Source organism: Cellulosimicrobium sp. JZ28, from assembly GCF_015327065.1.
GTDB lineage: Bacteria > Actinomycetota > Actinomycetes > Actinomycetales > Cellulomonadaceae > Cellulosimicrobium > Cellulosimicrobium funkei.
Window position 1 is genome coordinate 1,368,399 of sequence record NZ_CP017660.1, and the last position, 113,804, is coordinate 1,482,202.

Genomic DNA, 113,804 nt, shown 5'->3' on the forward strand with positions numbered 1-113,804 from the left:
CTCGTGCGCGGGGCGCCCGTCGTGTGCGTCGACCTCGTGGACTACGACGAGATCGCGCACCACGCCGGGCCGCTGCGGCCCGAGTCGCTGCGCGCGCTCGAGGGCCTGGACCGCGTCGTCGGGCTCTGGGAGCAGGTCGCGGCCGTCGCGCCCCGGCGCTACGACGTCGTCGTGCTCTCGGACCACGGGCAGTCGCTCGGCCCGACGTTCGAGCAGGTCACCGGGCGGTCCTTCCTCGACGAGGTGCGACGCCTCATGGCGCTCGACCCGCCTGGCGACGGCGCTCGTGCGGACGACGACGGCCGCGCGCGGGACGGCGCCGGGTCCGCCCGGGGCGAGGGCCGGCGTCGGGCGACGGCCCCGGACAGCGAGGCGTGGGGCCCTGCCAACACGGCCCTCAACGCGCTGCGTCCCGGGCAGCCGGACGCGCAGGCGGGCCGCATGCTCGTGGGCCCGGACCGCTCCGAGCGCCGCGCCGACGCCGCACCCGCGCTGCCCGAGCTGCCCGAGGTCGCGGTCGTCGGGTCGGGCAACCTCGGGATGGTGTGGTTCCCGCGCGAACCGCGGCGCCTCACGGGCGACGAGGTCCGCGCCCGGTGGCCCGCGCTGCTCCCGGGGCTCGTCGCGAACCCCGCGGTCGGCGTCGTCGTCGAACGAGGCCCGCGCGGGGAGGTCCGGGCGCACGGCCGGGGTGGCTCGCGCGACCTGCTGACGGGCGAGGTCGTGGGCGCCGACCCGCTCGCGTCGTTCGGGTCGCGTGCGGCGGCGGACCTCGTGCGCGTCGCCGGGCTGGAGGACGCCGGGGACCTCGTGCTCGTCTCGAGCGTCGACGAGGTCGGGATGGTGCACGCGTTCGAGGGCCTGGTCGGGTCGCACGGCGGCCTCGGCGGGGCGCAGAACCAGGCGGTGCTGCTGCACCCCGCGCACCTCGCGGTGCCCGACGACGAGCTCGAGGACGTCGACGGCACGCCGATGCTCGTCGGGGCGGAGGCGGTGCACCGCCGGCTCGTCGCGTGGCTCACCGACCTGGGGGTACGGCCGCCGGTGGCCGAGGACGCGCCGGGCCGGGGGAGCGGCGCGTGAGCGTCACCGTGACGTGGCTCGGCCACTCGAGCGCGGTCCTCGACCTCGCCGCGACCCCCGGCGGGCCGACGGTGCGGCTCGTGACCGACCCGCTCCTGCACCGGCACGCGGGGATGCTCCGCCGGCGCGGCGAGCAGCCGGCCCCGGTGTGGCGGGACGGGGACGCCGTCCTGCTGTCCCACCTCCACCACGACCACGCCGAGCTGCGGTCGCTGCGGCTCCTCGGCGACGTGCCGGTCCTCACGGCACCCGCCAACGCGCGGTGGCTGCGTGGCAAGGGGCTGCGCGGCGTCGGGCTGGGCGACGAGTGGCACGCCGTGGGGCCGGCGGGGGCCGGGGTCGAGACGCGGCTCGTCACCGCGGTGCACGGGCACCGGCCGATGCCGCACCGGCCCAACGCCGCGAACGGTCACCTCGTGCGGACCTCCGGTCCCGACGGCCTGCGCGTGTGGGTGGCGGGCGACACCGAGCACCACCCCGGGATGGCGCACCTCCCGGCGCTCGCGGGCGGCCCGGTGGACGTGGCCCTCGTGCCGGTCGGCGGGTGGGGGCCGCGGCTCTCGGGCGGGCACCTGGGCCCGGTGCAGGCCGCGCGGGTGTGCGCCGAGGTCGGGGTGCGGGTCGCGGTGCCGGTGCACTGGGGGACGCTGCACGCGCCGGGCGGCCAGCACCTGCCGCGCGGCTGGATGGACCACGCGGGCGCGGCGTTCGAGGCGGCCGCGCAGCGCGAGGCGCCCGGGACGCGGGTGGTCGTGCTGCGGCCCGGCGAGTCGTGGTCCGCGGACGACGACGGGTGAGCCCGCGAGTCGCGGACACGCCGGGGCGGGTTCCGTGATCGAACACGTGTTCGGCTAGAGTTGTGCACAGGGCGCGCTCCGGCGGGCCCGGGACGCCGGTCCGGCACGACGGTCCCCAGGTCCGGGGCTCGTCGGAACCGCGTGTCGGTGGCTGCCCGTAACGTCGGGCCACAACGAACAGATGGACGTCGAACCGAAGGTGGACTGACATGCCCGCACCCGCAGACCGCGAGAAGGCGCTCGAGGCAGCCCTCGCCCAGATCGACCGGAGCTTCGGCAAGGGCTCCGTCATGCGCCTCGGCGAGGAGGGCCGCGCCCCCGTCGAGGTCATCCCCACGGGCTCCATCGCGCTGGACATCGCGCTCGGCATCGGCGGCCTGCCGCGCGGGCGCGTCATCGAGGTGTACGGCCCGGAGTCCTCCGGAAAGACGACCGTGGCGCTGCACGCCGTGGCCAGCGCCCAGCGCGCCGGCGGCATCGCGGCGTTCATCGACGCCGAGCACGCCCTCGACCCGGAGTACGCCAAGAAGCTCGGCGTCGACACCGACGCCCTGCTCGTCTCCCAGCCGGACACGGGGGAGCAGGCGCTCGAGATCACGGACATGCTGATCCGCTCGGGCGCGCTCGACATCATCGTCATCGACTCCGTCGCGGCCCTCGTGCCCAAGGCGGAGATCGAGGGCGAGATGGGCGACAGCCACGTCGGCCTCCAGGCCCGCCTCATGTCGCAGGCGCTGCGCAAGATCACCGGTGCGCTCAGCGCGTCCGGCACGACCGCGATCTTCATCAACCAGCTCCGCGAGAAGATCGGCGTGTTCTTCGGCTCTCCCGAGACGACGACCGGTGGCAAGGCGCTGAAGTTCTACGCCTCGGTCCGTCTCGACATCCGCCGCATCGAGACCCTCAAGGAGGGCACCGACGCGGTCGGCAACCGGACCCGCGTGAAGGTCGTCAAGAACAAGATGGCGCCGCCGTTCAAGCAGGCCGAGTTCGACATCCTCTACGGGGTCGGCATCTCTCGCGAGGGTGGTCTCATCGACATGGGCGTGGAGCACGGGTTCGTGCGCAAGTCCGGGTCGTGGTTCACCTACGGCGGCGACCAGCTCGGGCAGGGCAAGGAGAACGCGCGCTCGTTCCTGCGCGACAACCCCGACCTCGCGAACGAGCTCGAGAAGAAGATCAAGGAGAAGCTCGGCGTCGGGGCCAAGGTCGACGCACCGGCCGACCCGGCCGCCGGCGTGACCGTCGCGGCCGACGCCGCCGTGGCCGCTCCGGCCAAGGCGACCGCCGCGGCCGGCAAGGGGAAGAAGTCGCCGTTCTGATCGGCGAGCAGGACGGGGTCGAGGGCGCCGAGCCCGTCGACCCGTCCGCGGAGGACGACGGGCGCCGCTCCGGCCGCAAGGCCGGGCGGCGCCCGCGCCCGTCGCTGCACGAGCTCGTGGAGCGCGGCGAGATCAGCGACGCCGACCTCGCCGAGCGCGCCCGCGAGACCGTCCTGCGCATCCTCACCGCGGCACCGAAGAGCCGCGCGGAGCTCACGCAGTCGCTCGCGCGCAAGGGCTACCCCGAGCACGTCGTGCTGCCCATCCTCGACCGCTTCGAGGAGGTCGGGCTCGTCGACGACGCGCAGTACGCGGAGATGATCGTCCGCACGCGGCACGCCGAGCGCGGGCTGTCCCGCCGCGCGATCTCGACCGAGCTGCGCCGGCGGGGGATCGACGGCGAGGTCGGCGCGGCCGCGCTCGAGCAGGTCGACGACGACTCCGAGGCGGACGCCGCCCTGGCCCTCGCGCGGGCACGTCTCGCCAGGACCCGCGGTCTCGACCGCGACGTGCGCGTGCGTCGGACGGTCGGCGCGCTCGCCCGCAAGGGCTACAGCCCCGGGCTGGCGTTCGAGATCGTGCAGCGCGAGCTCGACGCGGAGGAGTGACGCTCGACCGGCCCGGACGAGCGCGGGCGGCCCCCGCGGCAGAGCGGCCCGTCGCCCGCCCGAGCACGGGCGGGCGACGGGTGCGTCAGCGCACAGTAGAGGTGGCCGGGGCGTCCTCCGTGGGGCCGCCCGCGACCGCCGTCGGGTTGCCGATGCCCGGTCCCGCAGCCGTGGCGCCCGCGGTGCGCCCGCTGAGGAAGCGTGAGAGCCACTGGGCCAGGGCGGTCAGGGCGTAGTTGATGACGATGAAGATGACCGCGGCGACCGTGAGGGTCTGCAGGGTGTTGCCGAAGGCCGTGCCGAGGATCTGCGCGGCCCGCAGCAGCTCGGGGTACGTGATGATCTGCCCGAGCGCGGTGTCCTTGAGCACGACGACGAGCTGCGACACGAGCGCGGGCAGCATCGCGATGAGCGCCTGCGGGAGCTGGATCGACCGCAGGGTCTGCCCGCGCGTCAGGCCGATCGCCACGCCGGCCTCTCCCTGGCCCTTCGGCAGGTTGCCGACGCCGGACCGGACGAGCTCGGCGATCACCGAGCCGTTGTAGAGCACGAGGGAGATCACGACCGCGAGGAACGGGGCGTCCGGGACCTTCTGCAGCCCCAGCAGGAGCCAGAAGAAGATCATCATGAGGAGCACCGGCACGGCGCGGAAGAACTCGACGACGACACCGCACGCCCAGCGCAGCGCGCGCACGTGCGACAGCCGGCCGGAGCCGAAGACCAGCCCGAAGATCACGGCACCGACGATCGCGAACCCGGCGGCGCGCAGCGTGTTCTGGAGGCCCGGCAGGAAGAAGTTCTCCCACGCGTTGGCGGTGAAGACGGGACCCCACTGCTCCCACGAGAGCTGGCCCTTGCGTCCGAGCTCCAGCACCACGAGCACGGCGATCCCGATCACGATCACGGCGCCGATCACGTTGCCGACGGCGATCGCGCGCCGGGCCCGGGGCCCGGGGGCGTCGAAGAGGACGGACTGACGCGGGGCGCTCATCGGCGGACCGCCAATCGGGTCGAGAGCGAGGTGGTGAGCAGGCCGATCGGGATGACGAGGATCACGTAGCCGATCGCGAAGGTGAGGAAGATCGCGTAGATGTAGTTCGAGTTGAACTCGATCATCGTGCGCATGAGGCTCGACGTCTCCGTCGTGACGCTCGCGGCGGCCGCGACGGTGGAGTTCTTCAGCAGCGCGATGAGGGTGTTGCCGAGGGGGGCGATCGCGCCGCGGAACGCCTGCGGGAGGATGACGAGGCGCGCGGCGGGAGCGAAGGAGAGGCCGATCGCCCGCGCCGCCTCGGCCTGGCCGATCGGCACCGTGTTGACGCCCGAGCGGATCGCCTCGCACACGAAGGCGGCGTGGTAGACGGTCAGGCCGATGACCGCGAACCGGAAGAAGTTCGTCGGGAAGTCGGGGGACAGGCTGATCTGCAGCTGGGTCCACACCGCGAGGACCATGAACGTCATGATGATCGTCAGCGGCGTGTTGCGCAGGAGGTTCACGTAGGTCGAGCCGGCCCACCGCAGGCTCGAGACGGGGGAGATCCGCATGAGCGCGAGCGCCGTGCCGAGGATCAGGGAGAAGATCGCAGCCCAGAACGTCAGCTGGATGTTCACCCAGAACGCGCCGAGCACGTCGTAGGTGCTGAGGAGCTCGGTGAACTGGGAGAGGTAGTCACCCACGGTTGGTCATCCTCCGGGAGGGTGTGGTCGTGGACCGACCGGACGAGGCCGGGGAGCGGAGCGCGGCGCGCCGCGCTCCGCTCCCCGGCAGAGAGGTCAGGCGCAGGGGTCGACCGTCGGCGGGTTCTCGCTCGCGTTCGGCGTGTACCCGGTGCCCTCGGTGTTCTTGCTGACGAACTCCTCCCAGGAGCCGTCCTCGATCATCTTCTCGATCGCGGCGTTGACGTCCTCGCAGACGTCGTTGTCCTGGGGCAGGCCGACGCCGTAGCGCTCGGTCGAGAACGGCGCCCCGACCACCTTCACCTTGCCCTGGTTCTGCGGCTGCGCCGCGAGGCCCGCGAGGATGATGTCGTCGGTCGTGACGGCGTCGACCTGGCCGGCCGTGAGCGCGGTCACGCACTCGGCGTACCCGGGGCGCTCGAGGAGCTGCACGCCCGCGGCGTACTCGTCCTTGATGCGCTGCGCCGACGTCGAGCCCGTGACGGAGCAGAGGTTCTTGCCCTCGAGCGACTCCGGGCCGGTGATGTCGGTGTTGTCCTCGGCGACGAGCAGGTCCTGCCCGGCGACGAAGTACGGCCCGGCGAACGCGACGGTCTCCTTGCGCGTGTCCGTGATGGAGTACGTCGCGAAGATCATGTCGACCTGCCCGGTCTGCAGCATCGTCTCGCGCTGCGCGGACGGCGCCTCGACCCACTCGATCTGGTCCTCGGAGAAGCCGAGCTCGCCCGCCACGTAGGTGGCGACGTCGACGTCGAACCCCGTGTAGGTCGACCCGTCCTGGAACCCCAGGCCGGGCTGGTCGAACTTGATGCCGATCTTGACCGTCTCGCCGCCGCCGTCGCCGCTGCCTCCGGCGGACTGCTCGGGGTCCGTGGTCGTGCTGTCGTCGCCGACGTCGCCGCTGCTGCACGCTGCGAGCGTGAGCGCGGTGAGAGCGGCCAGCACGGCAGCACCTGCGTGTCGTGTGCGCATCGTTCCTACCCTTCGTGAGTGGTGGTCGTCCGACGACGGTGTGCCTCGTCGGTCGGCCGGGTGTGGGGGCCTGGCGGCCCGGTCCGTGGTGGTCGGTGCGTGGTGAGGGCGGGGGACCTCAGTGCGTGAGGATCTTGGAGAGGAAGTCCTTGGCCCGCTCGCTCTTCGGCGCGGTGAAGAACTCTTCGGGGTGCGCCTCCTCGACGATCTGGCCGTCCGCCATGAAGACCACGCGGTTCGCGGCCTTCCGGGCGAAGCCCATCTCGTGGGTGACGACGATCATGGTCATGCCCTCCTTGGCGAGCGAGACCATGACGTCCAGGACCTCGTTGATCATCTCGGGGTCGAGCGCCGACGTGGGCTCGTCGAACAGCATGACCTTGGGCTTCATCGCGAGGGCCCGGGCGATGGCGACGCGCTGCTGCTGGCCGCCCGAGAGCTGGGCCGGCATCTTCTGCGCCTGGTTCTTCACGCCGACCCGGTCGAGGAGGGCGAGGGCGCGCTCCTTCGCGTCCTTGCTCCGCTCGCGCCGCACCTTGACGGGCCCGAGCGTCACGTTGTCGAGGATCGTCTTGTGCGCGAAGAGGTTGAAGGACTGGAAGACCATGCCGACGTCGGAGCGCAGCCGCGCGAGCGCCTTGCCCTCCTGCGGAAGCGGTTCGCCGTCGACGAGGATCTCGCCCGAGTCGATCGTCTCGAGCCGGTTGATCGCCCGGCACAGGGTCGACTTGCCCGAGCCGGAGGGCCCGATGACGACGAGCACCTCGCCGCGCCGGACCGTGAGGTTGATGTCGCGCAGCACGTGGAGCTCGCCGAAGTGCTTGTTCACGTCGCGCAGCTCGACGAGCGGCTCACCGAGGACCTGCTCGGCGGGGAGGGGCTGAGCGTCCTGAGCGCTGCGCTGCGCGTCGGACGGCGAAGGGGTTTCGTCGGCCATTCCTGGACACTATGTCCCTTCTGTTGCACGGTGCCACCTCACCCGGCAACAACCGGGCAACAGTTCAGTAACACGGCACCCGGAGCCGTACCCTGGACGGTGATGTCCACGATCGCCCCCGCCCCCGTCCCGGCCGCCCCCGCACCGCACGCCACCGCCGCTGCGCCGGCCGACGACGCGCACCCCCGCACCTACGTCGTGCGCACCCTCGGGTGCCAGATGAACGTCCACGACTCCGAGCACATGGCGGGGATGCTCGAGCAGGCGGGCTACACGCGTGCGAGCGCGCAGGACGAGGCCGCGAACCGCGCGGACGTCGTCGTCATCAACACGTGCGCCGTGCGCGAGAACGCCGCGACGCGCCTGTACGGCAACCTCGGCCAGCTCGCCTCGGTGAAGGCCGCGCGACCCGGCATGCAGATCGCCGTCGGCGGCTGCCTCGCGCAGAAGGACCGCGGCACCATCGTCGAGAAGGCCCCCTGGGTCGACGTCGTGTTCGGCACCCACAACCTCGACGCCCTGCCCGTCCTGCTCGAGCGTGCGCGCCACAACGAGGCGGCGCAGGTCGAGATCGCCGAGTCGCTGCAGGTGTTCCCCTCGACGCTGCCGACGAAGCGCGAGTCGGTCTACGCGGGGTGGGTGTCCATCAGCGTCGGCTGCAACAACACGTGCACGTTCTGCATCGTGCCGCACCTGCGCGGCAAGGAGCGCGACCGCCGTCCGGGCGAGGTCCTCGCCGAGGTGGGCGCGCTCGTCGAGGCCGGTGCCATCGAGGTGACGCTGCTCGGTCAGAACGTCAACAGCTACGGCGTCGAGTTCGGCGACCGGGGTGCGTTCGCCAAGCTCCTGCGCGCGTGCGGGACGATCGACGGGCTCGAGCGCGTGCGGTTCACGTCGCCGCACCCGGCCGCGTTCACCGACGACGTCATCGCGGCCATGGCCGAGACGCCGAACGTCATGCCCCAGCTCCACATGCCGCTCCAGTCGGGCTCCGACCGCGTGCTGCGCGCGATGCGCCGCTCCTACCGCTCCGAGCGGTTCCTCGGGATCCTCGACCGTGTCCGGGCCGTCATGCCCGACGCCGCGATCACCACCGACATCATCGTGGGCTTCCCCGGCGAGACCGAGGAGGACTTCGCGGAGACGATGCGGGTCGTCGAGGCGTCGCGCTTCTCCTCCGCGTTCATCTTCCAGTACTCGCCGCGCCCCGGGACGCCGGCCGCGACGATGGACGGCCAGCTCGCCAAGGAGGTAGTGCAGGAGCGCTTCGAGCGGCTCCAGGCGCTCCAGGAGTTGATCGCCGGCGAGGAGTCCGCACGCCAGGTGGGCCGGACGATCGACGTCCTCGTCGGCGAGGGCGCAGGGCGCAAGGACGGCGCGACGCACCGCGTGACGGGCCGCGCCCCCGACAACCGCCTCGTGCACCTCGCGCTCCCCGCGGCCGTCGTGGCCGGGGCGCCCGACGACGCCCCCTCCGACGGGACCGGCACGCCCGGGTCCGTCGACCCGCGCCTCGCGGACGACCTCGACGTCCGCCTGCCGCGTCCCGGCGACGTCGTCACCGTCGAGGTCACCCGCTCCGCGCCGCACCACCTCATCGCGGACTCGGCGCTCGCGGGCGGCGCGTTCGCCGTCCGCCGGACCCGCTCAGGTGACGCGTGGGCGCGGCGTGAGCGCGCCCGTCTGGGCGGGGGCGAGGACGACCACGGCCACGGGCACGGCGGCGGCGCGCCGTCCGGCCCGGTCGTCCTGGGGCTCCCGACGCTCCGCGCCTGAGCGGCGGGGTCCAGGACCCCGACGGCGGGCGCGCACGACGGCGCCAGGACGTCAGTCGTCCAGGGTCCCCGGCGGGAGCTGGGCGCCGATGGCGTGGAAGAGCTGCACGGCCGTGCCGAGCCCGCACGAGACGGTCTGGGCGAGCTGGTCGTCGGTCGCGCCGTGCTCGAGGTCGACGGAGACCTCGGCGTAGAGCGCGAGCCGGCCGCCCTCCTCCCGCACGTAGACCTTGGGCCAGATGCGCTCGCGGTTCCAGTCGTTGACGGTCTGGAGCGTGACGAGGCGCGACTCGACGGGGAGCGTCGTCGACCAGCGGCCGCGGACCTGGAGGATCTCCGACCGGTCGCCGAGCAGCAGGAACCAGAAGCGGTGCCCGTCCCACGTACCCGTGATGTCGCCGTCGTCGTCGACGCGGAAGTGGTACCCGCGGCGCGTCAGGTGGTCGCCGATGCGCGCCATCGACAGCGCGCGCGGCAGTTCCTCCTCGCGGGGCAGCGAGTCCGGCGCCTTGGGCCGGCGGTTGCCGAACAGGCGCGTGAACCAGTTGGTGCGGGCCTGCGTCATGGCGCCTGCCTCGCGGGGTCCGGGTAGAACTCGTCGAGCGCGTCGAAGAACATCGACCCCGTGCTCAGACCGCACTGGAGGAGCTGGTCGAGCTGGTCGTCCGTCACGCCGTGCTCGAGGTCGACCGTGACCTCGGTGAAGACCTGGATCATCCCGTTGTCGCGGACGCGCGTGTAGGTCTTGGGCCAGATCCGGTCGGCGTTCCACTCGTTGCAGAACTCGAGGATCTCCTCGAGGCGCTCGAGCGCGAGGTCGCGGTTCCACTGGCCGCGCACCTGGAGGATCTCGTCGTCGTTGCCGAAGAGCAGGAAGTAGAACAGGCGGCCGTGCCACAGCCCGCCGACGTCGCCGTCGGAGTCGACGAAGTAGCTGTACCCGCTGTCGGTGATCCACTCGACGACCCGCGAGAGCGTGAGCGGTGTGGGAGGCCGCAGGACGTCGGTCGCGACCTGACCCAGCTCGCGTGCCAGCAGGTCCTCGACCTGCGACTGCAGGTCGTCCGCCGGCCGGGCCGCGCCGGACCGGCCCCCGTCCTGCGCTCCGCCGGGATTCCCGTCCCGCCGGTCGTCGTCGTCCCGCGCCCCGAAGAACCTCACCTCCCTACCGTACTCGCGCGCGCCCGCGGACGCCGCATCGCGGGCCGTCCGGGGAGGCGCGGCGAGGGTGGTGGAGCGGGCACCACTACGGTGGGACGGTGACCGTCCGCGCCGTCGTGCTCCCCGGAACCGCCCTGCTCGTCCCGGGGGCGGCCGGTGCCGCCTCGGTCCTCGGGCCGGTGCGCGACGCCGCGCTCGCGGCGCTCGCCGACCTCGTGGCGGGCCCACCCGATGAGGCGGGTGCGACGGCCGTCGTCGTGGTCGCCCCGGGCGTGGAAGGAACGCGTGGCCCTGCGCGGGCCTCGCTCGCCGCGGCGGGCGTCGCCGACCGGTGGATCGACCCCGCATGGGCCGCCGCCACGCGACCGTTCGACCGGCCGGTCGCCGGGACGGCCGCCTCCGTGGCGCTCCTCGCGCTCGCCGGTGCGGGCTGGACCGGTCCCGTCGACGTCGTCGAGCTCGGTGGCGCGGCGACGCGGACGGCAGCAGGAATGAGCGCGGAAACAAGCTTGGAGACGAGCTCGGGGACGAGTTCGGAGGCGGACACGGAGACGAGCACGGAGGCGGGTGCGGCGACGGAGACCGTCCTGGACGCCGCTCGAGAACTCGGTGCGGAGCTCGCCCGGGAGGGGGCGCGGCTCGTCGTCGTGCACGACCCGCGTGCGCCCCTGCCGGAGGCCGTGCTCGACGGGTTCGTCGCCGCGGCGGGCGCCGAGGCCGCGCCGGTCGCGCCGGCCGACGAGCCGGACCCCGCCGCGGCGGTCCGGCGGTACGAGGTCCGCGCCCCCGCAGCCGCCGACCGCCCGGCGGGGCCCGCCGCCCGCCCGGCCGGGCCCGTCGTCAGCCGCTGAGGCCCGTCCCGACGGCGGCCGCCTCGTCGTCGCGCCCGAGCCGGCGCAGCGCCGCGACCATCTCGTTGCCCACCATCGCGCGCGACTCCGCGTCGTGGACGATCGCGAAGCCCTCCATGGCCGACTCGAGCAGCTCCACCGCGTCCGTGTCCTTCCCCGCCGCGCAGCGCGAGCGCCCGGCGAGCCAGAAGGCGTGCGCCGCGTCGCGGACGTCCCCGGCGCGGGCGAACTCCTCGGCGACGGACTCCGCGAGCGTCGCCGCCGCGTCGAGCTCGCCCGCGGTGGCGAGCAGACGGGCGCGCGTGTCGTCGAGGTCGCGGCGCTCGCGCGCGTCGGCCGCGGCGTCGCGCTCGACGAGCTCGGCGGCCCGCGGCGCCGGCGCGACGTCGGTGCCCTCGCCCGCTGCGGCCAGGTCGTCGAGCGTGCGCTCGACCTGGGCCAGGGCGGCGGTCACGTCGCCCCGCCCGGCCTCGAGCCGCGCGTAGGCACGCACGACCTGCCCGACGAACCGGGGCGCGACACCACCGGCGCGCAGGAGCGCGAGCGCGTGCAGGAAGGCGGGCGCGGCGCCCTCGTCGTCGCCCTCGAGCGCGGCGAGCTGCGCCGCCTCGGCGAGCGCGAAGCCGGCGCGGTCGAGGTGGCCGGAGCTCTCCAGGTGCGACGACGCGCGACGCAGGAGGCGTGCCGCCCGGACCGGGTCGTCACCCGCGACGTCGTCGGCGAGCGCGAGCAGGCCGTCGGCGTCGGTGGGCTCGTCGGTGCCCTCCGCCGGGGCTCCGCCGGTGACCGCGGACTCCTCCGGCGCGAGCCCGGCGGGGAGGTCCGACGGACCGCTCGTCGCGCCCTCGGCCACGGCGACGGGCCGCGGCGACGCCGACGGGGTGTCCAGGGAGAGCACCGCCAGGTCGACGGGGAGCGTGCGCGCGCCGCGCTCCCACGCGGCGCGCAGCCGCTCGGACGCCGCCGTCGTGCCGTTGCGCGCGTCGAAGGACTGCGCGAGTGCGGCCGCCTCGCCGCGCACCCACGCGTCGAGCTCGGCGAGCGTCGTGGCGGGCACGTCTCGCAGCGCGAGCGCGGTGTCGCCGTGGTCGGCCCGCAGGACGCCTGTCGCGACGCTCACGCTCGTGAGGAAGCCGAGCCGGTCGCCCGGCGAGTCCGCCTCCGTGAGGAACGCCTGGTGCTCCACGAGCAGGCGCAGCGCGCGCGACGCGTTGCCCGTCCGGGCGAGGAACTCCACGTGACGACCCTTCGGGCCCGTCATCGTCACCCCGATGTCGAGGTGGCGCAGCCCGCGGCGGTGCGTGCGGGCCGCCGCCTCGGCGTCGCCGACCTCCACGTACGCGAGCTGGAGGTGGGACAGCATGTCGCCCGGCTCGGTGGCGCACGACGGCGATCCCTGGAGCACGCCCTCGAGCAGCCGGATGCCCTCGTCGTGCCGGCCCGTCTCGAAGAGGTACGCCGCGCGGTCGCCCGGCTCGCACGCCTCGCACTGCGAGTAGTCGTCGCGCGGGGTCGCGACCCACGCGCGGTACGCGTCCTCGACGTCCGCGCCGCCACGCTCGCGCGCCCACTCGAAGCGCTCCAGGGCGACCGCGTTGGTGCCGTTGCCCGCGAGCGCGTACCGGCGCGCCATGTCGTCGAGCGTGCGCTCGATCTGCGCGGCGGGGACGTCGGGGAACTCCATGAGGTGCCCGACCATCCACTTGAACGACCAGAACAGCGAGTGCGTGTCCTCGGCGTCGAACTGCTCGGGGTGCTCGTCCCACCAGCGCAGCATCTTGGTGAACGGCAGGTACGCCTTGGTCACCTCGCCGCCCCACACGTACGACTCGACGAGGACGAACTGCGCGTAGGCGCGCGCGGCGTCGGGGCCCTCGGCCTCGACGCGCTCGAGCTCGGCCGCGGCGGCCGTGGAGCGCGCGAGGCCGTAGGGCATGCGGCGGACGTCGTACAGGGCGGCGTTCACCTGGTCCACGGACCGGGTCATCGGTTCTCCTCGTCGGCAGGGGGGTCGGGTTCCGTGGCGGGGTCCTGCCCGGCCGCGAGGGCGCGGGCGAGCAGGAGCGACAGGGAGTCGTTCATGAGGGTCGCCTCGACGGGCTGGAGCGCCTTGCCGGACGCGAGCACCGCCGTGACGTAGAGGGAGCGGGCACCCGCGGCGCGCACCTGCGCGTCGGGGCTCGCGAGCAGGTCGCGCACCGTGGCGTTGGCGTCGTTGAGGACCAGGCGGCGGGGGCGGGCCGGGGCGCTGAGGCCCGCGAGGATCTCGCCCCAGAGGTCGTCCGTCTCCGCGACGCGTGCGGCCTCGCGCGCGTGGTCGCCCTCGCGGTCGTGCAGGAGCATGGCCGGGAGGGCGTCCGGCTCGTACCGGCGCAGCACGACGTCGCAGTCCTGCTCGGCGAGCGCGGCGTCGAGCGACGCGAGCGCGTCGGCGACCTCGAGCTCGCGCAGCGGCTCGACCTCCGTGAGGACGTGCGCGACGTCCGCGGCCGAGACGGGCGACAGCCGCCACTGCGGGAACCGCGCCGCGACGCGCTCGAGCAGGTCGGCGTCGTAGACGTAGCCGCCGTTGACGACCGCGAGCCCCTGCGCCGCCGCGACGGGCGCGATGCGCCGGAACTCCTCGACGCTCGCCGTGTACAGCAGGCGCCCGTCGGGGTGGTCCGTCGCGAGGTCCGCCAGGGTCGTGGACCCGGCCGTCGTCTCGAAGGGCAGCACGCGCGCGGCGACGTCGAGCATCTCGTCGTCGGTGAGCGCGAGCGCGCGCACGGCGAGGTGGTGGGTCTCGAGGAAGCGCCGCGCGAGGACCGAGTCCGTCGCGAGCGTCTCGAGCAGCCACCGGCGCACCTGCGCCCCGAGCGCGTCGCGGGTCGCGAGCAGGACCTCGTCCTCGTACAGCCCCTCGCGCGACGCCGTCGGGCGCAGCACGGACGCGTCGAGGACGCACCGCACGAAGAACGCCCACGGGGGCAGCAGGTCGTCGACCGCGCTGCCCAGGAGCATCCGCTTGAGGTAGACCCGGTGCCGCGACGTCGTGGTCGGCGCGACCGCGGCCGGGAGCACGTACGCGACGCCCGTCAGGCCGGCGAGCGGCAGGTCGAGGTCGATCCGTGCGAGCGGGGTGAAGCCGAGCGTGCGCTCGGCGTAGCCGGCGAGCGCGGCGTCGCGGGCCGCGGGCGTCGGGTGCGCAGCGCGCCACGGCAGGTCCTCCCCGCTGAGCCGGCGCACCGCGACCGGGGCGTCGCCGCCGGCGCCGCCGTCACGGTCCTCGCCGGGGCCGCCGTCGAGACGCGTCTCGACGAGCAGCTCGACCGGCAGGAGCGAGCCGAAGTCCTGGGCGAGCGCGACCACCGACTCCGGGGCGAGCCAGTGCTCGGTGTCCCGCCGCGGGTGCAGCCGGACGACGCTCCCGGGCTCGGCGGGTGCCGCCGGGTCGTCCGGCGCGAGCTCGACGAGCTCGTACCGGCCGTCGGCACGGCCGCGCCAGCGCACGGGGACGGGCGCTCCGCCCGCCGCCGTGCGGCGAGCGGAGCGCGAGACGAGCTCGATCTCGTCGGCGACCATGAACGCGGACAGGAGCCCGATGCCGAACTGGCCGAGGAACTCCTCGCGACCGGTCCCGAGCTCGACGTCGCGCTTGGAGCTGCGCCCGATGGTCGCGAGCAGCTCCTGCGCCTCGTCCCGCGTGAGGCCGACACCCGAGTCGTGCACCTCCAGGCCACCGTCGGGCAGCGGGCGGAGCAGGATCCGCGCCGGGGCCTGCGGTCCCTCGAGCCCGGCGCGCGCGGTGATCGCGTCGACGCCGTTCTGCAGCAGCTCGCGCAGGTAGACGCGCGGGCTCGAGTACAGGTGCCGGGCCAGGAGGTCGACGACGCCCCGCAGGTCGACCTGGAAGGCCGTCGTCGCCTCCTCGCCCGGGGCGCCGTCCGGAGCGGTGCGGCCCGCGGTGGTCTCGTGCGTGCCGGTCACCGCGCGTCGACGTCGGCGCCGCCCTCGGCCACGGTCTGCGCGGCCGTGTCGGGGAAGCGGGCGTCGAGCGCGTCGAAGAACTGCAGGCCCGTGAACAGGCCGCACTCGATGAGCTGGCCGAGCTGGTCGTCCGCGACGCCGAACTCCAGGTCCGTCGCGACCTCGGTGTAGACCGCGAGCTGGTCGTCCTCGACGCGCGCGTAGACCTTCGGCCAGATCTTGTCGCGGTTGAACTCGTTGGCGACGAGCGCGACCTGCGCCTCGGCCGACGCCGGGAGCGTCCGGTTCCACCGGCCGCGGACCTGCAGGATCTCCTGCTTCTCGCCCATGAGGAAGAAGAAGAACACCTTGCCGTCCCAGTTGCCGCCCAGGTCCCCGTCCGAGTCGACGAAGTACCGCCACTCGCGGCTCGTGAGGAACGCCTCGACGCGCTCGCGCGTCAGCGGCGCGTTCTGGCTCGTCGGTGCGGCGTCCGGCTTGGTGAAGAAACCCATGTTCTCGAGTCCTTGTCGTCTGAGAGGTCGTGCGAGGTCGTCGTGCTGAGGTCGTACGCGTCGGTGCGCGCGGGCGGACCGACCACGGACACCCTACGCATCCTCGCCCACACGCCTCGGGCCGCCGACCGCCCGGGCGGTACCGTTGCGCGGGTGAAGACCGAGCACGACCCCGCAGGCCCGGGCGTCGTCGCCGTCGTCGGCCCGACGGCCACGGGGAAGTCCGACCTCGCCCTCGACCTCGCCGAGCGCCTGTCCGTCCCCGGGGCGCCCGCGGAGATCGTCAACGCCGACGCCTACCAGCTCTACCGCGGCATGGACGTCGGGACCGCGAAGGTCCCCGTCGCCGAGCGCCGCGGCGTGCGCCACCACCTCCTGGACGTGCTCGACCCCGCCGAGGACGCGTCCGTGGCCCGCTACCAGAGCGAGGCCCGCCGCGTGCTCGACGAGATCGCCGCCCGGGGGGCGCGCGCCGTCGTCGTGGGCGGCAGCGGGCTGTACGTCCGCGCCCTCCTCGACGACATGCGGTTCCCGGGCACGGACCCCGCCGTGCGGGCGGCGCTCGAGGCGCGCGCCGACGAGCAGGGCCCGCGCGCGCTGCACGACGAGCTCCTCCGGCGCGACCCCGCGGCCGCCGCGAGCATCGGCCCGGCCAACACCCGCCGGCTCGTCCGGGCGCTCGAGGTCATGGAGCTCACCGGCGAGCCGTTCACGGCGAACCTCCCGCGCCAGGTCTACGTCCGCCCGACCGTGCAGATCGGCCTCGACTGCGACCGGGCCGTGCTCGACGCGCGGGTCGCCGGCCGCGTCGAGCGGATGTGGGAGCAGGGCCTCGTGGCCGAGGTGCGCCGCGTCGAGGCGCACGGCATGGGCCGCACGGCCCGGCGCGCCGTCGGCTATGCGGAGGTGCTCGCCGCGCTCCACGGCGAGACCACGCAGGACGCCGCGCGCGAGGCCGTCACCGCGAACACGCGGCGCCTCGCACGCAAGCAGATGGGCTGGTTCGGCCGGGACCCGCGCGTCGGGTGGCTCGACGCGCAGTCGCCGGCGCGCGTCGAGGACGCTCTCGCGCTCGTCGCCGCGGCGGACGAGCGCGCTGCCGCGCAGGGCACGGACGGGCCCGACCCCGCGACCGTGCCGGGCACCGCCGTCGGGCCGGACGAGGCGGACAGCAGCGCGCCCGTGCGCCGTAGTCTGGGCTCATGACGCGCACCCGCTTCACCAAGGGCCACGGGACCCGCAACGACTTCGTGCTCCTCGCCGACACGAAGGGCGAGCTCGACCTCACGCCCGAGCTCGTGCGTGCGCTCGCCGACCGCCGCGGCGGCGTCGGGGGGGACGGCGTCATCCGCCTCGTGCCGACCGCGCTCGTCCCGGAGTCGCGCGACGTGCTCGCGGAGGACCCGCACGCCATCTGGTTCATGGACTACCGCAACGCCGACGGCTCGGTCGCCGAGATGTGCGGCAACGGGGTCCGCGTCTTCGCGGCCTTCGCCGAGCGCCTCGGGCTCGTGAGCTTCGCGGGCGGCACCGAGGTCCCGGTCGGCACGCGCGCGGGCGTCAAGCGCGTGCGCAAGGAGGACGACGGCTGGTTCGCCGTCGACATGGGCCCGTGGTTCCTCCCCGGCGGGCGCCCCGCGCTCCAGGACGGCTACGACGCGACAGTCGTCGTGCGGGGCTGGGAGGTCCCGCGCCCGGCGCTCAGCGTCGACCTCGGCAACCCTCACACCGTCCTCGCCGTCGCGCGCGAGGACGTGCTCGAGCGCGCCGACCTCACCGAGGCGCCCGTCGTCGAGCCGCACCCGTCCCACGGGACGAACGTCGAGCTCGTGGTGCCCCTCGGCGAGACGACCGCGGACGACGGCACCGTCGTCGGGCACGTGCGCATGCGCGTGCACGAGCGCGGCGTCGGGGAGACGCCGTCGTGCGGCACGGGCGCGTGCGCGGCGGCGCTCGCGGTCCGCGTGTGGGGCGGCCCCGACGCGCCGGACACCTACCTCGTCGACGTCCCGGGCGGCACGGTGCGCGTGCGGGCGCTCCCGGGCGGCCGCGTCGAGCTCGCCGGTCCCGCGGTGCTCGTCCACGCGGGGGAGATCGACCTCGCCGCGCTCGTCCCGGGGACGCCGGTCCCGCCGGAGGACGACGCGCACCAGGGCGCGGACGGCCTCGTGACCGCCCAGCCCGCCGAGCCGGTCGCGGCGGCGTCCGAGGGCGACCGCGCGCCGGTCTGACCGCCGGCTCAGCGGGGCGCGACGACCTCGAGGACGCGGAACCCCTTCGCGCTCGCGGCGCGCTCGACGACCGCGCCCGGCAGGAGCGGGGGCAGCGCCTCGGCGAGCCAGCGCTGGAGCGAGTCCGAGCCCAGGTTGCGCTGCACCACGAGGTGCGCGCTCGCGCCCGGCGCGAGCCGGGGCAGCCAGTGCAGGAGCATCCCGTGCAGGACGTCCTTGCCGACCCGGATCGGCGGGTTCGACCACAGCGCGGCGAGCGCGACGTGGTCGGGCACGTCGTCCGGGAGGACGGCCCGGACGTTGTCCAGCCCGAGACGCTGCGCGTTGCGGCGCACGAGGTCGAGCGCGCGCTCGTTGACGTCGACGGCCCACACGGTCGCCTCCGGCGCCTCCAGGGCCATCGTCAGGGCGACCGGGCCCCAGCCGCAGCCGAGGTCGAGGACGTGGGCGGGGCCGTCGTCGGGCCGGGCCGCGAGGACGTCGTCGAGCGGCGGGGTGGTGCGCAGGAGCACCTGCGTGCCGAGGTCCAGCCGGCCGGGGGAGAAGACGCCCGAGGCGACCTCGACCTCGACGTCGCGGCCCGCGAGCCGCACGGAGATCGTGCGGCGCTCGGCGGCGGACGCGGGCCGGGCGGTGAAGTAGTGGTCCGCGGCGCCGTCGGGCGCGGCGTCGACGGCGGGGTCCTGGTCCTCGGTCACGTCGGCCGATCCTACGCGGGCGCGCCCACGTCAGGAGGCGGTACGGCGCACCGGGCCGCTCGTCGTGGGCTTAACCACTGGCCTCGGGACGATTTCGCGTGCCACGCTTGTTGTCACACCCGGACGCACGAGCGCCCACCACCGACGGAAGGCGGCACATGAGCCCAACCCCTGCGAACACTCCGAACCCCACCTCGGCTCAGGACGAGCCGACCGGCGCGACGCGGGACATCGCGAGCGACGTCGTGGCGCGGGTGCTCGCTCGGGCCGGGACGGCACGCGCCGAGGGCGGCACGGTCCACACGGAGCACGACGGCGAGCAGCTCGAGCTCGAGGAGCGCAGCGCGCTGCGCCGCGTCGTCGGCCTGTCGACCGAGCTCGAGGACGTCACCGAGGTCGAGTACCGGCAGCTGCGCCTCGAGAAGGTCGTGCTCGTCGGGCTCTGGAGCCCCGGCTCCGACCCGCGCGAGGACGGCGCGCCCACGTCCGCCGAGGAGGCCGAGATCTCGCTGCGCGAGCTCGCCGCCCTCGCGGAGACCGCGGGCTCGCAGGTGCTCGACGGCGTGATCCAGCGCCGCGCGAAGCCTGACCCCGGCACGTACCTGGGCTCCGGCAAGGCCGCGCAGCTCGCCGACGTCGTCGCCGCCAGCGGCGCGGACACGGTCGTGATCGACGGCGAGCTCGCGCCCTCCCAGCGGCGCGCGCTCGAGGACATCGTCAAGGTCAAGGTCATCGACCGGACCGCGCTGATCCTCGACATCTTCGCCCAGCACGCCAAGTCGCGGGAGGGCAAGGCCCAGGTCGAGCTCGCCCAGCTCGAGTACCTCCTCCCGCGCCTGCGCGGCTGGGGCGAGTCGATGTCCCGCCAGGCCGGTGGCCAGGTCGGCGGCGCCGGCGCGGGCATGGGGTCGCGCGGTCCCGGTGAGACGAAGATCGAGCTGGACCGCCGGCGCATCCGCAACCGCATGGCCAAGCTGCGCCGCGAGATCCAGGCGATGGCCCCGGGGCGCGAGACGAAGCGCGCGTCGCGCAAGCGGCACGCCGTGCCGTCCGTCGCGATCGCGGGCTACACGAACGCGGGCAAGTCGAGCCTGCTCAACGCCATCACCGGCGCGGGCGTGCTCGTCGAGAACGCGCTGTTCGCGACGCTCGACCCCACGGTGCGCCGCACGCGCACCGAGGACGGCCGGGTCTACACGCTCGCCGACACCGTCGGGTTCGTGCGCGCGCTGCCGCACCAGCTCGTCGAGGCGTTCCGCTCGACGCTCGAGGAGGTCGGCGACGCCGACCTGCTGCTGCACGTGGTGGACGCCTCGCACCCGGACCCGGAGGGCCAGATCGCGGCGGTGCGCCACGTCCTGGCCGACATCCCGGGCGTGGAGGACGTGCCCGAGGTGATCGTGCTCAACAAGGCGGACCTCGCCGACCCGGAGACGATCGCGCGCATCCGGCTGCGCGAGCGCCGCACGGTCGTCGTGTCGGCGCACACGGGCGAGGGGATCGAGCACCTGCGCGAGCTCATCGCGCACGAGCTCCCGCGCCCGGACGTCGAGATCGACGTCGTCGTGCCGTACCACCGGGGCGACCTCGTGCACCGCGTGCACACCGAGGGCGAGATCGACCACGAGGAGCACACGCCCGAGGGCACGCTCCTGCGCGGCCGTGTCGCCCAGGCCCTCGCGACGGAGCTCGTGGGCGCCTCCGCCGTGAGCTGATCCGCCCCCGAGCCTCCCGCCGGCGCGGCGCGGCGGGCCCGCCCCGCGCCGGACCCGGCGTGGGCCCCACGCACGACCCCGCGCAGCCACGGCTGCGCGGGGTCGCGTGCGTCCCGGGCCGGTCCACAGGGCCCCCGCCGCGTGGGTGCCCGACCGTAGAATCGGCAGGTGCCCCCCTCCACCCGTACCGCTCCCGTGCCCGACCGTCCGGACACGGAGGCGCCCGGGCATGCGGCCGGTGACGTGCCCGCCGTCGAGGAGCTCCTCGACCTCGCGGTCACGCGCCTGGGCGGCGCGCGGCGCGACGGCCAGCGGACCATGGCGCGTGCCGTCACGGACGCCATCGAGGGTTCCGAGCACCTCGTGGTCCAGGCCGGGACCGGGACGGGGAAGTCGCTCGGGTACCTCGTGCCGGCCGTGCGCCACGCGGTCGCGACCGACGAGCGCGTCGTCGTCTCGACGGCGACCCTCGCCCTCCAGCGCCAGGTCATCACGCGGGACCTCCCGCTCGTGGCCGACGCCGTCGCGGACCGCCTCCCGCGGCCCGCGTCGATCGCGCTCCTCAAGGGCTGGCACAACTACGTGTGCGTGCACAAGATCGCGGGCGGCTACCCCGCGGACGAGCCCACGCTCTTCGACCTCCCCGGCGAGGCGGCGGGCGCCGCCGACCACCCCGCCGCGCGCGGAGGGACGAGCATGGCGGCCCTCGGCGAGCAGGTCGTGCGCCTGCGGGAGTGGGCCGACGAGACGCCCACGGGCGACCGGGACGACCTCGTCCCCGGCGTGAGCGACAAGGCGTGGCGGCAGGTCTCCGTCACGGCGCTCGAGTGCCTGGGCCAGCGCTGCCCGCTGCTCGCCGAGTGCTTCCCCGAGCGGGCGCGCGCCGCGGCACGCGAGGCCGACGTCGTCGTGACGAACCACGCGATGCTCGGCATCGCGGCCATGGGGTCGCCCGGGGTGCTGCCCGAGCACGACGTCCTCGTCGTCGACGAGGCGCACGAGCTCGCGGACCGCGTCACGGCCGCCGCGACGGTGGACCTGTCGGTCCCGGCGATCGAGAGCGCGGCGCGCCTCGCGCGCCGCCACGGCGGGGTCACGACGGACGCGCTCGACGCCGCGTCCGCGGCGTTCGGCACGGTCGTCGGGTCGCTGCCCGCCGAGCGCTTCCCCGACGGCCTGCCCGACGCCGCGCGCTCGGCCGTCGCGGCGGTGCGGGACGCCGCGCGCGAGGTGCTCTCCACGCTCAAGCCCGAGACCGGCGTGACCAAGCCGGCCCAGCCGGACACGGGCCTGAAGATGGCGCAGTCGACGATGCTGCAGCTCTTCGAGGTCGCCGAGCGCATGGCGGCCGACCCCACGGGCCACGACGTGCTGTGGTGCTCGCGGCCCGGGGAGGGCGGCTGGTCCGGAGACCGCTTCGGCGACGGCGCGAGCCGCCTGCACGCCGCCCCGCTCGGCGTGGCGGGCCTCATCCGCACCCACCTGCTCGCGGAGCGCACGGGCGTCTTCACGTCCGCGACGCTCGCGCTCGGCGGGAGCTTCGACGCCGTCGCGCGCACCTTCGGGCTCGGCCCCGCGGCGACGGGCGGAGCCGCGGACGCGGGCGACGGCGACGCGCCGCGCTGGCGCGGGCTCGACGTCGGGAGCCCGTTCGACTACCCGCGCCAGGGCATCCTCTACGTCGCGAAGCGCCTGCCGACGCCCGGCCGCGAGGCGTCGACCGAGCACCAGCTCGACGAGATCGCGGCGCTCGTCGAGGCCGCCGGTGGTCGGACCCTCGGCCTGTTCTCCTCGCGGCGCGCCGCGGTGGCCGCGGCGGAGGCGATGCGCGAGCGGCTGGACGTGCCGGTCCTGTGCCAGGGCGACGACCAGCTGCCGACGCTCGTGCGGGAGTTCGCCGAGGACCCGGCGACGTGCCTGTTCGGCACGCTGTCGCTGTGGCAGGGCGTGGACGTGCCCGGGCCGTCGTGCCAGCTCGTGCTCATCGACCGCATCCCGTTCCCGCGCCCGGACGACCCGGTGAGGTCGGCGCGGGCTCGCGCCGTCGAGGCCGCGGGCGGCAACGGGTTCATGCAGGTCTCCGCGACGCACGCGGCCCTCCTGCTCGCCCAGGGTGCCGGGCGGCTCGTGCGGTCCACGGCCGACCGCGGGGTCGTCGCGGTCCTGGACCCGCGGCTCGTGACGGCGCGCTACGGGTCGTTCCTCACGCGGTCCATGCCGGGGTTCTGGCAGACGACCGACCGCGACGTGGCCACCGCTGCGCTCCGCCGCCTCGCCGCCCTAGGCTGAGCCCTTTCCAGCGACTTCACGGAGGCGACATGACGAGCACGTCACCGCAGGGCACCGGCGACGCGACCACGGGCGGTCCGGGAGGGGGAGCGCGGACGACGAAGCTCGCGATCGTCGGCGCCGGTGCCGTCGGCTCGACGCTGGCCTACGCCGCGCTCATGCGGGGCGCGGCGCGCACGGTGGCGCTCCTCGACGTCAACCGCGCGAAGGTCGAGGCCGAGGTCCTCGACCTCCAGCACGGCATCCAGTTCATGCCCATGGCGCGCGTCGAGGGGTCCGACGACGTCGCGGTGTGCGCGGGGGCCGACGTCGTCGTGGTCACGGCCGGCGCCAAGCAGAAGCCGGGCCAGACGCGCCTCGACCTCGCCGAGGGCACGATCGGGCTCATGCGGACGATCCTGCCGGGCCTCGTGGAGGTGGCCCCGGACGCCGTCTACGTCATGGTGACCAACCCCGTCGACATCGTCACGTACGCGGCGCTCAAGTTCTCGGGGCTGCCCCCGACGCAGCTCTTCGGCAGCGGCACCGTGCTCGACTCCTCGCGGCTGCGGTTCCTCGTGGCGCAGCACTGCGGCGTCGCGGTGCAGAACGTGCACGCGTACATCGCGGGGGAGCACGGCGACAGCGAGATCCCGCTCTGGAGCTCCGCGACGATCGGCGGCGCGCCGCTGCTCGAGTGGCAGGGCATCGGCGGTCGGGGACCGCTCACGGGCGACGTGCGCGACGAGATCGCGCGCGAGGTCGTGCAGTCGGCCTACCGGATCATCGAGGGCAAGGGCGCGACCAACTACGCGGTCGGGCTCGCGGGCACCCGGATCATCGAGGCGGTGCTCGCCGACGAGCACCGGGTGCTGCCCGTGTCGACGCTCCTCGACGGCATCTACGGGCTCGAGGACGTGTGCCTGTCGCTCCCGACGCTCGTCGACCGCCGGGGCGCGACGGAGCGTGTCGAGGTCCCGCTGGCGGACGACGAGCTCGCGGGCCTGCGCTCGTCCGCGGAGTCGCTGCGCGCGGTCGCGCGACGCTTCGGGCTCTGAGCCCACGGGCCCGTCGGGCCCGGCACGACGAGAGCCGGGCGGTCGAGGGACCGCCCGGCTCTCGTGCTGTCCCGAGCCTGCCCGCAGGGGCGCCCGGAGACGCTCGGGGACCGTTCAGAGGCTGCGCAGGACGGAGACGACGCGCCCCAGCACCTGGGCATCGTCGCCGGGGATCGGGTCGTACGCGGCGTTGTGCGGCATGAGCCACACGTGGCCGTCGGCGCGCCGCAGGCTCTTCACGGTGGCCTCGCCGTCGATCATGGCGGCCACGATCTCGCCGTTCTCCGCGACCGGCTGGCGCCGCACGACGACCCAGTCGCCGTCGCAGATCGCGGCGTCGATCATCGAGTCGCCCTGCACGCGCAGGAGGAAGAGCTCTCCCTCGCCGACGAGCTGGCGCGGCAGCGGGAAGACGTCCTCCACGACCTGCTCCGCGAGGATGGGGCCACCGGCGGCGATGCGGCCGACGACGGGGACGTACGACGGCGCGGGGTGGGCCTCGTCGTACGCGGGCTCGGGGGCCGTTCCTGCCGGCGCGAGCGGGGTGGCACGGCGGGCGTCGTCGGGCTGGACCACCTCGATGGCGCGCGGACGGTTCGGGTCGCGCCGCAGGAACCCCTTGCGCTCCAGCGTGGTGAGCTGGTGCTTGACGGAGGACGGGCTCGTGAGCCCGACGGCCTCGCCGATCTCGCGCATGCTCGGCGGGTAGCCGCGCTGCTCGACGCACGCGCGGATGGTCTCGAGCACGAGCCGCTGGCGCGGGGTGAGCCCGTCACCCCCTGCCGACCCGTCCGGCAGCTCGCGCACCTCGGCGAGCCCCCGTGCCCTGTCCGTGCCTCGTCCCGCCATGGTCGCTCCGCCCTCGTCCGTCGCGTGCCGCCGGCGCCAGCCGGGCCTGCGGCCTCCCCTCCCCGGGGGCGTGCGCCCCGGGACCTCGGTCGCTCCTCCGGGTCCGAGCGGACATGTCCGGCGAACCGACCTGACCCCAGGCTAGGGGAGGATGCGACACGAATCAAACACCTGTTCGAGCATGTCTCGACTCTGTCGGTCGTTCGTGATAGACCTTCGTACAGATGTTCTACGTACAGGTGTTCGACCGCAACGGTCGGCGCGGAGATGAGACGGGCGCGCGGGTCCGATCGACCGGGGAAGGCGATCGGGCTCGCGGGCCGGGACGGAGGGGACATGGACACGGTGGCGATGGCGACGGCAGCGCCGTCCGCGCTCGGGCGGGACGGCGCAGCGGGGCGAGATGCGCGCCCGGAGGCGCCGCTGCGGCTCACGCGACGCGGCCGTGCGGTCCTCGTGCTCCTCGTGGCCGTCGTGCTCGTCCTCGCGGCGAGGGTCGGGCTGGCCGTCGCGAGCGGGCCAGGGGAGCCGGTCGAGGTCCGCGTCCACGTCGTAAGCGCGGGGGAGACGCTGTGGGAGCTCGCCCAGGGCGTCGCGAACCCGGGGGAGGACCTTCGTGAGGTGGTCAGCGGGCTCGTGGAGCTGAACGGCCTGTCGTCGTCCGGCGTGCAGGCCGGCCAGACCATCCTGCTCCCGGTCGCCGAGCGGTGACGCAGCGCGATCGCACTCCTGGTCCTGTGACACAGCACACGGTGCTGACGTGCGACAGGCTGCGGCCGAGGGTTGCGCCGAGGCCTTAGGTCCGCCTAAGTTAGTGTCACCTCACACGCCGGCTGGGGGCTGGGCGGACGAGGCGAGGAGTGTGCGGACCACCGCGACTCCTGTGCACGTCGCCGCGCGCGAGGCGAGTCGCGCGCGAGATGGGGACGGGGGCGTCCCGACGGGGGCGGTCGACTTCGACCGCCCCCGTTCTGCTGTCCGCGGCCGGGCGCGTCGTCGGCGTGTTGCACCGCGCGCCCGCGACGACATACGTTCGTCGCGCCGACCTGTCGGCGCGACCCGCGGAGGAGCCCGCCATGCACTGCCCGTTCTGCCGTCACGCGGACTCCCGCGTCGTCGACTCCCGCACGTCCGACGACGGTGCCTCCATCCGCCGGCGACGCCAGTGCCCGGAGTGCAACCGTCGCTTCACCACGATCGAGACCGCCAGCCTGTCCGTGGTCAAGCGGTCCGGCGTGACCGAGCCCTTCTCGCGCGAGAAGATCGTCAACGGCGTCCGCAAGGCCTGCCAGGGGCGCCCGGTGAACGAGGACGACCTCGCCGTCCTCGCGCAGCGCGTCGAGGAGACCATCCGCGCGAGCGGGAGCGCCGAGCTCGACGCCTACGAGATCGGTCTCGCGATCCTCGGGCCGCTGCGTGAGCTCGACGAGGTCGCCTACCTGCGCTTCGCGAGCGTCTACCAGGCGTTCGACTCGCTCGAGGACTTCGAGAGCGCCATCACGTCGCTGCGTGTCGACCGGGAGGAGCGCGAGGCGGCGGCGGGCCGTGCGGCGGCCGAGGCCACCGACGACGCCGCGACCGACCGCGAGGCGGCACCCCAGCCCTGACGGTCACGCGACGGTCCCGCGCCTCGCGCCTCCGGTCCGAGGTTCGGTCCGCACAGCCGGACACGGCTGCGCGCGGCCGCAGCGCTACAGGTCGCTGGACCGGGACGCCCAGATGTTGATTCCCGTGTCCACGGGGAGGGCGTCGACGGCCTCGAGCTCCTCGGGGAGAGGTCGGGGGCGTCGAGGGCCGCGAGGTTGTCGTCGAGCTGGCGCGTCGAGCTCGCGCCGAGCAGGACCGACGTGACGCGCTCGTCGCGCAGCGCCCAGCGGATCGCCGTGGACGCGAGCGTCCGCCCGTGGGCGCGCGCGAGCTCGTCGAGGTGGCGCACGCGGTCGAGGTTCTCCTCAGAGAGGAACGCCGGGCGCAGCGGCCCGCCGCGCGCCGCGCGCGACCCGTCCGGGACCCCGTGGAGGTAGCGGTCCGTGAGCATGCCCTGGGCGAGCGGGGAGAACGCGACGACGCCGAGACCTTCGTCGCCCGCGACGTCGAGCACGGTGGCCCCCGCCTCGTCGTGCGGGTCGGGCGCCTCGATCCACCGGTTGAGCATGGAGTAGGAGACCTGCGTGACGACGAGCTCGACCCCGACGTCGGCCGCGACCCGCAGGGCCTCGCGCGTGCGCCGGGCGGAGTACGACGAGATGCCGGCGTAGCGGGCGCGCCCAGACCGGACCGCCGTCGCCAGCCCACCGATGGTCTCCTCGAGCGGGGTGGACGGGTCGTAGCGGTGCGAGTAGAAGATGTCGACGTGGTCGAGCCCGAGCCGGCGCAGCGACGCGTCGAGGGACGAGAGCAGGTACTTCCGGGACCCGCCCTCGCCGTAGGGGCCGGGTCCCATGCGGTAGCCCGCCTTGGTGGTCACGACGAGCTCGTCGCGCACGGGTCGGAGCTCGCGCGCGAGCAGCCGGCCCAGCGACTCCTCCGCGGCACCGCCGGGCGGCCCGTAGTTGTTCGCGAGGTCGAGGTGCGTCACGCCACGGTCGACGGCGTGCAGCACGATCTCGCGCTGCGTCGAGAAGGGGTCGGCGACGCCGAAGTTCTGCCAGAGCCCGAGCGCGACCTCCGGCAGGCGCAGGCCGCTCCGGCCGAGCGCGCGGTGCGGGAGCGCGGCACGCGCCGGCGCGGGACCGCCTGTGGCGTGGGGAGCAGCGGGGGAGGCCTGCGGCGTGGGATCGGGCGACACGTCCCGACGCTACCCGACGGCCTTCGCCGCGCGGTCGTCGGCGCTCCCGGCGCGGTCGCCAGCGTCACCCGCCCGCAAGGCCGGGACGGCCGGGCCGAGCGGACAAATCAGGTGGCGTCGGGCCGCCCGGTGGGGGAGGCTGGCGGGGTGCCCGCAGCGTCGGGCCGACCGCAGTGCCCCCACCGAGTTCCCCGTCGACGAGGAGACCGCCATGGCGTCCGACCAGCAGCGACCCGCTGCAGAGACCGCACCGACCGAGGAGGCCAAGGCGAAGTTCCGGGAGGCGCTCGACCGGAAGAACGCCGCGCGCCACCGCACGGCGGACGGCGAGTCGAACACGGGCTCCGTGCACGGCTCGGAGACCGTCGGCCCGGTCCAGCGCACCTTCCGCCGCAAGTCCGGCTGAGCAGCACCCCCGACGTCCGGTCGTCCCCTGCGGGGCGGCCGGACGTCGCGCGTCCGGGGGTCTACGGCTCCGCGCGCGCGAAGCGTCGTCCGGTGAGCTCGTGGGCCGCGACCACGACCCACTCCTCGGTCGGGACGTCGACGGTCGGGACGAGCGGGTCCGCACCCTCCCGGACGGGATCCACCTCGTGCTCGGTGCGCAGACGGTGGGCGGTGCCGCGCGCGACGACGCTCCACGCCCCGTCGTCGTCGACGTGGTCCCACTCCAGGGCGACCCGCTCGTTGATCGCGAGCGTCGCGAGCTTCGTGCCGGGGACCGTGCGGAACGCGAGCGTGCGCTCGTGCGCCCGCACGGTGACGGGGTAGATGTCCGGCTCGCCCCGCACGCTCACGGCGAGGCGTGCGACGTGGGTCCCCTCCACGAGGTCCCACGACGCGTCGGCGTCGAGGATCTGCGGCGCGTCGTGCGTGTATCCGGTCATGCCTCATCGTGGCACCGGCGCGCGAGAGGCGCTCAGCGGCGAAGGTCACGGCCGCCGAGGACCTTCGCCGCGTGCGGACGGGCCGCGCGCGGCGAAGGGTCCCGGGGTGCGGGGCTGCGTCAGTCGAGGATGCGCAGGGCGATCGTCTGCTCCATCGCGGCCAGCGCCTCGATGACGGCGGGCTCCACGCGCGAGCCGACGTCGGTGACGACGTAGCCGATCTCGCCGCGGGTGGCGAGGAGCTGGCCCTCGATGTTCGTCCCGTGCTCGGCGAGGGTCGCGTTGACGGCGGCGAGGACACCGGGGGTGTTGCGGTGCAGGTGCGTGATGCGCGTGATGCCCGTCGTCTGCTCGAGCGCGAGGTTCGGCACGTTGACGCTGAGCGTCGTGGAGCCGGTGGTGAGGTAGTCGCGCAGCTTCGCGGACACGAACTGCCCGATCGCCTCCTGCGCCTCCTCCGTCGAGCCGCCGATGTGCGGCGTGAGGATGACGTTCGGCAGGCCGCGCAGCTCGGAGTCGAACGCGTCGCCCTTGCGCTTGGGCTCGTGCGGGAAGACGTCGACCGCGGCGCCGGCCACGCGGCCCTCGACGATCGCCTCGCGCAGCGCGCCGTAGTCCACCACGAAGCCGCGCGACAGGTTGAGGAAGATCGAGCCCGGGCGCATGCGGGCGAACTGCTTGGCGCCGAAGAGCCCGGCGTTGCCCTGGCGCCCGTCGACGTGGAGCGTGACGACGTCGGCCTGCTCGAGCAGCTCGTCGAGCGTGTCCATGCGGCGCGCGTTGCCGAGCGCGAGCTTCTCCGCCGTGTCGTAGAAGACGACCGACATGCCGAGGTTTTCGGCGACCACGGAGAGCTGCGTGCCGATGTTGCCGTAGCCGACGATGCCGAGCGTGCGGCCACGGACCTCGTGCGCACCCTCCGCCGACTTGTCCCAGCGGCCCTCGTGCAGCGCGCGGTCGCGCTCGGTGAGGCGGCGCGTGAGCGCGATGATCTCGGCGAGCGCGAGCTCGACGACGGAGCGCGTGTTCTGGAACGGCGCGTTGAACACGGCGACGCCCTGCGTCGCGGCCGAGCGCAGGTCGATCTGGTTCGTGCCGATGCAGAACGCGCCGAGCGCCACCAGGTCGGGGGCGTTCTCGAGCACGTTCGCCGTGACGTTCGTCTTGGACCGGATGCCGAGCAGGTGGACGCCGTCGAGCGCCTCGATCAGCTCGGACTCGTCGAGGGCCCCGGTGCGGACGGTGACGTCGATGCCCGCGGCCTCGAGGTTCGAGGCGGCGAGGGGGTGCAGGTTTTCGAGGAGGAGGGCGCGTAGCACGCCCCCATGGTGCGCCCGTCCCGCGGTCCGGACCAAACGGGTCTTGACCCTCGGGACGAGGTGACCCCGCGCCCGGACCCGACCGCTCTCAGGCGCCGGCGCCCCGTGCGTCGTCCGACGGCCCGGGGGCGACCCCGGCGGGCAGCGGGCGCGCGTGCACGACGACGAGGCGCTGGGTCGGCCGCGTCATGGCGACGTACAGGTCGGACGGGCCCGAGGGCCCGGTCGCGACGTCGGCGGGCTCGACCAGCACGACGGCGTCGAACTCCAGCCCCTTGACCTGCACCGGGTCGAGCACGACGACCGGGTCCTCGCCGCCCGCGTCGGCGAGCCCGAGCGCGGCCCGCAGCGCGGGGACCGCGGGCGCGGCCGCGACGACGGCGACGCGGCCGGACTCCGCGGCGACGAACTCGGCGCGCGCGGCCTCGGCCTCGGCCCGGACGCGTGCCTCCAGCGCGCCCGGTGCCACCTCGACCACGCGCAGGGCGTCCTCGACGTCGCGCGCGGACGTGAGCGGCGAGACCGGGAGGCCGGCCGCGACGGCCGCGCGTCGGGCCGCGTCCGCGACGGAGGCCGGGGTGCGGTAGTTGACCGTGAGCTCGGCGAGCCGCCACGCGTCGCGGAAGACCGGGTCGAGCATGCCCTTCCACGACCGGGCGCCCGCGAGCGAGGACGTCTGGGCGACGTCGCCGACCACCGTGAACGACCGTGTCGGGCACCGGCGCACGAGCATGCGCCACGCCATGGCGGACAGCTCCTGCGCCTCGTCGACCACGACGTGGCCGTAGGTCCACGTGCGGTCCTGCGCGGCGCGCTCGGCGGTGGTCAGGCGCGGGCCGCTCGCGGCGAACCGCTCGGCGAGCACGTCGGCGCCGACGATCCCGCCGCCCGCACCGGACGACTCGAGCACCTGCCGCGCGTACTCGAGGTCCTGCGCGCGCTGCGCCGCGCGCGCAGCGGCCTCGGCCCGCTCCGCCTGGTCGTCCTCGCCGAGGAGCTCTGCCGCCTCGTCGAGGAGCGGCACGTCCGCGGGGGTCCACGGCGCACCCTTCGCCCGCTTGAGGAGCCGTCGGTCCTCGGGGAGAGCTCGGGCGCGGCCTCGGCGAGCCGGTGCGGCTTGGTCCACAGGTCCTCGACGAGGCGCTCGGGCGTGAGCGGCAGCCAGGCCAGGTTGAGCGCGACGCGCACGTCGCGGTGGGAGCGCAGGTCCTCCAGCGCGAGCGCGCGGTCCTCGCCGACGAGCGGCTCGCCGAGCTGGCGCCCGTACTGCTCGACGAGGCGCGAGAGCATCTCGCGGACGAACGTGACGCGCGCGAGGTTGTGCGGCTTGTGGGTGCGCCGCGCCTTCGTGATGGCGTCGCGCACGTCGCGGCGGCGGATGACGAGGTCGTGGCCGTCGAGCCGGACCGGCACGTCGGCCGCGGGCACGCGCTCGCGTGCGCGCACGGCCCGGCGTACCGCACGGGCCATGACCGCCCGACCCTTGACGCGCGCGACGCGCGGGTCCTCCTCGCCGTCGGCGACGACGCCGGGCAGGAGGTCGGCGATGGTCGTGCTCACGACGCCGGTCTCGCCGAGCGACGGCAGCACCTGGTCGATGTAGCGCAGGAACGAGAGGCTGGGACCGACGAGCAGCACGCCCGAGCGCTCCAGCAGCCGCCGGTGCGCGTACAGCAGGTAGGCCGCGCGGTGCAGCGCGACCGCCGTCTTGCCCGTGCCGGGCCCGCCCTGGACGACGAGCGCCCCCGCGAGCTCGGAGCGGATGATCGTGTCCTGCTCCGACTGGATCGTGGCGACGATGTCGCCCATGCGTCCTGTGCGGCCCGCGGCCATCGCGGCGAGCAGCGCGCCCTCGCCCGAGAGCGTCGTGCCGGTCACGGCCTCCGGGGCGTCGAGGTCGAGGAGCTCGTCCTCGAGCCCCGTCACGGCACGACCGCGCGTCACGAGGTGCCGGCGGCGCACGACGCCGTCCGGGTGGGCCGCCGTCGCGCGGTAGAACGCCTGGGCGGCGGGCGCGCGCCAGTCCGTGAGGAGGCTCGAGTGCTCTTCGTCGGTGAGGCCGATGCGCCCGACGTAGCGCAGGGTGCCGTCGTCGAGGTCGAGGCGGCCGAACGCGAGGCGGTCCTCGACCGCGTCGAGCTGCGCGACACGGTCCTCGTACAGCGTCGCGAACGCGTCGCGCTCGCTGCGGTTCTGCGGCGAGCCCGACGGGCCGGACCGTCGGACCTCGTCGAGGCGTGCCCGGGCGGCCGCCCGCAGCTCGTCGAGGCGCGCGTAGAGGGTGTCCACGACCTCCTGCTCGAGCCGGAGCTCGTCGTTGCGTCCCACGCTGTCCCTTCCTCGACCGGCGCCGCGCCGCCCGCGCGGCCGTCCATTATGGCGTACGACGGCCGTCCCGGGGACCGGCGACCGGCGCGTCCCGGCGCCGTGACCGGGCCGGACGCGCGCCTGAGGCTAGGATCGTGGCCCATGGCGACCAGAGGGGAGCGGGCGTCGTGACCGGGAGCGAGCGTCGGGCCCCGGGCCGACCCTCCGCGCGCGGCGACGACGCCGCCGGACCGGACCAGGCGCACCCGGGGCGCGCCGTGCTGGCCCCGACGGACGAGCTCCGGATCCTGCTCGTGGAGGACGACGACGGGGACGCGATCCTCGTCGAGGAGCTGCTGGCCGACGGCAACCTCAAGGTCGAGCTGCACCGCGCGACGACCCTGGACGCTGCCCTCGAGATGGTCGTCTCCCACGACGTCGACTGCGTGCTGCTGGACCTGGGCCTGCCCGACTCGGTGGGCCTGTCCGCCGTCGAGCGCGTGCGCGCGGGGTCGCGGCCGCCGGCGCTCGTCGTCCTGACCGGCCACTCGGGCATCGACCTCGGCGTGCAGGCGGTCGCCGCGGGTGCCGACGACTACCTCGTCAAGGGGGAGGTCGACGGCGACCTGCTCGGGCGGTCCGTGCGCTACGCGGTCCAGCGCCGCATGTCCGTCGAGCAGCAGCGCGCGCTGTACCGCAGCGAGGTCCGCGCGGCCGAGACCGCTCGCCTCGAGCGCGCGCTCCTGCCGACCCCGCTCGTGCAGGACGACCGCCTCGACGTCATGGTCGGCTACGTGCCGGGCGGCAACGGCCTGCTGGGCGGCGACTTCTTCGACGCGGTCGAGCGCCCGGACGGGACGGTCCTGTGCGTCATCGGGGACGTCGCGGGGCACGGCCCGGACGAGGCGGCGCTCGGCGCGACGCTGCGCACGGCCTGGCGCACCATCGTCCTCAGCGAGACCCAGCCGGAGGCCATCCTGCCGCTGCTCGAGCGCGTGCTCGTCCCCGAGCGCGCGCGCCCGGAGGTGTTCGTCACGCTCTGCCAGGTCGTCGTCTCCGCGGACCGCCGCAGCGCCGAGGTCTACCTCGCGGGCCACCTCGCGCCGCTGCTGCTGCGCGACACGGCGTCGGAGATCACGCCGACGTCGCGCGGCCGCGCCCTGGGCATCCCGGTCGCGGGCGGCTGGACGTCGCAGCCGGTCGAGCTCGGCGAGCGCTGGGCCCTCATGCTCTACACCGACGGCCTCGTCGAGGCGACCGTCGCGGGAGCCGGGGCGGGCGACGCGCGGACCCGCCCCGAGCGCGTCGGGGTCGACGGCCTGCGCCGCGCCGTCGACAGCGCGCTGGAGCAGGGCGTCGAGGGCGTCGTCGAGCGGGTCTTCCGTCGTGTGCGCGACCTCCACGGCGGCCCCCTCGCGGACGACGCTGCTCTCCTCGTGCTCGGGTGGGACGGCGAGGGCACCTCCCCGGGCGAGCGGTCGGCGACCCTCGCGGACTCGGACGAGTGGGCCCGGTGAGCGCCGCCGGCGACCGCAGGCGCGCGGGCGAGCGTCGTGCCCCGACGCTGCGTCGGCGGCTCGGCTGGGCGCTCGTCGTCGCCGGGGTGATCCTCCTCGGCGTGCTGGCGACGTCCGCGATCGCGCTGTCGCGCGTCCTCACCCTCCAGACCGACGTGACCGGGCCGTTCTTCGACGCGGTGAGCGAGGCGGACGGCGCGTACGTCGGCCTGCTCGACGCCGAGGTCGCGGTGCGCGCGTACGTCGCCACGGGCGACGCGACGGCGCTCGAGGCCTACACGCGCGCGGTGGGCGTCGACGCCGAGGGCGTCGTCCCCGACGCCGCGCTCGTCGACCGTCTCGGCCTCGACGACGAGCTCGCCGGGACGCTCACCCAGGCCGAGTCCTCGGTGCGCGCCTGGGTCTCCGACGCGGCCGAGCCCGCCATCGCCACCACCGAGGCGCAGGGTCCCGGGCGCGTGCGCGCCGTCGACCAGGCGCGCGGCGCCGAGCTCTTCGCGGCGGCGCGCGCCGACACCGCGCAGTACGTCGACCAGCTGCGCGACGAGCGCGTCGAACGCCTCGACGCGCTCGACCGGTGGAGCCGCGCCCTGTTCGGGAGCGTCCTCGTCCTCGTCGGCTCGGCGCTCGCGGTCGGCATCATCCTGTGGGTCTGCCTCAAGCGCTGGGTCACCGAACCCATGGCCGAGCTCGCGCACCGCGTGCGGCGCGTGAGCTCCGGGAGCCTCGACGAGCCGGTCGTCACGTCCGGGCCCGCCGAGATCGCGGACCTCGCGCAGGACGTCGAGCACATGCGCGTCGAGCTCGTCAGCCAGGTCGCGGAGATCAAGGCGTCGCACGAGGACGCGGCGCGCTCGCACGAGCTGCTCGCCGAGCAGGCGCGCGAGCTGGAGCGCTCGAACCGCGACCTGGAGCAGTTCGCGTACGTCGCCTCGCACGACCTCCAGGAGCCGCTGCGCAAGGTCGCGAGCTTCACGCAGCTCCTCAAGAAGCGCTACGGGGGCGAGCTCGACGACCGCGCCGACCAGTACATCGACTTCGCGGTCGACGGCGCGAAGCGCATGCAGCGCCTCATCCAGGACCTGCTCGGGTTCTCCCGCGTCGGCCGGACGGGCACCGAGCGCGTCGACGTCGACCTCGAGGACGAGCTCCGGGGCGTGCTCGAGGACTTCTCCGACAAGATCGCGGAGTCCGGGGCGCGCGTCACGCACGACCCGCTCCCCGTCGTCGTGGGGAGCAGGCGCTCCTGCACCAGCTCCTCGCGAACCTGGTCGGCAACGCGCTGAAGTTCCGCCACCCGGACCGGGCGCCCGTCGTGCACGTCGGCGTGCTCGCCCGCGACACCCACTGGGAGCTGTCGGTCGAGGACAACGGGATCGGCATCGACCCGCAGTACGCCGACCGCGTGTTCGTGATCTTCCAGCGCCTGCACGCCAAGGACGTGTACGAGGGCACGGGCATCGGCCTCGCGCTGTGCAAGCGCATCGTCGAGTACCACGGCGGGCGCATCTGGATCGAGCCGCGCGAGGGCGGGACGACCATCCGCTTCACGCTCGCCCACGCCTACGTGCAGGCCCAGGTCGGCTACGCTCGCTCCGACCCCGGCGGCGCCGGTCCGGACGCTCCGGCCCCCGCACGCCCCGACGACGAGGAGAGCCCCGCATGAGCCACGGCAGCAAGCCGATCGACGTCCTCCTGGTGGAGGACGACCCGGGCGACGTGCTCATGACCCGCGAGGCGTTCGAGGACCACAAGGTCACCAACCGCCTCTCGGTGGTGTCCGACGGCGTGAGCGCGCTGCAGTTCCTGCGCAAGGAGGGCGAGCACGCGGGCGCCCCGACGCCGGACCTCATCCTCCTCGACCTCAACCTGCCACGGATGGACGGGCGCGAGGTCCTGGCCGAGCTCAAGGCCGACGACGCGCTGCGCAAGATCCCCGTCGTCGTGCTCACGACGTCGGAGGCCGAGGAGGACGTGGTGCGCAGCTACTCGCTGCACGCCAACGCCTACGTCACCAAGCCGGTCGACTTCGACCGCTTCATCGACGTCGTGCGGCAGATCGACGACTTCTTCGTCTCCGTGGTGCGCCTCCCCGGTCGCTGACCGCCGCCACCGCCCGGCCGGGAATGATCCCCGGCCCGGGGCGCGTTACCTCGTCAGGCCCGTAGCGCGCCACCGGCGGCGCACGGGCGAAGGACGTGACGAGGAGGATGCATGCTGGACCCTCGCGGGATCTACGAGCTCGACGAGCAGGCCGTGGCGCGCCTGTGGCCCACGCCGCCCGAGGCGGGCTCCGGGCCGGTGCTGCTGCACGCGGTCGCGGGGTTCGTCGACGCGGGCAGCGCGGGAGAGGTGGCCGTCGACCACCTGCTGGAGATCGGCGAGGTCACCCGCCTGGTGACGTTCGACGCCGACCAGCTCATCGACTACCGCTCGAAGCGGGCCACGATGACCTTCAGCACGGACCGCTGGTCCGACTACGACGAGCCCTACCTCGTCGTCGACCACGTGCGCGACGCCGAGGGCACCGGCTTCCTGCTGCTGCACGGCGCCGAGCCGGACGTCCAGTGGGAGCGCGTGGTCGCCGCGGTGCGCGACGTCGTCGAGCGCCTGGGCGTCTCGCTCGTCGTGGGCTTCCACGGCATCCCGATGGGCATCCCGCACACGCGGCCGCTCTCGGTGACGGCGCACGCCACGCGCCCCGAGCTGCTCGGCGAGCACACGTCGTGGTTCGGGACGGTCAAGGTCCCGGCCAGCCTCGCCGCGCTGCTCGAGCTGCGGCTCGGGCGCGCCGGCCACGACGCCGTCGGCTACACGGTGCACGTGCCGCACTACCTCGCCCAGTCGTCGTACCCGCCCGCGGCGGTCGTCGCGCTCGAGCACGTCCAGCGCGTGACGGGCCTCGACCTCGCCACCGGCGGCCTCGCGGACGCGGTCCAGGACGCGAAGACCGAGGTCGAGCGCCAGGTGCGCGACTCCGAGGAGGTCGCGGCGGTGGTCCGGGCGCTCGAGGAGCAGTACGACGCCTTCGCCCGCTCGGTCGGACGCACGAGCCTGCTCGCCGAGTCGGCGCCGATCCCCACGGCCGACGAGCTCGGCGCGGAGTTCGAGCGCTTCCTCGCGCAGCAGTCGGGGGAGTGACGGCCCCCTCCGCTCCCGGGGAGTATGTGCCGAAAAATCAGCACGAGAGGGCCCGTTCTCCGTGGCGGACCTGACGTGGTCCATGCCACACTGTGGCCTGTTGCAGTGACGTACTTGCGCACGACCCGGTGCACGGCCGGTACGTGGGTCCGCCCGGCGGGGCGGTCCGGCGTCGGGCCTGCCGGCCGCACACGGCCGGGGCGCCGGCGAAGGACGTGGGACATGGCATTGCGGCGCACGGGGGTGGACGAAGGGTCCGCCTGCTGATGTCCCCGGATGGACAGAAGGTCAGAGGAACAGCATGGCGCAGGGTTCTGTGAAGTGGTTCAACGCCGAGAAGGGCTTCGGCTTCATCGCGCAGGACGGCGGCGGTGCCGACGTCTTCGTGCACTACTCGGCGATCGAGACGAACGGGTACCGCACGCTCGACGAGGCGCAGCGGGTCGAGTTCGAGATCACCCAGGGGCCGAAGGGCCCGCAGGCGGAGAAGGTCCGCCCGCTCTGACGTCCACGACGTCCTGCGGTCGGGTCACCCGGTCGTAGCAGCAGCGCAGGAGCCGCGTCCCCTCCGGGGCGCGGCTCCTGGCGTGTCAGCCCTCGCCCGTCGCCCCAGCGTGCTCGTCGGGCGCCGGCCGCGCGGGCGTGGTGACCCCGGGAGCGGGCCCCTCGGAGGCGGGGTCCGCGGACCCGGGGTCCGTGGGCGCGGGGTCCGTGGGCGCGGGGTCCGGGAGGGGCGCCGCCGGGCCGACGAAGGTCCGCAGCTCGCTCCCCACGAGGACGCGCGCCGGCACGGCCAGCGAGCGCACGGCGCGGGCGAGGCCCGGGCCGGTCAGGGCGGTCCCGGCACCGCCCGGCGCGACCGCGGCGAGCACCACGTTCCCGTACCGGCGGCCCTTGAGCTGTGCGGGCTCGGCGATCGCCGCGACGCGCCCCTCGTCCACGGCGCCGTCGCCCGCGCCGCCCGCGAACGCGGCGGCGAGCGTCGCGAGCTCGCGCCGCACCGACGCGAGGGGCGGTCGGTCCGCGCAGTTGACCAGGTAGACGCCGCCCGGTCGCAGGACGCGCCGCACCTCCTCGGCCATGCCGAGGGTCACGAGGTGGTCGGGCGTGCGGTCGCCGTGAAAGACGTCCCGGACCACGACGTCGAACGACGCGTCGGCGAGCCCCTCCACGGCGTGCCGGGCGTCGTCGGGCCGCAGCCGCAGCCGCGGGGAGCGCGGCAGGTCGAACCAGGCGCGCACGAGCTCCAGGAGGCGTGCGTCGAGGTCGACGCCGAGCTGCGTCGAGCCGGGCCGGGTGTGCGCGACCCAGCGCGGCAGGCTGCACCCGGCGGCGCCGAGGTGCAGCGCACGCACGGGTCCGGGGTGCAGCTCGTCGACCACCGCGGCCATCTGCTGCATGTACTCGAACGCGAGCATCCCGGGGTCGTCCAGGTCGAGGTACGAGCTCGGCACCCCGTTGACGTAGAGGGTGACCGCGGACGGGCGGTCGGGGTCGCGCTCGACGCGCGCGGTGCCCGTCGTGGTCGCGACGGGCTCGTCCGGGAGGTCGGACGCCGTGGGCGCACCGCGCGCAGGGCCCCGACGCCGGGGCGGTGTGGGTGGTGCGGAGGACCCTGGAGGGCGTCGGGAGGTGCGGCGAGCCATGTGTCCACCGTACGGTCTGCCGGGACCCGGCACGTTGACAGGATCGAACAGGTGTTCGATAGTGGAGCAGGAGGTGCGCGATGTCGAACGAAGCAGGCGCGAGGGCGCAGGTCGCGGTTCCCGCCGAGGTCCGGCGGCTGCTCGCCCGCGCGGACGCGGAGCTCGTCGCGGCGGCGCTCGCGCAGGACGCGGGGGAGCGGTTCGTCCACGCCCACCTCGGCGCGCTGCGGGCAGCCGCCGCGGTCGTCGCGCTCCGTGCGCGCCCCGTGCGCCGTGGGCGCGCCCGCTCGGTGTGGGAGCAGCTCGCGGACGCCGAGCCCGCGCTCGCCGCGTGGTCGGTGTACTTCGCGAGCGGCGCGCGCGTCCGTGCCGCCGTGGACGCCGGGCGGTTCGACGAGGTCGACCCGCGTCGCGCCGACGAGCTCGTCGCGTGCGCCGAGGACTTCCGCGACGAGGTCGCGATGCTCGTCGACCCGGACGCTGGCTTCGTCAGGCTGCCCGGGCTGCGCACGGTGGCGTCGTGACGACCCGGCCGGTCGGCCCGCGGGCACGGTGAGCACCCGATGAGCCGGGGTCCTCGTGCCGTCGTCCGCCGGGACTGGGGGGACGACGAGAGCGGCTGCTCGATCCTGCACGTCGACATGGACGCGTTCTTCGCCTCGGTCGAGCTCGCGCGGCGCCCCCAGCTCGTCGGGCGACCGGTCATCGTCGGCGGTGCCGAGCGGGGCGTCGTCCTGGCCGCCACCTACGAGGCGCGCGCGTTCGGCGTCCACTCGGCGATGCCCATGACGACCGCGCGCCGGCTGTGCCCGCAGGCGGTCGTCGTGCCGCCGGACCACGCGCGGTACCACGAGGTCTCGCGGTCGGTCATGGCCGCGCTCGGCGAGATCACCGCGCTCGTGGAGCAGGTGAGCGTCGACGAGGCTTTCCTGGACGTCAGCGGCGCGCGGCGCCGTCTCGGGCCGCCCACGCGGATCGCGGCCGCGCTGCGGCGTCGGGTCCAGGCGGACCACGGGATCACGTGCTCGGTCGGGATCGCGACCACGAAGTTCGTCGCGAAGCTCGCGTCCACGCACGCCAAGCCCGACGGCATGCTGCTCGTGCCCGCCGCGGCGACGGTGCCGTTCCTGCGCACTCTGCCGGTCGGGGCGCTGTGGGGCGTGGGCGAGCGCACGGAGGCGGTCCTCGCGCAGTGGGGCATCCGGACGGTCGCCGAGCTCGCCGACACCGACGTGGCGTCCCTGCAGACGGCGGTCGGCAAGGTGTCCGGGGCGCACCTGCACGACCTCGCGTGGGGTCGCGACCCGCGTCCCGTCCAGCCGGAGCGCTCGGAGCGGAGCATCGGCGCGGAGACGACGTTCGAGCACGACCTGCGCGACCTCGCCGCCGTGCAGGCGCGCGTGCTCGAGCTCGCCGACCGGTGCGCCGGGCGGCTCCGGCACCAGGGCCTCGTCGCCCGCACGGTGAGCGTGAAGGTCCGCACGAGCGACTTCCGGACCGTCACGCGCGCCCGCACGCTCGGCGCCCCGACGGACGTCGCGCGCGAGATCTACCTCGTCGCGCGCGAACTCGTCGCGGGGGTGGACCTGCGAGGGCTCGCGGTCCGGCTCGTGGGGGTGCGTGCGGAAGGTCTCGAGCCGCGCGCGGAGGCCGTCGTCCAGCCCACGCTCGAGGAGGCCGTGGTGGAGACGAACGCCGTCCGACGGCGCGCGGAGGAGGCCGTCGACGCCGTCCGCGGCCGTTTCGGGGTGAGATCCATCGCGATGGGGCCCGCCCGGGCCCGCTCGACTACCACCCCGCGGATGTCGATCTATCCTGAGGGTGTCACACGACCACCGTGGAGAATCGGGGTGCTCATGCCTCTGTCTGAGTACGAGCAGCGGGTCTTGGAGCAGATGGAGCGCGCGCTCACCTCGGACGATCCGCGGTTGGCGAACACGCTCCAGGCCCCTCGACGTCGCTCTGCGCTGCGCTACGTCCTGGCCGGTGTCGGCGTCGTGGGAGGGCTGCTCCTGCTGGTGCTGGGCGCCGCGCTCTCGCAGACCTGGCTCGGCGTCATCGGCTTCGTCCTCATGTTCGCCGGCGTCGTGCTGGTCTTCCAGGCACCGCGCGCCTCCCGCAAGGGACCGGTCGGCACCGTCGAGGCCGACGGCACCGTCCGGCCGGCCGCAGCGAGCAGGACCTCGCGGAAGCCGTTCCTCAGCCGACTCGAAGAGCGCTGGGACCGTCGGCGCGAGCAGGACGGTCGCTGAGCGACCTCTCGATCCCCTCGACGGCAGCGTCGACGAGCGCCTGGAGGCGCTCCGGGCTGACCGTCTCGCGCGGACGCGGGGCGTAGCGCTCCGCCTCGAGCGCCGACGCGAGGGCCGTGAGCGTCTCGGCCAGGTCCTCGTCCCCGGCATCCGCCCCGCGCCGTGTCTGCAGGGCCGCGACGACGACGGCGGGCACGCGGCGCGGCGTCGTGGACGACGGCCAGCGCACGTCCAGCGCACCCAGCCGTGCGACGAGCTCGGCCCACGCGTCCTCGGCGTCCCGCAGGCTCTCCGCCTCGGTGCGTCGGCGCAGCACGAACCACAGCCCTGCGGCGAGCACCGCCGCGACGAGCAGCGCCGCGCCCACGACGAGCGGCCACGAGGTGGAGTCCTCCTGCGTGCCGTCCGTCGTGCCGCCGCCCCCGGGGCGGTGGGGGTCGGGGTCGCCGGCGCTGACGGCGCGGCCGTGGTGGCGCCCGGCGTCGGGACGTTCCCCGGGTCGGCCGGGCCGCCGGGCGTGACGGCGACCGGGGTGGCCCACGTCGGCGTCGGACCGGTCTGCTGGGCGGGCGTCGGCTCGAAGCGCACCCAGCCCTGGCCCGGGAAGTACAGCTCGGGCCACGCGTGGGAGTCGCGACCCGTGACCTGGTAGCTCGACTCGTCGACCCGCTCGCCCGGCAGGAACCCGACGCCCAGCCGCGCGGGGATGCCGAGCGTGCGGGCCATCATCGTCATCGACGTCGCGAACTGGACGCAGTAGCCCGTCCGGTCCTGGAGGAAGTCCCAGACGGCGTCGCCCGAGGTGCCCGGGGGCACCTCGGTGGAGTACGTGAACTGCGAGATGTCGCGGAAGTAGGTCTGCAGCGCGAGCGCCTGGTCGTAGCGCGTCGTCGCGCCGTCGACGACGGACGTCGCGAGGTCGCGGATGTCCTGCTCGTGCTCCGTCGCGGGCACGTCGAGGTAGTTGGGGTCGTCCGGGTCCGCGCCGCTGGCGCCGCGCAACGCGTCGGCGTCGAGCGGCCGCGGGAAGACCGTGACCTCGTAGGACGTGCCCGCGCCCGTCGGCTGCTCGCCGAGCACCTCGTCGCGCACGTCGTCGTACGCCCAGTCGCCGTCGATGCCGACGGCGCGCGGCTCGGTCGGGAGCGGCAGCTTGGTGTCGCGCAGCGACTCGAGCGTGACGCGCAGCGACGTCGGGTCCCCGGTGGCGCCCGGGTCGTCGGGCCACAGGACCTGCTCGCCGCCGTCGATGGGGGTGCCGTCGCGGTCCGCGCCACGGCGCCAGTTGGTGCCGTCGAAGCCGGTGAGCGTGAAGACCCGCAGGGGGCCGACCCCCTCGCCGTCGGTCCGGTAGCGCAGGACCACCTCGCCCGAGCGCTCGGCGAGGTCGCGCCGCATGTCCAGGTCGTCGGAGAGCCGGACCGTCTGGCCGGTCGAGGAGAACAGGCGCGACCACGACGCCGACGCCACCTCGGGGAGCGAGGCGCTCGCCGACCCGAGGCCGAGCGCGGTGACCGCCACGGCGACCGCCACGACGAGCGCGCCCGCGGCACGCAGGCCTCCGGCGGCGCGGTCCTCCGGGCGTCGCGCGGACGCCCCGCGGCGGACCGCGCGGTGCGGGTTGTCCACGGCGAGGAGGAGCACGAGGGCGGCGACCGTCACGACGAACGCGAGCGGCGGGATCTCGCCGACGATGACGAGCCCGGGCACCCACAGGGCGAGGAGCGGCAGCGCGACTCCCGCGCCGAGCCGCAGCCCGCCGGCCATGAGGTCGGCGACGACGAACACCACGACCGCGCCGCCGACCGCCAGGAGCGCGATGGGCAGGCTGGGGTCGATCGGGGCGACCTCCGCGAGCGTGAGGTCGCGCGCGGTGCCCAGGCGGGACAGCACGCGGTCCACGTTGGACAGGCCGATGAGGAGCGAGAACCGGTCCGTCGGCCCGCCGTACAGCCCGAGCAGGGCCCACAGCCCGACGACGAGCCCCGCGAGCGACGGCAGGAGCGCCGCCGGCGGTGCGAGCACCTCGCCGCGCGCCGCGTGGCTCCGCTCGAGCGCCCAGCGGCTGAGGCCGGTGACGAGCGCGAGGACGACGACGACGCGCACGACCGTGCCCGTCCAGCCACCCGGCCCGACGACGCTCCCCAGCGCGTACGCCGACGCGACGACCGCGGTGGCGACGAGCGCGCTCGTCGCGAGCACGCGCAGGCCCGCGGAGTCCGAGGTTCCCGGTCGGGGTGCGGTCATCGTGAGCCCTCCGCGAGCAGGGTCCAGGCGTGCTCGAGCGACGCGGACGGGTCGACGAGCGCGGCGTGCCACCCCGTCGAGCGGAGCGCGGCGACCGTCTCGACGGCGTCCGCGTGCTCGGGAGCCCACGGGCGGGTGCTCACCACGAGCGCGCGGTGGACGCCGTCCCCGGCCATCGCGGCGACGGTGTGCCGCGCGACGGAACCGAGCGGGCCGAGCACGGCGACGGTGATCTCGCCCGGGCGGCGGTCGCGTCGCAGCGTCTCGCAGGTCGTGACGACGGAGCGGTCGGCGTCCGCCGCGACCTGGTGCCCGTGCAGGTCGACCGTGGCGTCGAGCAGGTCGGCCGGGCCCTCGCCGGACCGGTTGACCCGGAAGCCGGTGCCGGGGACCACCGCGGCGAGCGACGTGGGGACGAGGCGGACGGGGTGCCCCGCCTGGAGCAGGGACACCCCGATCGACGCCGCGCACTCGACGGCCCACTCGCCGTCGGCCAGCGCCCGCGGGCTCGACGCGGCGAGCTCCGGGTGGGGCAGGAGGCCGCGGTCGAGGAGCACCGTCACGGGCGGCAGGCCCGCGCTCTCGTCGGAGCGCACCATGAGCTGGCCGCGGCGCGCGGCGCTGACCCAGTGCACGCGGCGGGGGTCGTCACCGGCGACGTAGTCGCGCAGGACCGAGTCGTCGCTCGACGCGAGCCGGGCGCCGGAGGCCGAGCGCTCGTGCTCGCCGAACGCGCGGCTCCCGCGCACGGGCAGCTCGACGGTGCGCGGCCAGACGGCCACGGCCGTCGGGTCGCCGAGCTCCTGCGTCGCGCTGACGAGGCCGAACAGGTCGGTCCGCGTCGTGAGGAGCGGGCCGAGCGGCCACCGGCCGCGTCGCAGCGGCCGCAGGCGGTACCGCACGGCGATGTGGTCGCCGACCGTCGCGACCTGCGCGCGCAGCGAGCCCTGGTCGGACAGCTCGTGCGCGGCCTGCTCGCTGATGCGCAGGCGCGCGAGCGTGGAGGCCGTCGACGACGTCGTGCGCGCCGCCGCGACGGTCAGGCGCGCGGTCGTGAGCTGGCCGCGCACGGCGGGGTTGGGCTGCACCCGGCGCGTCACGTGCAGCGCGCCGCGCCCCCGGTCGATGCGCCGGGCCGCCATCCAGCACCACGCGGCCCCCACGGCGAGGAGCCCCGCCGTGCCGAGCCCGACGAGGTCCGGCAGGCCGAGCGTCACGCCGAGCACCACGAGCGCGGCGCCCGCACCGAGGACCACGGTGCCGCGGCGGGTCGGGCGCGCGCTGGCGAGGCTCCTGGTCCTGCGCCGGAGCCGCGCGAGGAACGACGGGCCGCGCACGTCAGCGTCGCTCGGTCGCGTCCAGCGCGGGGATCGGCGTCTGCGCCACGAGGGACGCGACGACGGCCTCGGCGTCCTGGCCCGAGAGCCGTGCCTCGGTGGTGACGACGAGCCGGTGCGCGAGCACGGGCACCGCGAGGTACTGCACGTCGTCGGGGAGGACGTGGTCGCGCCCCGCCATCGCGGCCAGGGCCTTCGCCGCGCGCAGGAGCTGGAGCGTCGTGCGGGGGGAGGCGCCGAGGCGCAGGCCCGGGTGCTCGCGCGTCCCGGTGACGAGCGCCAGGACGTAGCGCTTGACGGCCGTGGACGCGTGGACCGAGCGCGCGACCTCGGCGAACCGCAGCACGTCCGCCCCGGTGGTCACGGGCCGCAGGTGCGCGAGCGGGTTGTCCGCCTCCTGGCGGTCGAGCATCCGCAGCTCGGCGTCGACGTCGGGGTACCCCACGGTCAGCCGTGCCATGAAGCGGTCGCGCTGGGCCTCGGGGAGCGGGTAGGTGCCCTCCATCTCGACCGGGTTCTGGGTGGCGACGACGAGGAACGGGCTCGGGAGCATGTGGGTCGTGCCGTCGACCGTCGTCTGGCCCTCCTCCATGCACTCCAGGAGCGCCGACTGCGTCTTGGGGGAGGCGCGGTTGATCTCGTCGCCGATGACGATGTTGGAGAAGACCGGGCCGGGCCGGAACTCGAACTCGTGGTTCGCGGCGCGGTAGATGTTGACGCCGGTGAGGTCGCTCGGCAGGAGGTCGGGCGTGAACTGGATGCGGCCGACCTTGCAGTCGATCGTGCGCGCCAGCGCCTTGGCGAGCGTCGTCTTGCCGACGCCGGGGACGTCCTCGACGAGAAGGTGCCCCTGTGCCAGGAGGACGGCGACGGTGACGGTCACGAGGTCCGGTCGCCCGGTGACTACCGACTCGATGCCGGAGCGGATCCGTCCGGTGGTCTCGACCAGCTCGTCGAGACCGGCGAGGCGTCCTGACCCGGGCTCGTCGGAGGGCGCGACAGGGGCGATGTCGGGGAGCACGGGGACCTCCGTCGTCGGTGGCGCAGGGCCGCGGACCGGCGAGACCGCGGGTGGGAAGAGCCTAGTAGACGGTGGGAGGTCCGCCGACCCCGGCCAGGGGGCGCGCGGTCCGGGGTCGGCGGACCCGTGCCCCTCCCTCTCCCTCCACGGGCGCCGGGCGCCGCCGCCCAGGACCCGTCGGACGGCTCCTGGAAGCGGTCGCCCCCGACGACGGTCCCGCCGGACGCGGCCGCGACGCGCCCTGGGGAGTCCTCCCCTCCACCGCGCTCCAGCCCGTCTGACCTGCGGAGATCCTGCGAAGACGGGTGAAACCTGGGACTTTCGCCGAGAGCGGTGGAGGGAAGTGGAGTACCGTGGAGCAGAAGGGAGCAGGAGGGGAGGTGCCAGGTGCATGTCCGGCTTCGTGGACGACGTGCTCGGCGGTTCCTCCGGCCTGCTCCTGGGCACCTTCACGCCGCGTCTGGACGACAAGGGGAGGCTCATCCTCCCCGCGAAGTTCCGGTCGCGGCTCGCACCGGGTCTCGTCATGACGCGGGGGCAGGAGCGCTGTCTGTTCCTGCTGCCAATGGACGAGTTCCGGCGCATGTACGACCAGATCCGGCAGGCGCCGGTGACGAGCAAGCAGGCCCGGGACTACCTGCGCGTCTTCCTCTCGGGGGCGAGCGACGAGATCCCGGACAAGCAGGGACGTGTCTCGATCCCCGCGCCCCTGCGGGCGTACGCGGGGCTCGACCGCGACGTCGCCGTGATCGGCGCCGGCACGCGCGTCGAGATCTGGGACGCGCAGGCGTGGGAGACGTACCTCGCGGAGCAGGAGTCGGCGTACTCCGACACCGCGGAGGAGGTGTTCCCGGACCTGCGCTTCTAGGGCCGAGCACCACCGGCTCCGCACGGTGAGGCCTCCTCCCGCCCGGTCTGGCGCACTTCCCCGGCGCCAGAAAGGACGCGGAGGGAGACCTGACCGTACGGGGCCCGCAGCACAGCACGACCAGCAGCAGCACCGGAGCACGACGACCAGCACGGAGAGGAGGAGGACGTGACGAGCACCCCCGACGACGCCGCCGAGCGGCACGTCCCGGTCCTCCTCCAGCGCTGCGTCGACCTGCTCGCGCCCGCGCTCGGCGAGCCGGGCTCCGTGCTCGTCGACTGCACGCTCGGCATGGGCGGCCACACGGAGGCCGTCCTGGAGCAGGTGCCGACGGCGCGCGTGGTCGGCATCGACCGCGACCCCGAGGCGATCGACCGCGCGTCGCGCCGGCTCGCCCGGTTCGGCGACCGCTTCCGCGCCGTGCACGCCGTGTACGACGAGATCGAGGACGTCGTCGCGGACGTGGTCGGCGCACCGGTCCAGGGCGTGCTCATGGACCTCGGCGTCTCCTCGCTCCAGATCGACGAGACGGAGCGCGGGTTCTCCTACGCGCACGACGCACCGCTCGACATGCGCATGGACCCGACCGTGGGCCTCACGGCCGCGGACGTGCTCAACACGTACGACGAGCGCGCGCTCACCCGGATCCTGCGCGACTACGGCGAGGAGCGGTTCGCGCAGCGGATCGCGCGGGCCGTGGTGCGCCGGCGCGAGCAGCAGCCGTGGGAGCGCAGCGCGGACCTCGTCGACCTCGTCCGCGCGTCGATCCCGGCGGCCACCCGCACGACGGGCGGCAACCCCGCCAAGCGCACGTTCCAGGCGCTGCGCATCGAGGTGAACGGCGAGCTCGAGGTCCTCGAGCGCGCGGTCCCCGCCGCGGTGGACGTGCTCGCCGTGGGCGGGCGCATCGTCGTCGAGTCGTACCACTCGCTCGAGGACCGCATCGTCAAGCGCGTGCTCGCCGCCGGCGCGACGATCAGCGCGCCCGCCGGCCTGCCGGTCGTGCCCGAGCAGGACGAGCCGTACCTGCGCCTGCTGACCCGGGGGGCCGAGGAGGCGCCGGCCGGGGAGCGCGAGACGAACCCGCGGTCCGCGTCCGTGCGCCTGCGAGCCGCCGAGCGCACCCGCCCGACACCGCCGCACCGCCGCCCGTCCGCCGTTCGCCGCTCGCCGGCGCCCGGCCACCGACCGACCGACCGACCGCACGACCCGGGGGAGACGACACGATGAGCGCACAGAGGTCGACCGCCGCCCGCCCGCTCCCGCGCCCGGCCCGGCCGGCGCCCGCACCGCGCCCGTCGCTGACCGCCCTGCCGGGCGGCGCGTCCGAGCGGGCGCTGCGCTCGCGTCTCGAGCTCGTCCGGGCGCCGCTGCAGGCGCGGTCCAAGGTCCCGTTCCTCGTCGTCTGCATGTCGATCCTCGGCGCCGCGCTCCTGTGTGCTCTCCTGGTGAACACGACGATGGCGCGCAACTCCTACGAGATGTCGGAGCTGCGCCGGGAGGTGAGTCGCGTGGCCCAGGACACGCAGAGCCTGCAGCTGCAGGTCGCCGAGCAGAGGACGGCGCTGCCGGAGACCGCGCGCGGGCTCGGCATGGTCGAGGCGCAGGACCCGGCGATGGTCCGCCTGTCCGACGGCACGGTGCTCGGCGTGGCGCAGGAGGGGGCGGGGGAGTGACGCAGGGCACGGGTGCCGGGCGCACCGGCCGGTCACGACCGGCGGCGGGCGCCCCGCGCCCCCGTCCCGCCACCGCGGCCTCCCGGGCCTCCTCGGGAGGCCGTCCTGCGTCCACCGGTCGGGCCGCGGGTGCTCGCTCCGGAGGTCCCGTGCCCGCGCGCACCGCCTCGACGGGCACCGCCTCGGCGCGCGCCGCGTCCGGTCGCGCCTCGACGGCGCGCACCACGTCCGGTCGCGTGCCGACCACGCGCAGCACGTCGGGGCGTGCCCCGGTGTCGCGGGCGCCGCGCGGGGCCGGCCGCCCGCCGGCCCGTCCGGCCCGAGGGACCCGCGAGCCCGGCCGGCCCGAGCGTCGGCAGCGCTGGCTCATCGTCGTCGCGGGCGTGATCACCGCGGTGTTCATCGCGCAGCTCGTCAACGTCCAGGTGCTCCGCGGGCCCGCGCTCGCGGCCGAGGCCCAGAACGACCGCACGCGCAGCTCGACGACGATCGCGCACCGCGGCGACATCACGGACGCCGACGGCGTGGTGCTCGCGACCTCCGTGGACCGGTACACCGTCGCGGCCGACCTCCAGGCGATCGCGCGCTTCGAGCCCCGTGCCGGCGACCTGGTCAACGGCGAGCCGCTCGAGGAGGGCGGGGCGGTGGGCGTCGCGAAGCTGCTCGCCCCGATCCTCGACCGGTCCGCGGTCGAACTGGCGGCCGACCTCGTCGGCACGTCGCGGTACCTCGTCCTGGAGAAGGACGTCACGCCCGAGGTGCAGCGCCAGATCGCCGACCTGCGGCTGTCCGCGTTCGTCAGCACGACGATGACGAGCGAGCGCACGTACCCGGCGGGCACGGTCGCCGGCAACCTCGTGGGCTTCGTCAACGACGAGCAGACGGGCGGCGGCGGCATCGAGGCGTCGTACGACGACGTCCTGGCCGGGACGCCGGGCTCGCGCCGGTGCGAGGCAGGGCTCGGCGGACAGCTCATCCCGACGGGTCGGTGCGACGTCGTCGAGGCGGTGCCCGGCCTGAACGTGCGCCTCACGACCGTGCGCGACGTGCAGTGGAAGGCGCAGGACGCGATCGACCGGGCGGTGAGCGAGACGGGGGCGGAGTACGCGATCGCCGTCGTGCAGGACGTCCGCACGGGCGAGGTGCTCGCGCTCGCGGACTCGGGCACGGTGAACCCGAACGACCGCTCGACGGACGCCGTCGCCCGCCCGAGCCGCGCCGTCGCGAACGTGTTCGACCCCGGGTCGACGGGCAAGGTCATCACGATGGCGGCGGCCATCGAGGGCGGCCACGCGGACGCCGGGTCGCGGTTCGAGGTGCCCGACCGCTACACGACCCCGAACGGTCAGACGTTCAAGGACTCGCACGACCACCCCGTCGAGCGCCTGACGCTCGCGGGCATCCTCGCGGAGTCGTCGAACACGGGCACGGTCCAGGTCGGCGAGAAGATCCCCAAGCAGGTCCGCTACGACTACCTGCGCAAGTTCGGCTTCGGTCAGAAGTCCGGCCTCGGGCTGCCCGGCGAGTCGGCGGGCATCCTGCACCCGGCGGACTCGTGGGACGGCCGCACGGAGTACGCCGTGCTCTTCGGCCAGAGCGTGTCGGTCAACGCGATCCAGGCGACGAGCGTCTTCTCGACGATCGCGAACGGCGGGGTCCGCGCGACGCCGAGCATCGTCGCCGGGACGACGGACGAGCGCGGCGAGCTCGTGCCCGCGGAGCGTCCGGCGCCGGAGCGCGTCGTGTCCCAGGAGACGGCCGACACGGTGCTGCACATGATGGAGTCCGTCGTGGAGGAGGGCACCGGCTCGAGCGCCTCGGTGCCCGGCTACCGCGTCGCGGGCAAGACCGGCACCGCGGAGGCGGCGGGCGACGACGGGCGGCTGTCCGGGATCATGGCGTCGTTCATCGGCGTCGCGCCCGCGGACGACCCCCGGTTCACCGTGTCGGTCTTCCTCAAGAACCCGCACTCGTCGATCTTCGGCGGCGTCGTCGCGGCCCCGGTGTTCAGCGAGATCATGGGCTTCACCCTCGAGCACGAGGGCGTCCAGCCGAGCACCGAGCCCTACGTGGCGCTCCCGACGACGTGGTGAACCTCACCGCCCCTCTCCCGGTCCCCGGTGAAGGTCCCGTGAAGCGCGCTCCCGCCCGGGTGCAGCGCCCCGCGGACTTGCGGGGCGGCCCGTCCCGGCACGGTAGGTTCTACACGTGACATCCCCGATCGACCGTCTTCGCCCTGCCACGACCACCCGTCGGTCGGTGGCGGACCTGGCAGCACGGTTCGGGCTCGACGTCCGTGCGGGTGGCGCGGCCGCCGCACCGGGCTCCGCCGAGGTGTGGTCGGTGGCGTCGGACGACCGCGCCGCCGACGCGGGCGACCTCTTCGTGGCGCTGCCCGGCGCCCGCGCGCACGGGGCGCGGTTCGCGCCCGCCGCCGTGGGCCGCGGCGCCCGGGCCGTCCTCACGGACGCCGAGGGCGCCGACCTGCTCGCGGACGCCGGCCTCGACGTGCCGGTGCTCGTCGCCCCCGACCCCCGCGCGCTCCTCGGCCCCGTCGCGGCCTGGGTGTACGGCGCCCCCGCGCAGGACCTCACGACGTTCGGCGTGACGGGCACGAACGGCAAGACGACGACGACGTACCTCGTCGACCACGCGCTGCGCGCGCTCGGCTGGACGGGCGGCCTCATCGGCACCGTGGAGATGCGCTCCGGCGACCGGGTGCTGCCGAGCCGCCTCACGACCCCGGAGGCGGCCGACCTCCAGGCTCTGCTCGCGGCGATGCGCGAGGACGGCGTGCGCACGCTCGCGATGGAGGTCTCGTCGCACGCGCTCGCGCTCCACCGCGTCGACGGGCTCGTCTACGACGTCGTGGGCTTCACGAACCTCAGCCAGGACCACCTCGACTTCCACGGCGACCTCCAGGAGTACTTCGAGGCCAAGGCGCTGCTGTTCACGCCCGAGCACGCACGCCGCGGCGTCGTCGTGGTCGACGACGCGTGGGGCGAGCGCATGGTCTCGGCCGCGCGCGTCCCGGTCGCGACGCTGCGCGTGAGCCCGACCGCGGCGGGCGACGAGCAGCCCGCGGCGGACTGGACCGTGCACGACGTCGAGCCGTCGGAGGCTGGTGGCTCGGCGTTCACGCTGCGGCACCGCGACGGCCGCAGCGTGCGCACGACGACGTCGTTGCCCGGGCACTTCAACGTCGCCAACGCCGCCCTCGCCCTGGCCCTCGTGCTCGAGGCGGGCACGGACGCGCGCGACCTCGAGACGGCCCTCGCGGCGGCCGGCGGGCTCGACCCGGCGGTCCCGGGCCGCATGGAGGTCGTCTCGGAGCCACCCCACCGGCCGCGCGTCGTCGTCGACTTCGCCCACAACCCGGACGCTCTCGCCCTCGCGCTCGACGCGCTGCGGCCCACCACGACGGGTCGGCTCGTGGTCGTGTTCGGCGCGACCGGCGACCGGGACCGCGGCAAGCGGCCCACGATGGGCGGCGTCGCGGTCGAGGGCGCCGACGTCGTGGTCGTGACCGACGACGACCCGCACGGCGAGGACCCGGCCGCGATCCGCGCGGAGGTGCTGCCCGGCGCCCACGCGGCGCGCGAGGCCGCGGCCGCCGCACCCGAGCCGCGCGACGTCGTCGTGCTCGAGGTCGCGCCCCGCGCCCGGGCGATCCGCGAGGCGATCCTCGCCGCGGGCCCGGACGACACGGTGCTCGTCGCGGGCCGCGGCCACGAGGTGTGGCAGGAGATCGCCGGCGTCGACCACCCCCTGGACGACCGCGTCGAGGCGCGCGCCGCGCTCGAGGAGCGCCCCGCGACGACGCCGCCCCACGACACCCCCGACCTGAAGGAGCACCACGCATGATCGAGCTCACTGCGGCGCAGGTGGCCGCAGCGACCGGCGGACGCCTGTCCGCCGACCCGGAGGTCCGGGTCGGGGGGCCCGTCGTCGTCGACTCGCGCCGGGTCGCGCCGGGGTCGCTCTTCGTGGCGCTGCCGGGCGAGCACGTCGACGGTCACGACTACGCCGCCGGCGCCGTCGAGGCGGGCGCGACGCTCGTCCTCGCCGCGCGCGAGCTCGACGTGCCGTGCGTCGTCGTGGACGACGTCCAGGCCGCGCTCGGCGAGCTGGCCCGCCACGTGCTCGCGACGCTGCGCGAGCGCGGCGACCTGCGCGTGGTCGGCGTCACGGGCTCCGTGGGCAAGACCACGACGAAGGACCTGCTCGGCCAGCTCCTGCGTCCCGAGGGCCCCACCGTGGTGCCGCGCGGGTCGTTCAACAACGAGATCGGCCTGCCGCTCACGGTGCTGGAGGCCGACGAGTCCACGCGCTTCCTCGTGCTCGAGATGGGCGCGAGCGGCGTGGGTCATCTCACCTACCTCACGCGCATCGCGCCCCCGGACGTCTCGGTCGTGCTCGTGGTGGGCAGCGCCCACCTGGGCGAGTTCGGCGGGATCGAGGCCGTGGCGCGCGCCAAGTCCGAGATCGTCACGGGCCTCGCGCCCGGCGGCGTCGCCGTGCTCAACGCCGACGACCTGCGGGTCGCGGCGATGGCCGACGTCGCGCCGGGGGAGGTCGTCACGTTCGGGACGATCCCCGCGGCGGACGTGCGCGCGGAGGACCTGGGCATCGACCGCACGGGCCGGGCGTCCTTCACGCTGCGCGTGCGCCCCGGCGCGTCGGGCGACGCGACGCGCGGCGAGGGCACGAGCGCGCGCGTGACCCTCGGCCTCGTCGGCGAGCACCACGTGACGAACGCGCTTGCGGCCGCGACGGCCGCGCTGCGCCTCGGCGTCGCGCTGCCCGACGTCGTGGCCCGGCTGTCGGACGCGCGTGCCCTGAGCCCGCACCGGATGCAGGTCACCGAGCGTCCCGACGGCATCACGGTGATCGACGACTCCTACAACGCCAACCCGGACTCGATGCGCGCCGCGCTCAAGGCGCTCGCCGTCATGGCGGGGCGCGACCGGCGGTCCGTCGCCGTGCTCGGCGAGATGCTGGAGCTCGGCGAGGACTCGCGCGTCGCGCACGACGACATCGGCCGGCTCGTGGTCCGATTGAACGTCAAGCTGCTCGTCGTGGTCGGCGAGGGTGCCGGCGGGATCCACGACGGTGCGACCCAGGAGGGGTCGTGGGGCGACGAGACGCGCTTCGTCCCCGACGTCGAGGCGGCGTCCGCGCTGCTGCGCGACGAGCTGCAGGAGGGGGACGTCGTGCTCGTGAAGGCCTCGAACGGGTCCGGGCTGTGGCGGCTCGGCGACGAGCTGGCGGCCGCGGGCGCCGGTGCGGCAGGAGGTGAACGCGCGTGATCGCGATCATCGTCGCGGCGGGCGTCTCCCTGCTCGTCGCGCTCTTCGGGACGCCGCTGTTCATCCGGTTCCTCGTGCACCGCAACTACGGGCAGTTCGTCCGCCAGGACGGCCCGACGGCGCACTTCACCAAGCGCGGGACGCCCACGATGGGCGGGGTCGTCATCATCGGCGCCACGCTGCTCGGCTGGGCGATGTCGTACGTCGTCTCGGGGCGGTTCCCGAGCGTGTCCGCCCTGCTCGTCCTGTTCCTCATGACGGGGCTCGGGATCGTCGGCTTCCTCGACGACTTCACGAAGATCCGCAAGCAGCGCAGCCTCGGGCTCACGGCCCGCGCGAAGATCATCGGCCAGGGCGCGGTCGGGATCGCGTTCGCGGTGCTCGCGCTGCAGTTCCCCAACGAGCACGGCCGCACGCCGGCGTCGACGCGCATCTCCTTCCTGCGCGACACGAACCTCGACCTCGCGTTCGCGGGCGTCACGGTCGGGCTGATCCTGTTCGTGCTCTGGGCCAACTTCCTCATCACCGCGTGGTCGAACGCGGTCAACCTCACCGACGGTCTCGACGGGCTCGCGACGGGCGTCTCGCTCATCGTGTTCGGCTCGTACGTGCTCGTGGGCATCTGGCAGCTCAACCAGACCTGCCAGCGCCTCGCGTCGGCCGGGCCGAGCTGCTACGAGACGCGCGACCCGCAGGACCTCGCGATCGTGGCCGCCGCGATCGTGGGCGCGTGCTTCGGGTTCCTGTGGTGGAACGCGAGCCCCGCGAAGATCTTCATGGGCGACACGGGCTCGCTCGCGCTCGGCGGTGCGCTCGCCGGCCTGTCGATCCTCACGCGCACCGAGTTCCTCGCGCTCATCATCGGCGGCCTCTTCGTCATCATCGTGCTCTCCGACGTCATCCAGATCGGGTTCTTCAAGATGACCGGGCGGCGCGTGTTCAAGATGGCGCCGCTGCACCACCACTTCGAGCTGTCCGGGTGGGGCGAGGTCACGATCGTCATCCGCTTCTGGCTCATCGCCGGGCTGTTCGCGGCGCTGGGCATCGGGATCTTCTACGCCGAGTGGGTGGTCGGCTAGTGGCACGCGACCCCCACGACCTCGCCGTCCCGCTCGAGCGTGCGCGCGTCGTCGTCGCCGGTCTCGGGGTGTCCGGGCGTGCCGCCGCGGCGGCGCTCCGCCCGCGCGCGGCGTCGGTCGTCACGCTCGACGACGGCGCTGCCGACGCCGACCTGCACGACGCGGCGGACGTGGACCTCGCGGCGACGGACCTCGTCGTCGTCTCGCCGGGCTGGCGCCCGAGCCACCCGCTGCTCGTGGCCGCCGCGGAGCGCGGCGTGCCGGTGTGGAGCGAGGTCGAGCTCGCGTGGCGCCTGCGCGTCGCCGGCCCGTCGGGGCGGCCCGCGCCCTGGCTCGCCGTCACCGGGACGAACGGCAAGACGACGACCGTCGAGATGCTCGAGACGATCCTGCGGACCGCGGGCCTGCGGACGGCGGCGGTCGGCAACGTCGGGACGCCCGTCGTCGAGGCCGCGCTCGACCCGACGCTCGAGGTGCTCGCGGTCGAGCTGTCGAGCTTCCAGCTCCACTTCACGCACACCACGTCCCCCGAGGCGGGCGCCGTCCTCAACGTCGCCCCCGACCACCTCGACTGGCACGGCGGGATCGACGCCTACGCGGCCGACAAGGGCCGCGTCTTCGAGGACGCCCGGGTCGCGTGCGTCTACAACGTCGCGGACCCTCGCACCGAGGCGCTCGTGCGCGAGGCGGACGTCGTCGAGGGGGCCCGGGCCGTCGGCTTCACGCTCGGCGCCCCGGCGCGCGGCCAGCTCGGCGTCATCGAGGACGTGCTCGTCGACCGCGCGTTCCACGCGCCCGCGGACGCGCCGGACCGGCACACGCACGCCGCCGAGCTCGCGACGCTCGGCGACCTGGCGCACCTCGCGGGCGCCGACGGCGTCGTGCCCGCCCACGTCGTGGCGAACGCGCTCGCCGCGGCCGCCCTCGCACGGGCGCACGGCGTCCCGGCCGTCGCCGTCCGCGACGGGCTGCGCGCGTTCCGCACGGGGTCGCACCGCATCGAGCAGGTCGCCTCGGTCGACGGCGTCGCCTACGTCGACGACTCCAAGGCGACCAACGCGCACGCCGCGTCCGCGTCCCTCGCCGCGTTCGCGCCCGGGACCGTCGTGTGGGTCGCGGGCGGCCTCGCGAAGGGGGCGTCGTTCGACGAGCTCGTCGCCGCGCGCGCCGACCGGCTGCGTGCCGTCGTGCTCATCGGCGTCGACGCGGAGCCGTTCTCCGGTGCGCTCGCCCGACACGCGCCCGATATCCCCGTCGTGCGCGTGGATCCTGGCGACACTGGGACCGTGATGCCCCGCGCCGTCGACTCCGCCCGCCGCCTCGCGCAGGCCGGCGACACGGTGCTGCTCGCGCCCGCCGGCGCGTCGATGGACCAGTTCCGCTCGTACGCCGCCCGCGGCGACGCGTTCGCCGAGGCGGCGCGCGCCCTGCGCCCCGACCACGGGTAGGCCGGGAAGCCCATGACCCAGACCGCGAACGGGCGAGGCGCGCCCTCGACGCGCACCGTCCCCCGGGCCGGCACGAGCCGGACGGTGCCGCGGGGCCGGGCGACGACCCGCGAGCCGCGACGCCCGCGGCCCGAGCCCGCCGAGCGCCCGTGGCTCGGCCAGTGGAACAGCACGGTGACGAGCTACTACCTGCTCGTCGGCGCGACGGCGCTGCTCGCGATCATCGGTCTCGTCATGGTGTTCTCCAGCTCGGCGGTCACGCAGATCGCCGCGGGCAAGTCGCCGTTCGGGGCGTTCCTCGACCAGGCGAAGTTCGCCCTCATGGGCCTGCCCGTCCTGCTCGTCGCCACGCGCGTGCCGGTCGACTGGTACAAGCGGCTCGCGTGGCCCGCGCTCTTCGTGGCTCTCGGGCTGCAGATGCTCGTGTTCACGCCGCTCGCGAAGAACGTCAACGGCAACACGGGCTGGATCGACCTCGGGCTCTTCACGTTCCAGCCGGCCGAGGTCGCGAAGCTCGCGCTCGCGCTGTGGCTCGGTGTCGTGCTCGGGCGCAAGCAGCGGATGCTCGGGCAGTGGCGGCACGTGCTGATCCCCGCGGTCCCCGTCGCGGTCGCGGTCGTTGGCCTCGTGCTCGCGGGTCACGACCTCGGCACGGCGCTCGTCGTCATGGCGATCATCGCGGGGGCGTTCTTCGTCTCGGGGGCCGACGGGCGCCTGCTCGCACTCGGGGCGGGCGGTGCCGCGTTCGTCGTCGGGTACGTCTTCATCCTCAACCAGTCGGGCGGCGACCGGCTCTCGCGCATCATGGCGACGTACCGCGAGTGCACCGACACCCTCGGCGAGTGCTACCAGTCGATGCACGGCCTCTACGCGCTCGGCACGGGCGGGCTCACGGGCGTCGGACTCGGGGCGAGCCGCGAGAAGTGGTCGTACCTGCCGGAGGCGCACAACGACTTCATCTTCGCCGTGATCGGCGAGGAGCTCGGGCTGCTCGGCACGCTCCTGGTGCTGGGGCTGTTCGTCATCGTCGGAGTCGCCACGAGCCGGATCGTGCGCCGCCACCCCGACCCCTTCGTGAAGATCACGACGGCCGGGATCGCGTGCTGGATCGTCGGCCAGGCGTTCATCAACATCGGGGTCGTCATCGGGCTCCTGCCCGTGATCGGCGTCCCGCTGCCGCTCGTCTCGGCGGGCGGCTCCGCGCTCATCATGACGATGGCCGCGCTCGGCGTGCTCATCTCGTTCGCGCGCTCGGAACCGGGCGCGGCCGAGGCGCTCGCCGCGCGGGGGAGCGTCGTGCGGCGCTCGCTCGCCGTCGTCGGCCGGGCGGCACGCCCCCGGCGCCGGACCGGGCGATGACCTCCCCGGCCGTCGCGGCCGCTCCGGGCGCGACGCCGGACCCGTGGGGCGCCCCGCGCCCCGCACGACAGACCTCCGCACGACGGACAGGACGCGGCACCTGCCGCAGGGAAGGACGACGAGGTACGTGACGACGATCGGTTCGGTGGTGCTCGCAGGCGGCGGGACGGCGGGGCACGTGAACCCGCTCCTCGCGGTGGCGGACGAGCTCCGGGCGCGTGAGCCCGGCGTGGTGGTGACCGCGCTCGGGGTCGCGGGCGGCCTCGAGGACGACCTGGTCCCCGCCCGGGGCTACCCGCTGCGGCACGTGCCGCGCGTCCCGCTCCCGCGCCGCCCCAGCGCGGAGTGGGTCAACCTCCCGGGACGCCTCAAGTCCGCCGTGGACGCGGCGGGCGCCGTCATCGACGAGACCGGCGCGCGCGTCGTCGTCGGCTTCGGGGGCTACGTCGCCACGCCCGCGTACCTCGCCGCGCGCCGTCGCGACGTCCCGGTCGTGATCCACGAGCAGAACGCGCGCCCCGGCCTGGCGAACCGCCTCGGTGCCCGGTGGGCCGCGCGCGTCGGCGTGACGTTCGAGGGCACGCCGCTCAAGGGCGGCGTCGTCACCGGGCTGCCGCTGCGCCGCGAGATCCAGGACCTCGTGGCCGCGCGGGCGGCGGACGCCGCCGAGGTGCGCGCGGACGCCGCAGCGCGCCTCGGCCTCGACCCCCGCGCGCGCACGCTCGTCGTCACCGGCGGCTCGCTGGGGGCGCAGAGCCTCAACGAGGCGGTCTCCGGTGCCGCCGGCGCGCTCCTGGGGGCGGGCACGCAGATCCTCCACCTGACCGGCAAGGGCAAGGACGGTGCGGTGCGCGAGGCGGCGGCCGGCGCCGTCGCGGGCCACCCCGGCGCGCGCTACGACGTGCGCGAGTACCTCGCCGAGATGCAGCTCGCGCTCGCGGTCGCGGACCTCGTCGTGTGCCGCGCGGGCGCGGGCACGGTGAGCGAGCTCGCGGCGCTGGGCATCCCGGCCGTCTACGTGCCGCTGCCCATCGGCAACGGGGAGCAGCGGCTCAACGCCGGCCCCGTCGTCGCCGCGGGTGGCGGCCTGCTCGTCGACGACGCGCAGCTCGACGCGGCGTGGGTCGCGCGCGAGGTCCCGGCGCTGCTCGGTGACCGGGGCCGGCTCGACGCGATGGCGGCGGCCGCCGCGGGCGCGGGCGTGCGCGACGGCGCCGCGCGGGTCGCGGACCTCGTCGCGGAGGCCGTCGCCGGTGCGTCGGGGGCACGGGCGTGACGGCGGCGTCGGGCGAGGGCCCGCTCGCGCTCGAGGCGCTCGGCACGGTCCACCTCGTCGGTGTCGGCGGCGCGGGGATGTCCGTCGTCGCCCGTCTCCTCGCCGCGCACGGCGTCCCCGTCCAGGGCTCGGACGCGCGCGAGGGCGACGCGCTCGCCGCCCTGCGCTCCGACGGCGTCCGGGTGTGGGTGGGCCACGACGCCGCGCACGTCGCCGGCGCGGACACCGTCGTGGTGTCGAGCGCGGTGCGCGAGACGAACCCCGAGCTCGCGGCGGCGCGCGCGGCCGGGCTGCGCGTGCTGCACCGCTCGCAGGCGCTGGCCTCGCTCATGGCGCGCGGCCGGTCGGTCGCCGTGGCGGGCGCGCACGGCAAGACCACGACGTCCGCGATGATCGCGACCGTCCTGCGCGGCGCGGGCCTCGACCCGTCGTTCGCGATCGGCGGCACGGTGCTCACCGAGGACGGCCCCGTCGCGGGCGGCCACCTCGGGTCGGACGTCCTCGTCGCCGAGGCCGACGAGTCGGACGGGTCGTTCCTCAACTACGCCCCCGACGTCGCCGTCGTCACCAACGTGGAGCCGGACCACCTCGACCACTACGGGTCCCGTGCCGCGTTCGAGCAGGCGTTCGTCGACTTCGCCGCGCGGATCGTCCCGGGCGGGACGCTCGTCGCGTGCGCCGACGACGCGGGGGCGCGCGCGCTCGCGTCGTCGCACGCCCGGGCCGGGGGAGCGGTGGTCACGTACGGCACGTCCGCGGACGCCGACGTGCGCGTCGCGGACGTGGCCCCCACCGGCGAGGCGGGCCGACCCGGGGTGCGGGCGGCGCTCACGGGCACGGTCGGTGCGGCGCGCCTCGACGGGCTCGAGCTGCTGCTGCGCGTGCCGGGGCACCACAACGCGCTCAACGCGACCGCGGCCGTCGTGACGGCGGTCGTGCTCGGCGTCGACCCGGCGGCGGCGGTCGCGGCCGCGCACGGCTTCCTCGGCACCGGCCGCCGTTTCGAGGCTCGCGGCGAGGCGGGCGGCGTGCGCGTCGTCGACGACTACGCGCACCACCCGACCGAGGTGGCCGCGCTGCTCGCCGCCGCCCGGCCCGTCGCGGCCGGCGGCCGGGTGCTCGTGCTGTTCCAGCCGCACCTGTACTCGCGCACCGCGACCTTCGCGCGCGAGTTCGCGGACGCGCTCGCCGGCGCGGACGAGGTCGTGGTCACGGGCGTCTACGCGGCGCGCGAGGAGCCGGACCCGGCCGTGAGCGCGCGCACGATCACCGACCTGGTCGACGCTCCCGGCGTGGTCGTCGCCGCGGTCGAGGACCGCGTCGAGGCGGCCCACCGCGTCGCGGACGCTGCCCGCCCGGGCGACCTCGTGCTCACCGTCGGGGCGGGGGACGTCACGGAGCTGGGCGCCGTCGTCCTCGAGCGCCTCGGCGCGCGTCGCGACGGTGCCCCGGCGCCCGGAGGAGGCGAGGCCTGATGCGTCCGCCGCCCCAGCCTCGTCCCGCCGCGCCGCGGCCGGGCCGGTCGGGCGCGGGCGAACGGGCCGGACGGCCCGCGGCCCCGGGCCCCGCGAAGCCGGCCCCGAGCTCCGCGAAGCCGGCGCCGCCCGCGGGCGCCCGGCGTACGCCGGTCGAGGACACGCCGACGCGACCGGTGCGCCGCGTCGCGGCGCCGGGCTCTGAGCTCGTGCGCTCGTCGGGCGACCGACCCGGCACCGGTCGTCCTCCGGCCGCGCGCGGTGGCGGCAGCCGGGCCACGGGCACGACGGCGTCGGTCCCGCGCGGCGCGTCGGCCGCCCCGATCGGGGTCGTCTCGCACGGCATGGCCGAGCGGCTCGCGGAGCGCGACGCGATGCGCCGCCACCGGGTCCGCACGCGCGTCCTCGGCTGGGTCGCGGCGCTCCTCGTCGTCGCCGGTCTCGCGTGGGTGGCGTTCTTCTCGCCCGTGCTCGGCCTCGACCTCGACAAGGTCACGGTCTCCGGCGAGGGCACGGTGATCGACCCGCAGCAGGTCCGCGACGTGGTCGCCGCCGCGGACGGCGTGCCGCTGCCGCGGCTCGACACGGTCGCGCTGCGCGAGCAGGTGCTCGATCTCAACGGCGTGCGCGACGTCGAGATCCGGCGTGCATGGCCCTCGGGGCTCGCCGTGCTCCTCGAGTCGCGCGAGCCCGTCGTGGCGGTGCCCGTGGACGACGGCTTCGCGCTGCTCGACGCCGACGGCGTCCACGTGCGCACGGACCCGGTCGTGCCCGAGGGGCTGCCGGAGATCGACGCGCCGCTCGACGACCAGGGGGCGCGGGCGCTCGACGCCGCGCTCGTGCTGCTCAACGCGCTCCCGGCGGACCTCCACGCGCAGGTCGCGGAGGTCTCGGCGCCGACGCGCGACGCGGTCCGCATGACGCTGCGGGACGGCGTCGTCGTCGAGTGGGGGAGCTCCGAGGAGGCGGCGCTGAAGGTGCGCGTCCTGCAGACGCTCCGGGCCGTCCCGGAGAACGCGGGGGTCACCGTGTACGACGTCTCGGCCCCCCGGCTCCCGGTGACGCGGTGAATGCGCGCGTGGCGATCCCCGACACGCGCGAGACGGTCGTTGATGATGGGCACGTCGACACCTACGGTCGACCCATGAACGACCTGACATAACTATAACCCTCTACTTGAGGGTGAAGGTTCAGGGCTGACCGATCGAGAGGCATTGACGTGGCAACTCCGCAGAACTACCTAGCAGTGATCAAGGTGGTCGGCATCGGCGGTGGGGGCGTGAACGCCGTCAACCGGATGATCGAGGTCGGCCTCAAGGGTGTCGAGTTCATCGCCATCAACACGGACGCCCAGGCGCTCCTCATGTCCGACGCGGACGTCAAGCTCGACGTCGGCCGCGAGCTCACGCGCGGTCTCGGCGCCGGCGCCGACCCGGAGGTCGGCAAGAAGGCGGCCGAGGACCACGCCGAGGAGATCGAGGACGTGCTGCGCGGCGCGGACATGGTCTTCGTCACGGCAGGCGAGGGCGGCGGCACCGGCACGGGCGGCGCACCGGTCGTCGCCCGCATCGCGCGCTCGCTCGGCGCGCTGACCGTCGGCGTGGTGACGCGGCCCTTCACGTTCGAGGGCCGCCGCCGCTCGGTCCAGGCGGACCAGGGCATCGAGAACCTGCGCAACGAGGTCGACACCCTCATCGTCATCCCGAACGACCGCCTCCTGTCGATGTCGGACCGCAACGTCAGCGCGCTGCAGGCGTTCCACCAGGCCGACCAGGTGCTGCTGTCCGGTGTCCAGGGCATCACCGACCTCATCACGACCCCCGGTCTCATCAACCTCGACTTCGCGGACGTCAAGTCCGTCATGCAGGGCGCGGGCAGCGCCCTCATGGGCATCGGCAACGCGCGGGGCGACGACCGCGCGGTCCAGGCCGCCGAGATGGCGATCTCGTCGCCGCTCCTCGAGGCGAGCATCGACGGCGCCCACGGCGTGCTGCTCTCCATCCAGGGTGGTTCCGACCTCGGCCTGTTCGAGATCAACGAGGCGGCGCGCCTGGTCCACGAGGCAGCGCACACCGAGGCGAACATCATCTTCGGCGCCGTGATCGACGACGCGCTGGGCGACGAGGTCCGTGTCACCGTCATCGCGGCCGGCTTCGACGGCGGCGCCCCGCAGGTGCGGGGCGACGCGCGGGCGCTCGGCCAGGTGGCCGGCGCGCAGCGTCCCGCTACGAGCGCGATCCCGGTCGTGCCCGCCGCGCGGGCCGTGCCGCCGGCGCCGACGACGGGCGCGCACACGCTGCCGCGGCCGGTCGTGCCGATCCAGCCGGAGGCCGACGACGTCCCCGTCACGCTCGACGGCGGTCACGGCCCGGTGCCGGTGCAGCCGGTCGCCCCCGCGCCGTTCACCGTGGTCGGTTCCGGCGACGCCGGGAACCACAACGCGGAGGCCGTGCCGGGCGGTCAGAACGAGGGCGTCGACGTGCCCCCGCGGATCTTCGACGAGGAGCCCCCGCGCCGCAAGGTCGAGGAGCTCGACGTGCCCGACTTCCTCAAGTGACGGTGCGCGACCGCGTGGCGCGGTGCGGGGCCGTGTGAGCGCCGGGACCGTGCAGGACGGGAGGGGTGGTGCCGACGGCGCCGCCCCTCCCGTCGTGCTCGAGGTGGACCTCGGGCCGGGGGCGCGCGCCGGCTTCACGACGCGTGACGGCGGGCTCTCGCCGGCGCCGTGGGACACGCTCAACCTCGGCCTGAACGTGACCGACGACGCCGACCGGGTGCGCGCCAACCGTGCACGCGCGGCCGCGTGGCTCGGCGTCCCGGCGTCCTTCGCGACGCAGGTGCACGGCACCCGCGTCGCGACGGTGGAGCCGGTCGCGCGCGGTGCGGACCCCGTCGACACGGTGGGGGAGGCGGACGCCCTCGTCGCCCCGTCCCGCGGCACGGGCCTGGGCGTCCTCGTGGCCGACTGCGTGCCCGTCCTCCTCGCGGACGCCGAGGCGGGCGTCGTCGGCGTCGCGCACGCCGGGCGCCGCGGCCTCGCGCACGGGGTGGTCGACGCGGCGCTGGCCGCCCTCGTCGCCGCCGGCGCGCGGGTCGACCGGGTGCGGGCCGCCGTCGGGCCGAGCGCGTGCGGGCGGTGCTACGAGGTGCCCGCGTGGATGCGCGACGACGTCGCGCTCGCGCGTCCGGCCACGTGGTCGACGACGTCCTGGGGGACGCCGGCGCTCGACCTGCCCGCCGGGGTCGTCGCCGACCTCGTCGCGGCGGGCGTGGCGGACGTCGTGCGCGTCCCGGCGTGCACGATCGAGGACGAGCGGTTCTTCTCGCACCGTCGGGCGGCGCGCCGCGGCACGACGACCGGTCGGTTCGCCGGGCTCGTGGCGCTCACCGGCACCTGAGCGGGCTCGGTCCGACCTCCGCACGAGGTTGCGCACGCCGGGCGTGTCGTCCGGGGCTCGCCGCGCACCCTCGGTTAGCGTGAACGCACCGGTCCCACGGCCGGTGGACCGAGGATCGATCGAGGACGGAGCAAGGCCCATGGCGGGAGCGCTGCGCAAGACCATGCTGTATCTGGGCCTCGCTGATGATCGCGGCGAGGACGAGCAGGACGAGTACGTCGACGAGCTCGACGAGACGGGGGCGGACGTGGCGCACGACTACCAGGCACCGGTGACGCCGCTGCACCGCGCGCTCGGGCCGCGCGAGGTGCCGCAGACGAGCATGTCGGCGGCCGAGCTGCGGCGGATCACGACGGTGCACCCGCGGTCGTACAACGACGCGCGCGTGATCGGCGAGGCGTTCCGCGGCGGCACCCCCGTGATCATGAACCTCTCGGACATGGACGACGCGGACGCGAAGCGCCTCGTCGACTTCTCCGCTGGGCTCATCTTCGGGCTGCACGGGGCCATCGAGCGCGTCACCAACAAGGTGTTCCTGCTCTCGCCCGAGCACGTCGAGATCACCGGCGAGGAGCAGGCCGCCGCGCCGGCCCCCGGTCGCGCGGGCTTCTACAACCAGAGCTGAGCGTGCGCGCGGCGCGGTGCGCCCGCCGAGCACGCGCCGCACGCACGCGGAGGGACGGACGCGGTGACGCGCCCGTCCCTCCTGCGCGTCCGCCCTGGGCGTAGCGCGTGTCCCCGGCGGGGCCGGGGGCGGTGCGTCTGGCACAGTTGACCCGTGATCTGGGACCTCATCACAGGCATCGTCGGATTCCTGCTCTGGCTCTACCTGCTGCTGCTCATCGGTCGGCTCGTGTTCGACTGGGTGCAGTTCTTCGCGCGCGACTGGAGGCCCCGGGGGGTCCTGCTGGTGCTCGCCGAGGTGATCTACTCGGCGACGGACCCGCCCCTGCGCGCGCTGCGCCGACTCATCCCGCCGCTCTCGCTGGGTCAGGTGCGCCTCGACCTCGCGTTCATCATCCTGTTCTTTGCGGTGACGATCGCGGCGCAGATCGTGTCCTCGCTCTGAGACGCACGTCACCCGATCGGGGTGTCCGGACGGCCCGGACCGGGCCGCTACGTCCGGTTCGCCCCGACCCCCACCGCACGCCCGCGCACGCTGCACGCCGTCGGCACGGTTCCGACGGCGCGCGACGGCGCGGCTGCACCCGCCCCTGAGGGCAATGTCCGCTACTTTGGAGTCTGGTGATCGCGAGGTCGCCCGGACCGACACGCAAACGCTATGAGGTGAACCGATGGCACTGCTCACTGCAGAGGACATCCTGAACAAGAAGTTCTCGGCGACGAAGTTCCGCGAGGGCTACGACGTCGAAGAGGTCGACGACTTCTTGGACGAGGTGGTGAGGACCCTCAACTCCGTGCAGGAGGAGAACGAGGACCTCAAGGCGAAGCTCGCTGCGGCAGAGCGTCGTCTCGCCGAGCTCAGCCGGGCCGACGCGTCCAGCGCTGCGGTGCAGCCCCCCGTCGTCGAGACGCCGAAGGCGCCCGAGCCGGAGCCGGAGCCCGTGCGCCCCGCCCCGATCTCGCAGGCCGTCGTCACGAAGAACGCGGCGGAGCCCGAGTCGGCGACGGGCATGCTCCAGCTGGCCCAGAAGCTGCACGACGACTACGTGCGCTCCGGCCAGGAGGAGGGCGACCGCCTCATCGCGGAGGCCAAGGAGGAGGGCTCGCGCATCGTGCGCGAGGCCGAGGAGACCTCGCACCGTACGCTCTCGCAGCTCGAGCAGGAGCGTTCGCTCCTCGAGCGCAAGATCGACGAGCTGCGGATCTTCGAGCGCGACTACCGCACGCGTCTCAAGAGCTACCTGCAGAACCTGCTGGGCGACCTGGACAACCGGGGCAGCGCCCTCCCGCCGCGCAGCAACGTCGGCGGGGCGAGCCGCACGAGCGACCTGGCTCCCGGCATCTAGCACCTGCGTCGACCGTCCGGCAGCGGCCGGTACGCCTCGCACCTGCGCCTTCACTCCCGCCTCGGCGGACCGGCGTGGTGTGTTGTGCGTACCGGCCGCTGCGTCTACTCTCGCGTGACTCGAACTTGGAGGGGCGACATGACCAAGCTCACCACGGCGGCCCGTTCGGCCGTGCGCGACCGTTTCCCGAACCTCGCGAAGGACGTCAAGTCCTTCCCCGTGCGCGACGGGGAGGAGCCCTGGACCCTGCGGGAGGCCGAGGAGCTCGCCGCGGAGCTGCTCGCCGAGAAGGAGCGGCTGGAGGGGGAGCTCGCCGTCGCGGACGAGGAGCTGTCGAACCTCCTGCGACACTCCGGTGACGGCGCCGGCGACGACCAGGCCGACTCCGGGTCCAGCGCCCTCGAGCGCGAGCAGGAGCTGACGCTCGTCAACAACGTGCGCGACCTCCTCGCGCAGACGTCGCACGCGCTCGACCGCATCGCGGCCGGCACGTACGCGACGTGCGAGGAGACCGGGCTGCCGATCGGCAAGGCGCGCCTGCAGGCGTTCCCGCGCGCGAACCTCTCCGTCGAGGCCAAGCAGCGCGCCGAGCGGCGCTGAGCACCGGGCCGTCGTGGGGCCGCGTCGAGCGGGGCGACGACGTGGCAGACTTGCCGCCGATGTCCACCTCTGCGCGCCCCGAGCCCACCGACCCCGCCGACGCCTCCCCGCAGGCGACCGCCGACCCCTCCGCAGGAGCCGTCCGGCGCGGTCCGCGGCGCGTCCTGGTCGTGTGGACCGTCGTCCTCGCCGTCCTCGTCCTCGTGCTCGACCAGCTCACCAAGTGGTGGGCGGAGTCGAGCCTCACGCTGGGCGACGACACGATCCCGCTCGTGGGGTCGCTGCTCGGCCTGCGGCTCATCTACAACCCGGGCGCGGCGCTCTCCATCGCGACGGGCATGACGTGGCTCCTGACCATCGTCGTGGTCGCGGTGGTGGTCGTCATCGTGCGCATGGTGAGCCGCATCGGCTCGCGCGCGTGGGCCGTCGCGCTGGGCCTCCTGCTGGGCGGCGCGCTCGGCAACCTCGTCGACCGCTTCTTCCGCGAGCCCGGCTTCGCGCGCGGGCACGTCGTCGACTTCATCGCCTACGCGAACTGGTTCGTGGGCAACGTCGCGGACATCGCGATCGTGGCCGCGGCCGTGATGATCGCCGTCCTGTCGGTGCTCGGCATCGGGCTGGACGGGACGCGCCACGGCGGCGACGACGCGGACCCCGGGACGAGCGCCGACGACGCCGTCGAGCCGACGTCCGGGCCCGCACCCGAGCCGACCGCCACGCGGACCGACGACGAGGGGGCGCGGTGAGCCTCCGGTCGCTCCCGGTGCCCGACGGCCTCGCCGGCGAGCGGGTCGACGCCGGGCTGTCCCGGCTCCTCGGCCTCTCGCGGACGCGGGCTGCAGAGCTGGCCGCGGGCGGCGCCGTCCGCCTCGACGGGCGCGAGGTCGGCAAGTCCGACCGGCTCGTCCCGGGCGGGTGGCTCGAGGTCGACGTGCCCGACGCGGCGCCCGCCGTCGAGGTCGTCGCGGAACCCGTGCCGGGCATGGGCATCGTGCACGACGACGACGACCTGGTGGTCGTCGACAAGCCCGTCGGGGTCGCGGCCCACCCGTCGCCGGGCTGGACGGGCCCGACCGTCGTCGGCGCCCTCGCGGCCGCGGGGTACCGGATCTCGACGTCGGGCGCCGCGGAGCGCCAGGGCATCGTGCACCGCCTCGACGCCGGGACGTCGGGACTCATGGTCGTCGCGAAGAGCGAGGTCGCGTACACCGCGCTCAAGCGCGCCTTCAAGGAGCGCACGGTCGAGAAGGTCTACCACGCGCTCGTCCAGGGCCATCCCGAGCCCACCACCGGGACCATCGACGCGCCGATCGGGCGGCACCCCAGCGCGGACTGGAAGTTCGCGGTCACGGCGGAGGGCAAGCCCTCGGTCACGCACTACGAGGTGCTCGAGATGCTGCCCGCCGCGTCCCTCGTCGAGGTGCACCTCGAGACGGGTCGCACGCACCAGATCCGGGTGCACTTCTCCGCGCTGCGGCACCCGTGCGTCGGCGACCTCACGTACGGTGCCGACCCGGTGCTGGCCTCGCGCGTGTCCCTGACGCGCCAGTGGCTGCACGCGATGCGCCTCGGGTTCGAGCACCCCACGACCGGGCAGTGGCTCGAGCTGACGAGCGAGTACCCGGACGACCTCGCGCACGCGCTCGAGGTGCTGCGCGGGGCGTACGCGTGACCGTCGCCGCCTCGGGGCCGGGCGACGCCCGGCTCGCCGTGGAGCGCGTGGCCGACGACGCCGGGCTGGCCGCCGCGCACGCGCTGCGGCTCGCGGTGTTCGTCGACGAGCAGGGGGTGCCGGTCGAGGAGGAGATCGACGACCTAGACACCGCGGAGACGACCACGCACGTGCTCGTCCGGGACCGCGACCGGGGCGGGGACGTCGTCGGCACGGGCCGGCTCCTCACGGACCCCGCGCACCCGGGAGAGGTGCACGTCGGCCGGGTCGCGGTCGCCGCGGTCGCGCGCGGCACCGGCGCGGGAGTCGCGGTGATGCGCGCGCTGGAGGAGGTCGCGCTCGCCGAGCACGCGGTCCCAGGGCCGGACGGACGCCGCACCGTGCGCGTCCTCCTCTCCGCCCAGGTCCAGGCGATCGGCTTCTACGAGCGGCTCGGGTACGCCGTGTCCGGACCGGTCTACCTCGACGCGGGCATCGACCACCGCGACGCCGCCAAGACCCTGACGACGGACGTCTGACCCCTCTCGGCGGGGCACCGCGCGCCGTTCGCGTGACGTGCCGCACGACCCGCCGCGACCTCGCCCGGGTGTGGGTGGGGCACGCCTAAGATCGGTGCATGCCCACCGCGACCGAGGACTTCGTCCACCTCCACGTCCACACCGAGTACTCGATGCTGGACGGTGCGGCCCGGATCGGGGACCTGTTCGACGAGGTCGAGCGCCTGGGCCAGAAGGCCATCGCGACGACGGACCACGGCTACGTGTTCGGGGCGTTCGAGTTCTGGTCGCGGGCGCAGGCGAAGGGCATCAAGCCGATCATCGGCGTCGAGGCGTACGTCACGCCGGGCACGAGCCGGTTCGACCAGACCCGCGTGCGGTTCGGGCAGCAGGGGCAGGAGTCCGACGACGTGTCGGCGCGCGGTGCGTACACGCACATGACGCTGCTCGCGAAGGACAACGAGGGTCTGCACAACCTGTTCCGGGCGTCGTCGCTCGCGTCGCTCGAGGGGCAGATGGGCAAGTGGCCGCGCATGGACCGCGACCTCCTCCAGCGCTACGGCAAGGGCCTCGTCGCGACGAGCGGGTGCCCGTCGGGCGAGATCCAGACGCGCCTGCGCCTCGGCCAGTGGGACGAGGCGGTGCGGACGGCGGGCGAGCTCCAGGACATCTTCGGCCGCGAGAACTTCTTCGTCGAGCTCATGGACCACGGGATCGACATCGAGACACGGGTCACGAAGGACCTCCTGCGCCTCGCGGAGACCATCGGGGCGCGCCTCGTCGCGACGAACGACCTCCACTACGTGCGCGAGGAGGACGCTTCCAGCCAGGAGGCGCTGCTCGCGATCAACTCCGGCTCGACGCTCGACGACCCGGACCGGTTCAAGTTCGACGGCACCGGCTACTACGTGAAGTCGGCGGCCGAGATGCGCCGGGTCTTCGCGGAGCTCCCCGAGGCGTGCGACAACACGCTGCTCATCGCCGAGCAGTGCGAGGTGTCGTTCGACACGAAGGCGAACTACATGCCGCGGTTCCCCGTCCCCGAGGGCGAGGACGAGACGAGCTGGTTCGTCAAGGAGGTCGAGCGCGGGCTGCACCGCCGCTACCCGAACGGCATCCCGGACGCGGCGCGCAAGCAGGCGCAGTACGAGACCGAGGTCATCATCCAGATGGGCTTCCCGGGGTACTTCCTCGTGGTCGCCGACTTCATCAACTGGGCCAAGGACCAGGGCATCCGCGTCGGCCCCGGCCGTGGGTCCGCCGCAGGCTCGATGGCGTCGTACCTCATGGGCATCACCGAGCTCGACCCGCTGGAGCACGGGCTGATCTTCGAGCGGTTCCTCAACCCCGAGCGCGTCTCGATGCCCGACGTCGACGTCGACTTCGACGAGCGTCGGCGCGGGGAGGTCATCCGGTACGTCACGGAGAAGTACGGCGACGACCGCGTCGCCCAGATCGTCACCTACGGCACCATCAAGGCCAAGCAGGCGCTCAAGGACTCGGCGCGGCTCCTCGGCTTCCCCTTCGCGATGGGGGAGAAGCTCACCAAGGCGATGCCGCCGGCCGTGATGGGCAAGGACATCCCCCTGTCGGGGATCTTCGACCCCAAGCACGAGCGGTACTCCGAGGCGGCGGAGTTCCGCCAGCTCCACGACACCGACCCGGAGGCGCAGCGCGTCGTCGAGCTCGCGCGGGGTATCGAGGGGCTGAAGCGGCAGTGGGGCGTGCACGCCGCGGGCGTCATCATGTCGAGCGACCCGCTCATCGACATCATCCCGATCATGCGCCGTCCCCAGGACGGCGCGGTCATCACGCAGTTCGACTACCCGACGTCCGAGGGCCTCGGCCTCATCAAGATGGACTTCCTCGGGCTGCGGAACCTCACGATCCTCGACGACGCGCTCGAGAACATCGAGATGAACGGCAAGGAGCCGATCGAGATCGAGTCGCTCACGCTCGACGACAAGGCGTCGTACGAGCTGCTCGCGCGCGGTGACACGCTGGGCGTGTTCCAGCTCGACGGCGGCCCCATGCGTGCTCTCCTGCGCCAGATGAAGCCGGACAAGTTCGACGACCTCTCGGCCGTCATCGCGCTGTACCGCCCGGGCCCGATGGGCATGAACTCGCACACGAACTACGCGCTGCGCAAGAACGGGCTGCAGAAGATCGAGCCCATCCACCCGGAGCTCGAGCAGCCCCTCGCGGAGATCCTCGACGAGACCTACGGCCTCATCGTCTATCAGGAGCAGGTCCAGAGGGCCGCGCAGATCCTCGCCGGCTACTCGCTCGGACAGGCCGACCTGCTGCGGCGCGCGATGGGCAAGAAGAAGAAGGAGATCCTCGACAAGGAGTTCGTGCCGTTCCAGGCGGGCTGCCGGGAGCGCGGGTACTCCGACGCCGCGATCCAGGCGGTCTGGGACACGCTGGTCCCGTTCGCGGGCTACGCCTTCAACAAGGCGCACTCCGCCGGGTACGGCCTCGTGGCGTACTGGACGGCGTTCCTCAAGGCGAACTACCCGACGGAGTACATGGCGGCGCTCCTGCAGAGCGTGCGCGACGACAAGGACAAGCTGGCCCTCTACCTCAACGAGTGCCGGCGCATGCACATCACCGTGCTCCCGCCGGACGTGAACGACTCGGCGGCGAAGTTCACCGCGGTGGGCGGCGACATCCGCTTCGGTCTCACGGGCGTGCGCAACGTCGGCGCGAACGTCGTCGACGCGATCATCCGCACGCGCGAGGAGAAGGGCGCGTTCACGTCGTTCACCGACTTCCTCGACAAGGTACCGGCCGTGGTGTGCAACAAGCGCACCATCGAGTCGCTCATCAAGGCAGGCGCGTTCGACTCGCTCGGCCACGCGCGGCGCGCCCTGCTCGTCGTGCACGAGCAGGCCGTCGACTCGGTCATCAGCGTCAAGCGCAAGGAGGCCGAGGGGCAGTTCGACCTCTTCGCCGACTTCGGGGGCGCGGACGCCGAGGACGGCATGTCGTTCTCCGTCGACGTGCCGGACCTCCCGGACTGGGACAAGAAGCAGCGCCTCGCGTTCGAGCGCGAGATGCTCGGCCTGTACGTGTCCGACCACCCGCTGTCCGGTCTCGAGCACGTGCTGACGCGTGCGGCGGACACCGGGATCGCGAACCTCCTCGCCGACGAGGGCCGGCCCGACGGCTCCACCGTGACGATCGCCGGCCTCGTGACGTCGCTCCAGCGCAAGATGAGCAAGAACGGCAACCCGTGGGCCGCGGTGACCATCGAGGACCTCGAGGGCGCCGTCGAGGTCATGTTCTTCGGCGAGACGTATCTCGCGTACTCGACCGTCCTCGCCGAGGACCAGGTCGTGGTCCTGCGCGGGCGCGTGCGTCGGCGCGACGACACGATGCAGCTCCAGGCGATGGAGGTCTCGCTCCCGGACATCACCGTGGGCGCCGAGTCGCCGCTCGCCGTGAAGGTCTCGCACACGCGCTGCGTCGAGCCGATCATCCTGCGCCTCCGCGAGGTCCTCGCGACGCACCCCGGCTCGGCCGAGGTGCATGTCCAGGTCCTCGAGCCCGGCAAGACCACGGTCGTCCGCGCGGGCGACGGGTTGCGGGTCGAGAAGTCGCCGGCGCTGTTCGGCGACCTCAAGGCGCTGCTCGGGCCGTCCTGCCTGCTCTGACACGCCGACGCCGTCGGTCCGGCACTGCGCACGGTCCCGCCGTGCAGACGGTGCCACCGCCCGGGCGGTGCCGTCCTGCCCACGCTGCGACGCACCCAGGACGGCGCACCCACGGCGGCTCGTCGGCGGCGTCGTGTGACGACCGGCACGAGACGGCTCCGGCCGGTGCCGGGCGGGCCGCGCCTAGACTCGCGAGCGTGATCCGACTCAACCCCGAGCAGCGCGTCTTCGTCACCGAGCGGCACCTGGCCACGCTCACGACCCTGCGCGAGGACGGGAGCCCGCACGTCGTCCCGGTGGCGTTCACCTGGGACCCGGACGCGGGCGTCGTGCGGATCACGACGAACCGCGGGTCGGTGAAGGCGCGCAACGCCCGCCGGGCCGGCCCGGACGGGGCGCACCCGCGCGCCGCGGTGTGCCAGGTCGACGGCGGACGGTGGCTCACGCTCGAGGGGACGATCGAGGTCGTCGAGGACGCGGAGGAGGTGGCGGACGCCGTCGCGCGCTACGCCCGCCGCTACCGCCCGCTGACGCCCAAGCCGGAGCGCGTGGTGCTGCGCCTCACGCCGGACAAGGTGATGGCCTCGACGTACATGGCCTGACCTCGCCCGACGAGTCGTACCCGCCGCTCAGGCGACGGTCGCGCTCTCCCCGCCCTGCGGCCGGTCCACCGTGACGACGTCGCCGCGGTGCAGCTGGCGGCCTCGGCGCGTGTCCACCTCGCCGTTCACGCGCACCTCGCCCTCGGTGACGAGCTCGCGCGCCTCCGCGCCGGACTCGGCGAGCCCGGCGAGCTTGAGGAACTGGCCGAGGCGGATGACGTCGTCGGAGATCTCGACCGGGCGGGCGTCGTCGGAGGCGTTCATGACGCCATTCTCCCCGGCGCCGCGTGCCGCGACGACACGACTCCCGACGAGAACGCGCCGGCGCAGGGCGGCCGCCAGGACGACCGGTGGGCGAAACGCGCTCGTCGCGGACCTCCCGGGCTCCTAGACTCGTCGCATGATCTCCCGCATCGATCTCCGAGGGCGTTCCCTGTCCGCACGCGAGCTCGCCGAGGCCCTGCCGCGCGCAGAGGTCGGCGTGGAGGACGCGGCGCATCGGGTCGCGCCGATCCTCGAGGCGGTGCGGACGCGCGGGGCCGAGGCCCTGCGCGAGTACGCCGAGCGCTTCGACGGCGTGCGGCCGGAGCACCTGCGGGTCCCGGCCGACGAGATCGCCGCGGCGCTCGCGGCGCTCGACCCGCAGGTCCGGGCAGGGCTCGAGGAGTCGATCCGCCGGGTCCGGCTCGTGCACGCGGCACAGCGCCCGCAGGACTTCACGGTCCAGGTCGCGCCGGGCGCCCAGGTCCGGCAGCGGTGGGTGCCCGTGCGCCGCGTCGGGCTCTACGCGCCCGGTGGCCTGGCCGTCTACCCGTCGTCCGTCGTGATGAACGTCGTCGCGGCGCAGGAGGCGGGCGTGCCGAGCCTCGCCGTCGCGTCGCCGCCGCAGCGGGACAGCGGCGGCCTGCCGCACCCGACGATCCTCGCCGCGTGCGCGCTGCTCGGCGTCGACGAGGTGTACGCCGTCGGCGGGGCGCAGGCGGTCGCGATGTTCGCGTACGGCGCGGCCGGCAGCGAGCCGCAGGACGGCGACGTGCTGTGCGAGCCGGTCGACGTGGTGACCGGCCCCGGCAACGTCTTCGTCGCGGCGGCCAAGCGGCTCGTGCGAGGCGTCGTGGGCATCGACGCGGAGGCGGGCCCCACCGAGATCGCGGTCCTCGCCGACGCCTCGGCGGACCCGGGGCACGTCGCGGCCGACCTCATCAGCCAGGCGGAGCACGACCCGCTGGCCGCCGCGGTGCTCGTCACCCCGTCGGTCGAGCTCGCCGCCGCGGTCGAGGCGCGCCTCGCGGACCTCGTGACCGCGACGAAGCACGCGCAGCGCGTCGCGCAGTCGCTCGCGGGCCCGCAGTCCGCGATCGTGCTCGTCGACGACCTCGAGCACGGGCTGCAGGTGGTGGACGCCTACGGCGCGGAGCACCTGGAGATCCAGGCCGCGGGGGCGGCCGAGCTCGCCGAGCGCGTCACGAGCGCGGGGGCGATCTTCGTCGGGCCCTGGTCGCCGGTCTCGCTCGGCGACTACATGGCCGGCTCGAACCACGTCCTGCCGACGGGCGGCTGCGCGCACTTCTCCAGCGGGCTCGGCGTGCACAGCTACGTCAAGGCCGTCCAGGTGGTCGAGTACGACCGCGACGCCCTCGAGGACCTCGCGGACCGGATCGTCGCCGTGGCGAACGACGAGGACCTCCCGGCGCACGGCGAGGCGGTGCGGGCGCGGTTCCTGTGACCGCCGGTCGGTCCGGCGCGCCGCACGACGGCGGCCCGCACGACCAAGCACGGCGGCACGACGGCGGCCCGCACGACGAGGCCCCGCACGGCGGCGCCTCGCGCGACCAGGCACCGCTCGCCGGCGCTCCGCACGGCGTCTCCGCGCGGGACGCCGTCGTGCGGGTGCGGCGTGCCGTCCCGCGCGACGCGGCCGACCTCGTGTCGTTGCGTGTGCACCTCATGCGCGCGATGGGCGAGCCCGGCGCGGAGGACCCGACGTGGCAGGGCCGGGCGCGCGCGTGGTTCGCCGCGGGTCTGGGGACTCCCGACGTCGTCGCGTTCGTCGTCGACGCACCGGGACGCCTCGCGGCGTGCGCGCTCGTCGAGCTGCACCGGTCCGCGCCGTCGGCGCGCAACCCGCGCGGCACGACGGCGCACCTGTCGAACGTCTGCACGCACCCGGCCGACCGCGGCCGGGGGTTCGGGCGCGCGTGCGTCGGAGCGGCGCTCGACTGGGCCCGCACGGCGGGCGCGGACTCCGTGTCCCTGCACGCGACGCCGGAGGGCGAGCCGCTCTACCGCTCGCTCGGCTTCGTGGACACGACGTACACCGAGCTGCGCCTGCGCTGGTGACGCGGCCCGGTGTCTGGCGCGTCCGCGTCAGCGCACCCCGAGCACGAACGGGTGCACCGCCGCCGCCCCGGCGCGGCGCAGCAGGCGCGCCGCGACCGTGAGGGTCCAGCCCGACTCGGTGTAGTCGTCGACGAGCAGCACGCGGCGACCGGCGAGACCCGCGCGCGCCGCGTCCGACAGCTCGAGCTGGAGGCGGCCCGCGACGCCCGCGAGGCGCGTCGCGGAGTTCACGTCGTGCCGGCCCGGCTCCTCGCGGCCCGGGGCCGGCCCGACCGCGCCGATGAGCGGCTTGCCGAGGTAGCTCGCGAGCCCGTTCGCCAGGTGGAACGTGAGCCGCGGACGCGTCGCGGAGCGGACCGCGACGACGCCGTCCACGAGGAGCCGCCGCTCGGCCGGCGCGGTGCCGTCGGGGGTGTCGTCGTCGGCCCCGGTCCCCAGGTCCGGCTGCGGGGCGGACTCGTAGAGCTCCGCCCAGTCGTCGAGGACGCGCGCGGCGGCGCGCCGGAGCGCGACGGGGGTGTCGCCGTCGGGCGTCGTGGCCGCGAAGAGCTCGCGCAGCGGCGCGGACCAGCCGAGCCCGTCGAGGCGCGCGACCGCGCGCCCGGTCTCCGCGAGCTCGTCCGCACCCAGGCGCCCGCGCAGGTCGAGCCCCAGGCGGTCCATACCGCTCGGCCACTGCCGACGGGCCACGACCTCGACGCCGGGGCGGTCCATGTCGGCGCGCGCGGCGGCGACGGCCTCCGCGTCGGGGAGCGCGGGCAGCGTCACGCCGCCGCACGTGTCGCAACGGCCGCACCGCCACCCGTCCTCGAGCTCCGGGTCGTCGAGCGCGGCGCGCAGGAACGCCATGCGGCACCCGTCGGTGGCCTCGTAGTCGAGCATCGCCTGCTGCTCGGCCGAGCGCGTGGCGTCGACGCGCGCATAGCGCTCGGCGTCGTACGTCCAGGGCTCGCCCGTCGCCTCCCAGCCGCCCTTGACGCGCCGGACCGCGCCGTCGACGTCGAGCACCTTGAGCATGCCCTCGAGGCGTGACCGCTTGAGGTCGACCTGCGTCTCGAGCTGCGCGACGGACTGCGTGCCGCCCGCGCCGAGGGCGTCGAGGGTCGCCCGCACCTGGTCCTGGGGCGGGAACGCGGTGGACGCGAACCACTCCCAGATGCGGCGGTCCTCCTCGCCCGGCAGGAGCACCACGACGGCCGAGTCCACGCCACGGCCCGCGCGCCCGACCTGCTGGTAGTACGCGATGGGCGAGCTCGGCGCCCCGAGGTGGACGACGAAGGCCAGGTCCGGCTTGTCGAAGCCCATCCCGAGCGCGGAGGTCGCGACGAGCGCCTTGACGCGGTTCTCCTTGAGGTCCTCCTCGAGCCGCTCGCGCTCGGCGGGGTCCGTCTGGCCCGTGTACGACGCCACGGCGAGACCGGCGGCGCGGAGCTGGCTCGCGACCTGCTCGGCGGCGGAGACGGTGAGGCAGTACACGATCCCCGAGCCGTCGACGTCCTGGAGCGCCTCGACGAGCCACGCGACGCGCGTCGGCTGGTCGGGCAGGCGCAGCACGGCGAGGTGCAGCGACTCGCGGTCCAGGCCGCCGCGCAGGACCAGGACGTCCTCGTGGGCCGCACCGCCCGCGGCGTCGCCGACGGCCCCGCCCGCGGCGTGCGCCGCCGTGACGCCGAGCTGCTCCGCGACGTCGGCGGTCACGCGCTCGTTCGCCGTCGCGGTCGTCGCGAGCACCGGGATGCCGGGCGGCAGGTCGGCGAGCAGGGTGCGGATGCGCCGGTAGTCCGGCCGGAAGTCGTGGCCCCAGTCCGAGATGCAGTGCGCCTCGTCGATGACGACGAGGCCCGCGTCGGCCGCGAGCCGGGGGAGGACCTCGTCGCGGAAGCCGGGGTTGTTGAGCCGCTCCGGCGAGCACAGGAGGACGTCCACCTCGCCGTCCGCGATCGCGCGGTGGACGTCGTCCCACTCGGTGACGTTCGCAGAGTTGATCGTCACCGCCTTGATCCCGGCGCGTGCGGCGGTCGAGATCTGGTCGCGCATGAGCGCGAGGAGCGGGGACACGATCACCGTCGGGCCGGCGCCGCGGTCCCGCAGCAGCCGGGTCGCCACGAAGTACACGGCCGACTTGCCCCACCCGGTGCGCTGCACGACGAGCGCACGACGGCGGAACGCCACGAGCGCCTCGATCGCGCGCCACTGGTCCTCGCGCAGCGTCGCGTCGTCGCGCCCCACGAGGGCGCGCAGCGCGGTCTCGGCGTCCTCGCGCAGCGACTGCCCGTCGAGGAGGCCGCGCAGCATGGCGAGCTTGGCGCGCTTGGCGGCCTCGCCGCCGTCGGCCGCAGGAACGGGCGTGGGGTCGGGCGTGGGGTCGCCGCCCCGAGCGCCCGTGCCCGGGACCTCGCCGCCGGCCGTGCGCGCGGCGGGAGCCGCGCCGGCCGGTGCCTGCGGCGCCGCGCCCGCCCACGGGTCGCCGAACGGGTCGGCGGGCTCGTCGAGCGGCGGCTCGTCGGCCGGGTCGAAGGGCAGGTCGGCGTACGGGTCGGTGGGGCTCACCCGCACGATCGTAGGCGCACCCGCCGACCCTCGGGCCGTCGTGCACAGCCCCGGCCCGCGACCCGGTCGGGGTCACGGGCCGGGACGACGCGAGCGGCAGCGGCGCGACGTCAGGAGCGCATGTCCATGACGACGCGCCCGTCGATCCGGCCCTCCTCCATCTCGGCGAAGATCGCGTTGATGTCGTCGAGCGGACGCACGGTGTACGTCGGGCTGATCTTGCCGCGCGCGAAGAAGTCGAGCGCCTCCGCCATGTCCTTGCGCGTCCCGACGATCGACCCGCGCACGGTCAGGCCGAAGAGGACGGTCGTGAAGATGTCGAGCGGGAACTTCTCCGGCGGCAGGCCGACGAGCGAGACCGTGCCACCGCGGCGCAGCGCCCCCACGGCCTGCGGGAACGCGTGCGCGTTGACGGCGGTGACGAGCGCGCCGTGGACGCCGCCGCCCGTCTTCTCGCGGATCTCGGCCGCCGCGTCGGGCGACGTCGCCGCGTTCACCGTCACCTCCGCGCCGTGCTTGCGCGCGAGCGCGAGCTTCTCGTCGTCGACGTCCACCGCGGCGACGCGGCGGCCCATCGCGACCGCGTACTGCACCGCGATGTGCCCGAGGCCGCCGATCCCGGAGACCAGCACCCACTCGCCGGGCCGGGTGTCCGTGACCTTGAGCCCCTTGTAGACGGTGACGCCGGCGCACAGGATCGGCCCGACGGCGGAGAGGTCGACCCCGTCGGGGATCACCGGGCAGTACCGCGAGTCGACGAGCATGTACTGGCCGAACGAGCCGTCGACCGAGTAGCCGCCGTTCTTCTGCTGCGGGCACAGCGTCTCCCAGCCCGTCTCGCAGTACCCGCACTCGCCGCACGCGCTCCACAGCCAGGCGTTGCCGACCGTGTCGCCCACGCGCACGCGCGTGACCTGGTCGCCGACCGCGACGACCGTGCCGACGCCCTCGTGGCCCGGCACGAACGGGGGAGCGGGCTTGACCGGCCAGTCGCCGTGCGCGGCGTGCAGGTCCGTGTGGCACACGCCGGTGTAGTCGACCTTGACCAGGGCCTCGTGGGGCCCGGGCGACGGGACGTCGAGCTCCTCGACGACCAGCGGGTCGGTGAACGAGCGGACGACGGCGGCACGCATGGCGGACACGGGGATCACCTCGTTTTCTCGGGGAGAGGGCCAGGAGGACCCTGCCGACGGTCCTCCCTTCCCTCTCGACGCTACGCGCGCGACGCCGCTCCGGCGCCCCGGACGGCCGGACCGGCGACCGACGTCCGCCCAGGTCGGGACCTCCGCCTCTCGCCGGCGAGGCCGACCGTCCCGGCCGACCGCGCGCCGACCGTCCTGGGGGACCGCCGCGTGCCGGTCGTCCCGGGTGCCCGCGTGCCGGACGTCACGGGCGGCCGCGCGCCCACGCTTCGTAGACTGGGGGAGTGACCCCACCCTCCGTCGCGGGACGACCCCTGCTCCCGCTGCGCCCCGAGCTCGCCGGCGTCGAGCCGTACGGCGCGCCGCAGCTCGACGTCCCGGTCCTGCTCAACGTCAACGAGAACCCGCACGCGCCGAGCGAGGCCGTCGTCGCGACCATCACGCGCGCGGTGCACGACGCCGCCACCGGGCTGAACCGGTACCCCGACCGCGACTTCCTCGGCCTGCGCACCGACCTCGCCGCCTACCTCGGGACGGAGGCGGGCGTCGCGCTGGGGGCGGAGCAGCTCTGGGCGGCGAACGGCTCGAACGAGATCATGCTCCACGTGCTGCAGGCCTTCGGCGGCCCGGGGCGCACGGCCGTCTCCTTCGCCCCGACGTACTCGATGTACCCGGAGTACGCGCGCGACACCCACACGGACTGGGTCGTCGGGCGCCGCGCGGAGGACTTCACGCTCGACCCGGAGCACGCCCGCGAGGTGATCGCGCGCGAGCAGCCGTCCGTCGTCCTGCTCGCGAGCCCGAACAACCCGACCGGCACGGCGCTGCCCGCCGCGACCGTCGAGGCGGTGTGCGAGGCGGCGCTCGCGGTGCGCGTCCCGCTCCCCGGGGGGCAGGAGGCGCCCGCCGCCGTCGTCGTCGACGAGGCGTACGGCGAGTTCCGGCGCGCGGGGACGCCGTCGGCGCTCGAGCTGCTCGAGCGCTACCCGAACCTCGCGGTGACGCGCACGATGTCGAAGGCGTTCGCGCTCGCGGGCGCCCGCGTCGGGTACCTCGCGGCGTCGCGCGAGCTCGTCGACGCGCTGCGCGTCGTGCGCCTGCCGTACCACCTGTCGGCCGTGACGCAGGCGGTCGCGCGCGCGGCCCTCGCGCACTCGGGCGAGCTGCTCGCGCAGGTCTCCGCGCTGCGCGAGCGCCGCGACGAGACCGTCGCGTGGCTGCGCTCGCTGCGGCACCCGGACGGTCGTCCGTTCGAGGTCGCGGAGTCCGACGCCAACTTCGTCCTGTTCGGCACGTTCGCGGACCGGCACGCGGTCTGGGCGGCGTTGTTGGAGCGGGGCGTGCTCATCCGGGAGACTGGTCCCGACGGCTGGCTGCGGGTGTCGATCGGCACCGGCGACGAGATGAGGGCCTTCCGACAGGCCCTCGTGGAGGTGGCAGGACTGTGAAGCGCACCGCGCGCATCGAGCGCGCGACGTCCGAGTCGAGCGTGCTCGTCGAGCTCGACCTCGACGGGACCGGACGGACCGAGATCTCGACGACCGTCCCGTTCTACGACCACATGCTCACGGCGCTGGGCAAGCACTCGCTCATCGACCTCAAGGTCGTCGCGACGGGGGACACCCACATCGACGCCCACCACACGGTGGAGGACGTCGCGATCACGATCGGCGAGGCGCTGCGCGTCGCGCTCGGCGACAAGGTGGGCATCGGGCGCTTCGGCGACGCGACGGTCCCGCTGGACGAGGCCCTCGCGCTCGCCGTCGTCGACGTGTCCGGGCGGCCGTACCTCGTGCACTCGGGCGAGCCGGAGGGGCAGGAGTACCACCTCATCGGCGGGCACTTCACCGGGTCGCTCACGCGGCACGTGCTCGAGTCGATCGCGCACCACGCGGGGATCTGCATCCACGTGCGCGTCCTCGCGGGCCGCGACCCGCACCACATCGTCGAGGCGCAGTTCAAGGCGCTCGCCCGGGCGCTGCGCGCCGCCGTCGCGCCGGACCCGCGCGTCGAGGGCGTCCCGTCCACGAAGGGAGCCCTGTGAGCACGCACGACGACGACGCCCTGGACGGCGTCGAGATCCCCGACGACCTCTCGTCGCTGACGGCCTCGGCGGTCCCCGACCTCGTGGCGCTCATCACGCAGATCGCGGGCGCGGAGCCGCTCGCGGCGGCGTGCTCGCTCGCGCAGGTCGAGGCGGACGTCGTCCCGACCGACGTCGGTGCCGTGGCGGTGCTGCGCGACCCCGCGGGCGACGCACCCGCGCACGCGGCCGCCGCCCTGACGACCCTCGTCAAGGGCGTGCCGCTCGTGCTCGTCGAGCGCAGCGGCGAGCAGCTCACGATGACGCGCTGGGCGGACGGCGTGCAGGGCGACACCCTCGCGCCGGGCCTCGTGCTCGGCGGGGCGCCCGAGTCGCTCGAGGACCTGCTCACCGGCACGACGACGCTCGCCGACCAGGACGGCGTCGTGGCGAGCTCGTCGATCTCCCGCTGGAAGGCGATGCGCCTGCTCACGTCGGCGGCGCGGCGCGCACGGAAGGACGGCGCATGACCGAGCCCGCCGCGGCGACGCCCGCCGCCCGCCGCCCGTCCGTCGTCGTGCTCGACTACGGGTTCGGCAACGTCCGCTCGGCCGTGCGCGCGCTCGAGCGCGTCGGCGCGGACGTCGAGCTGACGGCGGACCGGGCGCGCGCGCAGGACGCGGACGGGCTCGTCGTCCCGGGCGTCGGCGCGTTCGCCGCGGTCATGACCGGTCTGCGCGGCGTGCGGGGCGACGAGATCGTCGGCCGGCGGCTCGCCGGCGGGCGGCCCGTCCTCGGGATCTGCGTGGGCATGCAGGTCATGTTCGAGCAGGGCGACGAGCACGGGACGCTCACCGACGGGCTCGGGGAGTGGGCGGGCCTCGTCGACCGTCTCGAGGCCGACGTCGTGCCGCACATGGGCTGGGACACCGTCGACGTGCCCGAGGGCAGCGTGCTGTTCCGCGGGGTCGAGCACGAGCGCTTCTACTTCGTGCACTCCTACGCGGCCCGGTCGTTCACGACCGGCCAGGACCTCCCGGCGGACTCGCCCGTCCGCCGACCGCTCGTCACGTGGTCCGAGCACGGTGGCCGCTTCGTCGCGGCCGTCGAGAACGGCCCGCTGTCCGCGACGCAGTTCCACCCCGAGAAGTCGGGCGACGCCGGCGCGACCCTGCTCGAGAACTGGGTCCGCTCGCTCTGACCGTCCGCGCGCCGAGGCACACGCCCGGCGCGCACCACCCGGCGCGAGCGACGCGCCACCGCCTACACCGATGGAGACCCTCGTGACCGACCGCCTCGTGCTGCTCCCCGCCGTCGACGTCGCCGACGGCCAGGCCGTCCGCCTCGTCCAGGGCGAGGCGGGCTCCGAGACCTCGTACGGCGACCCGCTCGCCGCCGCGCTCGACTGGCAGTCCGGCGGCGCGGAGTGGATCCACCTCGTGGACCTCGACGCCGCGTTCGGCCGCGGCTCCAACGCGGAGCTGCTCGCCGACGTCGTCGCGCGCCTCGACGTGCAGGTCGAGCTGTCCGGGGGCATCCGCGACGACGCGTCGCTCGAGCGCGCGCTCGCCACCGGGGCGCGCCGCGTCAACCTCGGCACCGCGGCGCTCGAGAACCCCGAGTGGACGGCGAAGGTCATCGCGGAGCACGGCGACGCGATCGCCGTCGGGCTCGACGTGCGCGGCACCACGCTCGCCGCGCGCGGGTGGACGCAGGAGGGCGGCGACCTGTGGGAGGTCCTCGACCGCCTGGAGGCCGCCGGGTGCGCGCGGTACGTCGTCACGGACGTGACCAAGGACGGGACGCTGCGCGGCCCGAACCTCGACCTGCTGCGCGACGTCGCGGCGCGCACCGACGCGCCCGTCGTCGCGTCCGGCGGCATCTCCAGCCTCGAGGACCTCGAGGCGCTGCGCTCGCTCGTGCCGGCCGGCGTCGAGGGCGCGATCGTGGGCAAGGCCCTCTACGCGGGCGCGTTCACGCTCCCGCAGGCGCTCGACGTCGCGGGCCGGCCGTGACGACCGACCACGAGCCCGCGGGCCCGGGCAAGGCGCTCCCGCCGTCGTCCGGCTTCGCGGGCGACGACGGGTCGGCGGACCCGGCGCTCGCGGGGCTCCTCGACGCGTACGCCGCGGGCTCGGCCCCGCTGTCCGACGTCGTCGCGCGTCTGGGCGAGACGCGCGTGCTCGTGCCGATCCTCGCCGAGCTCGAGAGCGCGGGCGAGGGCGAGCACGGGCACACGGTCGACAAGGAGGCGTCGGCCGGGGTCGTCGCCATCGAGGCGCCGGACGGGCGCCGCGCGCTGCCCGTGTTCACGTCCGTCGCGGCGATGGCGGCCTGGCGCGCCAGCGCGCGGCCGGTGCCGGTGGACGCGCGCCGCGCGGCGCTGTCCGCCGTGAGCGAGGACTGGTCGCTGCTCGTGCTCGACCCGGCAGGACCGGTCACGGCGCTCGTGCCGCGCCCGGCCGTGTGGGCGCTCGCGCAGGGCAAGGAGTGGTCACCTGCGGTCGTCGACGGAGTCGTGGTGCCGGAGGTGCTCGCCGCCGTGCAGGGGTCGCTCGCGGGCGTGCCGCACGTCGCGCGCGTCTGGGCCGAGCCGGGCCGCCGGGCCGAGGTCGCGGTGGTCCTGCGCATCGACGCCGGTCTCGACCGCGCCGGTCTCGACGCCGTGCTCGGGCAGGTCAACGCCGCGCTCGCCACGGACGCCGTGGTGTCCGAGCGCGTCGACGGGCTCGAGCTCCGCGTCGGCCGGGCCGACTGAGGCGGTCGTCCGCCCGGTCCGGCCCGCGCGGACGCGTCGGCCGTACCGGTCGGCGGGCAGCGCGGTCCGGGCTCAGCGCCGGCGCAGGCGGCTGAGGCCCCACGCGAGCGCGGCCGAGAACGCCACGACCGCGCCCAGGGCCTGGCCGCCCAGGATCACGCGGTTGAGGTCGAGGGCGGGCTGCCAGCGCACGCCCGCGTCGTCGACGACGTAGACGCCCTTCGCGACGACGCGCACCCCGAACCCGCCGCCACCGCCCGAGCCCTCGCCGCCCGCCTCGCCCCCGGCGTTGCCGGAGCCCGGGTCGGACGCCGAGCCGCCGTCCGCGGTGCCGTCGTCGGGACCGGCGTCTGCCCCGCGCGCCGCCGCACCGACGCGACGCCGCCAGTCCGCTGCGCCCTTGCCGGAGAGCTCGCCGGTGCCGGACCCCCAGCCCGAACCCGTGCCGCCCCAGACCGTCGCGACGGGGATGACGAGCGTGCCGTCCCGCTCGTACGACTCCCCGAAGACGCGACGCACGGTGAGCGTGTCGCGTGCCGCGTGGGTGATGTGCGCCGGGTCGACGGGGGGCGTGTCCGAGCTCGCGTGTGTGCTCATGGCACGAAGGGTAGACCTGGGGCCCCCGGTGTGCGCGCGAACCGCGCGCACCGCCTCGCCGTCGAGGTCGTCGGTGCGCGGACGCCGGGACGGGTCAGGCGTCGCACTCCGGGAGGGCCGTGAACGCGGACTCGTCGCCGAGCATCGTCTGGAGGGTGCTCACGGGCACGAGGAGCGACTTCTCCGTCGACGTCTTCGCGTAGACCACGCCGATCACCTCGCCCGCCTCGTTGAGCGCGGCGGACCCGGAGCTGCCGGGCTCGACGGGGGCGTCGGTGACGAGCACCTCGCCGAGGTTCTCGTGCAGCGGGTCCGTCGTCGTGCCGATGACCGACCCCTGCGTCACGGTGAGCCGCCCGCCCTCGGGGTACCCGACGACCGTCACCGCGTCGCCGGGCGCCGGGTCGGCGGCGGCCAGGGTCGGGGCGGACGGGAGGTCCTCCGCGGTCCGGACGATCGCGAGGTCCGCCAGGCCGGCCACGCTCGCCGTCTGGGCGGCGATGTCGCGCCCGTCGTAGGTGAGGAGCTGGAGCGAGCGCGACGAGTCGACCACGTGCTTGTTGGTGATGAGGGTCCGGGAGTCGACGGCGAACCCCGACCCGGTGGACAGGCCGTCGCACCGCACGTTGCGGATGCGCACGGCCATGCGCTGGACGGCGTCGAACCCGTCGGGGGAGAGGTTCTCCGAGCCGGCCGGGTCGTCGGGCGCCACGAGCGACGGCACGACCGAGCCCGGCACCGGCTCGGGGAGCTCCGGGAGGACGCCGCACGCGCCGAGCGAGCCGCCCGCGAGCGACAGCCCGAGCAGCGAGCCGAGGACGCGCACCGCCGCGCGCCGGGACGGGCGGCGCGTCATCCGGCGAGCTCCTGCTGGAGCTGGGCGTTCGCGTCGGTGGCCTCCTGGCAGAGCACCCCGACCTGGTCCGCGAACCGGTCGATGTCGGCGGGGTCGTAGGCGTCCCGGTTGTTGAGGTACCCGATAAGCTGCGTCTGCGCCGTCGTGCACTGCCCGAGCGCGGCCGCGACCTTGCCCGCGGCGTCCGAGACCCGGCTCTGGTAGTCCAGGTACTGCTGGGACGCCTCGTTCTCGTCGCCCAGCTGGGCCTTCTCGTTGGCGAGGTCGCTGATGCGGTCCTGGGCGGCGGTGAGCTGGGTGCGCGCGGACTCGAGCTCCGCGTTCGCGCCGTCGAGCTCGGTGCGCAGCTGCGCGACGTCCTGCCCGAGCCCGCGCGCCTGCGCCTCCCAGCCGGCGCTCGTCTCCTGCCAGCGCGTCGTGGTGAGCCACAGGTACGCGCCGACGCCCAGCGCCGCGGCGAGGGCCAGCGCGAGCACGACGATCGCGACCACGGCCCCGCGACGCCGTCGAGGCCGGGACGCCGCGGCGACGTCGCTCGACGGCGCGCCGTGGCCCGGCGCGGTCGCCGTGGCGGGCGCCGCCCCGGGTGCGGCACCCCCGGGGCCGGCCGCCGCGGGCGCGAACGACGGCGGCCCGACGGCGCCCGGTCGGGCCGTCGGGACCGCGTCGGCCGGGGTGCCCCGCGGCACGCTCTCGGGCGGCTGCGGTGGGCCCACGGGACCGCCGTGCGGGGGCGGGACCGGGGGCGTGCTCAACTCACGGCGCCCGTGTACTTCTCGCCCGGCCCCTCGCCCGGGGCGTCCGGGTAGACCGACGCCTCGCGGAAGGCCAGCTGGAGCGAGCGCAGCCCGTCGCGGAGCGAGCGGGCGTGCTGGTTGCCGATGTCGGGGGCGCTCGCCGTGACGAGCGCGGCGAGCGCGTTGATGAGCTTGCGCGCCTCGTCCAGGTCGAGGTGGCCCTGCTCCTGCGCGTCCTCCGCGAGCCCGCACTTGACGGCGGCGGCGCTCATGAGGTGGACGGCCGCGGACGTGATGATCTCCACGGCGGCCACGTCGGCGATGTCGCGCACCGCGTCGGTGGTGGGATCGGGCACGGCGGCGTTCTCGGTACTCATGGCGACCATCTTTCCATCCGGCGGGGGGAGCGGTGGTCCGGTGCGCGGGAAGGACGGCCGACGCGCCCCGGGCCGGGGACGACGTCGGCCGCCGCCCCGGCGAGGGGCGACGGCCGACGGGGTGCGACCGCCCCGCAGGGCGACCACGACGGGTCAGACGCGGACCGGCTCCGCGGCCGTCCCGGGCTGGCCGCCCTCGAGCGGGGCGTCCGCGGCGGCGAGGGCCGCGCGCAGGTCGCGACCGAGGTTCGCGTCGACGTACGTCCAGTACTGCACGGCGCGCTCGCGGATGTCCTCGCTGCGCACGGCGCCGACGTGGCCCGTGATCGTCTCGAGGAAGCGCGCGCGGGCGGCGTCGTCGAAGACCTCGCGGTAGAGCGTGCCCGCCTGGCCGAAGTCGTCGTCCTCCGGGTGCAGCGTCGCGGCGCTGCGCGTCAGCTCGCCGTCGGCCTCCCAGCCGGCGGACTCCGCCGCGCGGGTCGGGTCGGCGTGCGCGCCGCCCCGGCTGTTCGGCGCGTACACCGGCGTGGTCGCCGACGAGAACGAGTAGCGCATCGACCCGTCCTTCGCGTACGAGTGACCGGCCTCGGCCGCGGCGTGCGGCGCGTTCACCGGGAGCTGGGCGTGGTTCGTGCCCACGCGGTACCGGTGGGCGTCGGCGTAGGAGAAGATGCGCGCGAGGAGCATCTTGTCCGGGCTCGTCGCGATGCCCGGGACGAAGTTGCTCGGCGCGAACGTCGCCTGCTCGATCTGCGCGAAGTAGTTCTCCGGGTTGCGGTTCAGCTCCATGACGCCCACCTCGATCAGCGGGTAGTCGGCGTGCGGCCACACCTTCGTGAGGTCGAACGGGTTGAACCGGTAGGTCTTGGCGTCCTCGTACGGCATGACCTGGACCGAGAGCGTCCAGCGCGGGAAGTCGCCCCCCTCGATGTGCTCGTACAGGTCGCGGATGTGGTGGTCCGAGTCCGACCCGGCGAGCTGCGAGGCCTCGTCCGCGGTGAGGTTCTTGATGCCCTGCTGCGTCTTGAAGTGGTACTTGACCCAGAACCGCTCGCCCGCCGCGTTGATCCACTGGTAGGTGTGCGAGCCGAACCCGTCCATGTGGCGCCAGCTCGACGGGAGGCCGCGGTCACCCATGAGCCAGGTCACCTGGTGCGCCGACTCGGGGGAGAGGGACCAGAAGTCCCACTGCATGTCGTTGTCGCGCAGGTTCGAGCCCGGCAGGCGCTTCTGCGACCGGATGAAGTCGGGGAACTTGATGCCGTCGCGCAGGAAGAACACGGGCGTGTTGTTGCCGACGAGGTCGTAGTTGCCCTCGGTCGTGTAGAACTTCAGCGCGAAGCCGCGAGGGTCGCGCCAGGTGTCGGGCGAGCCCTGCTCGCCGGCGACGGAGGAGAAGCGCGCGAGCATCTCGGTCGTCGTGCCGGGCTGGAACAGCGCCGCGCGGGTGTACGCGCTGACGTCCTGGGTCACGGTGAACGTGCCGAACGCACCGCCGCCCTTGGCGTGCACGACGCGCTCCGGGACGCGCTCGCGGTTGAACTGGGCGAGCTTCTCGACGAGGTAGTGGTCGTGCAGGACGATCGGGCCGTCGGCGCCGACGGACTGCGAGTGGGCGTCCGAGGCGACGGGCGCGCCGGCGTTCGTCGTGGTGAAGGGGGCGGTCATGGGTCTCCTTCCGTGAGCCGCGGGTACGGCTCGTGTGGCGTTCTCAAACAGTGCATCCGTGAGGAAACGGACGCGCTCCGGGTGCACGAGGCTCCGGAGCGGGTGGTGCGGGGTCAGTCGGCGCAGTCGGGGCAGAGTCCCCAGAACGTCACCTCGGCGGTGTCGATCCGGAAACCCGCGGTGCTGCTGGGGGTGAGGCACGGGGCGTGGCCCACGGTGCAGTCCACGTCGGCGACGGCGCCGCAGCCCCGGCACACCACGTGGTGGTGGTTGTCGCCGAGCCGGCGCTCGTAGCGGGCCGGGTGCCCGGCCGGCTCGATGCGGCGCACGAGCCCCTTGTCGGTGAGCGTGTGCAGGACGTCGTAGACGGCCTGGACGGAGACGGAGCCCAGCGCCGTGCGCGCGGCGCGCAGCACGTCGTCGGCGTCCGCGTGCTGCTGCACCTCGACGGCGTCGAGCACGGCGAGGCGTGCGGCGGTGACGCGCAGGCCGTGGTCGCGCAGCTCGCTCTCGTGGCGTGCGCGGCGGGGCCCGTCCTCGAGGCCGGTGCCCGCGGTCGACGTCGCTCCTGTGGTCATGGCTCCCACTCTACCCCCCTATTCTGGAAGAGTTCCATTGATGGAGCGGATCAGATTCTGCGCGTGCGGTCGGCTCGACCTGCACGGCCGCTCTGCTATCCTTGACAGCTGACCGACCTGTTCGTGTCCGCACCGCCCGGTTCCGGGTGGTGGGGAAGGCGTGCGGGTGCGCAAGTGGATGACATCCCACCCGGGTCTCGACCGTCGACTCACGTCGCGACAGAGGCCGGGTCCTGGTCCGGAGCGGGCCCTTCGGGGACCCGTTCCGCCGTGGTCGTCGCGTTCGCGTGACGTCCCGACCTGATGGCCTCCGCCCTGCGCCAGGGACGGAGGCCTTCTTCGTGTCCGGGCGGTCTACCGACGACTTCCTAGGAGCATCACATCAGCGAGCCTCGCATCAACGATCGGATCCGCGTCCCCGAGGTCCGACTCATCGGTCCCGGCGGGGAGCAGGTCGGCGTCGTCCGCACCGAGGTTGCCCTGAGCCTTGCCCAGGACGCGGACCTCGACCTCGTCGAGGTCGCCCCGGACGCCCGGCCCCCGTCGCCAAGCTCATGGACTTCGGCAAGTTCAAGTACGAGTCCGACATGAAGGCGCGTGAGGCGCGGCGCAACCAGGCGAACACGGTCCTCAAGGAGATCCGTTTCCGCCTGAAGATCGACCCGCACGACTACGGCACCAAGAAGGGCCACGTCGAGCGCTTCCTCGCGGCGGGCGACAAGGTCAAGGTCATGATCATGTTCCGCGGCCGTGAGCAGTCGCGCCCCGAGATGGGTGTCCGCCTGCTCCAGCGCCTCGCGGACGACGTCGCGGAGCTCGGCTTCGTGGAGTCCATGCCGAAGCAGGACGGGCGCAACATGACCATGGTGCTCGGCCCGGTGAAGAAGAAGGCCGACGCCAAGAGCGAGCAGCGCAAGCGCGCGCAGGAGGCCGAGCCGCGTCTCACCAAGTCCGCTCAGCGCGCCGCGGCGCGCTCGGGCGACGACGCGGACGTGACCGACGAGACCGAGGCGGTCGAGACGCAGACTGTCGAGGCCACCGACGCGGTCGAGGCGACGGAGTCCACGGGCGCGGTCGAGGCTGCCGCCCCGGCCGAGGAGCCCGCCCCGGCCGAGGCGCCGGCGCAGGCCGCTCCGGCCCCGCGCTCCGCTCCGGCCCCGCGGTCGGCGCCTGCCCCGCGGTCGGCTCCGGCTCCGCGGTCGGCGCCTGCCCCGCGTCCGGCGGCTCGGCCGGCGGCGGACTCGAAGCCGGCGGCGCCGCGCCCGACGCCCGCGGCCTCGCCCGCGTCGTCGGACGGCGCGAAGCCCGCAGCACCCCGGCCCGCCGCGCCGAAGCCGGGCGCCCCGCGCCCCGCGCCCAAGCCGGCACCCAAGCCGACGCCGCGCGGCAAGGCGGGCTGACACCGGCACCACGGACGGACCCTGCTCGGGGTCCGGGCCCACCGGCCCGGACCCGAACACGTCGGCCACCGCGAGGTGGCTGACCGGACACAAGGAGAGACGGCAGTCATGCCGAAGAACAAGACGCACTCGGGTGCCAAGAAGCGCTTCCGCATCACGGGTTCCGGGAAGGTCATGCGCGAGCAGACCAACGCCCGTCACTACCTCGAGCACAAGGCGACCAAGCGCAAGCGCCGCCTCGCTGCCGACCAGGTGGTCTCGCCCGCCGACGTCAAGTCCATCAAGAAGCTGCTCGGCAAGTGACCCGGCAGGTGGCGGGACCCGCCACCGACCGGCTCACCCCTGAGCCCCGAACTGCAAGGAGCATCACGTGGCACGCGTGAAGCGGGCGGTCAACGCCCAGAAGAAGCGCCGTACGACCCTCGAGCGCGCCAGCGGCTACCGCGGCCAGCGCTCGCGCCTCTACCGCAAGGCGAAGGAGCAGGTCACCCACTCCCTCGTCTACTCCTACCGTGACCGCAAGGCGCGCAAGGGCGACTTCCGCAAGCTGTGGATCCAGCGCATCAACGCTGCGTCGCGCGCCCAGGGCCTGACGTACAACCGCCTCATCCAGGGCCTCAAGGCCGCGGGTGTCGAGGTCGACCGTCGCCTGCTCGCGGAGCTCGCGGTCAACGACGTGGCGGCGTTCAACGCGCTCGTCCAGGTCGCGAAGGACGCGCTCCCCGAGGACGTCAACGCGCCCAAGGCCGCAGCCTGACCAGCGCCTCGCTCGGCCGCCCGTCGGCCACGGACGCCCGTCCGGCGCCCGGCCCGCTCGACCCCACGCTGACGAATCCTCGCAGCGACCGGGTCAAGGCGGTCCGTGCGCTGGCCGGGCGTCCGGCGCGTTCACGGCACGGACAGCTCCTCGTGGAGGGCCCGCAGGGCGTCCGCGAGGCGGTCCGGCACGCCCCCGACCAGGTCCGTGACGTCTACGTCACGCCCGCTGCGGCGGAGCGGCACCCGGAGATCGTCGCCGACGCGCGCGCGGCCGGGCTGCACGTGCACGGCGCGACGCCCGAGGTGCTGGCGGCGATGAGCGCCGACGCGCAGGGCGTGCTCGCCGTCGTGCGTGCGGACGCGCCGCGGCTGGAGGACGTCGTCGCGACGCTCGCGCGGCGCGACCGCCCGGCGCTCGTCGCGGTGCTCGCGACGGTCCGGGACCCGGGCAACGCGGGGACCGTGGTCCGCGCGGCGGACGCCGCCGGGGCCGACGCCGTCGTGCTCGCCGGCGAGAGCGTCGACGTGCACAACCCGAAGGTCGTGCGCTCGACGGCCGGGTCGCTCTTCCACCTCCCGGTCGTCACGGGCGTGAGCCTGGCCGAGGCCGTCGCCGCGCTGCGCGGCGCGGGGCTCGCGGTCCTCGCCGCCGACGGCGCGGGGGACCTCGACCTCGACGACCTGCTCGACGTGGCCGGCGCCGCGGGCGCCGGTACGGAGCGCCCGGTCGACCTCGCCGCGCCGACCGCCTGGGTCTTCGGGAACGAGGCGTGGGGGCTGCCCCCGGAGGACCGCGCGCTGGCCGACGCCGTCGTGCGCGTGCCGATCCGCGGCCGGGCCGAGTCCCTGAACCTCGCGACGGCGGCGACGGTCTGCCTCTACGCCTCCAGCCGCGCGCACCGGCCCGCCCGAGGCCCGGGCGCCGACCCGGAGGGCGGCGCGTGAGACTGTTCGCCGCGCTCTACCCGAGCGCCGCGGCGCTCGACCACCTCGCGCTCGCCCTCGCGGACGCGCACGCCCAGGAGGCCCGCCGGCCCGACGGCGCACCGCTCGTCCGCTGGACGTCCCCCGAACTGTGGCACCTCACGGTGTCGTTCTTCGGCGACGTGCCCGAGGGGGCCGTCCCCGACCTCGCGGCGGCGCTCGAGCCGGTCGCGCACGACGCCGCACCGCTCGACCTCCGGCTCCGGGGCGCGGGCGTGTTCGACCGCCGCGTCCTGTGGGTCGGCGTCGGCGGGGACGGCGCCGACGCCCTGCGGGCGCTGAGCGCCGCGGTCGCCGAGGCGGCGGGCGACGCGGGCGTCCGGGTGGACCGCCGTCCCCGGCAGCGTGCGCACCTCACCGTCGCGCGGGCCGCGGCCGGGGCGCGCCAGGCGAACCGCCGGGCGCGCGGTCGCGGCGCGACCCGTCCCGACCGCACCGCGGGCGACCCGCTCGCCGCGCCCGCCGCGGCCCTCGCCGTGTACGCCGGCCCGGGGTGGACGGCCGACGCCCTGCACCTCGTCGAGTCCGACCTCGGCGACGCGTCCGGGCACCCGGTGCACCGGACGCTGCGGACCCTGCCGCTCGGACCCGCCGCGCGGTGAGCGCCGCCGTCGTCCAGGTCCGCCCGGACCGGCCTGTGCGAGGATGGGGCGCATGAGCCTGCGCGGTGGTCGTCGATTTCCCGGGCCCGTCACGGGCCCGCGCGACTGACGCGTGCTCCCCGCCCGCCTCGTGGCGGGACGGGTCCTGGCCCGGACGGGCGCCCTAGAATGACGGCGACGCGCGCACGTGCGCGCCCCGCACGCCCCGCCCCGAGCGGCGCGTGCCGCGGGTCGACGCCGGCCGTCGTCCGCTCCCCGCAGTCCCGCCCTCGCCAGGAAGGCACGCATGTCCAGCCCTGACGCCGACGTCGTCACCCCCCACGCGGGCGACGGCGGACCGGACACCACCACCGCACCCTCCCCGCTCGACGCCGACGCGCTGCAGCGCGCGCTCGACGCCGCGCTCGCCGCCGTCGCCGCTGCGGGCGACCTCGACGCGCTCAAGCGCGTGCGCACCGAGCACGCGGGCGACCGCAGCCCGCTCGCGCTCGCGAACCGCCAGATCGGGTCGCTCGCCCCCGCGGACAAGAAGACCGCGGGCAAGCTCCTCGGCCCGCTGCGCGGCCGGCTCAACCAGGCCCTCGCCGCGCGCCAGGCCGAGCTCGAGGCCGAGCGCGACGAGCGCGTCCTCGTCGAGGAGGCCGTGGACGTCACGCTGCCCGTGGACCGCGTCCCCGCGGGCGCGCGGCACCCGCTCGAGACGCTGCAGGAGCGCGTCGCGGACTTCTTCGTCGGCATGGGCTGGGAGATCGCGGAGGGCCCCGAGGTCGAGGCGGAGTGGTTCAACTTCGACGCCCTGAACTTCGGCGTGGACCACCCCGCGCGCCAGATGCAGGACACGTTCTACGTCGCCGGCCCGGACGGCGAGGACGGCGCGGAGCCGTCGAACCTCGTGCTGCGCACCCACACGTCGCCCGTCCAGGCCCGCTCGCTGCTCGAGCGCGGCGTACCGCTGTACGTGGCGTGCCCGGGCAAGACGTTCCGCACGGACGCGCTCGACGCGACGCACACGCCCGTCTTCCACCAGGTCGAGGGCCTGGCGATCGACAAGGGCCTGACCATGGCGCACCTGCTCGGCACGCTCGACGCGTTCGCGCGCGCGATGTTCGGACCCGACGCGCGCACGCGCCTGCGGCCCGCGTACTTCCCGTTCACCGAGCCGAGCGCCGAGATGGACCTGTGGTTCCCCCAGAAGAAGGGCGGACCGGGCTGGATCGAGTGGGGCGGCTGCGGCATGGTCAACCCGAACGTGCTGCGGTCCGTCGGGGTGGACCCCGACGAGTACTCCGGCTTCGCGTTCGGCATGGGCATCGAGCGCACGCTCATGCTGCGCCACGGGATCGCGGACATGCACGACATGGTGGAGGGCGACGTGCGCTTCTCCGCCCAGTTCGGAACGGAGATCTGATGCCGTACGTCGCCATCGACTGGCTGGGCGACCACGTCGAGCTGCCCGCAGGGCTCACCGCGGAGCGGCTCGCCGCCGACCTCGTCCGCGTCGGCCTGGAGGAGGAGGCGATCCACGGCGCGGCCGTGACGGGTCCCCTCGTCGTCGGGCGCGTCCTGGAGATGACGCCCGAGCCGCAGAAGAACGGCAAGACGATCAACTGGTGCCTGGTCGACGTCGGGCCGGAGCACAACGCCGCCGAGATCAAGGGCGTCGAGCCGGCCGACGTGCCGGCGGGCGGTGCGCGCGGCATCGTGTGCGGCGCGCACAACTTCGCGCCGGGCGACCTCGTCGTCGTCGCGCTGCCGGGCTCCGTCCTGCCCGGTCCGTTCCCCATCGCGAGCCGCAAGACGTACGGGCACGTGTCCGACGGCATGATCTGCTCGCAGCGCGAGCTCGGCCTCGGCGAGGACCACGACGGCATCATCGTGCTGCCGCGGCTCGGGTACGCGGCCGAGGACCTCACCCCGGGGCAGGACGCGGTCGCGCTGCTCGGGCTCGGCGACGAGGTGCTCGAGATCAACGTGACGCCCGACCGCGGGTACGCGTTCTCCTACCGCGGTGTCGCGCGCGAGTTCTCGCACTCGACGGGCGCGCGCTTCACGGACCCGGGCCTGCCCGGCTCCCTGCCCACGCCCCCGCCCGCGGCGACGCCCGACGGCTTCCCCGTCGAGGTCGACGACGCGGCGCCGGTCCACGGCGTCGTCGGGTGCGACCGGTTCGTCACGCGCGTCGTGCGCGGGCTCGACCCCGCGGCGCAGACGCCCGCGTGGATGCAGCGCCGCCTCACGGCGTCGGGCATGCGGCCCATCTCGCTCGCGGTCGACGTGACGAACTACGTCATGCTCGACCTCGGGCAGCCGCTGCACGCGTACGACCTCGAGAAGGTCGCGGCCCCCGTCGTGGTGCGGCGCGCCGCCCCGGGCGAGCGGCTCACGACGCTCGACGACGTGGACCGCGCGCTCGACCCGGAGGACCTGCTCATCACCGACAGCCCCGACGGTGCGCGCGGCGCGCGCGTCCTGGGTCTCGCCGGCGTCATGGGCGGTGCCTCGTCGGAGGTCGGGCCGGAGACGACGGCGGTGCTCGTCGAGGCCGCCCACTTCGACCCCGTGACGGTCGCGCGCACGTCGCGCCGCCACAAGCTGTCGAGCGAGGCCGCGAAGCGGTTCGAGCGCGGCGTGGACCCGCTGCTGCCCGCGGTCGCGGCGCAGCGCGTCGTCGACCTGCTCGTCGAGCTGGGCGGCGGGACCGCCGACCCGGCCGTCAGCGACCTCGACCGCGTGACCGCGCCCGCCCCGATCCACCTGCCCGTCGGCGAGGCCGAGCGCCTCGTCGGCGTGCCCTACACGCTCGAGCAGGTCGTCGGGACGCTCGGGGCGATCGGGTGCACGGTCGACGCGGACGACGCCGCCGCGACGGGCGTCGTCGTCGTGACCCCGCCGTCGTGGCGCCCCGACCTCACCGAGCCGGCCGAGCTGGTCGAGGAGGTCGCGCGCCTCGTCGGGTACGACGAGATCCCGTCGGTGCTCCCCGCGGCGCCCGGCGGCCGCGGGCTCACGCGCGAGCAGCGCGTGCGCCGCTCGGTCGCCCGCGCGCTCGCTGAGCACGGCTTCGTCGAGACGCTGAGCTACCCGTTCGTCGGCGAGAGCGAGCTCGACGCGCTGCGGATCCCCGCGGACGACGAGCGCCGCCGGGCGCTGCGCCTGCTCAACCCGCTGGCCGACGACCGTCCCCTGATGCGCACGGACGTGCTGAGCACGCTCCTGGAGACCACGCGCCGCAACGTGGGCCGCGGGCTCGGGGACGTCGCCGTTTTCGAGGTCGGGCTCGTGACGCACCCGCGCCCGGGCGCCCCGGCCGCGCCGTCGCTGCCCGGCGGGGTGCGTCCCTCCGACGACGACCTCGCCGCGATCGAGGCCGCCCTTCCGGCGCAGCCGCGCCACGTCGCGGGCGTCCTGGTCGGTCGTCGCGAGCGGGCGGGCTGGTGGGGCTCCGGCCGGCCGGCGGACTGGACGGACGCGCTCGACGCGGCGCGCCTGGTCGCGGACCGCGCCGGTCTGCGGGGGGACGACGCCGTGCGCGTGGTCGCCGACACCGCGCGGGCCCCGTTCCACCCGGGCCGCTGCGCGCGCCTCGAGCTCGCCGACGGGACGGTCGTCGGGCACGCGGGCGAGCTGCACCCCAAGGTGCTCGAGAACGTCGGCCTGCCCGCCCGCTCCGTGGCGTTCGAGCTCGACCTGTCGGCGCTCGTCGCGGGTGCGTCCGACGAGCCCGTCCAGGCGACCCCGGTCTCCGGGTTCCCGGCGGCGAAGGAGGACCTCGCGTTCGTCGTCGCCGCCGACGTGCCGGCCGAGGCGCTGCGCGCCGCGGTCGTCGAGGGCGCCGGCGAGCTCGCGGAGGAGGTCGTGCTGTTCGACGTCTTCACGGGCGAGCAGGTGGGCGCCGGGCGCAAGTCGCTCGCGTTCTCGCTGCGGCTGCGCGCCGCGGACCGCACCCTCACCGCCGACGACGTCGCGCGGGTCCGGGAGGGCGCCGTGGCCGCCGCGCGCGAGCGCGTCGGGGCGGAGCTGCGCGCATGAGCGGCGCACCGGGGGAGGGCACGACGCCGGACGTGGCGCCCGCACGGACCGCGCTCGTCACCGGGGCGTCGCGCGGCATCGGCCGGGCGGTCGCCGTCGGGCTCGCCGCGTCCGGCCTCGACGTCGCGCTCCTCGCGCGCGACGCGGGCCGGCTCGCCGGGGTGGCCGACGAAATCGCCGCGCTCGACGGCGCGGGCCGGGCCGTCGTCGTCACGGCGGACGTGACCGACGCGGCGGCGGTGGCCGCGGCCGTCCGCGAGGCCGAGGCCGCGCTCGGGAGCGTGGACCTGCTCGTCAACAACGCGGGCCGGGTCGACGCCGAGGTGCCGCTCTGGGAGGCGGACCCCGACGAGTGGTGGGCCGTCCTGGAGACCAACGTGCGCGGGCCGTTCCTGCTCGCGCGCGCCGTCGTCCCCGGGATGCTCGCGCGCGGCGGCGGCCGCGTCGTCGACCTCAACAGCGGCGCGGGCTCGCACGACATGGAGGGCGCGAGCGCGTACAACGCGAGCAAGACGGCGCTCCTGCGTCTCGGGGCGAACCTCCACCGCTCGGGCCACGCGCTCGGGCTGCGGACCTTCGAGGTGTCGCCGGGCGTCGTGCAGACCGACATGACGGCGTCCATGGTCATGCACGAGGGCCGCACGGAGTGGACGCCCGTCGAGCGCACGGTCGAGATGGTCGTCGCGATCGCCCGCGGCGAGCTCGACGCGTTCTCGGGGTCGTTCGTGCGCGTGACGCACGACTCGCCCGGGTCGCTCCGCGCGGCCGCCCAGGAGGCCGCCCGCGCGGGCGTCGCGCTGCCCGGTCCCGACGGCCGTCGGCTGCGCGTCACGCGCTGGGGCTCCGACGACCCGATGCCGGGGGAGCTCCCCGCCCGCTGAGCGCACGCGCCCCGTACGGCCGACGCCGCCCGACCCCCCGGTCGGGCGGCGTCCGTGCGTCCGGGCACCGGGTCACAGCGGGACGCACGCGTCCCGGTCGACCCACACGTGCCACAGGCCCCGCTCGGGGTGCTCGTACTCGAACGCCACGAGGCCACCCGCGTCGTGCGTGACGACGCCCGTGAGCACGACCCGCCGGCCGTCGCGGTCGTACGTGGTGCAGAGGGCGGGCACCTGGACCGGGACGGGCGCGTCCGGCAGGAAGGGGCGGGTCGCGGGGGCGACGTGCTGCGTCATACCCGGAAAGACGCGCGCACGCGCGTCGTCTCACGCGTCGGGGCGGGTGAAAAGCGACGGGTCGCCGCGTAGCATGGCCCGCGACACGGGGTGCCCCGCACCGGGGCTGAGATGAGACCCGTCGAACCTGATCTGGCTCGTACCAGCGAAGGGATGTCCGCGCGATGACGCTCGCCCTGCCTCGGCACACCTCCGACCCGGCCTCCGCTCCCGCGGACCGTGACCGCCGGCCCGACCCGGGCCGTCGGCCCGACCCGGCACCGTCCCGCCCCCGCGTCCTCTCCGTCGCGGGGACCGACCCGACCGGCGGCGCCGGGATCCAGGCCGACCTCAAGGCGTTCTGCGCGCACGGCGCCTACGGCATGGCCGTCACCACGGCGCTCGTCGCGCAGAACACCCACGGCGTGCGGTCGGTGCACGTCCCCGGGCCGGCGTTCCTGCGCGCGCAGCTCGACGCCGTGTCCGACGACGTCGAGGTCGACGCCGTGAAGATCGGCATGGTCGCGGACGAGGCGAACGCCCGCACCGTCGGGGAGTGGCTCGACGACCTCGCCGCGGCGCGCGCCGCCGCGGGCGGTCCGCGGCCCTGGGTCGTCCTGGACCCGGTGATGGTCGCCACGTCCGGCCACCGCCTGCTCGACGCGGGCGCCGAGCAGGCCGTGCGCGACCTCGCCGCGCGCGCCGACGTCGTCACGCCGAACCTGCCCGAGCTCGCCGTCCTCGGCGGGCAGGAGCCCGCGACGACGTGGGACGACGCCCTGCGCCAGGCGACGGCGTACGCGACCGCGAGCGACGCCGTCGTGCTGCTCAAGGGCGGTCACCTCACCGGACGCACGTCGCCCGACGCGCTCGTCGTCCCCGCGCCCGGGCCGACGACGGGCCGCGCGCCGGGGGCGGCCACCGTCACGACGTTCGACGCCGAGCGCGTCGACACGCCCCACACCCACGGCACGGGGTGCTCGCTCTCGGCGGCGCTCGCGGCGCTGCGACCGCAGCGCGCGAGCTGGGAGGAAGCGGCCCGCGAGGCGAAGGAGTGGCTCACGGGCGCGCTGCGTGCCGGCGCCGCGCTGCGGGTGGGGACGGGCCGGGGGCCCGTGGACCACCTGCACCGCTCGGCGCCCGTGCGGCCGGGCTGAGCCCAGGCCGACCGGGCCGACCGGGCGAGCCCGGGCTGCCGTGACGTGCCTGCGCCCGGCCCGCGGGACGCGCTCAGGCCGTGGGGCGGCTCGGTGCGTGGGCGGCCCTGCGGTCGGCTCCGCGGTCGGTGTCGAGGTCGGCCAGCGCGTCGCGGAGCACGGCGAGCGTCGCGCGCGCGACGGCGAGGCGCTGCGCGGGCGGGGCGTCCGCGGGCCGCGTCGTCACCTTCGCGCCGACGAGCGGGACGGGCCCGGCCGCGGCGAGGAACTCGCGCACCTCGGCCGGGCCGAGCATCGACTCGTCCGGGCCGGGGAGCGCGGGGTCCGGACCGTGAGGCGGCACGTGCGCGTCCGCCCACGGCGCGCCCCACCGGCCGGGCCGGCCCGCGGCACCGGAGAGCATCGCGCTCGCGAGGAGGCCCGCGCCCGCGGCCGCCCGCGCGTGCTCGACGGGCGTCGCGGCGCTGCGCCCCTCGATGGCGGACCGGCCCCAGTTGAGCCCGACGTGCAGGGGGTGGCCGGTGTCCCGGGCCGCGCGCGCGACGGCGGCGATCTCGTCGTCGAGCGCGAGGAAGCCCTTCTCCGCGACGCCCCACGGGCGTGGTGCGTCGCAGTGCTCCACCACGAGCGGCAGCCCGGCGGGCGCGACGGCGGCGAGCTCGGTGAGGCTGCGCGCGAGCGCCGCGCCGGAGCCGCGGCCCGGACCGGGCGCGGACTGGAGCTCGACCGCGACGACGCGCCGTCGACCCTCCGCCTCGGCGAGCCGGGTCACGGCCGCGAGGACGCGTGCGACGCCGTCGACCGCCTCGCGCCGACCCTCCTCGTCGTCGGACGCGAGGCCGTAGGAGCGGTCGGCCCCGGCGCGGCGGGCCGTCGCGGCGACCGTCGTCGGCAGCAGCGCCCAGTGCGCCGGCAGCGCGGCCGCGGTCGTCGCGAGCGCGCCCGGGTCGTCCGGGTCGACGGGGTGCTCGAGGCCGCCGAGGCCGTCCTCGTCGAGGGCGGCGTACCAGCCGCCCGGGTCGGGGACGCCCGCGAGGGCGTAGGCACCGAGCAGGGTCAGGGGGCGGTCGTGCAGGTCGGTCATCGGTCCTCGTCGGTCGTGGTGGGGGTGCCTCACGCGTCAGGCGCGGGCGACGTCCTGGTCGGCGGTGGCGTACTCGCACGCGTAGCCCGGCGGGACCCAGCGCCACCGTGCCTCGACGTCCTGCACCGCGACGCCCGCGGGCCGGTCGGCGACGCACGCGTCCGCCTGCTGGCGCACCGCCACGGTCACGTAGTAGACGACGAACACCGCGGTGAGCAGCACGGCGAGCACGGTCACGGTGCGGCGCAGCGCGGGGGAGGGGCCGCCGTCGGAGCCGTCCTCCTCGCCGGGACGCGGCGGCACCCAGTCCCAGCTCACGCGGTGCCGGTCGTCGTGCCGGTCGTGGTGGCGGGAGCGTCGTCCGCCCCGGCGGGCCGGAGCAGCACCTTGCCGGTGGTCGCCCGTCCCTCGAGCGCGCGGTGGGCGTCGGCGGCGTCGGCGAGCGGGAACGTCGCGCCGACGCGCACGTGCAGCGTGCCGCCCGCGACGGCGCCGAGCACCTCGGTCGCGCGCTCGACGAGCTCGGCGCGCGTCGCCGTGTGGTCGGCGAGCTTGGGCCGCGTGAGGAACAGCGAGCCGCCCGCGTTGAGGCGCTGCGGGTCGAACGGGGGACCTGCCCCGACGAGCCGCCGTAGAGGACGAGCGTGCCGCGGCGGCGCAGCGACGCGAGCGACGCGTCGAACGTGTCCTTGCCGACCGAGTCGTACACCGCCGCGACGCCCTCGCCGCCCGTGAGCCCCCGCACGACCTCGGGCAGCTCGGCCGTGAGGTCGGCGAACGCCGTGTACTGGATCGCGTGCTCGGCGCCCGCGCCGCGGGACAGCTCCGCCTTCTCGGGGGTCGAGACCGTGGAGATCACGTGCGCGCCCCGCGCCACGAGCATCTGCGTCAGGAGCAGCCCGACGCCGCCCGCGCCCGCGTGCACGAGCACGCGGTCGCCCGGGCGGACGGGGTACGACGACGTGCACAGGTAGTGCGCCGTGAGCCCCTGGAGCGCCACGGCGGTCGCGTCCTCGAGCGAGACGGCGTCGGGCACGTGCAGCGCCTGCCCGGCGTCCACCACGACGAGCTCCGCGTACGACCCCGGCGCCTCGGTCCACACGACGCGGTCCCCGACCGCGAACCCCTCGACCCCCTCGCCCACCTCGGCGACGACCCCGGCCCCCTCGCTCCCGACGACGTGCGGGTAGTCCATCGCGTACACGCCGGAGCGCTTGTACGTGTCGATGAAGTTCACGCCCGCCACCGCGGAGCGGACGAGAAGCTGCCCCGGGCCCGGCGACGGGTCGGGCAGCTCGGTGTACTCGAGGACCTCGGGACCGCCCGCCGCGCGGGCCACGATCGCGTGCATGACCTCAGCCTAGGGTCGTCCCGCGGCCCCGGCCGTCGTCCGCGCCGTCGCGGGTGTCGCCGTCGGTCCCGTGCCGGGCGCCGCCGTCGCGGCGGCCGGGTCGTCGCCCACCAGCCGGGGCGGGCGCGCGTGCCCCGCCGATGCGTGCCACCGGCCGAACCGGCGCTCCACGTGCACCGGGTGCGCGAAGCAGCGCGTGACGTGCTCCGTGACGAGCACGTCCGCGGCGGGTCCCGCGACGACGACGCGGCCGTGCGCGAGGAGGACGGCGTGGCTCGTCGTCGTGGGCAGCTCCTCGAGGTGGTGCGTCACCAGCACCGACGCGACCCGCGGGCGGGTCGCGCGCACGGCGTCCAGCGTCTCCAGGAGCTGCTCGCGCGCCGCGACGTCGAGCCCGGTGGACGGCTCGTCGAGGAGCAGGAGCGCGGGGTCGGGCAGCAGGGCGCGCGCCACGAGGGCCCGGCCGCGCTCGCCCTGCGACAGCGTCGGCCAGGGGTCGTGCGCACGGTGGGCGAGCCCCAGGTCGGCGACGAGCCCTCGGGCCAGGTCGACCTCGTCGGGCGTCGGGCGCCAGCGCGGGCGCCAGTCCACGGTCCCGGTCAGACCGGTGAGGGTCACCTCGAGCACGGTGAGCGGCGAGCGCAGGTCGTGCCGGGGGTCCACGTGGCCGATGCGGCGGTGGAGGGTCTGCGTGTCGACCCGGCCCAGGCGCTCGCCGAGCACGTGCACCGTGCCCCGCGTCGGGTGCCGCCGCGCCCCGCAGATCCCGAGGATCGTGCTCTTCCCGGCGCCGTTGGGTCCCAGGAGCGCCCAGTGCTCGCCGGCCCGGACGGTGAGGTCGACGCCGTCGAGGATCGCGCGGCCGTCGCGCACCAGGTCGACGCCGCGCAAGGACAAGACCTCGGCGCTCACCGGTCACCACCCGCCGCGCGAGGGCCGCGCCCGGCGACCTTCGCGTGGACGGCTGCGAGGTGCTCGCGCGCCGCCCCGGACGCGCGCACGGCGTCGCGGTCGCGGACCGCCTTGAGGATCGCCTCGTGCGCGTCCTGGTCGTGCCGGTGCGCCTCGCCCGCCCGGTCGAGGGCGACCATCGCGACCATCGCGCGGCGCAGGCGAGGGACGAAGGTCGCGAAGAGCTCGGCCAGCACGGCGTTGTGCGCGGCGTCGACGACCGCCCGGTGGAACGCGAGGTCCGCGTCCACGTAGTCGGCGGGCGACGACGTCGCCGCGACCTGCCCGCGGCGGGCGAGCGCCGTCGTCATGGTGCGCAGGTCCGCGGGCGTGCGGCGCGCGGCGGCGAGCCCCGCGGCCTCCGCCTCCAGCGCCGCGCGCACCTCGAGCACGTCGACGATCTCGCCGCGGCGCAGCACCTCGTCCCAGTCGTCGGCGGTGTCCGTCGAGACGACGTACACGCCCGAGCCCTGCCTGCTGTCGAGGACGCCGCGGCCCGCGAGCTGGCGGATCGCCTCGCGGACGGTCGATCGGCCGACGCCGAGCTCGGCGGCGAGCGCCTGCTCCCCGGGCAGCCGGTGGTCGAGGGGCCAGGCACCGGAGCGCACGCGCTCGAGCAGGAGCTCGGCCGCCTGGTCGGCCAGCGGGCGTCGCTGCAGCGCGGTCATGGAAACCTCTCAGGTTGTCTGAGGACTTGATCGACGCTAGCGTACCCCGCATGTCCTGGACGGCGCTCCTCCTTCGACGCCACGGCGGGGTCTGACCGGACCGGCCCCCCGCCGTGGGGGTCCGTCGTGCGCCGGTCGTCCCGCGCCCCGCCACCTCGGGGCTCCAGCCGAAGGACCGCCATGACCGTCTCCGCCACCCCCGCCCGCACGGACCGCCCCGCCGCCACGACGACGCCGCCGTGGAACCGGCAGCGCCCGTCGCCCATGCCGTCGTCCCGCTACGCCGACGTCCACGCCCGTGTCGACGTGCCCGACCTGCCCGACCGCCGCTGGCCGAACCGCCGGCTCACCCAGGCGCCGCTGTGGGTCCCTGTCGACCTCCGCGACGGCAACCAGGCGCTCGCGGAACCGATGGACCCGGCGCGCAAGCGCCGCTTCTTCGAGCTGCTCGTCGCGATGGGGTACACCGAGATCGAGGTGGGCTACCCGTCGGCGTCGCAGACCGACTTCGACTTCGTGCGCCTGCTCGCCGAGACCGACCTCGCGCCCGAGCACCTGACCGTCGTCGTGTTCACCGCCGCGCGCGCCGACCTGATCGCGCGCACGGTCGAGTCCGTGCGCGGGCTGCGCAACCCGGTCGTCGTCCACGTGTACACCGCGACGGCGCCCGCCTGGCGGGACGTGGTGCTCGGCCGCGATCGCGAGGAGCTCGCCCGGCTGATCACCGACGCCGGGACCGAGGTGCTGCGCCACGCCAGCGACGACCCGCGCGTCCGGTTCGAGTTCTCGCCCGAGGTGTTCAACCTCACCGAGCCCGACTACGTGCTCGACGTGTGCGACCGCATGACGACGCTCTGGGACGCGACGCCCGAGCGGCCCGTCGTCCTCAACCTCCCCGCCACGGTCGAGGTCGCGACGCCCAACGTCTACGCCGACCAGATCGAGTACATGGACCGGAACCTCGCGCGGCGCGAGGGCGTGATCCTCTCGGTCCACCCGCACAACGACCGGGGCACCGGCGTCGCGTGCGCCGAGCTCGCGGTCCTCGCGGGCGCGCAGCGCGTCGAGGGGTGCCTGTTCGGCAACGGCGAGCGCACCGGGAACGTCGACCTCGTGACGCTGGGCCTCAACCTGCACGCGCAGGGCGTCGACCCGATGGTCGACTTCTCCGACCTCGACGCGATCCGCGACGTCGTCGTGGCGTGCAACCGGATCGACGTCCACCCGCGCCATCCGTACGTGGGCGAGCTGGTGCACACCGCGTACTCCGGCACGCACCAGGACGCGATCCGCAAGGGGATGGCGCGGCACCGGGCCGACGCCGCGGCGGCCGGCCTCGACCCCGCGGTCGCGCCCTGGCGCGTGCCGTACCTGCCGGTCGACCCCGCGGACCTCGGGAGGTCGTACGAGGCCCTCGTGCGCGTGAACAGCCAGTCCGGGAAGGGCGGCGTCGCGTACGTGCTGCAGTCCGTCCACGGCCTGGACCTGCCCCGGGGCCTCCAGGTGGACCTCGCGCGCCGTGTCCAGGAGCACGCCGACGCCACCGGTGCCGAGGTGACGCCCGACGTCCTCCTCACGCTGTTCGACACGGCCTACGCGCGCCCGGGCGCCGTCGCGCCCGTCGTGTGGACGAGCCGGCGCGCCGACGACGGGACGGAGCACCTCGACCTCGAGGTCACGGTCGACGGCGAGCGCGTCGCCACGTCCGGGACGGGCACCGGCGCGGTCGACGCCCTCGTCGACGCGCTGGCCCGCCTCGGCCGCCCGGTGGAGGTCCTCTCGCTCACCCAGCAGTCCGTCGGCAGCGGGAGCGGCGCGACCGCGGTGACCTACCTTGAGCACCGCGGCCCCGACGGCACCCCGCGCTGGACCGTGGGCCGTGACGCGTCCGTCCTGGGAGCGGCCGTCCGCGCGGTCTGCGCGGCGGCGGACTGAGGCCGGGTTCGCGGGTCTGCATCGGTCTACGGCCCGCGGGGTCGGGTCCGCAGGTCTGCATCGGTCTACGGCCCGCGGGGCCGGCTCCGCGGGTCTGCAGGGATCTACGGCCCGCAGGGCCGGGTCCGCGGTGGGGTCGGACCGTGCGCTCGGACTGGCGCACCGTCGCCCTGGTCTTCCGGGCGGAGGTCGAAGGAGTGCGCCTTGACGTCCTTCGCGCACGGTCCGACCCCACCGCTCGTCCTGTCCCGCACCGCACGACCGAGGTCAGGCCCGGCGGTTCGGTCAGGCTCGGCCCGTCGCCTCGGTCCCGGACGTTCCGCTGAGAAGCGAGAAGTGGCCCCTCCGAGCCCCGCTCGCGGGACCACTTGTCTCTTCTCGTCACCGCATGTTGGCGCGGACGAGTCCGGCGGACCGGCCGCGGGGCCGTAGGTCGATGCCGAAGCGCGGACGTGACCCGCGGACCGTTGACCCCACCGACCGGACCCCGCGTACCGTGGGGCAGGACCTCGGGCCCGACCGTTGCATAAGTATGTATAGTGATGCATATGACGATCAGAGTCGCGGTCGCGGGTGCGTCCGGGTACGCGGGCGGGGAGACGCTCCGCCTGCTCGCCGGGCACCCCGAGGTGGAGATCGGCGCCGTGACGGCGCACAGCAACGCGGGCACGCTCCTCGGCGAGCACCAGCCGCACCTGCGATCCCTGGCCGACCGCGTGCTCCTGCCGACGGCGGTCGAGCACCTCGTGGGGCACGACGTCGTCGTGCTCGCGCTGCCGCATGGTGCCTCGGGTGAGATCGCGGCGCAGCTCCCCGACGACGTGCTCGTGCTCGACCTCGGCGCGGACCACCGGCTCGAGTCCGCGGCGGACTGGTCGGCGTTCTACGGCTCCGAGCACGCGGGCACGTGGCCGTACGGGCTGCCGGAGCTCCTGCTGACGAACGTGCCGGGTGCCGCGGCGACCGAGACCCGGCAGCGTGAGCGGCTCGCCGGTGCGCGGCGCGTGGCCGTCCCCGGGTGCAACGTCACGGCTGTCACGCTCGGCATCCAGCCGGGCGTCGCCGCCGGGCTCGTCGAGGGCACGGACCTCGTCGCGGTGCTCGCCAACGGGTACTCGGGCGCGGGGAAGTCGCTCAAGCCGCACCTGCTCGCGTCCGAGGCGCTCGGGTCGGCGCAGCCGTACGCCGTCGGCGGGTCGCACCGGCACATCCCGGAGATCGCGCAGAACCTGCGGGCCGCCGGGGCCCCGGCCGTGAGCATCTCGTTCACGCCGACGCTCGTGCCCATGTCGCGCGGCATCCTCGCCACGGTGACGGCGCGCCTGACCGACGACGCCGCGCGCCTCGATCCCGCGGCGCTCGACGCGCGCGTCCGCCAGGCCTGGGAGGACGCGTACGTCGGCGAGCCGTTCGTCCGCGTGCTGCCTGCGGGCCAGTGGCCGACGACGGCGATGACCCTCGGCGCGAACATCGCGCTCGTCCAGGTCGCGGTCGACCACGCGGCGGGCCGCGTCGTCACCGTCACGGCGATCGACAACCTCGTCAAGGGCACCGCGGGCGCCGCGGTGCAGTCCATGAACATCGCGCTCGGCCTGCCGCAGACGGCGGGCCTCACGACCGAGGGGGTCGCCCCGTGACCGTCACCACCCCGCAGGGCTTCCGGGCCGCCGGCGTCGCCGCCGGGCTCAAGTCCACGGGCGCGCGCGACGTCGCGCTCGTCGTCAACGACGGGCCGCTCGACGTCGCCGCGGCCGTCCTCACGACGAACCGCGTGTTCGCGGCGCCGGTCGCCTGGACGCGCCAGGCCGTGGGCGACGGGCGCGCGACGGCCGTCGTGCTCAACTCGGGCGGCGCGAACGCGTGCACCGGGCCGGAGGGCTTCGCCGACACGCACCGCACGGCGGAGCACGTCGCCGACGTCCTCGCGACGTCGGCGGGCGACGTGCTCGTCTGCTCGACGGGCCTCATCGGCGTGCGGCTGCCCATGGACACGCTCCTCGCGGGCGTCGACGCCGCCGCGGCGGCGCTCGCGGACCCGGTCGCCGCGGTCGACGGCGGCGGCGACGCCGCGCTCGCGATCATGACGACGGACACCGTGCCGAAGACGGTGGCGGTGGTCCGCGAGGTCACCGACGCCACCGCGACGGACGGCGCCGCGACGTGGTCCGTGGGCGGCATGGCGAAGGGCGCGGGCATGCTCGCGCCGGGCCTCGCGACCATGCTCTGCGTGCTGACGACGGACGCCGTCGTCGACGCCGCGACGGCCGACGCCGCGCTGCGGGCCGCGACCCGCACGACGTTCGACCGCGTCGACTCCGACGGCTGCATGTCGACGAACGACACCGTGATCCTGCTCGCCTCGGGCGCGTCGGGGGTCGAGGTCGGTCTCGACGCGCTCACCGACGCCGTCACCGAGGCGTGCGGGTCGCTCGCGCGCCAGCTCGTCGCCGACGCCGAGGGCGCGAGCCACGACGTCGCCGTCACAGTTGTCAACGCGGCCAGCGAGGACGCCGCGGTCGCCGTCGCGCGCGCCGTGACGCGGTCCAACCTGTTCAAGGCCGCGATCTTCGGCAACGACCCGAACTGGGGCCGCATCGTGTCCGCCGTCGGGACCGTCCCCGAGGACGTCGCGCCGTTCGACGCGCTCCTGCTCGACGTGTCGGTCAACGGCGTCCAGGTCTGCCGGGCCGGGGGAGTGGGCGAGCCCCGCGAGCTCGTCGACCTCGCGGCCGAGCGCGAGGTGCGCGTCGAGATCGACCTGCACGCCGGCTCCGCGAGCGCGACCGTCTGGACCAACGACCTCACGCACGACTACGTCCACGAGAACAGCGCGTACTCCTCATGAGCGACCCCACCACGCCCACGCCCCACCCGGACGACGCCGCGTTCGACACCCGCACCGACCTGCGCCCCGAGCAGAAGGCCGAGGTGCTCGTCGAGGCCCTGCCCTGGCTCGAGGAGTTCGCCGGCGCGCTCGTCGTCGTCAAGTACGGCGGCAACGCCATGGTCGACGACACGCTCAAGGCCGCGTTCGCCGAGGACATGGTGTTCCTGCGCCGCGTCGGGCTGCGCCCGGTCGTCGTGCACGGCGGGGGCCCGCAGATCTCCGCGATGCTCGACCGGCTCGGCATCGAGTCCGAGTTCCGCGGGGGCCTGCGCGTGACGACGCCGGAGGCGATGGACGTCGTCCGCATGGTCCTCACCGGCCAGGTGTCGCGCGAGCTCGTCGGTCTCATCAACGCGCACGGCCCGTACGCCGTCGGGCTCTCGGGCGAGGACGGCGGCCTGCTGCAGGCCCAGCGCCGGCACGCGACCGTCGACGGCGAGCCGGTCGACGTCGGTCTCGTCGGCGACGTCGTCGAGGTGCACCCGTCCGCGGTCCAGGACCTGCTCGACGCCGGGCGCATCCCCGTCGTGTCGACCATCGCCCCCGACCTCGAGGACCCGACCCAGGTGCTCAACGTCAACGCGGACACCGCCGCCGCGGCGCTCGCGGTCGCGCTCGGCGCGAAGAAGCTCGTCGTCCTGACCGACGTCGAGGGCCTGTACACGTCGTGGCCGGACCGGGGCTCGCTCGTCGCGCAGATCACGCGCTCGGAGCTCGCGGCGCTCCTGCCGTCGCTCTCGGCGGGCATGGTCCCCAAGATGGAGGCGTGCCTGCGCGCCGTCGAGGGCGGGGTCCCCGCGGCGACGGTCATCGACGGCCGCGTGCCGCACTCGACGCTGCTCGAGGTCTTCACCACCCAGGGCAACGGGACGATGGTCGTCCCCGACGCCGCGGGCGCGCCGGCGCCCGCGCTCACCACGACCGCCGGAGGGGCCGCGTGAACGCGCTCGACCACCCGACGGGCGCGCCCGCGCCCGCACCGACGACCACCGTGACGGCCCCGGCCGACGGCTCCGTCGCGCAGTGGACCGACCGCTACACCCACGCGGTCATGGACACGTTCGGCCCGCCGCAGCGCGTCCTCGTGCGCGGCGAGGGCGCGTACGTGTGGGACGCCGACGGGAAGCGGTACCTCGACCTGCTCGCGGGCATCGCGGTCAACGCGCTCGGCCACGCGCACCCGACGCTCACGGCGGCGGTCTCGGCCCAGCTCGGCACGCTCGGGCACGTCTCGAACTTCTTCGGCACCCCGACGCAGATCGCGCTCGCCGAGCGCCTGCTCGCGCTCGCGGAGGCGCCCGAGGGGTCGCGCGTGTTCTTCACGAACTCGGGCACGGAGGCGAACGAGGCGGCGTTCAAGATGACGCGCCGCACGGGCCGCACGCGGGTCCTCGCGCTCCAGGGCGGCTTCCACGGGCGGACGATGGGCGCGCTCGCGCTGACGTCGAAGTCCGCGTACCGCGAGCCGTTCGAGCCGCTCCCCGGCGGCGTCGAGTTCGTCGCGTTCGACGACGTCGCCGCGCTCGAGGAGGCCTTCTCGCCCGCGGCCGTCGCGGCCCGCGGCGAGGTCGCGGCGCTCGTCGTCGAGCCCGTGCAGGGCGAGGCCGGCGTGCGCGCGCTCTCGCCGGGCTACCTCGTCGCCGCGCGCGAGCTCACCGCGCGCCACGGCGCGCTGCTCGTCCTCGACGAGGTGCAGACCGGCGTCGGGCGCACCGGCTCGTGGTTCGCCTACCAGCAGCCGGAGGTGGGCGGCGGCGTCGTGCCCGACGTCGTCACGCTCGCCAAGGGCCTCGGCGGTGGGTTCCCCGTCGGCGCGGTGGTCGCGTACGGCGAGCGGGCGGCGACGCTGCTCGGCCGCGGTCAGCACGGGACGACGTTCGGCGGCAACCCTGTCGCGGCCGCGGCGGCGCTCGCGACGCTCGGGGTGATCGAGCGCGACGGGCTCCTCGAGAACGTGCGGACCGTCGGGGCGCTCCTGCGCGACGGCATCGCCGGTGCGGGGAACCCGCTCGTCGCGGGCGTGCGGGGCCGCGGGCTCCTGCTCGCCGTCCAGCTCACGCGGCCCGTCGCGGCCGACGTCGCGCGCACGGCGCTCGACGCGGGTTTCGTCGTCAACGCCGTCGCGCCCGACGCGATCCGGCTCGCGCCGCCTCTCGTCCTCACACCCGACCAGGCGCGCGACGTCGTTGCGTTCTTCGCCGCGGTCGCGGTCCCCGACGACCCGGCCGGCGTACCCACCGTCCCCGCGGCGGGCACCGCGTCAGCCCCCACGACCGACCCCACGACGAGGAGCTCCTGATGGCCCCCCGGCACTTCCTGCGCGACGACGACCTCACGCCCGCCGAGCAGCGTCAGGTCCTCGAGATCGGCCTCGCGTTCCGCGACGACCGCACGTTCCGCCAGCCGCTCGCCGGACCGCAGGGCGTGGCCGTCCTGTTCGACAAGCCGACGCTGCGCACGCAGCTCTCGTTCGCGACGGGCATCGCCGAGCTCGGCGGCTTCCCGGTCGTCGTGGACGGCCGGCTCGCCCAGGTCGGGGTGCGCGAGTCCGTCGCGGACGTCACGCGCGTCCTCGACCGGCAGGCGTCCGCCATCGTGTGGCGCACGTTCGGCCAGGACCGGATCGAGGAGATGGCGGCGATCAGCCGGGTCCCGGTCGTCAACGCGCTCACCGACGACTTCCACCCGTGCCAGATCCTCGCGGACCTCCTGACGATCGCCCAGCTCCGCGGCGGGACGGGGGCGCTCGCGGGCCAGACGCTCGCGTACGTCGGCGACGGCGCGAACAACATGGCGCACTCCTACCTGCTCGGCGGCGCGACCGCGGGCCTGCACGTGCGGGTCGGCACGCCGGACGGGTACCCGCCGCACCCGGTCTTCGTGGCCGACGCCGAGCGGATCGCGGCCGAGACCGGCGGCTCGGTGCTCGTCACGTCCGACCCGGTCGAGGCCGTCGCGGGGGCGGACGTCGTCGCGACCGACACGTGGGTGTCCATGGGCGACGAGGCGGAGGCCGAGGACCGCGCACTGCCGTTCGTGCCGTACCAGGTGAACGACGAGCTCCTCGCGCACGCCAAGCCCGACGCGATCGTGCTGCACTGCCTGCCCGCCTACCGGGGCAAGGAGATCACCGCCGAGGTGATCGACGGCCCCCGCTCGGCGGTGTGGGACGAGGCGGAGAACCGGCTGCACGCGCAGAAGGCGCTGCTCACGTTCCTCCTGGAGCGGTCGTGACCGAGGCCCGCACGGCGACGACGAAGACGGCGCGCCACGCGCGCATCGCCGAGATCGTGCGTCGCACCGAGATCCACTCGCAGGCGGAGCTCGCGCGCGAGCTCGAGCGCGAGGGCCTGTCGGTGACGCAGGCGACGCTCTCGCGCGACCTCATCGAGCTGCGCGCGGAGAAGGTGCGCGGCGCCTCGGGCGCGCTCGTGTACGCGGTGCCGGGGGAGGGCGGGGACCGCAGCGTGCAGACCGCGGAGTCGCCCGAGTACCTCGCGGCCCGGCTCGCGCGCCTGTGCTCGGAGATGCTCGTGTCCGCCGAGGCGTCCGCGAACCTCGTCGTGCTGCGCACGCCTCCCGGTGCCGCGAACTACCTCGCGTCGGCGATCGACCACTCCGTGCTCCCGCACGTGCTCGGCTGCATCGCGGGCGACGACACGATCCTCGTCATCGCGCGCGACCCCGACGGCGGCGCGGACCTCGCCCGGCGCTTCCTCGAGCTCTCCGGACCCCACGGCGGGCCCGTCCCCGGCACGCCGGACTGACCGCCGTCGGCCCACGCCCCGCGCGGCCGAAGCGCCCTGCGAGACTGGACCCCGGACCCCACCCGCACGTCACAGAAAGAGACCGTCATGACTGAACGCGTCGTGCTCGCCTACTCGGGCGGCCTGGACACGTCGGTGGCCATCGGCTGGATCGCCGAGGCCACGGGCGCCGAGGTCGTCGCCGTCGCGGTCGACGTCGGCCAGGGCGGGGAGGACCTCGAGGTCATCCGGCAGCGTGCCCTGGACTGCGGCGCCGTCGAGGCGTACGTCGCCGACGCGCGCGACGAGTTCGCGGCGGAGTACTGCATGCCCGCGCTGCGCGCGAACGCCCTGTACCTCGACCGGTACCCGCTCGTCTCGGCGCTGTCGCGCCCGGTCATCGTCAAGCACCTCGTGCGCGCGGCGCGCCAGTTCGGCGCGACGACCGTCGCGCACGGCTGCACGGGCAAGGGCAACGACCAGGTGCGCTTCGAGGTCGCGACGACGTCCCTCGCGCCCGAGCTCAAGACCATCGCCCCCGTGCGCGACCTCGCGCTGACGCGCGAGAAGGCCATCGAGTACGCGGAGAAGCACGCGCTGCCCATCGCCACGACGAAGCACAACCCGTTCTCCATCGACCAGAACGTGTGGGGGCGCGCGGTCGAGACCGGCTTCCTCGAGGACATCTGGAACGCGCCGACCAAGGACGTCTACAACTACACCGACGACCCCACGTTCCCGCCCGTCGCGGACGAGGTCGTCGTGACGTTCGAGCAGGGCGTCCCGGTCGCGCTCGACGGCGTCGCGGTGACCCCGCTGCAGGCGATCCAGGAGATGAACCGCCGCGCAGGCGCCCAGGGCGTGGGGCGGATCGACATCGTCGAGGACCGCCTCGTGGGCATCAAGTCGCGCGAGGTCTACGAGGCGCCGGGCGCGATCGCCCTCATCGCCGCGCACCAGGAGCTCGAGAACGTCACGCTCGAGCGCGAGCAGGCCCGCTTCAAGCGCGGCGTCGAGCAGCGCTGGACCGAGCTCGTCTACGACGGCATGTGGTTCAGCCCGCTCAAGCGCTCGCTCGACGTGTTCGTCGACGACACCCAGCGCTACGTGTCCGGCGACGTGCGCCTCGTGCTGCACGGCGGGCGCGCGACCGTCACGGGCCGGCGCTCGGACGCGAGCCTCTACGACTTCAACCTCGCGACGTACGACGAGGGCGACTCGTTCGACCAGTCGCAGGCCAAGGGATTCATCGAGATCTACGGTCTCACCGCGAAGCTCGCCGCCGCGCGCGACGAGAAGTTCGGCAACGGTGTGGACCTCGGGACGGGAGCGCTGTGAGCACGCACGACGACCAGGACGGCACCGCCGTCGAGCCGACCGAGACGGCGCGCGTCAGCCTGTGGGGCGGCCGGTTCGCGGGCGGCCCCGCCGACGCGCTCGCCGCGCTGAGCAAGTCCACGCACTTCGACTGGCGCCTCGCGGGCCAGGACGTCGCGGGCTCGAAGGCCCACGCGAAGGTCCTGCACGCGGCCGGCCTGCTCGACGACGACGAGCTCGACGGCATGCTCGCCGCGCTCGAGCGCCTGCGCGAGGACGTCGCGTCGGGCGCGTTCGTCGCGGCCGACGACGACGAGGACGTGCACACCGCGCTGGAGCGCGGGCTCATCGAGCGGGCCGGGCCCGAGCTCGGGGGCAAGCTCCGCGCGGGCCGGTCGCGCAACGACCAGATCGCGACGCTCACGCGCATGTACCTGCGCGACGAGGCGCGCACGATCGCGCGCCTCGTGCTCGACGTCGTCGACGCGCTGATCGAGCAGGCCGCCGCGCACCCGGGCGCGGCCATGCCCGGCCGCACGCACCTCCAGCACGCCCAGCCGGTGCTCCTCGCGCACCACCTGCTCGCCCACGCGTGGCCGCTGCTGCGCGACGTCGACCGGCTCATCGACTGGGACGTGCGCGCCGCGCGCTCGCCGTACGGGTCGGGGGCGCTCGCGGGCTCGTCGCTGGGCCTGGACCCGGCGGCGGTCGCCGCCGAGCTCGGGTTCGACGGCCCGGTCGAGAACTCGATCGACGGCACCGCGTCGCGCGACGTCGTCGCCGAGTTCGCGTTCGTCGCCGCGATGCTCGGGGTCGACCTCTCGCGCCTCGCGGAGGAGGTCGTCCTCTGGGCGACGAAGGAGTTCGGCTTCGTGCGCCTGCACGACTCCTACTCCACGGGGTCGAGCATCATGCCGCAGAAGAAGAACCCCGACGTCGCCGAGCTCGCGCGCGGCAAGGCGGGCCGCCTCATCGGCGACCTGACGGGCCTGCTCGCGACGCTCAAGGGCCTGCCGCTCGCGTACAACCGCGACCTCCAGGAGGACAAGGAGCCGGTGTTCGACCAGGTCGACACGCTCGAGGTGCTCCTGCCCGCGTTCTCCGGCATGGTCGCGACCCTCGAGTTCGACACCGACCGGATGGCGTCGCTCGCGCCGCAGGGGTTCTCGCTCGCGACGGACGTCGCCGAGTGGCTCGTGCGCGAGGGCGTGCCGTTCCGCGTCGCGCACGAGGTCGCGGGGGCGTGCGTGCGCGCGTGCGAGGAGCGCGGCATCGAGCTGTGGGACCTCTCGGACGACGACCTCGCGTCCATCTCCGAGCACCTCACGCCGGGCGTGCGCGACGTGCTGAGCGTCGAGGGCTCGCTCGCGTCGCGCGACGCCGTGGGCGGCACCGCCCCGGTGCGGGTCGCCGAGCAGCTCGAGGCCGCGAAGGAGCGCTCGGCCGAGTACCGCTTCTGGGCCCAGGACTGACGGTGCCCCGGCTCGCGGTGCGGCACGCGTGCCCGGCGGCGCGGGCGTGAGCGTCGGTCCGGACGTCCTCGCCGAGCTCGTCCGCCGGGTGCGCGACGCCGTCCCGCGCCTCGGTCCGCCCGGCCCGGACGCGGTCGCCGCGGGGGAGCGGACGGCGTCGGGCACGTGCCTCGTCGTGGTGGACGGGCCCGCGGGCTCGGGCAAGACGACGCTCGCCGCCCAGCTCGGGGACGCGCTGCCCGCCCAGGTGCTCCACATGGACGACCTCTACGAGGGCTGGCGCGGGCTCGAGCCCGCCTGGGCGCGGCTCGACGCGTGGGTGCTGACGCCGCTCGCCGCGGGCCGTGCCGGGCGGTACCGCCGGTACGACTGGCACCTCGACCGCTTCGCCGAGTGGCACGACGTCCCGGCCGCGCCGTACCTCGTGGTCGAGGGCTGCGGGGCGGGGCGGCGCGAGGCCGACGAGGTCGCGGCGCTGCGCGTGTGGGTCGAGGCGCCGGACGACGTCCGGCTCCGGCGCGGTCTCGACCGGGACGGCGAGGACCAGCGCGACCACTGGCTCGCGTGGATGGCCGCGGAGCGCGAGCACTACCGCCGCAACGCCACGCGCGAGCGCGCGGACGTCGTCCTCGACGGGTGGGGTCGGCTCGTGCGCACCGGGCGGACGGCGCCCGGCCCGGACCCGATCGCGCCCCGCACGGGCGTGGGCGGCGAGGCGTAGATTGCCCGGGACGGGAGGTGGTGGCATGCCGGCGGAGGCCTGGACGGACAGTGCGGCAGACATGGTGACGAGCACTGAGACGGACGCTGCGGCGGATGCGCCGACGGGGACGAGCGAGGCCGGGGGCGCGCGCGTCGTCGGGCCGT

The 113,804-nt window shown here is 75.1% G+C and carries 103 protein-coding genes, 6 pseudogenes and 1 riboswitch (2 of these 110 cut by a window edge); of the genes and pseudogenes, 74 read left to right on the plus strand and 35 right to left on the minus strand.

The window, feature by feature from the left end:
• The 4 genes from BJP59_RS06285 to BJP59_RS06300 all read left to right on the plus strand — a co-directional run.
• Window positions 1–1,083, plus strand: the 3' end of a protein-coding gene (locus BJP59_RS06285) for an alkaline phosphatase family protein (protein WP_194522495.1). The gene continues 1,104 nt to the left of window position 1, outside the view; 1,083 of the gene's 2,187 nt are visible here — the last part of the coding sequence; the start codon falls outside the window, past its left edge; it ends in the stop codon at window positions 1,081–1,083.
• Entirely contained in the window at window positions 1,080–1,880 is an 801-nt protein-coding gene (locus BJP59_RS06290; protein WP_194522496.1) for an MBL fold metallo-hydrolase, read from the plus strand. The genes BJP59_RS06285 and BJP59_RS06290 overlap by 4 nt, the downstream gene beginning before the upstream one ends.
• A gap of 209 nt (window positions 1,881–2,089) precedes the next feature.
• Window positions 2,090–3,202 carry a recombinase RecA gene (gene recA / locus BJP59_RS06295; protein ID WP_034655657.1) on the plus strand — a complete coding sequence of 371 codons (1,113 nt, stop codon included), beginning with the start codon at window positions 2,090–2,092 and terminating at the stop codon, window positions 3,200–3,202.
• Between the two features lie 116 nt (window positions 3,203–3,318).
• On the plus strand, window positions 3,319–3,810 hold the full coding sequence (locus BJP59_RS06300) for a regulatory protein RecX (protein WP_228485303.1): 492 nt from the start codon (window positions 3,319–3,321) through the stop codon (window positions 3,808–3,810).
• Window positions 3,811–3,895: 85 nt separating this feature from the next.
• Here BJP59_RS06300 and BJP59_RS06305 read toward each other — a convergent pair whose 3' ends face one another.
• From BJP59_RS06305 to BJP59_RS06320, 4 genes are all read right to left on the minus strand, one after another.
• Window positions 3,896–4,801: an amino acid ABC transporter permease gene (locus BJP59_RS06305; RefSeq protein WP_194522497.1), complete on the minus strand. Its 906-nt coding sequence runs from the start codon at window positions 4,799–4,801 to the stop codon at window positions 3,896–3,898.
• Window positions 4,798–5,487 (minus strand): amino acid ABC transporter permease, encoded by a 690-nt coding sequence (locus BJP59_RS06310; RefSeq protein WP_021482422.1) that lies wholly within the window; start codon window positions 5,485–5,487, stop codon window positions 4,798–4,800. Before BJP59_RS06310 ends, BJP59_RS06305 begins: the two co-directional genes overlap by 4 nt.
• 96 nt (window positions 5,488–5,583) lie before the next feature.
• Complete coding sequence (locus tag BJP59_RS06315) at window positions 5,584–6,459, minus strand: glutamate ABC transporter substrate-binding protein (RefSeq protein ID WP_194522498.1); 876 nt, start codon at window positions 6,457–6,459, stop codon at window positions 5,584–5,586.
• A 118-nt stretch (window positions 6,460–6,577) separates the two neighbouring features.
• Window positions 6,578–7,396 (minus strand): amino acid ABC transporter ATP-binding protein, encoded by an 819-nt coding sequence (locus tag BJP59_RS06320; protein WP_034655661.1) that lies wholly within the window; start codon window positions 7,394–7,396, stop codon window positions 6,578–6,580.
• Between the two features lie 102 nt (window positions 7,397–7,498).
• Here BJP59_RS06320 and miaB point away from each other — a divergent pair, with 102 nt between their 5' ends.
• Entirely contained in the window at window positions 7,499–9,172 is a 1,674-nt protein-coding gene (miaB, locus tag BJP59_RS06325) for a tRNA (N6-isopentenyl adenosine(37)-C2)-methylthiotransferase MiaB (RefSeq protein WP_194522499.1), read from the plus strand.
• A 51-nt stretch (window positions 9,173–9,223) separates the two neighbouring features.
• Here the strand turns inward: miaB and BJP59_RS06330 are convergent, their stop codons facing one another.
• Together BJP59_RS06330 and BJP59_RS19710 are read right to left on the minus strand one after the other, a co-directional pair.
• Window positions 9,224–9,736, minus strand: coding sequence for a YbjN domain-containing protein (locus tag BJP59_RS06330; protein ID WP_021483660.1), 513 nt, complete (start codon window positions 9,734–9,736; stop codon window positions 9,224–9,226).
• Window positions 9,733–10,332 carry a YbjN domain-containing protein gene (locus BJP59_RS19710; RefSeq protein ID WP_081599986.1) on the minus strand — a complete coding sequence of 200 codons (600 nt, stop codon included), beginning with the start codon at window positions 10,330–10,332 and terminating at the stop codon, window positions 9,733–9,735. The genes BJP59_RS06330 and BJP59_RS19710 overlap by 4 nt, the downstream gene beginning before the upstream one ends.
• Before the next feature lie 98 nt (window positions 10,333–10,430).
• Here BJP59_RS19710 and BJP59_RS19715 point away from each other — a divergent pair, with 98 nt between their 5' ends.
• On the plus strand, window positions 10,431–11,183 hold the full coding sequence (locus BJP59_RS19715; protein WP_228485304.1) for a hypothetical protein: 753 nt from the start codon (window positions 10,431–10,433) through the stop codon (window positions 11,181–11,183).
• On the opposite strand, the gene BJP59_RS06345 is transcribed toward BJP59_RS19715, so the two are convergent.
• From BJP59_RS06345 to BJP59_RS06355, 3 genes are read right to left on the minus strand one after another with little or no spacing between them, the layout of a single operon-like run.
• Window positions 11,173–13,170 (minus strand): hypothetical protein, encoded by a 1,998-nt coding sequence (locus BJP59_RS06345; RefSeq protein WP_194522502.1) that lies wholly within the window; start codon window positions 13,168–13,170, stop codon window positions 11,173–11,175. The two genes, BJP59_RS19715 and BJP59_RS06345, sit on opposite strands and share 11 nt — an antisense overlap.
• Window positions 13,167–15,152 carry an HSP90 family protein gene (locus BJP59_RS06350; protein ID WP_194522503.1) on the minus strand — a complete coding sequence of 662 codons (1,986 nt, stop codon included), beginning with the start codon at window positions 15,150–15,152 and terminating at the stop codon, window positions 13,167–13,169. The genes BJP59_RS06345 and BJP59_RS06350 overlap by 4 nt, the downstream gene beginning before the upstream one ends.
• Window positions 15,149–15,646, minus strand: a complete 498-nt coding sequence (locus BJP59_RS06355; protein ID WP_021483506.1) for a YbjN domain-containing protein — start codon at window positions 15,644–15,646, stop codon at window positions 15,149–15,151. Before BJP59_RS06355 ends, BJP59_RS06350 begins: the two co-directional genes overlap by 4 nt.
• A gap of 153 nt (window positions 15,647–15,799) precedes the next feature.
• Here BJP59_RS06355 and miaA point away from each other — a divergent pair, with 153 nt between their 5' ends.
• Window positions 15,800–16,852, plus strand: coding sequence for a tRNA (adenosine(37)-N6)-dimethylallyltransferase MiaA (gene miaA, locus BJP59_RS06360; protein WP_194522504.1), 1,053 nt, complete (start codon window positions 15,800–15,802; stop codon window positions 16,850–16,852).
• A complete protein-coding gene (dapF, locus tag BJP59_RS06365) occupies window positions 16,849–17,877 on the plus strand; it encodes a diaminopimelate epimerase (RefSeq protein WP_081599983.1) in 1,029 nt (342 codons plus the stop codon). The genes miaA and dapF overlap by 4 nt, the downstream gene beginning before the upstream one ends.
• An 8-nt stretch (window positions 17,878–17,885) precedes the next feature.
• Here dapF and BJP59_RS06370 read toward each other — a convergent pair whose 3' ends face one another.
• Window positions 17,886–18,575 (minus strand): class I SAM-dependent methyltransferase, encoded by a 690-nt coding sequence (locus BJP59_RS06370; protein ID WP_194522505.1) that lies wholly within the window; start codon window positions 18,573–18,575, stop codon window positions 17,886–17,888.
• Between the two features lie 158 nt (window positions 18,576–18,733).
• On the opposite strand from BJP59_RS06370, the gene hflX reads away from it, so the two are divergent.
• The 3 genes from hflX (at window position 18,734) to BJP59_RS06385 (ending at window position 23,616) form a co-directional block, all read left to right on the plus strand.
• Entirely contained in the window at window positions 18,734–20,290 is a 1,557-nt protein-coding gene (gene hflX, locus BJP59_RS06375) for a GTPase HflX (protein ID WP_194522506.1), read from the plus strand.
• A 195-nt stretch (window positions 20,291–20,485) separates the two neighbouring features.
• The gene (locus BJP59_RS06380; protein WP_442861546.1) at window positions 20,486–22,579 is read left to right on the plus strand and encodes an ATP-dependent DNA helicase; all 2,094 of its coding nucleotides are present in this window, start codon (window positions 20,486–20,488) and stop codon (window positions 22,577–22,579) included.
• A 29-nt stretch (window positions 22,580–22,608) separates the two neighbouring features.
• Window positions 22,609–23,616, plus strand: a complete 1,008-nt coding sequence (locus BJP59_RS06385; protein WP_021479748.1) for an L-lactate dehydrogenase — start codon at window positions 22,609–22,611, stop codon at window positions 23,614–23,616.
• Window positions 23,617–23,730: 114 nt separating this feature from the next.
• On the opposite strand, the gene lexA is transcribed toward BJP59_RS06385, so the two are convergent.
• Entirely contained in the window at window positions 23,731–24,465 is a 735-nt protein-coding gene (lexA, locus tag BJP59_RS06390) for a transcriptional repressor LexA (RefSeq protein ID WP_031315073.1), read from the minus strand.
• Window positions 24,466–24,801: 336 nt separating this feature from the next.
• On the opposite strand from lexA, the gene BJP59_RS06395 reads away from it, so the two are divergent.
• Window positions 24,802–25,176, plus strand: a complete 375-nt coding sequence (locus tag BJP59_RS06395) for a LysM peptidoglycan-binding domain-containing protein (RefSeq protein WP_228485305.1) — start codon at window positions 24,802–24,804, stop codon at window positions 25,174–25,176.
• 365 nt (window positions 25,177–25,541) lie between these two features.
• Window positions 25,542–26,072: a transcriptional regulator NrdR gene (gene nrdR, locus BJP59_RS06400; RefSeq protein ID WP_086151384.1), complete on the plus strand. Its 531-nt coding sequence runs from the start codon at window positions 25,542–25,544 to the stop codon at window positions 26,070–26,072.
• Between the two features lie 224 nt (window positions 26,073–26,296).
• On the opposite strand, the pseudogene BJP59_RS06405 reads toward nrdR, so the two are convergent.
• A pseudogene (locus BJP59_RS06405) lies at window positions 26,297–27,253 on the minus strand (aldo/keto reductase); the annotation flags it as partial.
• Between the two features lie 211 nt (window positions 27,254–27,464).
• Between BJP59_RS06405 and BJP59_RS06410 the strand changes: the two are divergent.
• Window positions 27,465–27,659: a DUF5302 domain-containing protein gene (locus tag BJP59_RS06410; protein ID WP_031316400.1), complete on the plus strand. Its 195-nt coding sequence runs from the start codon at window positions 27,465–27,467 to the stop codon at window positions 27,657–27,659.
• A 61-nt stretch (window positions 27,660–27,720) separates the two neighbouring features.
• On the opposite strand, the gene BJP59_RS06415 is transcribed toward BJP59_RS06410, so the two are convergent.
• From BJP59_RS06415 to BJP59_RS06425, 3 genes and pseudogenes are all read right to left on the minus strand, one after another.
• Complete coding sequence (locus BJP59_RS06415) at window positions 27,721–28,140, minus strand: pyridoxamine 5'-phosphate oxidase family protein (protein WP_194522507.1); 420 nt, start codon at window positions 28,138–28,140, stop codon at window positions 27,721–27,723.
• A 119-nt stretch (window positions 28,141–28,259) separates the two neighbouring features.
• Entirely contained in the window at window positions 28,260–29,459 is a 1,200-nt protein-coding gene (gene serA, locus BJP59_RS06420; protein WP_021482809.1) for a phosphoglycerate dehydrogenase, read from the minus strand.
• 88 nt (window positions 29,460–29,547) lie between these two features.
• Window positions 29,548–31,787 (minus strand): annotated as a pseudogene (locus tag BJP59_RS06425) (HelD family protein).
• A 134-nt stretch (window positions 31,788–31,921) separates the two neighbouring features.
• On the opposite strand from BJP59_RS06425, the gene BJP59_RS06430 reads away from it, so the two are divergent.
• From BJP59_RS06430 to BJP59_RS06450, 6 genes are all read left to right on the plus strand, one after another.
• Window positions 31,922–33,283 (plus strand): PP2C family protein-serine/threonine phosphatase, encoded by a 1,362-nt coding sequence (locus tag BJP59_RS06430; RefSeq protein ID WP_336244611.1) that lies wholly within the window; start codon window positions 31,922–31,924, stop codon window positions 33,281–33,283.
• Window positions 33,280–34,569, plus strand: a complete 1,290-nt coding sequence (locus tag BJP59_RS06435) for a sensor histidine kinase (RefSeq protein WP_228485306.1) — start codon at window positions 33,280–33,282, stop codon at window positions 34,567–34,569. The genes BJP59_RS06430 and BJP59_RS06435 overlap by 4 nt, the downstream gene beginning before the upstream one ends.
• Window positions 34,566–34,949 (plus strand): sensor histidine kinase, encoded by a 384-nt coding sequence (locus BJP59_RS19720; RefSeq protein ID WP_255541887.1) that lies wholly within the window; start codon window positions 34,566–34,568, stop codon window positions 34,947–34,949. The genes BJP59_RS06435 and BJP59_RS19720 overlap by 4 nt, the downstream gene beginning before the upstream one ends.
• On the plus strand, window positions 34,946–35,386 hold the full coding sequence (locus tag BJP59_RS06440; RefSeq protein ID WP_021482350.1) for a response regulator: 441 nt from the start codon (window positions 34,946–34,948) through the stop codon (window positions 35,384–35,386). Before BJP59_RS19720 ends, BJP59_RS06440 begins: the two co-directional genes overlap by 4 nt.
• 111 nt (window positions 35,387–35,497) lie before the next feature.
• Window positions 35,498–36,424 carry a proteasome assembly chaperone family protein gene (locus BJP59_RS06445; protein WP_021482349.1) on the plus strand — a complete coding sequence of 309 codons (927 nt, stop codon included), beginning with the start codon at window positions 35,498–35,500 and terminating at the stop codon, window positions 36,422–36,424.
• Window positions 36,425–36,725: 301 nt separating this feature from the next.
• Entirely contained in the window at window positions 36,726–36,929 is a 204-nt protein-coding gene (locus BJP59_RS06450) for a cold-shock protein (RefSeq protein ID WP_021482348.1), read from the plus strand.
• Window positions 36,930–37,014: 85 nt separating this feature from the next.
• On the opposite strand, the gene BJP59_RS06455 is transcribed toward BJP59_RS06450, so the two are convergent.
• Window positions 37,015–38,070: a spermidine synthase gene (locus BJP59_RS06455; RefSeq protein WP_194522508.1), complete on the minus strand. Its 1,056-nt coding sequence runs from the start codon at window positions 38,068–38,070 to the stop codon at window positions 37,015–37,017.
• A gap of 80 nt (window positions 38,071–38,150) precedes the next feature.
• On the opposite strand from BJP59_RS06455, the gene BJP59_RS06460 reads away from it, so the two are divergent.
• The 3 genes and pseudogenes from BJP59_RS06460 (at window position 38,151) to BJP59_RS19725 (ending at window position 40,322) form a co-directional block, all read left to right on the plus strand.
• Window positions 38,151–38,594, plus strand: a complete 444-nt coding sequence (locus tag BJP59_RS06460) for an SAV_6107 family HEPN domain-containing protein (RefSeq protein ID WP_194522509.1) — start codon at window positions 38,151–38,153, stop codon at window positions 38,592–38,594.
• A 39-nt stretch (window positions 38,595–38,633) separates the two neighbouring features.
• Window positions 38,634–39,866, plus strand: a pseudogene (locus tag BJP59_RS06465) (DNA polymerase IV); the annotation flags it as partial.
• A 60-nt stretch (window positions 39,867–39,926) separates the two neighbouring features.
• Window positions 39,927–40,322, plus strand: a complete 396-nt coding sequence (locus tag BJP59_RS19725) for a DUF3040 domain-containing protein (RefSeq protein WP_031316425.1) — start codon at window positions 39,927–39,929, stop codon at window positions 40,320–40,322.
• Here the strand turns inward: BJP59_RS19725 and BJP59_RS06470 are convergent.
• The 4 genes and pseudogenes from BJP59_RS06470 to BJP59_RS06485 all read right to left on the minus strand — a co-directional run bounded on the left by BJP59_RS06470 (window position 40,270) and on the right by BJP59_RS06485 (window position 44,915).
• On the minus strand, window positions 40,270–40,863 hold the full coding sequence (locus BJP59_RS06470) for a hypothetical protein (RefSeq protein ID WP_194522511.1): 594 nt from the start codon (window positions 40,861–40,863) through the stop codon (window positions 40,270–40,272). The genes BJP59_RS19725 and BJP59_RS06470 overlap by 53 nt on opposite strands.
• A gap of 44 nt (window positions 40,864–40,907) precedes the next feature.
• Window positions 40,908–42,569, minus strand: a pseudogene (locus tag BJP59_RS20390) (transglutaminase family protein); the annotation flags it as partial.
• The gene (locus BJP59_RS06480) at window positions 42,566–43,906 is read right to left on the minus strand and encodes a DUF58 domain-containing protein (RefSeq protein ID WP_194522512.1); all 1,341 of its coding nucleotides are present in this window, start codon (window positions 43,904–43,906) and stop codon (window positions 42,566–42,568) included. The pseudogene BJP59_RS20390 and the gene BJP59_RS06480, both read right to left, overlap by 4 nt.
• A 1-nt stretch (window position 43,907) precedes the next feature.
• Window positions 43,908–44,915, minus strand: a complete 1,008-nt coding sequence (locus BJP59_RS06485; RefSeq protein ID WP_044144810.1) for an AAA family ATPase — start codon at window positions 44,913–44,915, stop codon at window positions 43,908–43,910.
• Window positions 44,916–45,360: 445 nt separating this feature from the next.
• On the opposite strand from BJP59_RS06485, the gene mraZ reads away from it, so the two are divergent.
• The 23 genes from mraZ to BJP59_RS06600 all read left to right on the plus strand — a co-directional run bounded on the left by mraZ (window position 45,361) and on the right by BJP59_RS06600 (window position 71,812).
• Window positions 45,361–45,795 carry a division/cell wall cluster transcriptional repressor MraZ gene (gene mraZ, locus BJP59_RS06490; RefSeq protein ID WP_031316739.1) on the plus strand — a complete coding sequence of 145 codons (435 nt, stop codon included), beginning with the start codon at window positions 45,361–45,363 and terminating at the stop codon, window positions 45,793–45,795.
• A gap of 168 nt (window positions 45,796–45,963) precedes the next feature.
• Window positions 45,964–47,025 (plus strand): 16S rRNA (cytosine(1402)-N(4))-methyltransferase RsmH, encoded by a 1,062-nt coding sequence (gene rsmH, locus BJP59_RS06495; protein WP_076406540.1) that lies wholly within the window; start codon window positions 45,964–45,966, stop codon window positions 47,023–47,025.
• A complete protein-coding gene (locus tag BJP59_RS06500) occupies window positions 47,022–47,471 on the plus strand; it encodes a hypothetical protein (protein ID WP_061267582.1) in 450 nt (149 codons plus the stop codon). The genes rsmH and BJP59_RS06500 overlap by 4 nt, the downstream gene beginning before the upstream one ends.
• Before the next feature lie 149 nt (window positions 47,472–47,620).
• Entirely contained in the window at window positions 47,621–49,564 is a 1,944-nt protein-coding gene (locus tag BJP59_RS06505) for a peptidoglycan D,D-transpeptidase FtsI family protein (RefSeq protein WP_194522514.1), read from the plus strand.
• A gap of 115 nt (window positions 49,565–49,679) precedes the next feature.
• Window positions 49,680–51,335, plus strand: coding sequence for a UDP-N-acetylmuramoyl-L-alanyl-D-glutamate--2,6-diaminopimelate ligase (locus BJP59_RS06510; protein WP_194522515.1), 1,656 nt, complete (start codon window positions 49,680–49,682; stop codon window positions 51,333–51,335).
• Window positions 51,332–52,780, plus strand: coding sequence for a UDP-N-acetylmuramoyl-tripeptide--D-alanyl-D-alanine ligase (locus tag BJP59_RS06515; RefSeq protein WP_034650729.1), 1,449 nt, complete (start codon window positions 51,332–51,334; stop codon window positions 52,778–52,780). The genes BJP59_RS06510 and BJP59_RS06515 overlap by 4 nt, the downstream gene beginning before the upstream one ends.
• Window positions 52,777–53,859, plus strand: a complete 1,083-nt coding sequence (mraY, locus tag BJP59_RS06520; RefSeq protein WP_021483305.1) for a phospho-N-acetylmuramoyl-pentapeptide-transferase — start codon at window positions 52,777–52,779, stop codon at window positions 53,857–53,859. Before BJP59_RS06515 ends, mraY begins: the two co-directional genes overlap by 4 nt.
• Entirely contained in the window at window positions 53,859–55,307 is a 1,449-nt protein-coding gene (murD, locus tag BJP59_RS06525) for a UDP-N-acetylmuramoyl-L-alanine--D-glutamate ligase (RefSeq protein ID WP_194522516.1), read from the plus strand. Before mraY ends, murD begins: the two co-directional genes overlap by 1 nt.
• A 12-nt stretch (window positions 55,308–55,319) precedes the next feature.
• Complete coding sequence (gene ftsW / locus BJP59_RS06530; protein ID WP_194522517.1) at window positions 55,320–56,666, plus strand: putative lipid II flippase FtsW; 1,347 nt, start codon at window positions 55,320–55,322, stop codon at window positions 56,664–56,666.
• A gap of 127 nt (window positions 56,667–56,793) precedes the next feature.
• The gene (gene murG / locus BJP59_RS06535) at window positions 56,794–57,942 is read left to right on the plus strand and encodes an undecaprenyldiphospho-muramoylpentapeptide beta-N-acetylglucosaminyltransferase (RefSeq protein WP_194522518.1); all 1,149 of its coding nucleotides are present in this window, start codon (window positions 56,794–56,796) and stop codon (window positions 57,940–57,942) included.
• A complete protein-coding gene (murC, locus tag BJP59_RS06540; protein WP_228485307.1) occupies window positions 57,939–59,417 on the plus strand; it encodes a UDP-N-acetylmuramate--L-alanine ligase in 1,479 nt (492 codons plus the stop codon). Before murG ends, murC begins: the two co-directional genes overlap by 4 nt.
• 176 nt (window positions 59,418–59,593) lie before the next feature.
• Entirely contained in the window at window positions 59,594–60,487 is an 894-nt protein-coding gene (locus tag BJP59_RS06545) for a cell division protein FtsQ/DivIB (RefSeq protein ID WP_194522519.1), read from the plus strand.
• Window positions 60,488–60,636: 149 nt separating this feature from the next.
• The gene (gene ftsZ, locus BJP59_RS06550; RefSeq protein WP_076406550.1) at window positions 60,637–61,974 is read left to right on the plus strand and encodes a cell division protein FtsZ; all 1,338 of its coding nucleotides are present in this window, start codon (window positions 60,637–60,639) and stop codon (window positions 61,972–61,974) included.
• Window positions 61,975–62,008: 34 nt separating this feature from the next.
• On the plus strand, window positions 62,009–62,815 hold the full coding sequence (locus BJP59_RS06555) for a polyphenol oxidase family protein (protein WP_228485308.1): 807 nt from the start codon (window positions 62,009–62,011) through the stop codon (window positions 62,813–62,815).
• 139 nt (window positions 62,816–62,954) lie between these two features.
• The gene (locus tag BJP59_RS06560) at window positions 62,955–63,440 is read left to right on the plus strand and encodes a cell division protein SepF (protein WP_034652914.1); all 486 of its coding nucleotides are present in this window, start codon (window positions 62,955–62,957) and stop codon (window positions 63,438–63,440) included.
• Between the two features lie 153 nt (window positions 63,441–63,593).
• A complete protein-coding gene (locus BJP59_RS06565) occupies window positions 63,594–63,884 on the plus strand; it encodes a YggT family protein (protein ID WP_021482710.1) in 291 nt (96 codons plus the stop codon).
• 226 nt (window positions 63,885–64,110) lie between these two features.
• On the plus strand, window positions 64,111–64,785 hold the full coding sequence (locus tag BJP59_RS06570) for a DivIVA domain-containing protein (RefSeq protein WP_021482711.1): 675 nt from the start codon (window positions 64,111–64,113) through the stop codon (window positions 64,783–64,785).
• Between the two features lie 138 nt (window positions 64,786–64,923).
• Entirely contained in the window at window positions 64,924–65,385 is a 462-nt protein-coding gene (locus tag BJP59_RS06575; protein WP_021482712.1) for a TraR/DksA family transcriptional regulator, read from the plus strand.
• A 59-nt stretch (window positions 65,386–65,444) separates the two neighbouring features.
• Window positions 65,445–66,131 carry a signal peptidase II gene (locus tag BJP59_RS06580; protein ID WP_194522520.1) on the plus strand — a complete coding sequence of 229 codons (687 nt, stop codon included), beginning with the start codon at window positions 65,445–65,447 and terminating at the stop codon, window positions 66,129–66,131.
• Window positions 66,128–67,057 (plus strand): RluA family pseudouridine synthase, encoded by a 930-nt coding sequence (locus tag BJP59_RS06585; protein WP_043655591.1) that lies wholly within the window; start codon window positions 66,128–66,130, stop codon window positions 67,055–67,057. Before BJP59_RS06580 ends, BJP59_RS06585 begins: the two co-directional genes overlap by 4 nt.
• Window positions 67,054–67,575, plus strand: coding sequence for a GNAT family N-acetyltransferase (locus tag BJP59_RS06590; protein WP_228485309.1), 522 nt, complete (start codon window positions 67,054–67,056; stop codon window positions 67,573–67,575). The genes BJP59_RS06585 and BJP59_RS06590 overlap by 4 nt, the downstream gene beginning before the upstream one ends.
• A 98-nt stretch (window positions 67,576–67,673) precedes the next feature.
• A complete protein-coding gene (gene dnaE / locus BJP59_RS06595; RefSeq protein ID WP_061267591.1) occupies window positions 67,674–71,210 on the plus strand; it encodes a DNA polymerase III subunit alpha in 3,537 nt (1,178 codons plus the stop codon).
• Between the two features lie 197 nt (window positions 71,211–71,407).
• On the plus strand, window positions 71,408–71,812 hold the full coding sequence (locus tag BJP59_RS06600) for a pyridoxamine 5'-phosphate oxidase family protein (protein ID WP_021481778.1): 405 nt from the start codon (window positions 71,408–71,410) through the stop codon (window positions 71,810–71,812).
• Between the two features lie 27 nt (window positions 71,813–71,839).
• Here the strand turns inward: BJP59_RS06600 and BJP59_RS06605 are convergent, their stop codons facing one another.
• Window positions 71,840–72,076, minus strand: coding sequence for an RNA-binding S4 domain-containing protein (locus tag BJP59_RS06605; RefSeq protein WP_034652908.1), 237 nt, complete (start codon window positions 72,074–72,076; stop codon window positions 71,840–71,842).
• Window positions 72,077–72,212: 136 nt separating this feature from the next.
• Here BJP59_RS06605 and hisD point away from each other — a divergent pair, with 136 nt between their 5' ends.
• Both hisD and BJP59_RS06615 read left to right on the plus strand, forming a co-directional pair.
• Complete coding sequence (gene hisD, locus BJP59_RS06610; protein WP_034652906.1) at window positions 72,213–73,538, plus strand: histidinol dehydrogenase; 1,326 nt, start codon at window positions 72,213–72,215, stop codon at window positions 73,536–73,538.
• Window positions 73,535–74,152, plus strand: coding sequence for a GNAT family N-acetyltransferase (locus tag BJP59_RS06615; protein ID WP_051028219.1), 618 nt, complete (start codon window positions 73,535–73,537; stop codon window positions 74,150–74,152). The genes hisD and BJP59_RS06615 overlap by 4 nt, the downstream gene beginning before the upstream one ends.
• Window positions 74,153–74,179: 27 nt before the next feature.
• Here the strand turns inward: BJP59_RS06615 and BJP59_RS06620 are convergent, their stop codons facing one another.
• Complete coding sequence (locus tag BJP59_RS06620; RefSeq protein WP_194522961.1) at window positions 74,180–76,447, minus strand: RecQ family ATP-dependent DNA helicase; 2,268 nt, start codon at window positions 76,445–76,447, stop codon at window positions 74,180–74,182.
• A gap of 365 nt (window positions 76,448–76,812) precedes the next feature.
• Window positions 76,813–77,835: an alcohol dehydrogenase AdhP gene (gene adhP / locus BJP59_RS06625; RefSeq protein ID WP_194522962.1), complete on the minus strand. Its 1,023-nt coding sequence runs from the start codon at window positions 77,833–77,835 to the stop codon at window positions 76,813–76,815.
• Window positions 77,836–78,128: 293 nt separating this feature from the next.
• Here adhP and BJP59_RS06630 point away from each other — a divergent pair, with 293 nt between their 5' ends.
• From BJP59_RS06630 to BJP59_RS06655, 6 genes are all read left to right on the plus strand, one after another.
• Window positions 78,129–79,292, plus strand: coding sequence for a histidinol-phosphate transaminase (locus tag BJP59_RS06630; RefSeq protein ID WP_194522521.1), 1,164 nt, complete (start codon window positions 78,129–78,131; stop codon window positions 79,290–79,292).
• A complete protein-coding gene (hisB, locus tag BJP59_RS06635) occupies window positions 79,289–79,888 on the plus strand; it encodes an imidazoleglycerol-phosphate dehydratase HisB (protein ID WP_021482124.1) in 600 nt (199 codons plus the stop codon). Before BJP59_RS06630 ends, hisB begins: the two co-directional genes overlap by 4 nt.
• The gene (locus tag BJP59_RS06640; protein ID WP_034654090.1) at window positions 79,885–80,397 is read left to right on the plus strand and encodes a hypothetical protein; all 513 of its coding nucleotides are present in this window, start codon (window positions 79,885–79,887) and stop codon (window positions 80,395–80,397) included. The genes hisB and BJP59_RS06640 overlap by 4 nt, the downstream gene beginning before the upstream one ends.
• Window positions 80,394–81,068: an imidazole glycerol phosphate synthase subunit HisH gene (gene hisH, locus BJP59_RS06645; RefSeq protein ID WP_114553562.1), complete on the plus strand. Its 675-nt coding sequence runs from the start codon at window positions 80,394–80,396 to the stop codon at window positions 81,066–81,068. Before BJP59_RS06640 ends, hisH begins: the two co-directional genes overlap by 4 nt.
• Window positions 81,069–81,150: 82 nt before the next feature.
• A complete protein-coding gene (priA, locus tag BJP59_RS06650; protein ID WP_034654096.1) occupies window positions 81,151–81,882 on the plus strand; it encodes a bifunctional 1-(5-phosphoribosyl)-5-((5-phosphoribosylamino)methylideneamino)imidazole-4-carboxamide isomerase/phosphoribosylanthranilate isomerase PriA in 732 nt (243 codons plus the stop codon).
• Window positions 81,879–82,625, plus strand: coding sequence for an SseB family protein (locus BJP59_RS06655; protein WP_194522522.1), 747 nt, complete (start codon window positions 81,879–81,881; stop codon window positions 82,623–82,625). Before priA ends, BJP59_RS06655 begins: the two co-directional genes overlap by 4 nt.
• A gap of 72 nt (window positions 82,626–82,697) precedes the next feature.
• Here the strand turns inward: BJP59_RS06655 and BJP59_RS06660 are convergent, their stop codons facing one another.
• From BJP59_RS06660 to BJP59_RS06685, 6 genes are all read right to left on the minus strand, one after another.
• The gene (locus BJP59_RS06660) at window positions 82,698–83,222 is read right to left on the minus strand and encodes a hypothetical protein (protein WP_194523159.1); all 525 of its coding nucleotides are present in this window, start codon (window positions 83,220–83,222) and stop codon (window positions 82,698–82,700) included.
• A 94-nt stretch (window positions 83,223–83,316) separates the two neighbouring features.
• Window positions 83,317–84,078 carry a S1 family peptidase gene (locus BJP59_RS06665; protein WP_114554266.1) on the minus strand — a complete coding sequence of 254 codons (762 nt, stop codon included), beginning with the start codon at window positions 84,076–84,078 and terminating at the stop codon, window positions 83,317–83,319.
• Window positions 84,075–84,794, minus strand: coding sequence for a hypothetical protein (locus tag BJP59_RS06670; protein ID WP_228485310.1), 720 nt, complete (start codon window positions 84,792–84,794; stop codon window positions 84,075–84,077). Before BJP59_RS06670 ends, BJP59_RS06665 begins: the two co-directional genes overlap by 4 nt.
• A 35-nt stretch (window positions 84,795–84,829) precedes the next feature.
• Window positions 84,830–85,192, minus strand: a complete 363-nt coding sequence (locus BJP59_RS06675) for a DUF1844 domain-containing protein (protein ID WP_194522523.1) — start codon at window positions 85,190–85,192, stop codon at window positions 84,830–84,832.
• A gap of 153 nt (window positions 85,193–85,345) precedes the next feature.
• Window positions 85,346–86,860, minus strand: a complete 1,515-nt coding sequence (locus BJP59_RS06680; protein ID WP_194522524.1) for a catalase — start codon at window positions 86,858–86,860, stop codon at window positions 85,346–85,348.
• A 113-nt stretch (window positions 86,861–86,973) separates the two neighbouring features.
• On the minus strand, window positions 86,974–87,438 hold the full coding sequence (locus tag BJP59_RS06685) for a Fur family transcriptional regulator (protein WP_081600341.1): 465 nt from the start codon (window positions 87,436–87,438) through the stop codon (window positions 86,974–86,976).
• Window positions 87,439–87,819: 381 nt separating this feature from the next.
• Here BJP59_RS06685 and infC point away from each other — a divergent pair.
• From infC to BJP59_RS06725, 8 genes and pseudogenes are all read left to right on the plus strand, one after another.
• Window positions 87,820–88,359, plus strand: a pseudogene (gene infC / locus BJP59_RS19730) (translation initiation factor IF-3); the annotation flags it as partial.
• Window positions 88,360–88,946: 587 nt separating this feature from the next.
• Window positions 88,947–89,141, plus strand: coding sequence for a 50S ribosomal protein L35 (rpmI, locus tag BJP59_RS06695; protein WP_034653792.1), 195 nt, complete (start codon window positions 88,947–88,949; stop codon window positions 89,139–89,141).
• 67 nt (window positions 89,142–89,208) lie between these two features.
• Window positions 89,209–89,595 (plus strand): 50S ribosomal protein L20, encoded by a 387-nt coding sequence (rplT, locus tag BJP59_RS06700; RefSeq protein WP_024840664.1) that lies wholly within the window; start codon window positions 89,209–89,211, stop codon window positions 89,593–89,595.
• Between the two features lie 68 nt (window positions 89,596–89,663).
• Window positions 89,664–90,542 carry a TrmH family RNA methyltransferase gene (locus BJP59_RS06705; RefSeq protein WP_076406622.1) on the plus strand — a complete coding sequence of 293 codons (879 nt, stop codon included), beginning with the start codon at window positions 89,664–89,666 and terminating at the stop codon, window positions 90,540–90,542.
• Window positions 90,539–91,183, plus strand: a complete 645-nt coding sequence (gene thpR, locus BJP59_RS06710; RefSeq protein ID WP_194522525.1) for an RNA 2',3'-cyclic phosphodiesterase — start codon at window positions 90,539–90,541, stop codon at window positions 91,181–91,183. Before BJP59_RS06705 ends, thpR begins: the two co-directional genes overlap by 4 nt.
• Before the next feature lie 286 nt (window positions 91,184–91,469).
• Window positions 91,470–92,591, plus strand: a complete 1,122-nt coding sequence (pheS, locus tag BJP59_RS06715; protein WP_194522526.1) for a phenylalanine--tRNA ligase subunit alpha — start codon at window positions 91,470–91,472, stop codon at window positions 92,589–92,591.
• Window positions 92,591–95,212: a phenylalanine--tRNA ligase subunit beta gene (pheT, locus tag BJP59_RS06720; protein WP_194522527.1), complete on the plus strand. Its 2,622-nt coding sequence runs from the start codon at window positions 92,591–92,593 to the stop codon at window positions 95,210–95,212. Before pheS ends, pheT begins: the two co-directional genes overlap by 1 nt.
• Window positions 95,209–96,093 carry an SDR family oxidoreductase gene (locus BJP59_RS06725; RefSeq protein ID WP_194522528.1) on the plus strand — a complete coding sequence of 295 codons (885 nt, stop codon included), beginning with the start codon at window positions 95,209–95,211 and terminating at the stop codon, window positions 96,091–96,093. Before pheT ends, BJP59_RS06725 begins: the two co-directional genes overlap by 4 nt.
• A gap of 72 nt (window positions 96,094–96,165) precedes the next feature.
• On the opposite strand, the gene BJP59_RS06730 is transcribed toward BJP59_RS06725, so the two are convergent.
• The gene (locus BJP59_RS06730) at window positions 96,166–96,390 is read right to left on the minus strand and encodes a hypothetical protein (protein WP_194522529.1); all 225 of its coding nucleotides are present in this window, start codon (window positions 96,388–96,390) and stop codon (window positions 96,166–96,168) included.
• Window positions 96,391–96,466: 76 nt separating this feature from the next.
• A riboswitch (TPP riboswitch) is annotated at window positions 96,467–96,561 on the plus strand.
• On the opposite strand from BJP59_RS06730, the gene thiD reads away from it, so the two are divergent.
• Window positions 96,555–97,526 (plus strand): bifunctional hydroxymethylpyrimidine kinase/phosphomethylpyrimidine kinase, encoded by a 972-nt coding sequence (gene thiD / locus BJP59_RS06735; RefSeq protein WP_194522530.1) that lies wholly within the window; start codon window positions 96,555–96,557, stop codon window positions 97,524–97,526. (Overlaps the previous riboswitch by 7 nt.)
• 73 nt (window positions 97,527–97,599) lie before the next feature.
• Here the strand turns inward: thiD and BJP59_RS06740 are convergent, their stop codons facing one another.
• The 5 genes and pseudogenes from BJP59_RS06740 to BJP59_RS06760 form a co-directional block, all read right to left on the minus strand.
• A complete protein-coding gene (locus tag BJP59_RS06740; protein WP_168946277.1) occupies window positions 97,600–98,610 on the minus strand; it encodes a DUF4862 family protein in 1,011 nt (336 codons plus the stop codon).
• A 36-nt stretch (window positions 98,611–98,646) separates the two neighbouring features.
• Window positions 98,647–98,928 (minus strand): hypothetical protein, encoded by a 282-nt coding sequence (locus tag BJP59_RS06745; RefSeq protein WP_076406572.1) that lies wholly within the window; start codon window positions 98,926–98,928, stop codon window positions 98,647–98,649.
• Window positions 98,925–99,961, minus strand: a pseudogene (locus BJP59_RS06750) (quinone oxidoreductase family protein). The gene BJP59_RS06745 and the pseudogene BJP59_RS06750 overlap by 4 nt, the downstream one beginning before the upstream one ends.
• 9 nt (window positions 99,962–99,970) lie before the next feature.
• Window positions 99,971–100,873: an ABC transporter ATP-binding protein gene (locus tag BJP59_RS06755; RefSeq protein ID WP_194522531.1), complete on the minus strand. Its 903-nt coding sequence runs from the start codon at window positions 100,871–100,873 to the stop codon at window positions 99,971–99,973.
• Window positions 100,870–101,580 carry a FadR/GntR family transcriptional regulator gene (locus BJP59_RS06760; protein WP_194522532.1) on the minus strand — a complete coding sequence of 237 codons (711 nt, stop codon included), beginning with the start codon at window positions 101,578–101,580 and terminating at the stop codon, window positions 100,870–100,872. The genes BJP59_RS06755 and BJP59_RS06760 overlap by 4 nt, the downstream gene beginning before the upstream one ends.
• A gap of 180 nt (window positions 101,581–101,760) precedes the next feature.
• Between BJP59_RS06760 and BJP59_RS06765 the strand changes: the two genes are divergently transcribed.
• The 11 genes from BJP59_RS06765 to BJP59_RS06815 form a co-directional block, all read left to right on the plus strand.
• Window positions 101,761–103,515 carry a 2-isopropylmalate synthase gene (locus tag BJP59_RS06765; protein WP_228485311.1) on the plus strand — a complete coding sequence of 585 codons (1,755 nt, stop codon included), beginning with the start codon at window positions 101,761–101,763 and terminating at the stop codon, window positions 103,513–103,515.
• Window positions 103,516–104,057: 542 nt separating this feature from the next.
• On the plus strand, window positions 104,058–105,152 hold the full coding sequence (gene argC / locus BJP59_RS06770; protein ID WP_194522533.1) for an N-acetyl-gamma-glutamyl-phosphate reductase: 1,095 nt from the start codon (window positions 104,058–104,060) through the stop codon (window positions 105,150–105,152).
• The gene (argJ, locus tag BJP59_RS06775) at window positions 105,149–106,360 is read left to right on the plus strand and encodes a bifunctional glutamate N-acetyltransferase/amino-acid acetyltransferase ArgJ (RefSeq protein ID WP_194522534.1); all 1,212 of its coding nucleotides are present in this window, start codon (window positions 105,149–105,151) and stop codon (window positions 106,358–106,360) included. The genes argC and argJ overlap by 4 nt, the downstream gene beginning before the upstream one ends.
• Window positions 106,357–107,343 carry an acetylglutamate kinase gene (argB, locus tag BJP59_RS06780; protein WP_021482919.1) on the plus strand — a complete coding sequence of 329 codons (987 nt, stop codon included), beginning with the start codon at window positions 106,357–106,359 and terminating at the stop codon, window positions 107,341–107,343. Before argJ ends, argB begins: the two co-directional genes overlap by 4 nt.
• Before the next feature lie 110 nt (window positions 107,344–107,453).
• The gene (locus tag BJP59_RS06785) at window positions 107,454–108,701 is read left to right on the plus strand and encodes an acetylornithine transaminase (protein ID WP_194522964.1); all 1,248 of its coding nucleotides are present in this window, start codon (window positions 107,454–107,456) and stop codon (window positions 108,699–108,701) included.
• The gene (argF, locus tag BJP59_RS06790; protein ID WP_194522535.1) at window positions 108,701–109,636 is read left to right on the plus strand and encodes an ornithine carbamoyltransferase; all 936 of its coding nucleotides are present in this window, start codon (window positions 108,701–108,703) and stop codon (window positions 109,634–109,636) included. Before BJP59_RS06785 ends, argF begins: the two co-directional genes overlap by 1 nt.
• Window positions 109,633–110,169 (plus strand): arginine repressor, encoded by a 537-nt coding sequence (locus BJP59_RS06795; RefSeq protein ID WP_043655538.1) that lies wholly within the window; start codon window positions 109,633–109,635, stop codon window positions 110,167–110,169. The genes argF and BJP59_RS06795 overlap by 4 nt, the downstream gene beginning before the upstream one ends.
• A gap of 87 nt (window positions 110,170–110,256) precedes the next feature.
• Window positions 110,257–111,486, plus strand: coding sequence for an argininosuccinate synthase (locus tag BJP59_RS06800; RefSeq protein ID WP_043655541.1), 1,230 nt, complete (start codon window positions 110,257–110,259; stop codon window positions 111,484–111,486).
• Window positions 111,483–112,937 (plus strand): argininosuccinate lyase, encoded by a 1,455-nt coding sequence (argH, locus tag BJP59_RS06805; protein WP_086151258.1) that lies wholly within the window; start codon window positions 111,483–111,485, stop codon window positions 112,935–112,937. The genes BJP59_RS06800 and argH overlap by 4 nt, the downstream gene beginning before the upstream one ends.
• Before the next feature lie 46 nt (window positions 112,938–112,983).
• A complete protein-coding gene (locus BJP59_RS06810; RefSeq protein WP_228485313.1) occupies window positions 112,984–113,658 on the plus strand; it encodes a uridine kinase family protein in 675 nt (224 codons plus the stop codon).
• Between the two features lie 61 nt (window positions 113,659–113,719).
• Window positions 113,720–113,804: the start of a DNA-3-methyladenine glycosylase gene (locus BJP59_RS06815; RefSeq protein WP_194522536.1), read on the plus strand. Its footprint extends 635 nt past the window's final position; only the first 85 of its 720 coding nucleotides appear in the window; the start codon lies at window positions 113,720–113,722; its stop codon lies off the right edge, out of view.

Excerpts from the sequence above, each read along its gene's own strand:
- BJP59_RS06660 (WP_194523159.1), bottom strand. The coding sequence starts at position 83,222 with ATGAGCACACACGCGAGCTCGGACACGCCCCCCGTCGACCCGGCGCAC.
- BJP59_RS06725 (WP_194522528.1), top strand. The coding sequence starts at position 95,209 with ATGAGCGGCGCACCGGGGGAGGGCACGACGCCGGACGTGGCGCCCGCA.
- rpmI (WP_034653792.1), top strand. The coding sequence starts at position 88,947 with ATGCCGAAGAACAAGACGCACTCGGGTGCCAAGAAGCGCTTCCGCATC.
- BJP59_RS06460 (WP_194522509.1), top strand. The coding sequence starts at position 38,151 with ATGTCGAACGAAGCAGGCGCGAGGGCGCAGGTCGCGGTTCCCGCCGAG.
- nrdR (WP_086151384.1), top strand. The coding sequence starts at position 25,542 with ATGCACTGCCCGTTCTGCCGTCACGCGGACTCCCGCGTCGTCGACTCC.
- BJP59_RS06785 (WP_194522964.1), top strand. The coding sequence starts at position 107,454 with ATGGACACGTTCGGCCCGCCGCAGCGCGTCCTCGTGCGCGGCGAGGGC.
- BJP59_RS06680 (WP_194522524.1), bottom strand. The coding sequence starts at position 86,860 with ATGACCGCCCCCTTCACCACGACGAACGCCGGCGCGCCCGTCGCCTCG.
- BJP59_RS06445 (WP_021482349.1), top strand. The coding sequence starts at position 35,498 with ATGCTGGACCCTCGCGGGATCTACGAGCTCGACGAGCAGGCCGTGGCG.
- BJP59_RS06685 (WP_081600341.1), bottom strand. The coding sequence starts at position 87,438 with ATGACCACAGGAGCGACGTCGACCGCGGGCACCGGCCTCGAGGACGGG.
- BJP59_RS06620 (WP_194522961.1), bottom strand. The coding sequence starts at position 76,447 with ATGCTGCGCGGCCTCCTCGACGGGCAGTCGCTGCGCGAGGACGCCGAG.
- BJP59_RS06315 (WP_194522498.1), bottom strand. The coding sequence starts at position 6,459 with ATGCGCACACGACACGCAGGTGCTGCCGTGCTGGCCGCTCTCACCGCG.
- BJP59_RS06320 (WP_034655661.1), bottom strand. The coding sequence starts at position 7,396 with ATGGCCGACGAAACCCCTTCGCCGTCCGACGCGCAGCGCAGCGCTCAG.
- dnaE (WP_061267591.1), top strand. The coding sequence starts at position 67,674 with ATGCCCACCGCGACCGAGGACTTCGTCCACCTCCACGTCCACACCGAG.
- BJP59_RS06385 (WP_021479748.1), top strand. The coding sequence starts at position 22,609 with ATGACGAGCACGTCACCGCAGGGCACCGGCGACGCGACCACGGGCGGT.
- BJP59_RS06450 (WP_021482348.1), top strand. The coding sequence starts at position 36,726 with ATGGCGCAGGGTTCTGTGAAGTGGTTCAACGCCGAGAAGGGCTTCGGC.
- BJP59_RS06800 (WP_043655541.1), top strand. The coding sequence starts at position 110,257 with ATGACTGAACGCGTCGTGCTCGCCTACTCGGGCGGCCTGGACACGTCG.
- BJP59_RS06570 (WP_021482711.1), top strand. The coding sequence starts at position 64,111 with ATGGCACTGCTCACTGCAGAGGACATCCTGAACAAGAAGTTCTCGGCG.
- BJP59_RS06440 (WP_021482350.1), top strand. The coding sequence starts at position 34,946 with ATGAGCCACGGCAGCAAGCCGATCGACGTCCTCCTGGTGGAGGACGAC.
- BJP59_RS06605 (WP_034652908.1), bottom strand. The coding sequence starts at position 72,076 with ATGAACGCCTCCGACGACGCCCGCCCGGTCGAGATCTCCGACGACGTC.
- BJP59_RS06355 (WP_021483506.1), bottom strand. The coding sequence starts at position 15,646 with ATGGGTTTCTTCACCAAGCCGGACGCCGCACCGACGAGCCAGAACGCG.
- hisH (WP_114553562.1), top strand. The coding sequence starts at position 80,394 with ATGACCGAGCCCGCCGCGGCGACGCCCGCCGCCCGCCGCCCGTCCGTC.
- thiD (WP_194522530.1), top strand. The coding sequence starts at position 96,555 with ATGACGCTCGCCCTGCCTCGGCACACCTCCGACCCGGCCTCCGCTCCC.
- BJP59_RS06305 (WP_194522497.1), bottom strand. The coding sequence starts at position 4,801 with ATGAGCGCCCCGCGTCAGTCCGTCCTCTTCGACGCCCCCGGGCCCCGG.
- BJP59_RS06455 (WP_194522508.1), bottom strand. The coding sequence starts at position 38,070 with ATGGCTCGCCGCACCTCCCGACGCCCTCCAGGGTCCTCCGCACCACCC.
- dapF (WP_081599983.1), top strand. The coding sequence starts at position 16,849 with ATGACGCGCACCCGCTTCACCAAGGGCCACGGGACCCGCAACGACTTC.
- BJP59_RS06580 (WP_194522520.1), top strand. The coding sequence starts at position 65,445 with ATGTCCACCTCTGCGCGCCCCGAGCCCACCGACCCCGCCGACGCCTCC.
- lexA (WP_031315073.1), bottom strand. The coding sequence starts at position 24,465 with ATGGCGGGACGAGGCACGGACAGGGCACGGGGGCTCGCCGAGGTGCGC.
- hisD (WP_034652906.1), top strand. The coding sequence starts at position 72,213 with ATGATCTCCCGCATCGATCTCCGAGGGCGTTCCCTGTCCGCACGCGAG.
- hflX (WP_194522506.1), top strand. The coding sequence starts at position 18,734 with ATGAGCCCAACCCCTGCGAACACTCCGAACCCCACCTCGGCTCAGGAC.
- BJP59_RS06395 (WP_228485305.1), top strand. The coding sequence starts at position 24,802 with ATGGACACGGTGGCGATGGCGACGGCAGCGCCGTCCGCGCTCGGGCGG.
- BJP59_RS06730 (WP_194522529.1), bottom strand. The coding sequence starts at position 96,390 with ATGACGCAGCACGTCGCCCCCGCGACCCGCCCCTTCCTGCCGGACGCG.
- recA (WP_034655657.1), top strand. The coding sequence starts at position 2,090 with ATGCCCGCACCCGCAGACCGCGAGAAGGCGCTCGAGGCAGCCCTCGCC.
- BJP59_RS06345 (WP_194522502.1), bottom strand. The coding sequence starts at position 13,170 with ATGACCCGGTCCGTGGACCAGGTGAACGCCGCCCTGTACGACGTCCGC.
- BJP59_RS19725 (WP_031316425.1), top strand. The coding sequence starts at position 39,927 with ATGCCTCTGTCTGAGTACGAGCAGCGGGTCTTGGAGCAGATGGAGCGC.
- BJP59_RS06740 (WP_168946277.1), bottom strand. The coding sequence starts at position 98,610 with ATGACCGACCTGCACGACCGCCCCCTGACCCTGCTCGGTGCCTACGCC.
- BJP59_RS06415 (WP_194522507.1), bottom strand. The coding sequence starts at position 28,140 with ATGACCGGATACACGCACGACGCGCCGCAGATCCTCGACGCCGACGCG.
- miaB (WP_194522499.1), top strand. The coding sequence starts at position 7,499 with ATGTCCACGATCGCCCCCGCCCCCGTCCCGGCCGCCCCCGCACCGCAC.
- BJP59_RS06560 (WP_034652914.1), top strand. The coding sequence starts at position 62,955 with ATGGCGGGAGCGCTGCGCAAGACCATGCTGTATCTGGGCCTCGCTGAT.
- argF (WP_194522535.1), top strand. The coding sequence starts at position 108,701 with ATGGCCCCCCGGCACTTCCTGCGCGACGACGACCTCACGCCCGCCGAG.
- BJP59_RS06765 (WP_228485311.1), top strand. The coding sequence starts at position 101,761 with ATGACCGTCTCCGCCACCCCCGCCCGCACGGACCGCCCCGCCGCCACG.
- argB (WP_021482919.1), top strand. The coding sequence starts at position 106,357 with ATGAGCGACCCCACCACGCCCACGCCCCACCCGGACGACGCCGCGTTC.
- pheT (WP_194522527.1), top strand. The coding sequence starts at position 92,591 with ATGCCGTACGTCGCCATCGACTGGCTGGGCGACCACGTCGAGCTGCCC.
- pheS (WP_194522526.1), top strand. The coding sequence starts at position 91,470 with ATGTCCAGCCCTGACGCCGACGTCGTCACCCCCCACGCGGGCGACGGC.
- argC (WP_194522533.1), top strand. The coding sequence starts at position 104,058 with ATGCATATGACGATCAGAGTCGCGGTCGCGGGTGCGTCCGGGTACGCG.
- BJP59_RS06675 (WP_194522523.1), bottom strand. The coding sequence starts at position 85,192 with ATGAGTACCGAGAACGCCGCCGTGCCCGATCCCACCACCGACGCGGTG.
- BJP59_RS06760 (WP_194522532.1), bottom strand. The coding sequence starts at position 101,580 with ATGACCGCGCTGCAGCGACGCCCGCTGGCCGACCAGGCGGCCGAGCTC.
- BJP59_RS06515 (WP_034650729.1), top strand. The coding sequence starts at position 51,332 with ATGATCGAGCTCACTGCGGCGCAGGTGGCCGCAGCGACCGGCGGACGC.
- BJP59_RS06410 (WP_031316400.1), top strand. The coding sequence starts at position 27,465 with ATGGCGTCCGACCAGCAGCGACCCGCTGCAGAGACCGCACCGACCGAG.
- BJP59_RS06575 (WP_021482712.1), top strand. The coding sequence starts at position 64,924 with ATGACCAAGCTCACCACGGCGGCCCGTTCGGCCGTGCGCGACCGTTTC.
- adhP (WP_194522962.1), bottom strand. The coding sequence starts at position 77,835 with ATGCGTGCCGCCGTCGTCCGCTCGTTCACCGACCCGCTGGTCGTCGAG.
- BJP59_RS06665 (WP_114554266.1), bottom strand. The coding sequence starts at position 84,078 with ATGACGCGCCGCCCGTCCCGGCGCGCGGCGGTGCGCGTCCTCGGCTCG.
- BJP59_RS06330 (WP_021483660.1), bottom strand. The coding sequence starts at position 9,736 with ATGACGCAGGCCCGCACCAACTGGTTCACGCGCCTGTTCGGCAACCGC.
- ftsW (WP_194522517.1), top strand. The coding sequence starts at position 55,320 with ATGACCCAGACCGCGAACGGGCGAGGCGCGCCCTCGACGCGCACCGTC.
- BJP59_RS06500 (WP_061267582.1), top strand. The coding sequence starts at position 47,022 with ATGAGCGCACAGAGGTCGACCGCCGCCCGCCCGCTCCCGCGCCCGGCC.